Raw genomic sequence first — 115343 nt, 5'->3', positions numbered from 1 at the left:
AGCCCCTTGCGGTCAGGAATAAAAACGTCCAGTAAAATCAAATCCGGCAGCTGTCCGCAACTTTGCAGGAACGCCATCGCTTCATCGCCTGTTTTGGCGACGCCATCGACTTGGTAGCCAGCGACCTGCTCCACAAGCTGGCGATTGATTTCGGCAACGCGGAAATCGTCTTCAATAATCAGTACATGAAGCATCTGTCTCATAACGCATTCTCCTTTTTCGGTAATGAAACGACAAAGCAGGCTCCGCCGAGTTCACTTTCCTCTGCATGCAATTCACCGCCGGCACCGGCAATAAGCTGTCTCGTGGTATTTAGCCCATAGCCGCGGTCTGGGCCGGTTTTCGATGAAAAGCCCTTGTCGAATAATTGTTGCTCTTGCCCATCCGGAATTCCCGGTCCCGAATCATCGATTTCCAGTAAGATATCATCTCCGACGTCCGTGAAATAGAGGCTGATTTGCTTTCTGTCCCGCGAACATTCCTTCACTGCGTCAAGTGCATTGTCGATCAGATTGCCGATGGCGGTCAGCAATGCACGGCTTTGCTGTTCCGACAAAGGTGTCTGCAGCCGGCTATCCGGGTCAATCGTGAGTTGGACCTGCTGTTCGCTTGCTTGATTGAGCTTGCCGATCAGAATGCCACTGATCAATGGATCGTTAACTTTGTCGATGACTTGCTGGATCCATTCCTGCTGAATGTCATTTTCCATCCGAATAAAATCAAGGACTTCCTGCTTTTTATTCAAATGGACCAGCCCTGAAATGGTGTAGAGCTTATTGGAAAACTCATGGGTTTGTGCGCGCAGTGCGTTGGCGTATTGCTTGATATGTGACAGCTCTTTTGTCAGCCGGTCGATTTCGGTTTTATTGCGGAAAGTGGAAACGGCGCCGACCAGCGTATCTTCATAATAAATCGGACCTGAGTTGACGTAGACCGCATAGCTTCCATAGACCTCTTCCTGATCAAAATGGCTCATCCGGGTTTTCAGAATATCCGGCAAATCGGAAGTGGGGAGGACTTGCCGAATGGGCTGGCCAATGAGTTTGTCCCCATCCCGTTCGTTGCCGAACAACAATTGCTGCGCCATCTGATTGAGCAAGGTAATCCTTCCGGTATCGTCCACGGCGATGATGCCTTCGTGTGTCGACTGCAGGATGGTCTCTTTCTGAAACAGCAGACGCGAGATTTCCTCAGGTTCCAGGCCATGCAGTTTCCGTTTAATGTAGGTGGCGATGGCAATCGCAACAATAATGCCAACTAGCCCAATGATCAATAGCATCAGCCATAACTCATGGTTGTAGTCGCCGATCAGCGTCTGGATGTCTTTAGCGAGAAACCCAACGGACACGACACCGATAATGTCATCTCCTGAGTAAATCGGCACTTTCGCGCGCAGTGAATTGCCAAGCGTTCCAGTAGCCTCAGAAACGTAGGATTCACCATTGTTCAGTGCTCGTTCATTGTCTTCGCCGACCATCTTTTTGCCGATCTGTTCAGGATTGGGGTGCGAGTAGCGGATTTCGTCCCTGTTTCCGACCACGATAAATTCAGCCGCGGTTGACTGCTGAACTGGGGAAACAAGCGGCTGAATAATCGCCGCGGGATCTTGCGTTTTAAAAGCCGCCGCAATATCGGGATTGAGCGCCACGCTTTCGGCTACGCTCAGGGCCTGTTCGCCCATCTGAGCTTCCAGCGTATCGGTGATGAAGTGATTGAGGAAAATGCCAATGACCAAAACGATCGACAAAATCAGCAGAGCGATCAATCCGATCATCTTCATTTTTAAATTTATGGTATCTTTCGGCTGAAAAGGCCGCTTTTGAATATCAGCTTTGTGAAATCGGATCATGGTGAAAAGCTCCTTCATACAGATGTGCTTTTTGTAATAATACCATATGTGGAAAGCGAGGGATTCATGCTTCTTCCAGGCGGAAATCTGGTTCAGTGGAATAAATGCTCGTTCATCAATGAAAAAAGCATCCTCCGCGAAAAATGCAGAGGATGCTGGCTTTATTCAGCGGATAATTCGCTTTCAGTGACCCATTTATGGTTTGTGACGTCTTCATCGGTGTCAGTTGTTTTAAAGTCGACCATGTAGACGGTGGTTGTTTCTGCCGAATCGATCGTGGCCGTGGCGCCGTCCATGCCTTCCATATGATCGGCGGCAATCACCGCTTCATCACCTGGAGAAAGGGGGGCGTCTCCGGGATTCTTCAGTTCTTCATGAATCACCCATTTATGGTTTTCGACCGGTTCGCCGCCTGACGTCGGTGTGAAACTCAACGCGTAGACGGTCGTGTCGTATGCACCGGAGATGGTCGCTTGAGCGCCGTCCATTCCAGGCATATGATCCGCACTTATGATAGCTTGGCTGCCAACAGGAAATGTCGGATTCTCAGCTTCGACCAGTCCTTCCGGCACTTCACCGGAACTGGAATGATCCATTCCGCCGTGCCCCATCTCTTCGTCCATTTCTTCATTCATCTCGATTTGGTTGTCGGGATCTGCCGGGTTCACTGCGTTTTCCGCCGGTTCATTGCAGGCCGCCAATGTGACAGCTGTCAAAGCGGACATCGTCATCAGGAGAAAGTTGTTTTTCTTCATGTGAATCCCTCTTTCATGTGTTTGGTCTTTACACTGTACCCAAAAAATATGCAAATGCTGTGCAGAATCTGCACAAAAAATCAAAACTTTTCTTGTACAATGAATCCAGATGGGAAGACGAAAGGAATGAGCGGAATGAACAGAAAATGGTTTGCAGCTCCTTTGCTGGCAGGCCTGTTGCTTGCAGGATGTGGAGAAGCCGAAGAACCGGAAGAGTCAAACCCGGAGACGACAACCACCGGCGAGACGGAGACGAATGAAACAGCCGAAACCACGGAGGATTTTGAAGTAGCTTTTGATGGCCGCATGGATCATGTCCACGGTATGGGTTATATTGAAAATGAAGAGGGCCTTTATTTTGCCTCGCATCACGGGTTGAAGATTTACCGGGACGGAAAATGGCTGGAAACCAGTGACCATCTCCATGATTACATGGGCTTTAATGCAGTGGATGACGGCTTTTATACATCAGGCCACCCGGGTCCCGGATCGATGATGCAAAATCCGATCGGTATCCAGCGCAGCAAGGACGGCGGCCGGTCGCTCAATCACATGGGTTTTGAAGGAGAAACTGATTTTCATGGCATGGCGGCCGGCTACCGCAGCCACCACTTGTTTGTTATGAATCCGCAGGAAAATTCACAGATGGGACCAGGGTATTTCCGCAGTGAAGACGAAGGAGAGAACTGGCAACAGGTAAGCGGAACAGGGCTTGAAGGCGAGGTTTCTTCTTTTGCGATGCATCCGAGCGATTCGCAATTGATTGCCGCTGCGACCACTGAAGGGATCTTCCTGTCGAAAGACGGTGGGGAAAGCTTCACCCGGCTGACGGAAGATGGAATCTACGGAACCGCAGTTTTCTTCAATGAGGAAGCGTTGTATTACGCAACATATGGCACACAAGCGGAGCTCATCCAGTATACTTGGGAAAAGGATGAAGAACAGGCGTTTGAACTGCCGGATATGCCGGAAGATGGCATCCTCTATGTTGCTCAAAACCCGTCGGATACTGATGAAATAGCCATCTACACAGCTGCGGGGCATGCTTTTATTTCTGAAGATGGCGGAGGTGCCTGGAAGCAGATCTTGAATGCTGGACAAGTTGAAGAATAACAGAAATTTCCTTGATTGGCGGAGGTCCACATGTTCAATAAATTATCCTTGAAAATCGGCTTGTTGTTTTTTGGTTTTATTTTAATCATCGAAGCGCTTTTATTTTCAACGCTTTATTTCACGTTGGTCAATGAACGCGTTGACGAAGTGATGGAGAATTTATTGGCGCGCGGTGAGACACACAGCGATGTGCTGGAGGATAGTTTTGAAGAGATGACGTTAACCCATGTCGGCATTATGGAATCGGCCTCTGATTTTATTGTCGTCATTACCGATGCTTCGGGTGAAATTCTAGTCAATTCCGATGCGTTGGAACCGGAAATGGTGGAAGTGCTCGAGCATACCGATTTCGAAGAGGTGCCTGTCGACGGAGCCATCATCGAGGAAGACTGGCAGGACAAGCGCTATATCGCGACGGACAGTCCCATTACGATAGACGGCCGCCATGAAGGGCATGTCTTTATGTTTGCGCCAACCACCAACATCGAGCGCATCATCGGCCATCTGAAAAACCAATTTCTGTGGATCGGCATGATTACAGTGGTCTTGACCATCATCACCATCCTGCTGCTGTCGCGGTTCATCACGCTGCCGCTGATCCGTATGAAGGAAGCGACGGAGCAATTGAGCCAGGGCAACAACCGGGTGGATCTGACAAATGAACGAAATGATGAGCTCGGGGAATTGGCGAACGCCATCACCAAATTGTCGACGGACCTCGATCACCTGAAAAATGCCCGCAATGAATTCCTGTCGAGCATTTCACATGAATTGCGGACACCACTGACTTATATCAAGGGCTATGCAGATATTCTGGACCGTCCGGACACGACAGAGCGGGAACGCGAAGAATACATGGGCATCATCCGTGAAGAAGCCGCTCATTTAACAGTGCTGGTCGGAAATCTATTCGACTTGGCAAAGCTGGACCGCAATCAATTCGCCATTGAGCAGAACGACGTTTCGATTGCAGCATTGTTGAAGTCGGTGGCACTGTTGGTTAAACCAGCTTTTGACGAACAGCAAATTTCATTGTCCGTCAATTGCGGGGAAGATATCCAGGCCTTTATTGATTCTGAACGCATTCAACAGGTGTTGTTGAACATACTCGACAACGCCCGCAAACATTCAAGTGCGGGTGGCCATGTAGATGTGGAATGCTGTGAAGAAGGGGATGGCATCGCCATTCGAGTCAGTGACCAAGGCCAGGGAATTCCCCAGGAAGAGCTGCCCTTTGTCTTTGACCGGTTGTACCGCGTAGAAAAATCACGGTCACGTGAACGTGGAGGATCGGGGCTGGGTTTGGCAATCGCCAAAGAAATCGTCGAGTCGCATGGCGGCAGAATCCGCATTGATAGCCAATTGAACAAAGGGACCGCTGTTACGATCCGGCTGAAAAGGGGTGGAAATCATTCATAAAGTATTATTGGTCGATGACGAAAAACGGATGCTCGATCTGGTGGCGCTGTATTTGCGGCCATATGATTACCGTTGCGTCAAAGCAGACAGCGGCAAACAGGCACTCGAGCTGTTGAATAAAGAAGCCTTCGATTTGGTGCTGCTGGATATCATGATGCCGGATATGGACGGTTGGGAAGTGTGCCGCGAAATCCGCAAATTCTCCAATGTGCCGATCATCATGCTGACTGCCCGTGAGCAGCAAGAAGACATCGTTAAAGGGCTTCGGCTTGGAGCGGACGATTACATGACGAAGCCTTTTGGAGAAGAGGAATTGCTGGCGCGGATGGAAGCTCTGCTGCGCCGCAGCGCCCCGCCAAAGCGCATTGAATTGGACGGCTTGGTCTGGGAAGAAGAGGGTTTCGAGTTGAGCTTTAACCACCAGCCGATCCGCCTGACACCTAAAGAGTTTTCCATGCTCGGCCTGTTGATGAAAAACCCGAATAAAGTATTCGAGCGGGACCGCTTGCTCGAATTGGTGTGGGGCTTCGACTCGGAAACGGAAGGCCGCACAGTGGATTCACATGTCCGCAACGTTCGAGAGAAAATTCGTCAGGCCGGCTTTCCAATCGACGACCATTTCCAGACAGTATGGGGCATCGGTTATAAATGGATCAATTAGAAAACCGCTGTTGAGAAACTCTCGACAGCGGTTTTCATTGTGCCTTTGGGCTGGTTCGTGCTTCAACTGCCTTACACCAATCGTTCACCCGATACCGACCGTGCTGCATGAATCCCGCTGGCGGCCGCGCCTATGGTTCCGCCGCCAGGGAAAATATGATCGCCGCAGACATACAGGTTGGGCAAACCGGAATGATGCGAAATGGAATTGAACAATGCCGCATCTAAAGTTTGCGGGAAGCCCCCGACGAAGCCATTCGGACGTCCTGCAAAACGTTCCCACGCTTTAGGCGCGCCGCTTTCCATATGGACGATGGCTTCCCGGAATTCAGGGATGGCATCTTGGATGGCCTGGAGCATGCGCTCTGTTAAAACCGCACGCGTCTCTTCGTATTTTTCTTTGCCAATCCACTGGTCTGTCCGCGAATGCGTAGAAATCGTCACGGTCTGAAAACCTTCAGGCGCACGCAATTCATCGCCGGGAACCGAGGAGGACATGAAAAAATGGCCGCCTTCTGCCAGCCCGTCACCTGTTGAAATCTGGCGGAAAGCCGGCAGCGGTTCTTTCAGCTTGGCCGAATCGACCGCCAGATACAGCGTCAGGGTCGCCCACGTCTCGCCGGCAATGCCGTCGCGCAACGAAACTTTCAGTTTAGAAACCAGCTCCGGCGCCAAAATCTTCGGCAATTGCTGGATCGGCACATTCAAGATGACATCCGTTGCTTCATAGACATTGCCGCGATGATCGGTTGCCATCCACAAGTTGCCTTTCCGTTCCAACTTCTCCAGCGTCCGCCGCTTTTTCAGGACACCGCCATTGTCTTTCAGGCTGTCGCCCATCAATTCGGAAAAACGGTATAAGCCGCCGGGCACATAATAGGCCCCTTCATGGTAAATATCAAGCGCCACTGCCGCCAATAAATACGCCACATCTTCGCTGCCGGTCTGCATGCTGTCGATCAGCAGGCCGTCGAGCATATGGCGAAACTCCTGCAAGTCACCAAGTCCATGCTTTTTCAGCCGATGGCCTAGAGTTTGATTAAAGAAAGGCAGAAGCTTGACGTGTTTTGGGCGTATGGATTTTGCCAGAAATGCCCATTCGGCCGCCGTTGAAGGAGGCAGGACAGGGAGCGGGTCCATCAAGGTACGCACAATGGCCGCAGTCTGGTAGATTTCCTTATAGAATGTATGAATCTGATCGCTGTATTCAGGGAAATGTGCCGCAATGCCGTCGACATGGCGTACGCGGTCTTTATGGAACACAAACGTTGCTTCTGGATGGACCATTTCCATGACTTGCTCAAGCGGTTCGATGGCCATCGGTTTGCCGAGAAACCGGAAGACCCGCTCGTGGATGCCTCCCGGTTCAATGCCCATGCCAAGCGTGGCACCGGCAGGAAATAAATACTTATGGCGCTTGAATTTCCCTGCACAGCCCCCGAGTTCCGAAGAAGCTTCGAGCAGCGTCACCGGCCATCCCGCTTTTGCGAGCAACGAACCCGCCGTTAATCCACCGATGCCGGCGCCTATCACCAATACTGTTCGAGCCATCCGAATCCACTCCTTTGGTTCCATTATGTCGAAAAACCCCTATTCCTGCCATCATAAAAGCCCGGCTGCCGGGAATCTCCCAGCAGCCGGGCTTTCAGTAAAAGATTAAGCTACGCTGCGGCAAGCTTCTGCACATTTCTTGCAGGCCTCCGCACATTTTTGGCAGTGGTCATGATCGTGTTTCGCACATTCATCGCCGCATGCTTCACAAATGGCTGCGCAAGCTTGTGCCAACTCAGCAACGAATGGAGAGTTGCGGGTAATGGCGTGTTCCAGATACGCACAAATATCTGCACATTCCCGGTCCAAGCGAATGCATTGCGCCATCATCTTCACATCGTCTTCCTGTAAGCACGCGTCAAAACAGTGGTTGCACGCTGCTGCGCAATCGTGCAAGGTTTTAATCAGTTCTGCATGTTGTTCATGTGCCATCAATAAAACCTCCAGTTTCAGATTTTGTTGCTTCTCTTTTTGATTTCCCTTTCACTTGCTAATTAAACGGAAATCGAGAAACTCCACAAAAACTGCACAATCAGTTTTTTGGCGGCCCTTTTAAATCACGCAGTTGTTCATTGTATTCTTCCTTGGTGATTTCGCCGTTGATATAGCTCTGATGCAGCGCATCAACCGCTCGGTTCGGTCCGCTTGGCTCTGTACTGGCTGATTTTTTGCGTGCTTTAAGCAACGTCAGCCAAAGCAATGTTCCGATTCCGGCTAACAGAACGATAAATCCAACAGCGATGGTTACGCCAAGTGCCGGGTTGCCCGGCGTGAAAAACTCTCCCATGGTCTCCAACTTCCTTTCTGTAACAGACGTTATGGTTTGGTGGATTGTTTCTCCAACTCTTTCATGCGTTTCCGATATTCTTCTTCGCTGATTTCGCCATTGGCATACTGTTCCGCCAGCAGCTTGGATTGCTTATTCTGTGGCGGCAGAATGTCGCGTGGCATGCTTTTGCGGCTCGTGTAGATGACCAAGCCGATAAACGCCATCACCAGAAACATCAAGAATAAAAACATCCACAAGTATAACGGAATTCCGGGGTCGACGGTTTCCATACTCTTCACGCTCCTCCCTGAAATAAAGTCACGCTTTGTTCTCTATTCATTTTACACGTTTCACCATGTGAATAAGAGCACAAATCTACAAATTAGGTTTTTCCTGCGCAAAAAATTACGGATGGAAAATTCTGATAGGTATGCTACGATGGTCTACATATAAAAAGGAGGAACCGCCATGTTCATACATAAAATTGACGAAGACCTGTCCCTCAAACTTCAGGAAATGCGGGATGCCGAACGGATTTTCGAACTAACTGATGCCTCGCGGGACTATTTGAAAGAGTGGCTGCCATGGCTAGATTTCACCACTAAATTGCAGGATACCCAAGACTTCATCAAGTCCGGCAGCAGCAACTTTGTTGAAGGAAAAAGCCTGGGCGCAGTGATTCTCTATCAATGGGAAATCGTCGGAATCGCAGGTTTCAACAACATCAACCATGCCAACAAGACAGCCTACATCGGCTACTGGCTGGGCCATGAATACCAAGGAAATGGCATCATGACCCGCGTCGCCAAAGCCTTGACCGATTATGCGCTGAAAGATCTCCAGTTGAATAAAGTCGAGATCCGTGCAGCAGTCGACAACCACAAAAGCCGCAGCATTCCTGAACGCCTCGGCTATACCGAAGAAGGCACCATCCGACAAGCCGAATGGCTGTACGACCACTATGTTGACCATGTGGTGTATGGGATGTTGGCCTCTGAATGGGAATAGGAAAAGCGGAGGCGGCCGTTTAGCTCTGCCGGGTGTAAGACGATCTGGCGAAGCGGCGTGTTTTCAGTCGCACAGCCAGATTGGCTTACATCCCGAGGAGCTGGCTGCCGGAGTCTGGACAAGGAAAAGCGGAGGCGGCCGTTTAACTCCGACAAGCGCTGGAGGCCTTGCCGGTAATGGCGTTTCTTCAGCCATTTCTGGAAAGGCTGAAGCGACTCGAGGAGCTGGCTGCCGGAGTCTGGACAAAGAAAAGCAGAGGCGCCCGTTCTATGCTGATGATTCTTATACACTTTCATTACCCTATTACCCAAAAGCAAAGCAGTAAACCCGCTGCTTTGCTTTTTTAAAAATGAGCGTAGAATACAAAGTATCAACAGGTTTTTATTCTGACTGGAGGGAATGCATGTGGACACCAGCATCTCCATCAATAAACTCAGCAAAACCTTTGGGAAAACGGCAGTGCTCAAAGAAGTCGACCTGCAAGTTGCAGGCGGCGAGATTTTCGGATTGATCGGTCCATCGGGTTCGGGGAAAACCACTTTGGTGAAGATGATTGTCGGCATCGATTCACCGAGCGGTGGTATGGTAGAGGTGCTCGGCAAACAAGTGCCCAATTTGTCGTTGCTTCAAGACATCGGCTACATGGCGCAATCCGACGCTTTGTATCCGGAACTGACGGGCAGGGAAAACCTGCGCTTTTTCGCTTCACTTTACAAAATGAATCAGGTATTGCTGAAAGAACGCCTCGCCTATGCAGCGGATTTGGTCCAGTTGACTGATGAACTTGGCAAGAAAGTAGCTGCTTATTCGGGAGGCATGAAGCGCCGATTGTCGCTGGCTATCGCTTTGGTCCACGATCCGCAAATTTTGATTCTGGACGAGCCGACTGTCGGCATCGATCCGGAACTTCGATTGTCGATTTGGAACGAATTGATGCTTTTGAAACGCCAGCAGGGAAAAACCATCATTGTAACAACGCATGTTATGGATGAAGCGGAAAAATGCGATCGCATCGCCATGGTTCGTGAAGGCGGAATCCTGGCAACTGGCACGCCGGACGAATTAAAGGCTGCATATGGAGCAGTTGATTTGGAAGGCGTCTTTCTGCAGGCAGGAAGGGGTGCGCAATGAGAATTTTGGCACTGATTAAACGGATCATGCTGCAGCTGCTGCGCGACAAGCGGACAATGGCATTGCTGTTTTTTGCGCCGCTCATCGTCCTGACCCTGATGTATTTCTTTTTCAACGGCGATAATGAAAACCCGCGGCTTGGCGTTGTCGGCGGCACTGAGCTGCTCACCGTTGCTTTGGAAAATGCGTCGATTGATGTGGTTCCCTATAGTGAAGCCGATAATCAAACCGTCATCGAAGATGAATTGGACGGCTTGCTGGAAATAAACGATGGCGGTTTTCAGGTGACATTGGAAAACAATGACCCAGGCACATCACGGGCTTTATTGATGCAGGTGACACAAGCTGCCGCTATGCAAGGGGGAGCGGGAGTCCCTGCAAGCATTGAAGCGGAATACATTTATGGAGATGCGGAGACGGAATTCTTTGATGTTCTCGGACCGATACTTGTGGGCTTTTTCGTTTTCTTTTTCGTCTTCTTGATTTCGGGAATCGGTTTGTTGAAAGAACGGGTGTCCGGAACCTTGGAGCGATTGCTGGCGACGCCAATCCGGCGCTGGGAAATCGTTTTCGCCTATTTGATCGGTTTCGGGATTTTCGCCATCATCCAAACCATCATTGTGGTGTTTTATTCCATTCGGGTTTTGGAGATGGTCATGGTCGGCCAAGTGTGGCACGTCATCGTGATAAATCTTATGCTGGCGTTGGTGGCCTTGTCGCTCGGCATTTTGCTGTCGACTTTTGCATCCTCCGAATTCCAAATGGTCCAGTTCATCCCGATTGTCGTCGTTCCACAAATCTTCTTCGCCGGCATCATCCCGCTCGAAGGCATGGCAGATTGGCTGCAGAACATCAGCCGCATCATGCCGCTGTACTATGCGGCCGATGCCTTGAAAGCCATCATGTACAGAGGGGAAGGGTTGGCGGATGTTTCCAGCAATTTGCTGGCACTCGCTACTTTTGCAGCGGTTTTCATCTTCCTGAACATCATCGCTTTAAAGCGGTACCGCAAATTATGAAATCAAAGCAAGCTGTTCGCTGCGGCGGGCGGCTTTTGCGATTCTTTAGGTTAAAGCAGCCGACTTTATGAGGAGAGGGATTTTAAGTGGTTGATTTGCAGGTCACGCAGGCGGACTGCATCATTTTTCGGGCTTGAACGGGGTTGGAATTCTTGAGGCTTGTAGGGAGCTGGATAGTTGAGGTAGCAGGGGCGGATAGTGAGGTAGAAACGTGGAGTGTTCATGTAGAGGTGTGGAATTCATGTAGAGAGTGAAATAGTTCAGGTGGCCGGCTGAATTAGTGAGGTAGGAGCTCCAGATAGTGAGGTAGAAACGTGGAGTGTTCATGTAGGGATGTGGAATTCATGTAGAGAGTGAAATAGTTCAGGTGGCCGGCTGAATTAGTGAGGTAGAAGCTCCAGATAGTGAGGTAGAAACGTGGAGTGTTCATGTAGGGATATGGAATTCGTGTAGAGAGTGAAATAGCTCATGTAGCGGGATGAATTACTAAGGTAGAAACTCCAGCTAGTCGTGTAGCAACGCGAAATGTTCATGTAGAGGTGTGGAATTCATGTAGAGAGTGGAATAGCTCATGTAGCGGGATGAATTAACGAGGTAGAAACCCCAGCTAGTCATGTAGCAACGTGCTATGTTCAGGTAGAAAGACAAAACCCCTTTAAGAACCTGAATAGCTCATATAGCCGGCTGAATTAGTCATGTAGAAACTTCAAATCACCTTCTAACAACCCATCCGCTCGAGCCGGGATTCAAAAATCCTCGTTAACAGCTACCTCTATCGGGTGACATTTGATAAAATTGATGTGCAGGGAAGTTTTAACCATCCACAGCATCTAAAGGAGAGAGCAATAGCATGAAATACTTTTTAACTGGAACAGTCATCGCTTTGATCGGCGTGTTGGTGGCCTATTTGATGAACGATTGGTCACTGGTCTACATCATCAGCGGCATCGTTGCAGGCGTTGCATTAATTTGGGGCGTCTTGGCATTGGGCACCGGCAAAAATAAGTCCACAAGAACAACAAGTTCAGAAAAACGCCGCGAAAAGCAGCAGCGCGTAACGAAAATGAAAAATTGGGTATTGTTAGCTGTACCGAATATCATCGCAGTCATTGTTAACTTATTTGTGATTTCATAAAGCGGATGGGGTGAGGGGGTGTTAGGGTATTACAGCAGGTTGTCGTCAGAAGTTTATGACCTCGATAAGCCGATCGGCAGTTCGTTCGGGGACATAGAATATTATTTGGAGCGGCTCGCTTCCTGCAACGGACGCATTCTGGAGCCGGCGACAGGAACGGGACGCATGCTCGTGCCCATGCTGGAAAAAGGCTTCCAGGTGGACGGCTTTGATTTATCCGAGGAAATGCTGGATACGTGCCGTGCCAATTGCAAAGCGCGGGGGCTGGAGCCGAAATTGTTCAATGCTAAAATGGAGTCGTTCTCGATGGATGCAAAGTATGCAGCTATTGTCATTCCGACAGGGACCTTCCTGTTGCTTCATGAACGCGAGGCATCGGTGCAGGCGTTGCGCAATTTCCATCACCATTTGGAAGCAGGCGGCCGCTTGATTGTCGATTTGCATGTGCCTTCAAACATCGAACTGGAGAAAACGTCGACGCGGACGTGGCAAGCTGCGAACGGCGATACGCTGACAGTGGAAAGCAAGAAAATCGAAGTGGACTGGATCCGGCAATACTTCATTTCGCAAGGGCGATACGAACGTTGGCGTGAAGGACGGCTTGTCGAAACAGAACTTGAACGTTATCCGATGCGTTGGTATGGCGTTGAGGAATTCAAGGCGGTTCTGGAGAAAGTCGGTTTCAACAACATCAGCATCTCATCAGGCTATCAATTTGGCCAGTATCCAAAAAATGCAGATTCCATCATCACTTTTGAAGCAATAAAATAGAAAAACGAGGCGGATTGCGCCTCGTTTTTTTATGTGTTTAAGGTTATTTTTCAATGTGCAGCAATTTGGCTGCCTTCGCTTTTCTTATCGTTCAGACTCCAGCGCCCAGATTCTAGAGTCATAAGCCCCCTTGGCTATGCGGCTGAAGAAATGCCGCTTCGCCAATGCGTCTTATGCCCGTCGAATCTACATGGGCGCTTCCGCTTTTCGTTATTTCCGATTCAATTCCACTGCATCCCAAATCAGCAGCTTCAGCTCATCCGCCTGGATGTCATCGGCCCGGTTCAGCCGGACATGACGCATTTTTTTGCCGTCGCCTTCCAGTAGATTGGATTCGTCGCGAAGTTCGGCGCCCCGGTAGAAACCGAAGTTGACGTGGTTTTTGGCGGTCTGCATATAGCACACCAGCCCTTCTTTGGCGTAGCTCGGCTTAGCCCATTTAAAGCCTTCGTCCATTTCGGGATAGGCTTCGAACACCAATGTGCGCAGCTGCGCCACGATTTCCTGTGTCGGGCTTTCCAACGCTTCGATAAATTCATCTACTTGCGGATCTTTGATTGGATGCATAGACGGACTCCCCTTAATTCGTTTTGGATGATACCAGTAAAAACCGTACATCTTGTTCCGTTAAGTTGAACCAATAATGTTTTTGGCGTGCATCGAACAGGATCGACTGCTGCTGGGCGAGCTCGGTGCGTTCGCCTTCGACTTCCACAGTCAACACCCCATCCACCACAAATAAAAACTCGTAGCCGCTGTGCGCAAAAGGATTGCCTTCCGAATCACCCGGCTTCAAGGTCACCAGCATTGGTACAAAGCTGGCTTCTTTTACTCCTTGTGACAAATCTTTGTAATAAAACCGTTCGAGGCGCTCGGCCCAATCGATTTCCTCGGTTTCATTCGTAAAAAACAGGCTGGGGTCCACGTTCAGGGCATCCGCTATTTTGCGCAGCGATTCCAGCGTCACGCTTGATTTGCCGCGTTCAACCTGCGACAGGAAACTGATGGAGACATCCGTTTGTTCCGCTAGCTCTTTTAATGTCATCTTGCGCTCCTTGCGAAGGCTTTTCAGTGTAATCCCAATTGTTCCGTCCGACATGCAGAAACCCCTCTTTGCTAAATGTTCTGTTTTCATCATACCGTAGATGGTGGAGAAATAAAATTATGACAAGATATTGACAGAATATTGCTAACTGACTAAACTGTTGAAAAGGGAGAATTAAAGTGTCACTTCAATTTATTCGCAAGGGGGAAATAGAATGGATAAAAAACAAACACGCAAAGTATTGACAGCAAGTCTGGTAGGAAGTTCGATTGAATGGTTTGATTATTTCCTGTACGGTACGATGGCAGCTTTGGTATTCAATCAATTGTTTTTCGTCAATGAAGATCCGACGGTCGGGCTGATGCTCGCTTATGCATCTTTTGCCTTATCATTCTTTATCCGTCCATTCGGCGGCATCATCTTCAGCCATATCGGCGACCGCATCGGCCGCAAAAAGACGCTGGTCATCACCTTAAGTTTAATGGGATTTGCCACGTTCGCTATGGGGTTATTGCCGACATACCAGGCAATTGGGGTTGCAGCACCCATTCTGTTGATTTCGCTTCGCTTGATTCAAGGACTTGGCATCGGCGGCGAGTGGGGAGGGGCGCTGTTGCTTGCAACGGAATACGCACCGCCTGAAAGACGCGGATTTTTCGGCAGTATTCCGCAAATGGGCGTCACCATCGGGATGGTTATGGGAACCTTGGCGTTGTACATCATGACTTTATTGCCGGAAGCGGCATTCATGAGCTGGGGCTGGCGCGTACCGTTCATCTTGAGTGCGTTCCTGGTAGTCTTCGGATTATGGATCCGTAAAGGCATTGATGAAACGCCGGAATTTAAAGCCGTTCAGGCATCCGGTGAAATTCCAAAAGTGCCGATTGTGGAAACCTTGAAATACCACTGGCGCGAAGTATTGATTGCCATCGGGGCAAAAGTTGTTGAAACGGCACCATTCTACATTTTCGGAACTTTTGTGGTATCGTATGCAACAACGAATCTTGAATTTTCAAGAACGGCGACGCTGGCGGCGGTTATGATTGCGACAGTCATCACAACGATTTTAATTCCAATCATGGGTGCATTATCCGACCGTGTCGGCCGCAAAAAGATGTACATTACAGGATCGGTGGCGATGGCGCTATTCGCTTTCCCGTATTTCTGGCTATTGCAGCAAGGGTCTGTAGCTTTATTGATTATCGCGACGATCATCGGGCTTGGCATCATTTGGGCACCGATTACAGCAGTGCTAGGCACGATGTTTTCAGAAATCTTCGACGCCAAAGTGCGTTATACTGGAGTTACATTAGGCTATCAGATCGGTGCAGCACTGGCAGGCGGTACAGCGCCGCTCGTCGCAACATTCCTATTGGCGACATTCGATAATTCCTATGTGCCGGTAGCGCTTTACATCATCCTGACGGCGGTCATTTCACTCCTGTCCATTTGGGCAGTGAAGGATTTGAGCGGCAGACAGGCTCAACCGGAACCAACTTTAGTAACAAAAGAAAGCCGCGTCTAAGCGGCTTATTTTTTTAGGGGGCTATTTACTGTGCTTATCATCAACGAACAGCAGATTCAGCAGCAATACCACATGGAAGACGCCATCCGTGACGTTACGGACATGCTTCGGGCCAAGCAAGAGGGGCAGATCAACAGCCCGCATCGTACAGTTCTTGATTTTCCCGAAAGGCAGGCATCGGCGTTGTACATGCCGAGTGCCGATATGGCGAATAAAATCTCTGGCGTCAAAATCGTCACCATCTTCCCGGAAAATCCGGCACAGGGCAAGCCGACTACGCAAGGCGTCATCTTATTATCCGACGGCGACAATGGCGAGCATGTCGCGATGATGACCGCTTCTTATTTAACCCGCTTGCGGACAGGGGCGCTCAGCGGCATCGCCACCGATTTGTTGGCACGCAAAGAAAGCCGTGTGCTGACCGTCATCGGCACAGGCGCGATGGCATTTGAGCAGGTGCTTGGCGTACTGGCGGTGCGGCCAATCGAAAAGATCATCCTGGTCAACCGGACGCCGGCAAAAGCGGAGCGCTTCGGGGAAAGCCTTGTGGCATTCGGTGTGGAAATTCCATATGTCGTTGAGACCATCGTCTCGTCGGCAGTTCAACAGGCAGACATCATCTGCTGCGCGACACGTTCGAACGAGCCTGTGTTTAACGGGGAAGACTTGAAGCCAGGAACGCATATCAACGGCGTCGGCTCTTACTTGCCTAGCATGCGTGAAATGGACGAAACCACTATCCTGCGCGCCAATAAAATCGTGGCGGATGACATTGCCGGCGTCAAAGACGAAGCGGGCGAACTGATCCACAGCGCGGCAAGCGGCGCCTGGTCATTCGACCAGCTGCATGCAGAACTTGCGCAATTGGTTGCTGGCGACATTGCCGGACGTGAAGCAGAATCCGAAATCACTTTCTTCAAATGCGTCGGCGCCGCTTATTTCGACTTAGCCGTCGCCAAAGGCGTTTACAGCAAAGCAGAAGCAAGCGGAGCGGGCATGAAAGTGGAATTGTAGTTTTTTGAAGAGGGGATCCCGTAAGCGGCAATTGGCGCTTACGGGATCCTTTCATTATGTGGAGGTTTTGGGTTTTACATGAGATTTTTGTGGTGCTACCTGAACTATTTGCGATTCTACATGAAGAGTGAAGATCTTTACCTGAACAAATCTCGTTTCTACCTAAAGCCTTCGCGGCTACACGAACTATTTGCGTTTCTACCTGACATATTCTCATCTTTACAGGAACTCCAACAATCCAAAACCTAGAATGCCGAAAAACGCAGTTCGGCTGCGCGAACTGCGTTTTGCTAAAAGCGGTAGGAGCTTACTCCAAACTAGATGGTTGAACGCAGCAACAAGCTTTTAGGGGATATCTCAAGAAAACGGATAAATATGCAAAACTCTCATAAAAACTTATACACTTCATGGGATATTTTGTATAATGATGGAAAGAGGTGGGAGAAGTGAAGCTGATTAGAGGAGACGTTCTGGGGTATAGAGGGATAACAGTCCCTTATAATTTTATTCGAAATTCTGGAAAGGCAAAAACCTTGGCGATTTTTTTCCGGGAGCAGGATACAAGACCACGTCGCCGTTGTTTCATTTTACAGAGGAAGTCTATCTAAACAGAGTTTATGATGTGCTGTGTGTGGACTATCGTTATGTAGACAAAGAGTACGATGATTTTACCAATGAAGAATTAGACCAGGCAGTCAAAGTGGATGTGGCTGCTGTTTTGGATAAGTTCTTTTTAGATGCTCAATACGATGAGTATTACATAGTAGGCAAGTCGCTGGGAACCATTGCGATGAGTTTGGAAATTAAGAAGCGGCGGTTTGAAAAAGCGAAGCTGATTTGGCTGACACCGTTGATCGACCAGCAGGGAGTGTTGAATGCGATGATTGACAGTCCTCATCCCGCCTTATGTTTTATTGGTGATCAGGATCGTTATTATTCTGAAGAAAATTACCGCAAGCTTGAGGCCAATCCAAACCTGACATCCAAATTGTATCCCGGGTTGAATCATAGTTTGGAGTACGGGGACAGGCCGGTGGATTCCATTGGCATGTTGCAGGACATTATTGCAGACATCGATAAATTTTAATCGAAAAAGCAACGCGCCGATGCGCATCGCTTTTATTCTTCAATATGGCCGATTGGTTTTGCGGGATTGCCGCCGACGATGGTATTGGCGGGTACATCTTTGGTGACCACGGCACCCGAAGCGATGACGGCGTTGTCGCCGATAGTGATGCCGGGATTGATGACAGCACGGCCGCCGATCCAAACATTGTGGCCGATGGTGACGGGTTTGCCGAATTCTTTGCCGGAATTGCGGGCAACCGGATCGAGCGGATGAGTCGCTGTGTAAATGTGGACACCCGGCGCAATCATGCAATTGTCACCGATCCTGATTTCGCAGACATCCAGAAACACACAATCGAAATTGGCGTAGAAGTTATTGCCGACGTGGATGTTAAAACCATAATCGCAGCGGAGATTCGGTTCAACATGGATCAATTCGCCGGTTGAACCAAAGAGTTTTTTCAGCAGAATGGTCCGGTCCTGGCCATCCATTTCGGTTGTTACATTGAACAAGCGGCTAAGGCGGCGGGCATTCATGCGTTTTTGGCGCAGCTCGGAATCCTGCGGATCATACATTTCACTAGCCAGCATCTTTTCTTTTTCCGTTTTCATTCGTCAACCTCCCAGCAATAATCATGATAATCTGATTGTATCATAGCTAATTCAGGAAACATTTAGTAAACTTATGGAATATTCTTTATAATAGAGAGAGATAGGAGTGGGAGTTATGAAAGCAATTAACAACAAAGTCATCGGCTACAAAGGAATCGAGGTTCCTTACACAGTGGTGCTGACAGAGGATTATACAAAGAAGTTGGCGATCTTTTTGCCGGGTGCGGGGTACACCGCAAAAAGTCCAATGTTTCATTTTGCAGAAGAGATTTTCTTGAATCAAAACTATGACGTCTTGCGGGTCAACTATCAATATACAGACAAAGCATACGATGAGTTCACCATGAAAGAATTAAATGAAGCGATTGTCCAGGATGTGCGTTTGGTAATCAGTGAAGTGCTCAAAGGAAGAAACTATCAGGAATTCTACTTGATCGGCAAATCCCTCGGCACCATTGCGATGGCTGCCGAAATGAAGCGTCCGGAATTTAACGAAGCCAAAGCCGTTTGGGTAACGCCGTTAATGAATCAAGAAGACGTACTGAACACCATGGTAAACAGCAGGAATCCTGCCCAATGCTATATCGGCGATAAGGATCGCTACTACTCGCCGGGAGCTTTCGAATTGCTGAAAACGAATCCGAGCCTGGAGTCGACATTGCTGCCTGACATCAATCACCGATTGGATTGCGAAACCGATCCACTCAAATCCATCGATGCGTTAAAGCAAATCATCGCTGGAATTAAGAACTTTTAACCATCCACCATCCGCATAACTGTGGGTGGTATTTTTTTTTAGCTTTGTCGTAGTATTTATTCTGCTATAGTCCAGCCACAAACAAATAAGAGGACGTGTGTTCTCTTTTTCTGTATAATAAGCCTAGTAAAACTTTGTCTGAAGTTGAAAATGATGAAGGGGTGATAAATTGAACAAAAATATGTTGCAATTATTTGAAGAATGCAGAGATGTCCACGTCCTGTATTCGTATGAGGAAACCGAAAAATATATCGAACAAGTCGTGGCTTATGCCAAGCACGGCGTTGAAGCGGGAGATTATGTCATTCTGATTGAAAATCCCCGTTTGACTCCCAAAATACAAACTGAACTCAAGCTTCAACTTTCTGAACAGCAAATGGAATTCATCCATTTTGTAAAAAGTTATGACTTTTATTATTCCAGCGGAAGTTATCATCCGCCAGCGATTCAGGCGTATTTTGAAAAAACGATCGAACCTTATCTGGCCAAACAAGCCACGTTCAGATCTTGGGCGCATGTAGAATGGGCGACGATGGAAGACCCGATCCACTTGGTGAAGGATTTTGAAAAGATCATCGATGTTGCGGTAAAAGAATACGAATTTCCACTGATTTGCGCCTACGCAAACAAATCAATGCCGAAAGATATTAAAAATATGCTGCTCGAAGTGCATCCATATGTTCTGGTAGAAGACGATGTAGTCGTCTCAGATTTATATGCCGCAGCAGAAGCTTAATCACATAGCCTGTGAAACGTGGCAAAATCTATCGTTAACCTCACACTACCGGGAAAGCCCGGTAGTGTTTTTTTGATTTATGCTAGACTCGCCATCGGAAAAATTTCAGCGGAAACAGTCAATGTTATCTATCTGAGCTATTGCTATCTACGGCTTTCTACAAGGATAATTTGTCTCGCTACATGCCCAAGTGGGGCTGCTACATGAACAATCGCCACTCCTACCGCGAAAGACGCCTCTTAAGAAAGCATCCTAATAAAAAGCGTTAGTCATCTTCAACCGAAACGCTTATAAAAATCAATGAATTGCCAACATTTAGTTGGCAATTCTGCAAATTCATGTATGATGTTAGAATAATATTCACTTTAAGGGGAAGAGGGGATTTTGATGGCAGAATGGTGGAAAAAGTCGACGGTGTATCAAATTTATCCGAGGAGTTTCATGGATTCGGATGGAGACGGCATCGGCGACATTAGAGGCATTATTCAAAAACTTGATTACTTGCATGAGCTTGGGGTGGACATTCTTTGGTTGTCGCCGGTCTATGATTCGCCGAACGATGACAATGGCTATGACATCCGTGATTATTATCAAATCATGAAAGAATTCGGCACCATGGCGGATTTTGATGAATTGCTGGAAGGGGTTCATGCTCGCGGCATGAAACTCGTTATGGACCTTGTCGTCAATCACACATCCGATGAACACGAATGGTTCAAAAACCATCCCGACTTTTACATATGGCGCGACGAGCCGACGAATTGGCGTTCATTCTTCAGTGGCTCGACATGGGAATTCGAGAAAGAACGCGGCCAGTATTACCTGCATTTGTTTTCCAAAAAGCAGCCGGATTTAAATTGGGACAATCCGGAATTGCGTGAAGCGGTCTACGAAATGATGCGTTGGTGGCTCGATAAAGGGGTAGATGGCTTCCGCATGGACGTCATCAACATGATTTCAAAAGTGCCGGTCATGCATGATGCACCGGGCGGCGACGGCAGCCATCAATTCATGAATGGTCCGAATGTCCACACCTACTTGAGAGAAATGAACCAGCAGGTGCTGTCGCAATACGATATTGTTACGGTCGGTGAAATGCCGGGCACAACGCCGAAAGAAGCGCGCGAGTACACGGCTGCAGAAAACCGCGAACTCAATATGATTTTTACATTTGAACATATGGGGCTCGATCAGGCATCTGGCGAGAAATGGGATTTGAAGCCGCTGGAATTGACGGACTTGAAAGAGAATTTGGAAAAATGGCAGCATGGCCTCCATGATGAAGGCTGGAACAGTTTATACTGGAACAACCACGACCAGCCACGCATCGTTTCCCGTTTCGGCAACGACACGGACTACCGTGTGGAATCGGCGAAGATGCTCGCTACATGCCTTCATTTTATGCAAGGAACGCCTTATATTTACCAAGGCGAAGAACTTGGGATGACCAATGTGCGCTTTGATTCGATTGCCGATTACAAAGACATCGAAACAGTGAATATGTACGCGGAAAAAAGCGAAGTCGGTATTCCGCACGCTGTCATTATGGAGAAAATTCATGTTAAAAGCCGCGACAACGCCCGGACGCCGATGCAATGGTCGGCTGAGCCGAACGGCGGATTTACAACCGGGACGCCTTGGCTGAAAGTGAACCCGAATTACACGGAAATCAATGCTCTGCAGCATAAAGATCCAGAGTCGATTTATCAGTATTACAAAAAACTGATCGGTTTCCGCAAAGACATGGACATCATCACGCACGGCAATTTTGAACTGCAGTACCGCGAAGACGATGAACTGTTTGCCTACACGCGTTCATGGAATGATGAATTGCTGACGGTTTACTGCAATTTTTCGGACCAGCCAAAAGCGGCAGCTCGCCCTGAAGGCCATGTGCTGATCGGCAATTACTCAGCTGATGCCGGTGAAGGGGATATTTTGTTGAGACCGTACGAAGCGGTTGTTTATTACAAATAAAAGCGTAAATGGAGGAAAAGCTATGGCAAACGTATTAGGCGTCGACATTGGTGGAACAAAAGTCCGCATGGGTGTCATTGATGACAAGGGACAGATTTTATACGACGAACAGATTCCAACCGAGATTCCGTTGTACCCGTATCTGGAAGCGAATATCCTGCGCATGCTGGAGGCGAGGCCAGAAATCGATGCAATCGGCATCGGCACACATGGCTTTGTCGATCCGAAGCAAGGCAAAGTCATCTATGCTGCGGAAACATTACCGGGCTGGACCGGCACACCAGTTAAGGAATGGCTGGAGAAGGCAACAGGAAAGCGCGTCGAAGTGGAAAACGATGCAAATGTTGTCGCACTTGCGGAAGCGAAGTTTGGTGCGGCGCAAGGACTGGACCGCGTGGTCGTCTTAACGCTCGGCACAGGCCTTGGCGGTGGCGTGTTATGGGACGGAAAGCTTTTGAGCGGCGGCCCTCATGGAGGAGCAGCTGAACTTGGCCATATGATCCTTTATCCAAATGGCGTGAAATGTGCATGCGGAAGACTGGGCTGCAGCGAAATGTACGTTTCCGGCACGGCATTGCGCCGCCGGATCCGCGAAGCGGGGCTGGACATCACGCCGCCTGAACTGTTTGAGAATGCGGAGAAAGATCCGGCAGCAAAAAAAGTAGTGGAAGAGTTTACAGGCGACTTGGCCCTTGTCATCAGCAGCCTGCAGGCAGCATTTGATATGGAAATGGTCATTATCGGCGGCGGTGTTTCCGAAGCAGCGGACTTATGGATGGAGCCTTTCCAACGGCAGCTCAAACCGATGTTATTGAATCCGTTGCAAGTGGAAGTGGCGCGTTTTGAAAACGATGCAGGCATTTTAGGTGCTGCATTGCTGGTGTTGGAAAATGAATGATCCGCAGAAAAGCAGTGACGGCCTAAGAGCTGTTGCTGCTTTTTTCTGCTCGTGCTAAAACGCAAATTAACCAAAAAAAAAAGAAATTATTTTTTAATTACATATTGTGCAAACGTTTTCATGGTGGTATGATACAAATAATTAATTATTGGAAACACGGTTCAGAGGGTTTCCATTTTTTATTTACGACTTTGTGCAAACGATTGCATAAAAACCAAAAGGGGGAGTTTGGGATGAAGGATTTTAAGTTCAGCAAGGGGTTAGTGGCATCATTGATGTTGTCGGCAGCAGTATTGGCGGGGTGCAGCAGCGACGGGGAAGAAGCTTCAGGTTCAGGAAGCGAAGATCAGGTAACGGTTGATATTTTCCAGTTCAAAGTGGAATTTAAAGACCAGTTTGAAGACGTAGTGGCGCTTTACGAAAAAGAGAACCCGGACGTCAATATTGAAATCACTACTGTCGGGGGCGGAGAAGATTATGGCGCGGCACTTCGTTCACGCTTTGCATCCGGAAACGAACCGGCAATCTTCAACATCGGTGGACCTCAGGACGTTGCGGACTGGAAAGACAATTTGTCTGACTTGGCTGAAACAAAAGCAGCGGGAGCCGCACTTGAAGGCACACTGGACGGCGTAACGGTTGAATCTGAAGTGCTTGGACTTCCTTATAACCAAGAAGGATACGGCTTTATCTACAACACACGCCTGTTTGAAGAAGCCGGAATCGATCCGGCGTCCATCACAGATTTCGCATCACTTGAAGAAGCTGTGAAAGCATTGGATTCGAAAAAAGACGAATTAGGACTTGAATCGGTTTTTGCTTTTCCAGGAAAAGAAGCATGGGTAACAGGACTTCACTTATCGAATACATTCCTGGCACCTGAATTCGACAACAATGTATTGGCGGCATTTGACGCAGAAACTGTCGACTTTAAATACGCAGACGGTTACAAGAAAATCGTCGATCTGCAAAACGAATATTCGAAACAGCCGACTGTGAGCCTTGATTATTCTCAACAAGTCGAAGAACTGTTCTCTCTTGAGCGTGTAGCGATCATCCAACAAGGAAACTGGGCTTACGGCTCAATCGCTGGAATTGACCCTGAACTTGCAGACAGCGGTGTCGGCCTGATGCCGATTCCTGTAGAAGGTCTGGATAACGCAGGCTTACCGGTTGGCGTACCGATGTACTGGGGCGTAAACAAACAAGCGGACGAAGATGTCATCAGAGAATCAAAAGAATTCTTGGATTGGCTTTATACTTCAGACGCTGGAAAAACAGCAGTAGTGGAAGACTTTAAATTCATTCCTGCCTATGAAGGGTACGATACTTCAAAAATCTCCGATCCAATGTCGAAAGCGATTTATGATGCATCCGAGTCAGGCAACACAATCGGTTGGGTGTTCATGGGCTATCCGACTGGATGGGGTGAAGATGAACTTGGCGCAAGTATCCAAAAATACTTGAGCGACGAAGCAAGCTGGGACGAAGTCATCGAATCAGCTAAAGAAGCTTGGAAAACAAGCAGAGCTGAATAATAACATAACAATCCGGTTTTCATCATGAGCGTGATAAACAAAGTAGCCTCTGTGCTACTTTGTTTTGTTACCGGAGCTTTCATGGAATGAGTTAAGGAAGGAAAGGTGCCTACATGCGTACAAAAGATTTATCCTATTGGTTGTTCCTCGCCCCCGTTTTACTGGCGCTAACGCTGGTTGTCATCGTTCCGATGCTGCTTGGAGTTTATTATTCATTCACTTCCTGGAACGGTATTGTAACTGGTGAATTCGTCGGTTTACAAAATTACATTGATTTGTTCAAAGATGAGCGGTTCTTGGATTCTCTGTGGTTCACAACAAAATTCTCGATTGTTTCAGTTATCCTGATCAACATCATCGGACTGTCGCTGGCATTGCTAGTGACGGGACGCGTCCGTTCAAGCAAATTATTGCGTACAACATTCTTTATGCCGAACTTAATCGGCGGATTGATCTTAGGATTCATTTGGCAGTTCATTTTCATCAAAGTATTCGCCAGTGTCGGTGAAATCATCGGCATGGAAAGCCTGCAAGGTTGGCTGTCTACGACAGACACCGGATTCTGGGGCTTGGTTATTTTGATGAGCTGGCAGATGGCCGGGTACATCATGGTCATCTACATCGCTTATTTGGAGGGGATGCCGAAAGAATTGCTGGAGGCTTCTGAAATTGATGGAGCTTCCACATTCCAGCGTTTCCGTTACATCGTCTTCCCACTTGTTGCGCCTGCGTTCACAGTCAGCATGTTCCTGACGCTGTCCAACTCGTTCAAATTGTATGACCAGAACTTGTCGCTGACAGGCGGCGGACCTTACAACTCAACTGAAATGGTGGCAATGGAAATTTTCAAGACTGCGTTCACGCAAAATGCCTTCGCTTATGCGCAGGCCAAAGCGGTCATATTCTTTGTCATCGTTGCAATCATCGCTCTTGTTCAAGTTTATGTGAACAAACGCAAGGAGGTTGAAATGTAATGCGGAAAAAGTGGGACATCAAACTGGAAGTCCTCGGGGGATTATTGGCGCTTTTATGGCTGGCCCCTTTTTATCTCATGTTCGTCAACTCGTTCAAATCAAAAAAAGAAATATTCATGGATACCATCAGCCTGCCGGCAGAATGGAACTTCGATAATTACATCACCGCTTTCGAAGAGCTTGATTTTATGCGTACGCTTTTCAATTCACTGCTGATCACTATCGTCAGCGTGGTTTTGATCATCGTCTTCTCTGCGATGGCTGCGTATGCGCTGTCCCGTGCGAAAAGCAAACTCAGCACGGTGCTGTTTTTTGTATTCGTTGCAGCGATGTTGATTCCATTCCAGTCGGTCATGATTCCGCTCGTGACGGTATTTGGCCAATTTGAAATGCTGAACCGCGGCGGCTTGATTTTCATGTATCTCGGATTCGGTGCAAGCCTATCGATTTTCCTTTACCACGGCGCCTTGAACAATGTTTCGCGCTCGCTGGATGAAGCAGCAACAATCGACGGAGCCAACCGCTGGCAGGTATTCTGGTACATTATCTTCCCGATTCTGAAGCCGATTACGGTGACTGTGGCGATCCTGAACATTATCTGGATTTGGAATGATTACTTATTGCCGTCATTGGTCATCAACACCCCGGGAAGCGAGACAATCCCATTGAAGATGTTCTTCTTCTTTGGGGAATATACGAAACAATGGCATCTGGCGCTTGCCGGCTTGACGCTTGCCATCATTCCAGTTATCATTTTCTACTTTATTGCACAACGTGAAATCATAAAAGGCGTATCGGATGGAGCAGTAAAATAAGGGGGCAGCATCATGGCAGTCACGATTAAAGACGTTGCGAAACAAGCTGGCGTGTCGCCGGCCACTGTGTCCCGTGTCATCGCCGATAATCCACGAATCAGCAGCAAGACCAAACAAAAAGTCCGTGAAGTCATGGAAGAACTGGGCTACTTCCCGAATTTCCAGGCCCGTAATCTGGTAGCGAAAAAGAGCCAGACGCTTGGCATCGTTATGGAAAATTCGGCGACACTGGCATTTCAAAATCCTTTCTTTCCGGAAGTGCTGCGCGGCATTTCAACACGTGCGCATGGCAGCCAGTATGGCTTGTATTTATCGACAGGCGCTACACAGGAAGAAATCCACAGGGAAGTCGTGGAAATGGCACAAGGGAAACGAGTCGACGGCATCATCCTGTTGTATTCGAAAATCGGCGATCCGGTTATGGAATACTTGGGACAATGCGGGTTGCCGTACTCTGTAGTTGGACGTCCGTATAAAGATCCGGAAACCATCTCGTATGTCGACAACGATAACATCAACAACGCCAAAGAAACGGTGGAATATTTGATTAGCCTCGGACATCAGCATATCGCTTTTGTTGGAGGGGCTACGGATTTCGTCGTTTCGCTGGATCGGATGGAAGGTTACCGGCAGGCACTGGACCAACACGGCATCCCCTTTGTTGAAGCCTACGCAGTGAACCAGGAACTCATGCAAGGCAAGGAACGCGAAGCAATCCGCCAGTTGATGGCGCTCGACGTGCCGCCGACAGCCATCGTCACACATGACGACATGGTCGCATACGAAGTGATCGGCTACCTTGAGGATCTGCAAATCAGAGTACCCGAAGACATTTCCATCATCGGTTTTAACAATCACGCCATTTCAAAACATTTAAAGCCGCCGCTCAGCACCGTCGACATTTCCATTTATGAACTCGGACTGCATGCAGCGGAATTGGTATTAGAGAAAATAACGGACGAATCGGTGCCTCCAAAGCAAGTCGTGGTTTCATCCCGGCTGATTGAAAGAGGATCTTGCCGCCGTCTTTGAGAGGGATCGGATATGAATAAAAAATGGTGGAAAGAAGCAGTCGTTTATCAGGTTTATCCGCGCAGCTTCATGGATTCTGACGGCAATGGCCTGGGCGACATCAACGGCATCACAAGCAAATTGGATTACTTGAAGGAATTGGGCATCGATGTGATTTGGGTATGTCCGATGTACAAATCGCCGAATGACGACAATGGCTACGACATCAGCGATTACCAGGCCATTTTGGAAGATTTCGGAACCATGGAGGATTTCGACCGCCTGCTGGAAGAAGTGCACACGCGTGGCATGAAATTGATTATCGACTTGGTGATCAACCACACGAGTGATGAACATCCTTGGTTTGTAGAATCGCGTTCCTCCCGCCACAATCCGAAGCGTGATTGGTATGTCTGGCGCGATGAGCCGCTCAACTGGGAAAGCATCTTTGGTGGACCGGCTTGGGAATACGACGAAAAGACCGGCCAATATTACTTGCATGTCTTTTCAAAAAAACAGCCCGATTTGAACTGGGAAAACCCCGAAGTCCGCAATGAACTCTTTAAAATGGTCAATTGGTGGGTAGCGAAAGGCATCGACGGATTCCGCGTAGATGCCATCAGCCACATCAAAAAAGAGTACACGAACGTTCCGGATCTGGACGGCCATCTCTTTGTACCTTCATGGGAAAAGATGATGAATGTCGACGGCATCCAACCGCTGCTTCAGGAATTATACGATGAAACCTTCAGCAAACACGACATCATGACAGTCGGTGAAGCGAACGGCGTTTCAGCGGATGAAATCCACGATTGGGTCAGCCCTGAGAATGGCAAATTCAATATGATTTTCCAGTTTGAAGATATCGGATTGTGGAACACAGAAGTGCGCAATGGCGTTAACGTGCCGGAACTAAAAGCGGTCCTCAGCAAGTGGCAGGAGAAAGTGAACGGCAATGGCTGGAATGCTTTATTCATCGAAAACCATGACCGTCCTCGCATCGTATCGACTTGGGGAAATGACCAATCGTACTGGCGTGAAAGTGCCACGGCACTGGGATGCATGTACTTCTTCATGCAAGGGACACCGTTCATCTACCAGGGCCAGGAAATAGGCATGACGAATGCCCCGTTTGAAGAACTCGATCATTTCGATGACGTCCATACGCATAATCTGTATTTCCATAAGAAGGAAAGCGGAATGGAGCATGATGCCATCATGACCGTTCTGCGCGCAACCAGCCGCGACCATTCCCGGACACCGATGCAATGGAACAGCAGCAACCACGCTGGCTTCTCAGATGTTTTGCCGTGGATGGGCGTTAATCCGAATTACGAATGGCTGAACGTCGAAGCGCAGGAAAACGATCCGCATTCGGTACTGTCCTTTTACAAACAGATGATTTGGCTGCGCAAAAACATGGACGTATTCGTCTACGGCGACTACCAGCTGGTGGACATGAACCACGACTCCGTATTTGCCTATACACGTGAAAACGAAGACGACAAGGTATTGGTCGTAACAAACCTTGCTCAGCATGCGGTCTTATGCGCAGTGGATCCAGAAGATTCCACACTGCTTCTGGCCAATCACCAAAACATCGACCCCGCGCAATTGCTTCCATATGAAGCACGCGTCTACAAAATCCCAAAAGATACAAACCTGAATGGATAAGACCAGGGGGCTGGAAAACGCCCCCGACGATAAAGACCGGAGGAAACCGTGGAGGTTTTCTCTGGTTTTTTGTTTTTTATAGGAGGGATGGGGTTTCTACCGGGGTCGCCACTCTTTACAGGAGGATACCGGTTTTCTACCTGCACAACTTGTGTTGCTACATGACAAGTGGAGCTTTCTACATGAACAATCTTCATTTCTACCGGGGTCGCCATTCTCTACAGGAGGATATTGGATTTCTACCCGCATAACTCGCTACGCTACATGACTAGTTGAGCTTTCTACATGAACAATCTTCATTTCTACCGGGGTCGCCACTTTCTACAGGAGGATACCGGTTTTCTACCCGCACAACTCGCATCGCTACATGACAAGTTGAGCTTTCTACATGAACAATCGGCGTTTCTACCAGGGTCGCCACTCTCTACAGGAGGATACCGGTTTTCTACCCGCATAACTTGCGTCGCTACATGACAAGTTGAGCTTTCTACATGAACAATCAGCGTTTCTACCGTGATTGCCACTTTTTACAGGAGGATACCGGTTTTCTACCCGCACAACTTGTGTTGCTACATGACAAGTTGAGCTTTCTACATGAACAATCAGCGTTTCTACCGTGATTGCCACTTTTTACAGGAGGATACCGGTTTTCTACCTGCACAACTTGTGTTGCTACATGACAAGTGGAGCTTTCTACATGAACAACCCCCATTTCTACCGCAATCCCACTCTCCACACAAAGGCTCAACGCTTCACTTCCTATGGATTCACCCACCCCAATCAAGGGTATAATTCTAACAAAGCAATCAGTATAAAGGAGTCGATCAACGTGGCGTTTGATTATGATTTGGATTACAAAAACTTGGATTTGCGGAAACATCCTGAGCTGTATCGTGTGGGAAAAGGTGAGCAGGGGGTGTTGCTGGTGGAGCCGTATAAGAGTGAAATTTTACCGCATTGGCGTTTCAAGACGCCGGAAATTGCGCAGGAATCGTGCGATAAGATTTCGGAAATGTTCGAGGACTACCGCAAGCAGGATGATTTTGTGGGAATGGACATGGCGCGCAAGTTCATTCAGATGGGCTATACGCGGGCGCGCCGCTACACCAATTACAAAGGCGGCCGCAAATACAATGAAGACGGCAGCATCAAGGAGCGGGAAATCGATCCAGTGAAGGCGGAATCGGCGGCGATTTTCAAAAAACGATGGGACGAAATCCGTGAAGATGAAGATTACTTGAAGCGCAAAAAGAAACACCAAAAAGAATTTGGCTGAGGCGCATCTTTTATTCCACTAAAGCGTCAAGTAGCTTGAGAACAACTTACAGAAAATGGGTGATTGGATGAAGAAGATCGTATTGGCTGGAGGCACCGGATTTGTCGGACAGTATTTGGAACAGAAATTCACAGACCAGGGGTATCAGGTTGTCATTATTTCACGGCAGCCCGGCCATTTGAATTGGAGTAACCATACCGGAATCGTCAATGCGTTGGAAGGCGCTGAGATGGTGGTCAATTTGGCGGGGAAATCGGTGAACTGCCGGTATACCGAAGCGAATAAGCGCGAGATTTTCGACTCGCGGATGGAGACGACGGAAGCGCTGGGAACCGCGATTCTGGCTTGCGACAATCCGCCTCCGCTTTGGATTAATTCCAGTACGTCGACGATCTACCGCCATGCGGAAGACCGGCCGATGACCGAAGCGAATGGGGAATTCGGCAGCGGCTTTTCGGTGGAGGTCGGCAAAGCGTGGGAGCAGGCGTTTTTCACGTTCAAGCTGCCGAATACACGGCAAGCGGCATTGCGTCTGTCGATTGTTCTCGGCAAAGACGGCGGTGTCATGCCGCCATACGAAAACTTGGTGCGCTTCGGACTTGGGGGCAAGCAAGGCAACGGACGTCAGATGTTCAGCTGGATTCATCTTGAAGATGTTTATCGCATCATCCTGTTTATACGTGACAATGAAAACATCAGCGGCGTCATCAATACCACGTCGCCGGAACCTGTCACCAATCGCGAACTGATGAAGCAATTGCGGCTAACGATGGACCGGAAGTTTGCTTTGCCGGCAACCAAGTGGATGCTGGGAATAGGCGCAGTGGTTATTGGGACAGAACCGGAATTGATCTTGAAAAGCCGCTGGATTTTGCCGGAGCGGCTGCAGCAGGCTGGATTTCGTTTTACCTACCCGATGCTCGATAAAGCGTTGGAAAACATTTTGAACAATTAAATGAGATAGATCGATAGCACTAGAAAACTCTGCGAAAGGCGGATTTTTCTAGTGTTTTCTATTTTATTTTAAAAAAATGCCTTTATTTCGAGATAGTTGGGTTTAGGACGATTGCCTAAAGGCAATGGCATAGGAGGGGGGTGACAAATTGACCATAGACGAGAAATTAATGATGGGCATACTGAACCGGGAACGACAGGCGCTGTCCGATTTGTATGACCGCTACCACCGGATCTTATGGCACATTGCACGCCAAGCCGATTCAGACTCGTCCGTCTGTGAGCAGCTTGTCGCTCAGGTGTTTCACACGGTTTGGAACGAGCCGAGAAACTTTATGCAGAACCGCAAACTGCTGGCGCAGCTCATTGACTGTTGCCATTCGCATAGCGCCAAATCCACCATAAAAATATGTTCTTGAAGCAGTCGCATCTCCGCTTGTTGGAGATGTTTTTTATTGCCATAAAAACCGGTACTCCAAAGTTGACGGACCGGACTAATCGGAGTAGCTTATAGGATATGCAATGATGGTTCCATTTGGAACGGTTCGAAAATGAAGGATGGTGCTATAGGTGAGTGAGAATAAAGAAATGGATGCGTATATGCAATTGATGCTGTCATTTGCCCATGTGCAGAAAAATATGGTGCGTTTCATTCAAAAGTCGGCAGTGGAAAAAGGGCTGTCGATTCCGCAATATTCGATTTTGATGACGATCATCAGCTGCAAGGAAATGACGCAGAAAAATATTGGGGAAAAAACGTTCCTGCCGAAAAGTACGTTGAGCCAGGCAGTGGACGCACTGGTCAAAGAAGGCTATCTTGACCGCCGGCAAGTCGAGGACAACCGCCGCGAAACCTTGCTGGCACTCAGCCCGAAAGGCCAGGCGTTGGTGGAGGAACTTCATCTTCAGGAAGATGGCCTGCATCAAGTGTTCAAAGCGGCCAGTGAACAGTTTACGGACGAGCAGGTAGAAGAGCTGCTGCAGGCGCACCGGAAAATTTCGTCGTATTTAAAAGAAGTGGAATTAGAGGTGGCAACAAAATGATTAAAATCCTGAAAAACCTCAATCCGTACAAATGGGTTGTGCTGGCAGTCGTGTTGCTGGTGTTCGGCCAATCGATGGCAGAACTATTTTTGCCGACCTTGATGGCGGACATCATCGACAACGGCGTCGTCAAAGGGGACATTCCGTATATATGGCGAATCGGCGGCTGGATGCTGCTGGTTTCGGCAATCGGTGCTGTCGCCGCGGTTTTTGCCAGTTTTTATTCGTCTCAAGCGGCGATGGGGCTCGGGCGCGATTTGCGGCAGAAAGTCTTCAAACACGTCGGCCAATTTTCGCTGCAGGAATTCGATGAAGTGGGAACGGCTTCACTGATTACGCGCACCACAAACGATATCACCCAGGTGCAGCAAGTGGTCATCATGATGCTGCGCATGGTCATCAGCGCGCCAATCATGCTGGTCGGCGGCGTCATCATGGCGGTCTCGAAAGACGCCCAATTGTCGCTGGTCATCATCGGCGCGATGCCGGTATTGGCCGTTGCGATCTTGTTGATCCTGAAATATGGAATGCCTTTATTCCAGGAAGTCCAAAAACGTTTGGACGGCTTGAACCTGGTTGTACGTGAAAACCTGACGGGCATCCGGGTCATCCGCGCATTTAACCGCGAGCCGCAAGAAAAGGAACGCTTGCAAAAAGCCAACCGTGAATTGGCCGATGTTTCCATTAAAGTCAATAAAGTCATGGCTTTCCTGATGCCGGTGATGATGCTGGTCATGAACATGACTGTCGTCGCCGTCATCTGGTTCGGGGGTATCCGCATCAACAACGGTGCCATGCAGATCGGGGATCTGATGGCTTTTATCCAATACGTCATGATGATCATGTTTGCATTGGTCATGGCTTCGTTCATGTTCGTCATGGTTCCGCGTGCAGCGGTATCGGCGAAGCGCATCAACGAAGTACTGGAAATGAAACCGGCGTTCGCGGACGACGGCATAGCCAAAGCGGACCGTGCACGCGGCACGCTGGAGTTCGAAGACGTCACTTTCTATTACCCGGGAGCGGAAGAACCGGCGCTGTCGAACATCAGCTTCACCGCCAAACCGGGAGAAATCACCGCCTTGATCGGCGGGACGGGCTCCGGCAAGTCGACGCTGGTCAATCTGGTGCCGCGCTTTTATGACGTCAAGAGCGGAACCATCAGAGTTAACGGTGTCGATATTCGTGAAGCTTCGCAACAGGAAATCCGTTCGAAAATCGGCTTTGTGCCACAGAAATCGGTTCTTTTCACCGGGACCATTGCGGACAACATCCGCTTCGGCAAACAAGACGCCACGCAAGCGGAAATGGAACACGCGGCAAGCATTGCGCAAGCGACGGAGTTTATCGATCAAATCAAAGGCGGCTACGCAGCTGAAATCGAGCAGGGCGGTTCCAATCTGTCAGGCGGACAGAAGCAGCGCCTGTCGATTGCCCGCGCATTGATCCGCAAGCCGGATATTTATATTTTCGATGACAGTTTCTCGGCGCTGGATTTTAAGACAGACGCCAAGCTGCGCAAAGCATTGAAAGACGAAACGCGAAACGCTACGGTCCTATTGGTGGCACAACGCGTCAGCACCGTCGTCGATGCGGACCGCATCATCGTTTTGGAAAAAGGAAAAATGGTGGGCATGGGCACGCACGAAGAACTGTTGAAATCCAATGAAGTTTACCGTGAAATCGCCTTATCCCAATTGTCAGAGGAGGAGATCGCATGACCAAGATGGGACCTCCTCATGGCGGAGCGAATATGCCGCCGCAAAAAGCCAAGGATTTCAAAGGCACATTCCGACGTCTTGTCTCTTATTTAAAACCGCGCCGCAAGAAATTGGCAGCGGTCTTCCTGGTCGCCATACTCAGTACGGTGTTCACCATCGTCGGACCGAAAATCATGGGAATGGCGATCACCGAATTGTTCGAAGGCGCATACGGCCAGTTGCAGGGCGTGCCGGGCGGCGGCATCGACTTTGGCGTCATCGGCCAAATTCTCGCTGTCCTTGCCGGACTCTATTTGTTCAGCAGTTTGTTCAGCTATATCCAGCAGTACATGATGTCAACAGTGGCACAGGACACGGTCTATGATCTGCGCCAGGACGTCAATAAAAAACTGGAGAAACTGCCGCTGAAGTATTTTGATGGACGTCCAAACGGCGAAACTTTGAGCCGCATGACCAACGACATCGACACCATCGGCAGCACGCTGCAGCAAAGCTTGACGCAATTCATTACTTCCATCGTCACCATTGTCGGGATCTTGGTGATGATGTTGACGATCAGTCCTTTATTGACATTGATCGCGGTTGTTTCGTTGCCGCTGTCTTTATTCGTCATCGGACCGATTTTGAAGAAATCCCAGAAATACTTCAGCAGCCAGCAAAAAAATCTGGGGCGCTTGAACGGCCACGTGGAGGAAATGTACACAGGCCACCAAGTCGTCAAAGCATTCGGCCATGAAGCAAAATCCAACGAACAATTCGATGAAGTCAATGAAGAATTGTACCAAGCGGGCCGCAAAGCCCAGTTTATTTCCGGGATCATCATGCCGGTGATGACGCTGATCGGCAATTTGAGTTATGTCGTCATCAGCATTGTCGGCGGGATCCTGGTGACGCAGCGCGCCATCTCCATCGGGGACATCCAGGCGTTCATCACCTATTCCAAACAGTTTACGCAGCCGATCACCCAAACCGCGAACATCGCCAACATCATTCAATCGACGATTGCCGCGGCTGAACGGGTCTTCGAATTGCTGGATGAGCAAGAGGAAGTGGAAGAAGTGACGACTTCCGTTCTGCCGCGTGCGAAAGGCGCTGTCGCTTTTGAAGATGTCGACTTCGGCTACGACCAAGACTTGCTGATCCACAAAATGAATATCGACGTACGCCCTGGGCAGACAGTTGCGATAGTCGGGCCGACCGGTGCCGGAAAAACGACCTTGATCAATCTATTGATGCGCTTCTATGAATTGAATGGCGGACGCATCCTGATCGACGGTCTTGATTCGCGGCAAATGTCGCGTCACGAGCTGCGCCAGAACTTCGGTATGGTGCTGCAAGATACGTGGCTCTTCAACGGTACGATCCGCGACAACATCGCCTACGGGAAAACCGGTGCCAGCGAAGAAGAGATTTTGGCAGCGGCAGAAGCGGCACATGCCGATCACTTTATCCGGACCTTGCCGGATGGCTACGATACCATCCTGAACCAGGAAGTCTCGAATATTTCACAAGGGCAAAAACAATTATTGACCATCGCCCGTGCGATTCTCGCCGATCCGCCGATCATGATTCTTGATGAAGCGACTTCGAGCGTCGATACACGGACCGAAATCTTCATCCAACAAGCGATGAACCTATTGATGAAAGGGCGCACCAGCTTTGTCATCGCCCATCGCCTGTCGACCATCAAGGACGCCGATTTGATTCTTGTAATGGACAAAGGAACGGTCATCGAGCAAGGCACGCACCAACAGCTTCTCGACAAAGACGGTTTCTATGCCGATCTGTACCACAGCCAATTTTCAACGGAAGTGGCTGTTTAAACCCAAAAAGGTCGACCGCGCAATTTGCGCACGGTCGACCTTTTTCTATTGATGGATTTCTTCAGGCGCTTTTGGCAAGCCGCGCCCCAGCCAGAAAATGGCGCCGATCAACAGCACCGCGCTGATGCCAAGTACTACGGCATTCGGAGCCGCTTTCGCATAGATATCGGCCAGACTGAAAATGGCGAGCGATTCCGGCCAAGTCGGTGCCAGAAACAATGCAGCCGCTGCCAATGAATTGTTGATGATATGCAATAAAATCGGCACCAATAAATTATTGGTCCGCACATACAGAAGTGACGCCACGACACCAAAAAGGAAGGCGCCGATAATATCCAAATGCAAAATGCCGAACAACAAGCTGGAAATCAAAATCCCGCCCCACATCGAGGTCTTGGCGATCATGCGCTTCAGCAGCACGCCGCGGAACATGAATTCTTCCACAATCGGTGCCAAAATGGCAATCGTGAAGATCGTGAAAACGATATACCCGGGCGTATTCGGCACCGGGAATTCTTCCAGCATGAAATTCACCAACCACGGAGCGATGGGTGCGAGCATGAACAACTGGAACCAGAACATAGAGATGGAGAAAGCAATCGACACCGCCACCAACGCGAATAAAGCCGGCAGCCAGTTTCGGATGCCGTTTAAAGACAGCACATTCCAGACGGAAGACTGGTGCTTCCGGAAATAATAGCCGAAGTAAATGCCGGGGACCACGGCATACAGCACCAATTGGCTGACGACATCAAGCGTGATATCGCTGACATCCAGCGCAATCAGGATAACCAGAGTGGCGATCATCCCCAATACCGAAAACAGGATCAGGTAACGCGCCTTCATTTGTTCAAACATGGAGCACCCCTTTCGGATAAGCAGTTCGGAATTAGTTATCTAGAGTATACGCCATTTAGCGCTTAATGGCTGAACCGGAAATCTCCTCCTTATCGGCTAACTTTAGACACGGCCAGGCAAACAAGGTATGCTTAACCCAGTTGACCTGACCGTTTTAACGGCGGGGGAAACGGAAGGATGATCTAAATGGCATTTCTAGACAAGCTGAATCAATTAAAAGACAAGTCGATTGAAAAAGGCAAAGCGCATTGGGAAGAAAACAAAGACGACTACAAAGAAAAAGCATCGAATTATAAAGATAAAGCCATGGTCATGAAAGACGACGTTGCGAATAAAATCAAAGAGAAGACAAAGAAGTAATTTGAAGGTTAGCCAAGCGTGTATGCGCTTGGTTATTTTTTTGTGGCGTGGGAAAATGGGTTGTTTACCTGGAGATATGCGGTTTCTACAGGTGCTATTTGAGTTTGTACCTGAGATATCGTCGCTCCTACATGAACAACTCACATTCTAATCGGGATAGCGGGAGTCTAGATGAGGATATGCGGTTTCTACAGGTGCTATTTGAGTTTGTACATGAGATATCGTCGCTCTTACATGAACAACTCGCAATTCTACCGGGATAGCGGGAGTCTAGATGAGGATATGGAGTTTCTACAGGTGCTAATCGAGTTTGTACCTGACATATCCTCGCTCCTACATGAACAACTCACATTCTTACCGTGAGAGCAGAAGTCTACCAGAGGATATGCGGTTTCTACCAGCACTATTTGATTTTGTACATGAGATATCGTCGCTCTTACATGAACAACTCACAATTCTACCGAAATAGCAGGAGTCTACCAGAGGATATACGATTTCTACCAGCACTATCCGATTTTCTACCTCACCTATCCTCGCTCTTACATGAACAACTCTCAATCCAACCACGAAAGCAGCATCCTACCTAACTAATCTCCCTTTCTACAAGCACTATTCCCATCTCTACCTGCACACTCCACGTCTCTACCTAAACTATCAAGCCTTCTACTTTAACGCCCCCTCCAAATCCAACCACTCCTATACAATAAAATTAATGCAGAAAATTCAGTCTTTATATTCTGGCCCGTTCAAGCGATAATAGGAGAAAGCTAAAGAGCGGAGGTCATGTGATGAGGAAGAACATCTTAACAGCCATCTTCTTTCTATTGATTCTCAACCTAACAGCGTGTCAGGAGGAGGACGCGCAGCCGGCACCTGAACCGCAGCCTGAAGAGGCGGTCGAGACGGTCGAGTCGCCGGAACCTCGGGTTGCCGAGTTTATTGAACTGTGGAAAGCCGGCGACTTTACCGGCATGCACATTAATTATTTGAACCAGGGCACGCAATCGGTTTACGGAGAGGAAAACTTTGTCATCTGGCAACAGGAGCTTCACGAACAGTTGGGCATCGACAATTTAGAAATCTCCTATACTGCACCAGTGGAAGATGCTGAATGGACCCCAGAACAGCCAGCGGATTTCCCGATCCGGGTAACATTCGATACGATCATCGGTCCGGTGGAATTTGAAAAGACGCTTACTTTATTGTATGAAGCGCATGGTGAAGTGGAGGACTGGTTTGTGGAATGGGATCCGTCTTTTATTCTGCCAAATCTCGAAGCGGGAGACCAGGTGACGACTGAAATCACCGAGGGTCCGCGCGGGGAGATTGTGGACCGCAACAGGCAAGCAATCGCTTCGAGCAGCACCGGCTATGAAGTCAGTGTGATTCCGGAAAACTTCGATGAGTCCAAAAAGCCGCAGCTCGCGGAACTGCTGGGGATGAATGAGCAGGCGCTGGATGACAAGCTCAACCAGCCGTGGGTCCAGCCGCATTTCCTGGTGCCGATTGCGCAGATCAAAGCGGACCAAAAGAAGCTGGATGAATTGTTTACAATTCGCGGCACGACACGGGACGAAGTGGCGATGCGTACGTATCCGTATGGCGCCGCACTGGCGCATATTACGGGTTATATCGGCCCTATTACTGCCGAGCAGCTGAACGCGTGGAGCGGCCAGGGCTATTCGGCTGAAACGCTGGTCGGGCGGCAGGGGCTTGAAGAAATTTTGCAGGAGCGGCTCCGCGGAGAAGCGGGCGGCCGCATCATTTTGAAGAAGCAACGGGAAAATGCCGTCATCACGTCGGTGGACAATGAACCCGTGCCTGGCGAAACGGTGGCGTTGACCATCGATGCCGAATTGCAAAAAGCACTCTACCATGCAATGAGGGGCAAGGCGGGAACCGGTGCGGCAATCGATCCAGATACCGGTGAAACGCTGGCGTTGGTTAGTTCACCGGGCTTTGATCCCAATGAATTTATTCCAAGCATCACCAATAGCCGCTTTCAGGAACTTGCGAACGATCCGCTGCAGCCGTTCTTCAACCGGTTTGCGGCAGTGTATACACCGGGGCCGGTCATACAGCCGGTCACCGCAGCGATTGGACTGGAAAGCGGTACGCTCGATCCGGCGGAAGGGCTCGATATCACCGGTAAGTCGTGGCAGCGCTACCGTTCGTGGGGCGATTACCGAGTGACGCGTCCGCATGACGACGTGCCGAATCCGATTGATTTGAATAAAGCGCTGGCCCATTCGGACAATATCTATTTTGCCCAACAGGCACTCAATATTCCAAATGATGAATTCCGGAGTGGCTTAGAAGACTTCGGATTTGGGGAAGAAATCGCCTTCCCGATCGAGCTCGCACCGTCGCGGATTTCCCGGGACGGCACATTCGGTTCGGAGGGCCAACTCGCTGGAACGGCTTCCGGACAGGGCCAGATGCAAGTCAACATCCTGCATCTCGCCACTCTCTACAGCCCCATTTTGGCAAACGGCACTCTTTACAAGCCGACGTTATTCCTTGATGACGCAGACCAACAAGTATGGAATGAAGGCTTGCTTGACGCTGCAAATGCCGAAACGCTGCAGGCAGGATTGGTCAATGTGGGCAGCGAGCTGGGGCTGGAGCTCGCAGGCAAAAGTGGCACCACACGCGAAAACGGAGAGCAGAACGCCTGGTTTGCCGGCTACAGCCTGGAAAGTCCGGATCTCATTTTCACGATGATGATCGAAGGGGAAGAATCCATAGGTGGGTTGGTGGAACAAGTAATCAAAGGACGGGAATAAGTATGGAGCCAGGCAGATGTCGCCTGGCTTTTTATTTTATTTCTCGGCAAAAAAAGCGCCCCAAAGGACGCTTGCTGCCAACAACTGCTATTCAAATTGCTGATTTTCCGGTGGGCCCAACCGATCGGTCAACACTTCCAAAATGTCATCGAAATATTTTCCTTCGTACCACATTTCCTTATACGACGCGGATCGGATAATCGCTTTTTTGTCCACTTTCGTCACGTCAATCTGTGCGGTATGGCTGGACCCCGTCTCCTCGATTTCCTTTTTCTTCTCGCGGATAAACGTCTCCATGTCATCTGCTTCGTAATGCTGGAACGTCTCCACTACCTCATCAAACAGCGGCATGGTATCCTCCGGGCTCTCGAACAGCCAGGAATACCCTTTATTTTCATCAGCCAAGCGCAAAGTCAGTTGATATTCCAAAAACGCCATCTCCTTTTCAATGCTATTTGCCAAATCTCAAAATCGATTTTACGAATAAACCCCGTGGCTAAAGACCGTTATCCAGCAAGAAATTGCTGTATTAGAGCTATACCCGATTGGCCGGTAGTCAGTCCTGAAATTGAAAAATAAACGGGAGAGAAGCCAGAATGACGGAAAGACAGGTTTGTTGCGGAATAACCTGTTTTATTTGCAGAATCCGTGAAGTTGTTTGCAGAATCACCAAAACCATAATTGGAAAAAGAAGAAAGACCACTTCAGGCACTCCGTGCCCGAACCGTTCTTTCGCTAAAACCGCCTCTCTAAGCAAAAAATGTCGATATCATGTCAAACCGTCTAAGTAGTTAAACATTTCTATCAAAAAGCAGCACGTGCAACTGTATGCTTTTTGATGGCATGTGCTATATTTTCTATTACAGAGAGAAACTGCTTTTCCGCAGTTGATCAAAACGGATTTCAGCTGCGTAAGTTTTGCGGTTGAACGGAATCAAAAAGAGAGGCGTCTGCATTGGGAAGGGATTAATGAAAATCGGAGAAGTTGCAAAAATGAGTGGGGTATCAACAAGAACCATCGATTACTACACGGTATCCGGATTGCTTCATAGTGAACGTTCTGAAGCCAACTACCGGCTTTATCCGGCTTCCACTTTGCAGACGATTGAACGGATCCAGTTGCTGAAGAAACAGCGTTTGTCGATTTTAGAAATCAAAGAAATCCTCAACGCGCCGGAAATGTCGGAAACAAATGAGCTGGTGGACGAAGTGACCGAGGAATTCGAGTACCTGCAACAAAAAATCACGCGCTTGGAAGAGCAATTGAAAGACGCGCCAAGTTCCGTGAAGCTGCACATCAGCAAAGCGCTTGAGCATCAAGTGGCAGCAATTGCTGCCTTAATCGCTTTGCTGTAACCAACTTTGGAGGTGAATCCCTTTTACAGGGAGAACACGTGGATATAGTTACCTTATTGAATTTAGTGTTATTAGTGATTTTGATTGGCTTGACGGCCTTTTTCGTCGGCTCGGAATTTGCGGTCGTTAAAATCCGCATGTCGCGGCTCGACCAATTGATTGCGGAAGGCAATAAAAAAGCAGTGATGGCAAAAAAAGTGGCCAGTGACTTGGATTATTACCTGTCTGCCTGCCAGCTTGGTATTACCGTAACGGCACTCGGGCTCGGGGCGCTCGGGAAACCGACTGTCGAACGTTTGATGTACCCGATCTTTGAATTTTTTGCAGTTTCCGATGCTTTAGCATCTGCTGCTTCTTATGCAATTGCGTTCCTGCTTGTGACTTACCTTCACGTAGTGGTCGGTGAAATGGCGCCTAAAACCTTGGCGATCCAATTCGCTGAAAAGATGTCCTTGCTGTTGGCGCCTTCGCTTTATTGGTTCGGTCAAATCATGAAGCCCTTCATCTGGGCATTGAACGGAGCTGCCCGCGTCCTGTTGAGGCTTTTCGGCGTTCAGCCGGCAGGGCATGAACAGGCTTATTCGGAAGAAGAGCTGAAAATCGTCATGGCCCAAAGCTATGAAGGCGGAGCGATCAATGAAACCGAGCTTTCTTATATGGAAAACGTTTTTTCATTCGATGAGCGCGTGGCTAAAGATATCATGGTGCCGCGTACCGAATTGGTGACACTCGATAAAGACATGCCATTGAAAGAAATCATCGAGATTTTGGATGAGAACAATTACACACGCTACCCCGTCACGGAAGATGGCGACAAAGACCGCGTTCTCGGTTTTGTCAGTGCCAAGAAAATGCTTCCGCATATCGTCGCAGGGCGCGATTGGCAGCTGGAAGAATTCATTTTGGAATTGCCGACCGTCTTTGAAGCGACAGGCCTGCAAGATGCGTTATTGCATATGCAGAATGCCCGCGTTCACATCGCATTGGTGGCGGACGAATACGGCGGTACCGCTGGTATGATTACCATGGAAGACATTTTGGAAGAAATCGTCGGCGAAATCCGCGACGAGTTCGATGCGGATGAAGTTCCGGACATCAGTAAAATCAATGAAAACCAATATTTGATTAATGGCCGTGTCCTGCTGAAAGATCTTGAGGACCGTTTCGGACTGTCTTTTGATGACAGCGAAGAGATCGATACCATCGGCGGCTGGATTCATTTCAAGAGCCTGGGAGAAGTTCAGCCAGGCGAAACAGTCACAGAAGACCAGACTCTATGGACTGTAACGGAAATGGACAACCAACAGATCAAGCAAGTCATGTTCCATAAACAACCGACAACTTAATCGAATAAACTGGACCGTGAAATAGCCAGTAGAACCTACAAAATATATGGAGGTGAATCCCTCAATTGAGGGATACAACTTGGATGGACAAATAGTAATTAACTTGATACTTGTGGCGTTGCTGATCATTGCAACCGCATTTTTCGTGGGTGCCGAATTCGCCATATTGAAAGTGCGGATGTCACGGATCGACCAATTGATATCAGAAGGCAATAAAAAAGCTGTACGGGCAAAAGAAGTAGCCAATAACCTGGACTACTACCTGTCCGCCTGTCAGCTCGGAATCACCGTAACCGCTTTGGCCCTCGGTGCATTAGGGGAGCCGACAGTGGAACGCATGCTGCACCCGCTATTTGTAGCCTTCGAGGTTCCGGCAGCGTTATCGACAGTTCTTTCCTATGCGATTGCATTGAGTATCGTAACGTTCCTGCACGTGGTTATCGGAGAATTGGCGCCTAAAACCTTGGCCATCCAATTCGCTGAAAAGATGACCTTGCTCTTGGCACCGTCGCTTTACTGGTTCGGAAAAATCATGAACCCGTTCATTTGGCTGATGAATGGTTCGGCGCGCCTGTTGCTGCGTTTATTTAAAGTAGAGCCAGCCGGCCACGAAGAAGCCCATTCCGAAGAAGAACTAAAACTGATTATGGCTGAAAGCTACCAGAGCGGTGAGATCAATCAAACCGAATTGACGTACCTGAAAAACATCTTCGCTTTCGATGACCGCATTGTCCGGAACATCATGATTCCCCGGGAGAAAATGGTCACGATCGACGGCAATTTGACCCGTGATGGTCTGTTCAATGTCATCGATGGCCACGAGTACACACGTTACCCGGTCACCGATGCCAGCAATAAAGACCAATTGATCGGCTTCATCAACACCAAAGAAATATTGACGAGCATGGCGGCGGGACGGATTCAAGAACCCGAATCGTTTATCCATGAAATGACCAGCTTTACAGAAACCACGCCGATCCAGAAAGTCCTGACAAAAATGCAGCAAAGCCGGACGCATATGGCGGTCGTCACCACAAAAGACGGCGTCATTTCCGGCCTTGTCACGATGGAAGACATCCTGGAAGAAATCGTCGGAGAAATCAGCGACGACTCGTACGAAGTGAAACCCACTTAATTGGATCAGAAGAGAGGCCTTCGGGTTTCTCTTCTTTTTTTATGCGACTTGGAAAATTATTGATATAATGGTTGGAAAAGAAGCTTGGTAAGGAGAGGTTAAATGGAGAATGAAAACGCAAGGAAATCAAAGCAAGCTGTCCTGTTCTTCGGCGCCTTGACCTTTTTCGTCGCTGCCACATTCATCAGCCTCTATGAAGGAAGCCAGCTTGATGATATTTCCTGGGAGTGGCCGTACTCTGCAGTGTTCACCAATTGGTTGGGTGGAGGAGTGGGCTCGGCAGATGATATCCTGGCCATCGACTACCTCGTCTACGCCGCAAAATTCGAGCCGTTGTTTCCGCTCGTCATGTTCGTTTCCGGCATGATTTTGTTTCTGCAACTGTCTTTCTGGATATTCAGAAGAAAGAAGGCGACTTTAAGCGTGTTTCTCTTACTATGTGCAATCGCGCTGCTGGTACTCAGCGGGGCGTTGATGGCCTCGCCGACCGCCGGATTGGAATTGTTTTCGAGGGTTTTCCTTGGAACCGGCATCTTTATGATAATTTTCACCATCTGGTGGTTAATTAAAGCAGGGAAGCTGCCGTCTTAAAGCGGTTGCTTGCGAAATCGTGGAGTTTGTTTGCAGAATCGGCGGCGTAGTTTGCAGAATGCATGAGGTTGTTTGCGGAATATGCGACATTGCTTGCGGAATCCCATATGTTGTTTGCAGAATCGCTCATTTGCGGAATAAAAGACGAAAACGCTTCAGGCACTCACCATGCCTGAAGCGTTTTTTAGGTTTTTACAACAATTCTTCTCTGCCATAGGCCTTTCCCGCGCAGCTCCAATCTGTTTAAAAAGCAAATAGCGTCGTGTCGCACTTGAATTGCAGCCAATCGGGTCTGTAGTTTTTGGTAAGCAGCAAATACTGAGATCTAACTGTGAAGCGCCTGCTGTGCGCGGTGCTTCTGCTCTTTCGCTACATAAAAATCATATTGCGCCGAATTTGCCGCATTGTTGAAAACGGGCGGAGTGGCATTGGCATTCACTTTCAATACTGCATCGTAAGCGACACCGTGAGCGGTGAGCTTGCCAGCTGCTTTATAGTACATATCATCGCCAAAAACCGTATAAGCCAAATGCTTCTTTTCAAAAAACAGCCACCGGATCAATCCCACATCTTCCAACCCCTCTCGAGAACTACGGTCTCCGCTTCAATTCTTCAGCAATCGCTTTCAACTGCTCGTTGCGCTCTTTCGCCAATCTCAGGCCGGTGACCACGGCATAAATCACAAAGCCGAATACCACTAAATAAAAAAGAATGGTCACTATCGGAATCAGGAAGAAAAATTCATTCATCATACACGCACCTCCTCGTACCTGTTATACGGCAGGAGCGAAGAAACGTTTCAAAAAGATTCCAGATACTCCTTCAAGCAGAAGATTAGCGCCTGAAAGGAGGTTTTTTGTCGCTGATCAATAAAAAGTGGTACTATGTCTGTAGATTGGCACAAGAGAAATAGAAGCAGGTGCCGAATGAAGAAGATGTTCAAGTCCAGAATTTTTTCTTATGGGTTACATTTTAAGGGGGTATATTCATGGGAGAAATGTGCAAAGTGTTGATTGTCGATGACGAGATGCTGATCAGGCAGGGAATCATCAATTATATTGATTGGGAACAGGAAGGGTTTCAGATTGTTGGGGAAGCGTCGAATGGCCAAGAAGCGATGGAAATGATCGGGGAATTTTCACCACATATTGTCGTGACGGATATCGTTATGCCAATTATGGACGGCATCGATCTGGTCCGAGAAGCCAAGAAAGCCTATCCTCATCTTGAAATCATTGTGTTGAGCAGTTTTGAAAACTTCGATTACGTGCGTTCGACTTTCCAGAACGGAGTCGCTGATTATATCCTGAAGCCGAAGTTGAACGGCGCTGAATTATTGCGGATTTTGAAGCAAATCGTCAACAGGATACCAGGTTTGCAGGAAGCCGACTCGCTGGAAAAGCCGAAGCGTTCCACCGAAGAAATACTTGAAAATATGTTGCTCGGCTACGACTCATCAGCGGATGGAACGGTCTTTTCCAACAGCCGCTTTGTTTTGGTGCGCATACACGGGAATAACCTGGATCCCGCTCAGCTGAAATCCGTCTTCAACCGGATCCCGTTTGAAGACATTGCCATTTATTCGTTTGCTGCCAGTGATACGGAATCGATGCTGTTGCTGAATTTCAATCCAAATCAACTGGAAGTTATCAAAGGCACGATTGAAAGCCACGCGGCCAAAACGCCGCTTGCCACATGGATGATGTTCGAACCGTTCGAAAAAATCGATGACATTAAACAGGTCCACGATGAAGGCTTCGCGAAGATGAAGAAGTATTTATTTTATCTGCCGGAACAGAATGTATTCGTCTACGACCACCTGCCGGAAGAAAATGAAAAACAAACCAATTTTGATTTGAATCATTTTATCGAGATGTTCAAAGATGGTTTGTTCAATCCGGCTTTTGCTTATCTTGAAAATCATGTGGCGGATTTGGCGGGACGATACAACAACGACAGCTTTGAATTCAAATCGTTTTTAGGGAATATCGTCTTTAACATCATCGTATTGCTGGATGCCATGAAATACGACAACAAGGAAATCGAGCAGAAGAAATACGGTTATTTCTCGGCGATCAACGAAGCGGAACATATTCACGAAGCGTTGGCGCAATTCAACGCATTCCTGGAAGAAGTGCGGACCAACATCCTGTCGCTTAATAAAGCAGCAGACCAGGCCAACAACATCGATAAAATCCTGGCGTATATTGAACAGCATTACACAGAACCGCTCCGTCTGTCTGAAATCGCCAGCCATTTTCATTTCAATGCGTCTTACCTGTCTTCTTATTTCAGCGCCCACCATAAAGAAGGGTTCAGCGAATACCTCAACCGGGTGCGGATCAAGAAGTCCATGGACCTCTTGGAAAACAGCCTGGTCACCATTTCGAACATCAGCGGAATGGTCGGCTATTCGGATCACAGCTATTTTTGCAAAGTGTTCAAACGCATAACCGGGACGTCGCCAGGCAGTTACCGAAAGGAGTTCCGTGCCCGACATGAAAATGAAGAAAATGGCCTTTCTCATCTTACGAAATAACAGCCTGTTCATCAAAATGTTCCTGATCATGATGCTCAGTATCGTGGCCGTATCTTTATTGATCACCTTCAGCTCGATCCGGATGTCTTCCAACTTGTTTATGGAAACCTTCAGCATTTCAAACACGAAAGCCCTGGAACAGATCGAAATCAGATTCGAAGATTATAGTTTTGCCATCGTCAATGCCACGAATGAAGTCCAGAACAACGGCACCATCAAAAAAGTATTGACGCAGGAAAATACAAACGCTATCGAAACATCGAAATCCTATCACGACATCAGCCGGCAGATGGAACGCATTTATCCGACGGTCGAGTCCTACGACACCAATATGATTGTGCTCGGCAACAACGAACGCCTGTACAATATGAATTATTCCAATTGGCCGGTGTCTTGGGACGTACTGCGAAACCATCCCATAACGAAGTACACCATCAATCGGCCCAATACGCTGCTTTATCAATTTATGCCTTCTACGTCGTTTAATGACAAACCGATGATTGTGGCCACAAAAGCACTCATGGAACGGTCGACCGGCGAAATTTACGGCGTGCTGTATTTTCCGATTCTCGAAGAGCAATGGAAAGGGCTGTATGAAGGGTATACCAGTACGGAAAACGAAGTGCTGCTGGTCAACCGGGCAGGGCAGATCGTTTCCAGCAATAAAGAAGAAATGATCGGTGACAAAGCTGATGAGCTTCTGGCATTGGCGGAAAAAGTGGAAGATGAAGGATTGGAATTCAAAGATGTCACCATCTCTGGCACAGATTATATGCTGATGTCGCAATACCTTCCGACCTATGACATGTATTTGGTGAATCTGGTGGATAAAGACGCAGTATTGGCCAATTTGATCAACACCAAAGAAATTCTATTGATCAGTCTGGGCATCGTCTTGTTGGCTGTGATTGTGGTGTTTCTCATTTCCCGGCGGATAACCAACTCCATCAGCCGCTTAGTCAAACAGATTTCCACAAGTGGCAAACACGATTTCACGAAGCCGATTGACGAAACGGGCGGCTACGAAGCCAAGAAAATTGCCAATGCTTTTAATTCCATGCTCAATGAATTGCAGGAATATGTCGGCCTTGTTGTCCAGGCGCAGCAAAAACAGCGTTCTGCGGAACTGATGGCGCTGCAGCATCAAATCAATCCGCATTTTCTTTACAATACTTTGGCTTCCATCAAATTTATGATCCAGCAGGGCAAAAAGGAAAAAGCGACGGATATGATCCATGCGTTGATTTCGTTATTGCAAAATGCCCTGAGCAACGTCGACCAAACCATCACCGTCGAACAGGAAATAAAAGACTTAAAAAATTATGTGCTGATCAATCAGGCGAGATACGGCGAAGGCATCAAAGTGAATTTCTTCATTTCGCCCGATTGCTTGGATTACCAGTTGCCGAAGCTGATTCTTCAACCGTTTATCGAAAACGCTTTTTTCCACGCGTTCAACATCCAAAAAGAAGGCTTTGTCCAAATCCTGGTTTCTGAAAAAGGAGGCAACCTGTTATGCGAAATCGTCGATAACGGCGATGGCATGGAAATCAAAGGCGACCATACCAAAGAAGACATTAAAGAGAAACGCCACTTGTTCAGCGGCATCGGCATCCGCAATGTCCATGAGCGCATCCAGATGCTGTATGGAGAAGAATTTGGCGTAGAAATCACCAGTGAAATAGGAAACGGCACAAAAGTGAAAGTCGAATTGCCGCTTCAGATTTCCGCAAAACCTAAAGAAATTACCAGCATCTAAGAATAGTTCAACTAAATTATCGGAAAGTTTGAAATATCTAAAAATTATCAAACAAACACCTAAAGATTGTGCTAACAATCTTTTTTTTTGTGTCGTTATACTGTAGACAAGGTGCAAAGTTAAGCGCTTACAAAAAAGGGGGATTTTCAATGAAGAAATTTTATCTTATGCTTGTGCTGCTTGTCGGTATGGCAGTTTTAGCGGCTTGTTCTTCCGGGGATGAAGAAGCAAGCGGCGGCAGTTCAGAAGGTTCATCAAGCGTAGACGCCATTACCGCTTGGGCTTGGGATCCAGCATTCAATATTGCCGCTCTTGAAAAAGCAAAAGAAGCTTACAGCGGAGACGGAGATTTTGAAGTGAACATCATTGAAAATGCGCAAGACGATATCATTCAAAAATTAAACACAGGACTTAGCTCGGGTACAACAAAAGGAATGCCGAACATTGTGTTGATCGAAGATTACCGTGCACAAAGTTTCCTTCAGGCCTATCCGGATGCTTTCCATCCATTGACGGATGTCATCAACTCAGACGACTTTGCGGATTACAAAATTGCCACAACCAGCTTTGACGGCGAACAATACGGATTGCCATTTGACTCAGGGGTTGCTGGATTGTACGTACGCACAGATTATTTGGAAGAAGCGGGCTACACACCCGAAGACCTGACAAATATTACTTGGGATGAATACATCGAAATCGGTAAAAAAGTAAAAGAAGCAACAGGCAAAAATATGCTGACATTGGACCCGAACGATTTGGGTCAAATCCGTATGATGATTCAGACAAATGGTTCATGGTATGTGGATGAAGACGGTTCAACGCCAAACCTTGCAGGCAACGAATCACTTGAAAAAGCATTTGAAACATACAAAAAGATGATGGATGCGGATATCGGAAAAATCGTTTCTGACTGGAGCCAGTTTGTCGGTGCCTTCAACAGCGGCGATGTAGCAAGCGTTCCAACAGGAAACTGGATCACGCCAAGTATTAAACAAGCAGCAGATCAATCAGGCAAATGGGCTGTCGTACCAATGCCGCGATTGGACATGGAAGGCGCAGTCAACGCTTCTAACTTGGGCGGCAGTTCTTGGTATATCTTGAACGTCGATGGCAAAGAACAAGCAGCTGATTTCATGCTGAACACATTTGGATCGAATGTTGATCTTTATCAAACACTGGTAAAAGACATCGGCGCTCTTGGAACTTACTCCGCGGCAGCTGAAGGCGATGCTTATGCAGTTGAAGACGAATTCTTCGGCGGGCAGCAACTTCTTACTGACCTGTCTTCATGGACAGACGAAATTCCAGGCGTCAACTACGGTCTACACACATATGCAATTGAAGATATCCTGGTAACAGGAATGCAGGATTATTTGAATGGCACAGAGCTTAAGACAGTACTTGAGAATGTCCAAGGACAAGCTGAAGCACAACTCAAATAATTGATTGGAATTAACTAAAGCCTTGAGTTGCCGCCGATGAACTGGTAGAAGTGCTTTATCGCTCACCAGCCAGGCACAGCTCAAGCTTTTTTTATAGGAGGAATGAGAAAAATGAGCCAGCAATCTACAAAAAAAGGTGAACTGGATCTCCCGGTCAGCTTGCGCTATAAAGAGACAAGACGCGAAAAAAACGGTGTATTCTTCAGGAAAAAAGTCGGTTGGCTGTTTGTCATTATCTCCGTCATCGCTATCACAATCTTCAACTTCTACCCGATGGTCCAAGCATTCCTGCTGTCATTCCAATCAGGGATGGGTGGGAACTTGGAATATGTCGGCTTTGACAACTGGCAGCGATTGTTCGGTGATCCGACGTTTATCGCAGCGCTAACCAATACATCAATCTACTTGCTCATTCAAGTACCCTTGATGATTGTCTTGGCGTTATTCTTCTCGGTCTTGTTAAATGATCCGAAATTGAAATTCAGAGGCTTTTTCAGAATCGCGATTTTCTTGCCCTGTGTCACGTCACTGGTTGCCTACTCAGTTATCTTCAAGTATTTGTTCGGCATCGATGGCATCATCAATCAATTCCTGCTGAACTTCGGTTTTATTTCACAAACGATCAATTTCCTGGCCGATCCGTTTTGGGCGAAGGTGGTCATCATCCTTGCCATCACATGGAGATGGACGGGCTATAACATGATTTTCTATTTGGCGGCATTGCAAAACGTCGACAAGTCAATTTACGAAGCGGCAAGAATTGATGGAGCGAACGCTTTCCAGCAGTTTTTCCAGATTACGGTTCCGATGCTGAAGCCGATCATTTTGTTCACATCGATCACGTCCACCATCGGTACCTTGCAGATCTTTGATGAAATCGTCAACATCACCGACGGCGGACCCGGGAATGCGACGATTTCGATTTCGCAATACATCTACAACCTGTCGTTCGAATACACGCCTGACTTTGGTTATGCGTCAACCGTATCTTACGTCATCGTGATTTTAGTGGTAATCCTTTCGATTATTCAATTCAGAGTGGCGGGTGAGAAAAAATGAAAAACTTGAAAAGCATCTTCATCTACACGTTTCTAAGTCTCGCAGCCATCGTTTCCATTTTTCCGTTCCTGTGGATGCTTGTCAGCATCACCAATAAATCGGTGGATGTGACGCAAGGACGGTTGATTCCGGGAACTCATTTGATTGAAAACATGAAGACTTTATTTGCGACAGTGGATATTGTCCCGGCATTGATGAACTCGGCGATCATCGCAATCATTACGACCATTTTGACGCTGTTGTTGGCATCGCTTGCCGGCTATGGTTTTGAAATCCACCGCAGCAAAGGAAAAGACATCGTCTTCAACATTTTGTTGCTGTCGATGATGATTCCGTTTGCGGCGATCATGGTTCCGCTTTACCGTATGTTCGGCAGCATCAGCGACACAGCACCATTCCTTGGCATCGACTCGCTCGGCGCAGTCATTTTGCCGACGGCGACGACCGCGTTCTTCATCTTTTTCTTCCGGCAGAACACGAAGATGTTCCCGAAAGATTTGGTGGAGGCGGGAAGAATTGACGGGTTGAGTGAAATCGGCGTCTTCTTCCGGATCTACATGCCGACAATGAAAACGACGTACGCAGCAGCGGCCATCATCTCGTTCATGAACAGCTGGAACAACTACCTGTGGCCATTGGTCATCCTGCAATCACCGGAAAAAAGAACAATTCCGTTGTTGATTTCAAACCTGGGCTCCAGCTACGCACCGGATTACGGCGTCATCATGTCAGCCATCGTCATCGCCACTTTGCCGACTGCACTTGTCTTCTTCCTCATGCAGAAGCATTTTGTTGCAGGAATGATGGGGTCGGTTAAGGGTTAAATAGTAGTCAGTTATATCCAATTAGTAGCTGACTACTGCTGTTATACACCGCTTCGGCCGCTTTGGGTAGGCTCCTGCGCAAGCTCGTCGCAAAGGAGTCACCAGGGGTGCCTGGCAACCTCCTTGGCTCCCGCAAGAAGCCAGGAAAACCGCCTGTCTTCTTGCTTCGCCTGGCCCTTGGATGCGCCGGCACTAAGAGATTTACTCTGCTAGCTATGACATTGTATTTTTCATCAACTTACTTATTGATATGGAGCAAAACGGCGGAGACGCCTGCGGGATAGCGAGACAGCCGAGACCCCGCAAGGAGCAAAGCGACTGAGGAGGCTTGGCGCTCGCCCGCGGCAAGCACAGCTGTTTTGCGGAATATCGGCAATCGGAGCTTACTAATTCAACTTATTTTAGGAGGTAAATTGTGCCGATTTTATATAATGACTCCACTCAAGAGTTTCATCTACAAACAGAAAAAGTGAGCTATATTTTCAGCGTTTTGGACAATGGCCAGTTGGGACAGCTTTATTATGGCAAGAAGCTGCGCCAGCGGGAGTCGTTCCAGCGCTTGTTTCATGTGGAGGCGGCTCCGAATACGGCTTGTGTCAATGAAGGGGATTTGGTTTTTTCATTGGATTTGATCAAACAGGAATATCCGGCCTACGGGGCGACGGACTTCCGGGAGCCGGCTTATCAGGTGCTGCAGGAAGGCGGCAGCCGGATTACGGATTTGGTTTATCAGGACCACCAGATCTTTAAAGGCAAAAAGAAACTGGAAGGCTTGCCCGCTACGTATGCGGAAAGTGATCAGGAAGCGACCACTTTGGAGATTTATCTGTATGACAAAGAAATCGATTTGGAGCTCCGGCTTTCTTATACGGTGTTTGAAAAGTCCAATGCGATTGCGCGTTCTGCACAGTTCATCAATCGCGGGCAAAGGGATTTAAATTTGACTAGAGCATTGAGTGCCAGCATCGATTTGCCGGATTCAAATTTTGAGATGGTGCAGTTGTCGGGTTCGTGGGCACGGGAACGGCACATCAAAAACCGCAAATTGGTGCCGGGCATCCAAAGCATTGCCAGTACACGCGGGACGAGCAGTGCCCAGCAAAATCCGTTTCTTGCCTTGAAACGGCCGGAGACGACGGAACATCAAGGCGAAGTGTACGGCATGAGCCTGGTCTACAGCGGCAATTTTCTGGCGCAGGTGGAAGTGGATCATTACGATGTGACGCGCTTGATGATGGGCATCAATCCGTTTGATTTTAATTGGCTGCTGGAAAGCGGCGAAAGTTTCCAGACACCGGAAGTGGTGCTCGTGTATTCAGATGAAGGCTTGAATGGCATGAGCCAGACTTTCCATCAGCTGTACCGTACTCGCTTGGCGCGCGGGAAATGGCGCGACCGGGAACGTCCGGTGCTGATCAACAACTGGGAAGCGACGTATTGGGATTTCAATGATGAAAAAATATTGGAGCTCGCCAAGTCGTCCAAAGAATTGGGCGTGGAATTGTTCGTCCTGGATGACGGCTGGTTCGGCAAACGCGATGACGACACCACGTCTTTAGGGGATTGGTCGGCAGACAAGCGCAAGTTGCCGAAGGGCCTTACGCAATTGGCGAAAGACATTACCGGCTTGGGCATGGAATTCGGCCTTTGGTTTGAACCGGAGATGGTCTCGAAAGCCAGTGAGTTGTATAAAACCCATCCGGACTGGGTGATCCATGTGCCCAACCGGAAAATGTCGCATGGCCGAAATCAGTTTGTGCTTGATTTTTCCAGACAGGAAGTCGTGGATTTCATCCATAAGATGATGGCGAAAGTCTTGAGGGAGACGCCGATTTCGTATGTGAAATGGGACATGAACCGCTACATGACAGAAGTCGGCTCTTTGGAATTGCCGGCCAACCGCCAGCGTGAAGTGGCGCACCGCTACATCCTGGGCGTCTATTCCTTGTATGAACGGCTGACGACAGAGTTTCCGCATGTCTTGTTCGAATCCTGTGCGGGTGGCGGGAGCCGGTTCGATCCGGGCTTGCTGTATTACGCGCCGCAAGGCTGGACCAGTGACGACACCGATGCGGTTGAACGCCTGAAGATTCAATACGGCACGTCGCTGGTGTATCCGCTCAGTTCAATGGGCGCCCATGTATCCGCGGTTCCCAACCATCAAGTAGGCAGGATGACGAGCTTAGAGACCCGGGCAAACGTCGCTTATTTCGGCGCATTCGGCTACGAACTCGATGTGACGGCGATGACCAATGAAGAAAAAGAAGAAGTAAAAGAACAAATCGCTTTCTACAAAGAAAACCGGTCGCTCATCCAGCAAGGCCAGTTTTACCGGATCGAAAGCCCGTTTGCGGAAGATGGCAATCAAACCAGTTGGATGGTCGTATCAGAAGACCAAAGCGAAGCAATCCTCGGTTATTACCAAGTCTTATCTCGGCCGAATCCAGGGTTCACCCGCATTTTCTTTAAAGGACTGAACCCGGAATTTGAATACACCATCGAAGGAATAGACGACACCTTTTTCGGAGACGAATTGATGGGTGCTGGTCTGCAGCTGAACCGGTACCGAACGGACCACCATCCGGCCGACTTTTCGTCGGTTGTTTATAAAGTAAAGCGGGTGTGAGTAAAGAGTTTTACAGATAGAATAACTTTTAAAATCGCGCCGGTCGCTTAGCTCGTGGACGCGTCGGTGCTAAGTGAGTGCTGTAAAAAAGAGACTATATTTGTTTTGCGGAATATCAACACTAAAAATATCTCCACCTACATAGGAGGCGTCGACGTGCTGACTGTTAAAAACGATTCGTTTTATTTTGAGGGCGAGCCTTTCCAGATCTTGTCGGGCGGCATGCATTATTTCCGGACGATGCCCGAACAATGGGAAGACCGCTTGCTGAAGCTGAAGGCTTTGGGGCTGAATACGGTGGAAACCTACATTCCGTGGAATTTCCACGAACCGAAAAAAGGACAGTTCAACTTTTCGGGAATGGCGGATATCGAACGCTTTATCGAGCTGGCGCACACGCTCGGGCTGTATGTCATCCTGCGTCCGGCGCCGTATATCTGCGCGGAGTGGGAAATGGGCGGCTTGCCGTCCTGGCTGCTGAAGCACAAAAGCATGGTCATGCGAAGCAGCCATCCGTCTTTCTTGAAGCATGTGGAAGATTACTTCAACGAATTGCTGCCGAAGTTCAAAAAGCATCTCTACCAAAATGGCGGGCCGGTCATTGCCATGCAGATCGAAAATGAATACGGTGCGTACGGAAATGATCTGGCTTACCTTCATTTCTTTAAAGAACAGTATGAAAAGCATGAACTGGATACGTTCTTGTTCACATCAGACGGTCCGGACTTTATTCAACAAGGCTCGCTGCCGGATGTCACCACTACCTTGAATTTCGGTTCGCGGGTAGCGGAATCATTCGACGCACTCGAAACGTTCAAAGCCGGTTCGCCGAAGATGGTGGCGGAGTTTTGGATCGGCTGGTTTGATTATTGGACCGGTGAACACACAGTGCGGAGCGGGGACGATGTGGCTGCGGTCTTTAAGGAAATCATGGAGAAGAACATCTCCGTCAATTTCTATATGTTCCACGGGGGCACGAACTTCGGTTTCATGAACGGCGCCAACCATTACGACATCTATTACCCGACGATCACCAGCTACGATTACGACAGCTTGCTGACGGAAGGCGGAGCGATCACCGAGAAGTACAAAGCGGTCAAGAAAGTCCTGAGTGAGTACCGGGAAGTGCCGGCGGATTTCGAGGAGACGGCAACGGCGGAAGCTTATGGAGAAGTGGCGCTTTCAGAGTCTGTCAGTTTGTTCGATGTCCTGCAAAACATCGGCGAAAAAGTCGAGCACATCGTGCCGCTGGCGATGGAAGACATCGATCAGGCCTACGGCTATACGCTGTACCGGACGACGGTCAACCGCCAAGGCGAATTGAAAGTCAACTCGGGCAACATCCGCGACCGGGGGTTCATTTACATCAACGGCCGTTATATCACCACAACCTACATCAACGATCTAAATAAAGAACTGACCCTGGAGTTCCCGGACCCGGTGAACACGCTGGAGATTCTCGTGGAGAACATGGGGCGCGCCAATTACGGGGAGCATTTGACAGATCCGAAAGGGCTCGTCAAAAACCTGTGGCTCGGCGAACAATATTTCTTCCACTGGGAAATGTACAAAGTGGAGCTGGACCGTTTGCCGGAAGCCTATGAGCTGAGCGGCGAAGACCGCTTCCCGAAATTTTTCCGTGGTTCGTTTGATGCGGCAGAAGGGCTGGACGCTTATGTCGACACCGAGGGCTTCACCAAAGGCAATGTCTTCATCAACGGCTTCAATCTCGGCCGCTACTGGAATACTGCCGGTCCGCAGCAACGCCTTTATTTGCCGGGCCCATTGCTGAAAAAAGAAAACAATGAAATTGTCGTGCTGGAACTGGAAAACACGGCGACTGATAAAATCCACTTGCTGGACCAGCCAAAACTCGGCTAAACACTATTGAAGCAGAAGGGATGGAATAAAATGATCAACGATAAATTACCGAAGATTTGGCATGGCGGGGACTATAACCCGGAACAATGGGATTCAAAAGAAATCTGGGACGAGGATGTCCGGATGTTCAAATTGGCTGGAATTGATGTGGCGACGTTAAACGTCTTTTCATGGGCATTGAATCAGCCGAATGAAGATACCTATAATTTTGACTGGCTGGACGACAAAATCAACCGCTTGTATGAAAACGGCATCTACACGTGCCTAGCCACAAGTACAGCCGCGCATCCGGCGTGGATGGCGAAGAAATACCCAGACGTATTGCGTGTGGATTTCTACGGCCGTAAACGCAAGTTTGGCAGCCGCCACAACTCCTGCCCGAACAGCCCGACGTACCGCAAGTATTCCGAGAAAATCGCTGAAACATTGGCGGAGCGCTATAAAGACCACCCGGCTGTCTTGATTTGGCATGTGTCCAATGAATATGGCGGCTACTGCTATTGCGACAATTGCCAGGACGCGTTCCGTGGCTGGCTGAGCGACAAATACGGCACGATCGAAAAGTTGAACAAAGCATGGAACACCGGATTCTGGGGGCATACGTTCTACGAATGGGACGAAATCGTCGCACCGAATATGCTGAGCGAAGAACGCGAAGACAACGTCTCCGACTTCCAGGGGATTTCACTGGATTACCGTAGGTTCCAATCGGACAGCTTGCTTGATTGCTACAAGCTGGAGTACAACGCGATCCGCAAGCACATTTCGAACACGCCGATCACCACCAACTTGATGGGCACCTACCCGATGCTGGATTATTTCAAGTGGGCGAAAGAAATGGACGTCGTATCCTGGGACAACTACCCGGCGATTGATACGCCGGTCAGCTACACGGCCATGACACACGATTTGATGCGCGGATTGAAGAACGGCCAGCCGTTCATGCTGATGGAGCAGACGCCGAGCCAGCAAAACTGGCAGCCGTATAATTCCTTGAAGCGCCCGGGCGTTATGCGTTTATGGAGCTACCAGGCAATCGGCCGCGGCGCAGACACCATCCTGTATTTCCAGCTGCGCCGTTCAGTCGGGGCTTGCGAGAAATACCACGGAGCGGTCATCGAACACGTCGGCCACGAAAACACGCGTGTGTTCAATGAAGTCGCCCAATTAGGAAAAGAATTGAACGGCTTATCCGATACCTTGCTCGATGCACGCGTCAACGCCAAAGTGGCCATCGTCTTTGACTGGGAAAACCGCTGGGCGACGGAACTGTCGAGCGGCCCTTCTGTATCGCTTGATTATGTCAATGAAGTCCATAAATACTATGACGCATTGTACAAATTGAATGTCCAAGTCGACATGATCGGCGTCGAAGAAGACTTGAGCCAATACGATGTCGTCATTGCACCGGTTCTGTATATGGTGAAAGAAGGCTACGCAGCGAAAGTCGAGGCCTTTGTCGAAAACGGCGGAACTTTCCTGACGACGTTCTTCAGCGGCATCGTCAACGAAACCGACATCGTGACACTTGGCGGGTATCCAGGCGAATTGCGCAACGTGCTCGGCATTTGGGCGGAAGAAATCGATGCGCTGCACCCGGACGAAACCAATCAAATCGTCATGAAAGAAGTACGCGGCAAGATGAGCGGCAAGTATTCATGCAACCTGTTATTTGATTTGATCCACACAGAAGGCGCAGAAGCGGTTGCGGAATACGGCTCTGACTTCTATAAAGGCATGCCGGTCCTAACCGTCAATAAATTCGGCAAAGGAAAAGCGTGGTATGTGGCATCAAGCCCAGATACGGAATTCCTCGTCGACTTCCTCAAGACAGTGTGCGATGAAGCAGGTGTTGAGCCACTGCTTGCCGTACCGGAGGGCGTTGAAACCACTGAACGCGTAAAAGACGGCCAGACGTATTTGTTCGTGTTGAACCACAACAACGAAGAAGCAACGATCGAATTGAAAGATGACCAGTACAGAGAAGTGCTTACGGATGAACAAGTGAGTGGCAATCTGGTGCTGAAAGAAAAAGGCGTATTGATTTTGGCGAAGGTATAATAACGCACGTTCCGCTGTGAAAAACGCTTAAGTTTATATACTGTCGAACTAACCTGCTCAGGAATTTCCTGCTGAGCGGGTTATTTTGATGGATTTATGCAAAAAGCAGAAGAGGGCGTCCTTTTACACCAAAAAATCCTCGAAACTCATCACCAGCTGCATATCTATAAGCCATATTCGCTGATTCGGCGAGAGATTTAAGCGTTGTTTGCGGAAAACGATGGTTTGTTTGCGGAATAAAAAATTTGTTTGCAGAAAACCAGGTTTATTTGCAGAATAAAAGCCATTGTTTGCAGAATACCGCACTTTGTTTGCACAATGATTCCTCCAGTCGAAAATAGGCTTGTGAGAGGGGTCCTGCTTACCCGTAGCCAAGCAGTGAAACAAGTATGTGGAGAACGGAAGTTTTCAGGAAGGAAAACGGGCTTTCATTATCGAATATACTGCTAACTTATCTATTCGGACTAAAAAAGGAGAGGTGGGACCGATGAAAAGAGTGGGAAAATTCTTTTGTGTGAGCGCAGCGCTATTGCTGTTGGCGGGCTGCGGTGAAGAGGATGCGCCGATCATGGACGCTTCAAAAGCCAGAGGCGAGCCGGAGGAAACGGCATTGGAAGAAGGCGGAAAAGAAGGAGCAGGAGAGGAGGATTCTACGGTGGCGACTGACTCAGGTGAAGATGCCTTATCCGAGTATTCCAGCAAACAGATCGAATACGCCAGAGTGTGGCTGCAGCTCGGACCGAATCAGGAAATAGACGGGCTTTACGTCCAACAAATCCCTGAAGGTACTCTACTCAATCCTGACGATGACACGAGCGCCGCTTATCCGGAAGCGGTCATTCAACTGGCAGGCTCGCGCTTGGTGGATGGGTCTGTGACGTATAGCGGAAACGGGGACGGCACAATCACTCTGTACAATGTGCCATTGCGTTGGGATGGCGAGTATCCTGCAGGGGAAGATTTCTACAACGACATCATCGAGAACACTGAGCTGGTGGAGATTGAGACCGGAGAAGATGAAGAAGTGATCCGGTTGATTGAGCTGTTGGAAGAATAACAGCTGTCGATCATCACTGTTCGTTGTTCAGAGACAAACATGTCGGGGAGGTTGAATATGGACCGGCTTTCATCAGAAGAACAGCCATTGCAGATGAAGCGTTGGCCGAAAAAGACCATAGCGGCAGGCTATCGCCATACTGTCGCGCTCCATTCGGATGGTACGGTGACTGCGGTGGGCGATAATAAATACGGCCAATGCCAAGTGAACGGCTGGCGTGACATCACAGCGGTGGCAGCGGGAACGGGCCATATCGGAAATTCCCATACGGTCGGACTCCAAAAGAATGGAAAAGTCGTCGCAGTCGGCTGGAATAAATACCAGCAATGTGACGTAAATGATTGGCTGGATATTAAAGCGATCGCCGCAGGATGGCGCCGAACACTCGGACTGAAAAAGGACGGAACGGTAGTGGCAGTGGGACAGAATAACGAAGGGCAATGCGATGTAAGTGATTGGCGCGAAATCGTCTCGGTTTCTGCGGGTGACTGGCATACCCTCGGACTTCAAAGTGATGGGACAGTGGCGGTTGCAGGAAACAATCGTTACGGACAAGGCAATGTGAAGGACTGGCGTGACATCGTTGAAACGGGAGCGGGCTATCTTCACAGCGTTGGACTCCGCTCGGATGGAACTGTCGTGGCTACTGGGTTGAATAAAGATGGACAACGCGATGTAGACGGCTGGCGAGACGTTGTGGAAATAGCAGTTGGCAGCAATCACACGATCGGGTTGAAGGCTGATGGAACAGTGGTGTCTGCCGGGCGAAATACTGAAGGGCAATGCGAGACGAGTAGCTGGCACAATATTGTAGCGATCTCGGCAGGCAGTGCTCATACGATTGGTCTTAAAGCAGATGGAAGTATGGTAGCGGTGGGGCGTAATGATGAAGGGCAGTGTGAGGTGAGTGGGATTTAATAAACATAGTTGATTAAACCTTCAATAAAATAAGTTTTCATATAATGAAATGTAGAATTACAACAAAACCCCTTTCAAGCAGCAGGACTGCCTGGAGGGGGTTGAATTAATTGCCATTCAATCATCTGTATCTTCTAATTCAACCTCTAATTTGCTAAGTTCCAGAAACATGTTCTGAAAGCCCGAGTCTTGCCAGACCAGATTATAAGTTTCCTCAGGTATATGAACAAATTGACTTTGCTTTAAATCATACAATCGATCTTCACTCTGGTTAAATAAAAAAGGGTAAAGCATGAAGTCTTTAACATTCGCTGTGACAAGAATGCTGTCTTCATAATAAGCACTATAAAGAATACGAGAGTCTGAAACACCACCGTATGCGATAGAGAAATCGCCAAGAGCATTCCGGAAATTGGCCCGCAGATATGCAGACATTATTCTGACATGATGTTCCAATTTTATCGAAACAGAAGGGGATATTTCCTGGCAATTAGCTAAAAGACGTTGGATTTTATTATTTTCTCTGTCAGACAAGATATAAGATTGTACCTCTAATTCCCTTTTAACTTCTGCAGGAACGAGAATAACCGCCTCGCCTTTTTCTATTTCTTCTTTTGCAGTTTTCCAAAAATGAACAGCTGCTCTCCGTAGATTAGTGTCGCCATTATTATAGGCGTGGTAACGAAAAAAATTCGTATCTACTGTATACTGCTTGAATTCAGCCATAGCTAGCTTATTCTTCTTCCTGTAACTGATTCAGCATTTCATCAGCAAAACCAAGTGACTGATTTTTAATCCGAGCACGTTTTTCAATAAACCGTTCCCAGTTAGGCTGATCCATTAATTGTTTGGTCTCAATCCGCCATTTCCCGCTGCCTTCGAAAGTTTGTTTCGCCAACAGTTTCCCTTCGCTGCAATGTCTACGGACCATTTGCTGGCTGACACCTATAATGTCTGCCGCATCGCGTACAGTTACATATGGGGGGAGGTTGTATTCCTGACTTAGTGCCTCAAACGCCTCTTGTTTTTCATCTTCTCCAAGTTCATTAGTTCTTCTTTTTAATTCCCGTTCTACTTCTTCGGCTATTCTCATGAGTTGCACATACTCTTTTACCCGCTTATTTTTAATCGCTTCATCAGAAGGGCGGGGTTTTATGTTATCGAGTAGATTAACCATAGTAATATCTCCTTATTACCTTTTTTTCAATTATACAACTATTTACAAAGAAACTAAAGAAATAAACGAAACTTTCGAAACTTGTATTCAGTTATCTATCTTACGGGAAACTCGCTGCTGATTAAGATATTGTGTAGTGATATGTAGGCTGTTTTAATCGAATAAAGGCAAAAAGATTGGACGATTCACGCTGTCCAATCTTTTGGGGGCATAAAATCAAATTCTTTATATTACTGAAGCAACTGAACCTTCTCAACCGGCGAAAATCCTTGGGTCTTCCGGAATTTCATATTGTGCTGGAAATTTGCCATTGAATCTGAACAATCAATGGCTTCAAAATTCAGGCTGTTCAATGTGGCTTTATCAAAACGAACAGAAAGAATCGGAAGGATATCTGTTCTGCCGGTTGAGGTGTCCAAAACTTCATCCATCGCATGGACAACAATCAGATCAAAAGGCAGGATGGCGAACATATCTCGGGCAATACGGATTGCACAACTGCAGACATAATCCTGTGTAATGTCATAGTATTTGGTTTTCGGCATTTCTTTGACGGTTAACTTGCCGGTTTTTGTCAGAGATTTTTGTTCTGTAGGAACGATATCTTTTGAATGAACATTGAATTCAACCTCAAGTGTTTTAGGATCCTCGATAATAAATTCAAAACCGCTTCCGAATTCCAGCAGGTCGTCCAGTGGTGAAAGCTCTTCGATAACTTGTAGATAAGCATCTATGTCCTGCTGCAGAATACGGTTGGCCAAGCGGGTGGTTCGAATGAGTTCTTTCGATTCTTCAGCATCTTTTTCTCTTGCCAAAGATACTTCCTGACGTAACTTCTCTTCTTCTTTATTCGCTGTCTTCAGCATCTTTTGCATCATAGAAGGCTTGAATGCATTTAGTTTTTCCTGTGCTTCAAGCTCGTGGAATCCAGTTTCTTTCAAGTGATGGGGGTGCTTGGATCGACTGATGTCAAACCAATCAAAATGATCGTCACATTCCTTGTGGATAGAATGTATCAGATCGATTTTGTTTTCAAAAACCTGTACTTCGTACCGGGCTCTTTCCAGCTCTTCCTGCTTAGCAATTTCTTTTTGTTGCCGGGCAAGTGCTTGTCTGTTTTGTTGAGCGGCACTTTTATAAGTACGGTTTGAATTGGATCGGCTTGAACTGGTTCTGGTCGAAGATAACCCAGTGCCTGGAATGCTGACAGTTGTTCGTCGTTGTCCACGTGAATTCACCGAATAGCGAAGCCCTTTTACTCCAACGCTTGCACCGATTCCTCTGCTCGAAACATTAACTCGCATACCTGGAGCCACTTTAAAACTTTTTCGAAACTTCATAGCCATCCAATCCACTCCTTTTCCCAAATTGTAAAGGTATTAACCAAATATAGGAAGTAGTAAATTTGAATTTTTTTATTTTTTAAACAGAACAATTTTTCATTTGAAACAGCAGTGTATCAAGTATTAGAGCGGCAATCTCCAACATGTCTTTATTTCAAGATAATAAAAAATCTCAGAAAACTTAGTTTAGTCATTGCACGAAGTAATGGAATATTGGTACAATAACTGATAACGCTTACACCATGAGAGGAGGAGAGGGCAGGAACGTATTCTGCTCTCGCTAGCCAAATGAAGAATACCAAGCTTTTATACATTGTTGGGATTACCTTAGTTGCTACATTAGGTGGCCTGTTATTCGGCTACGACACGGCTGTCATCTCTGGCGCAGAAGGTGCGCTGCAGACGTATTTCACGGATAGCCTGGGACTCAGTTCCTTTATCCACGGATTGACGGTTTCCAGTGCATTGATCGGCTGTATCATCGGGGGATTTTTATCCGGTACGTTCTCTTCGAAATTCGGCCGGAAACTCACATTGATCATCGCTGCATTTTTATTCCTGGCTTCGGCACTCGGCTCTGCTTATCCGGAGTTCCTGTTCTTCACACCAGGTGAGCCTTCCATCGCTTTACTGGCGACATTCAACTTCTACCGGATCATCGGCGGAATCGGAGTCGGGCTGGCTTCTGCCGTTGCACCGATGTATATTGGGGAAATTGCACCTCCGAACTTGAGAGGACGTCTTGTCGCCTTGAACCAATTCGCCATCATTTTCGGTATGCTGGTCGTTTACTTCGTCAACTGGGGAATCGCAAGAGGCGAGAGCCTGGCGTGGATCAACGAATTGGGCTGGAGATACATGTTCGCTTCTGAAACGATTCCGGCTTTATTGTTCCTTCTATTGCTGTTTTTTGTTCCGGAAACACCGCGCTACCTCGTTTCTCAACAGAAAGACGACAAAGCCATGGACATTTTGTTGAAAACCTACGATATGACCATGGCAAAAGCGACTCTGTATGAAATCAAAAATTCCTTTGACCACAAAAAGGAAAAGCTCTTTGCCTACGGCAGAGGAATCATTGCCATCGGGATTTTGCTGTCGGTATTCCAGCAATTTGTCGGCATCAACGTAGCGCTCTATTACGCGCCGCGAATCTTTGAAAGCATGGGCGCAGGACGCGATGCTTCACTCATGCAGACCATCATCATGGGCTTGGTCAACGTCATCTTCACAGTCATCGCCATTGTCACTGTAGACAAAGTCGGCCGCAAGCCGCTGCTGATCATCGGTTCCATCGGGATGACCATCGGGATGTTCGGTGTAGCCGGACTGGCGTACTTCGAACAGATCGGCACCGCCACACTGGTCTTCATCATCATCTATACGGCATCATTCATGATGTCCTGGGGACCGGTCGTGTGGGTCTTGCTGTCTGAAATCTTCCCGAACAAAATCCGCGGACAGGCATTGGCGATTGCCGTGGCTTTCCAATGGGCAGCCAACTATTTCGTCTCTTCCACTTATCCGCCGATGATGGAAATCAGCGGTGCAATGACTTACGGAATCTATGGCCTCATGAGCCTCCTTTCCGCGCTGTTTGTCTGGAAGTTCATTCCGGAAACCAAAGGCAAGTCGCTGGAAGAACTCGAAATCATCTTGAAAAAATCACAAGCCGAAAAAGCAGTAACCAATCAATAAAACGGCACCGAGCCGCTCTGACCAGGGAAAGACTGGTTGGAGCGGCTCGGTTTTTTAAGTTATAGGGGTATAAAAAATTTAGGTTGGAGCATCTGGTGGAAATAAAAGAGAGTAAAAGAAAAAAACAATACTAACTTTTTTATGCAGTTCATCTCTAAATAGGTTGATGAGAATCTAGCAGGTATAGTTACTTATTATTCTAAGAAGAAGTTGGATTAAAAAGATTTAGTGATTTTGAATCTATCTTATTTTACTAGTTTTCTGTAAATATAAAGAAGAATAGTTGATTGTATATAGAAAAAAATAGGATTCTATAGTATATTTACCTATAGAAGGTTGAAAAATGATAAAAGAATAATTTTTCAACATTTTTCAATTATGAAGTTTAACTTGTTTGGTATTCCTTCTAATTAATAGCAGGCGGCCGCTGACAGTATAGTTGATTACATTATTATTTGCGACTCAAAATGAAGGAGGATTTGATTATGATAAAAAAATGGTTTATTCCAATTATCATCAGTTCTGTAGTTCTAGCAGGATGTGGATCCGATACCGCAGAGGTTAACGAGGAGTCCGAAAACACAACAACAGCTAGTGAAGAGACATCAGCCAATACGGAAGAATCTGAGAGCACAGAAGAGACTGAAGAGGTCGAAGAAGCTGTGGAAGTCGATGAAGACGTACAGGAAGATGACAGCATGAAAGCTACTAATACGTATACCAATAAAGAGTTGGGCATCACTGGAGAAATTGGTCCAATGAAATACGAAATTCCTGGAATTCAGCTGAAAATTATCGAGCCGAAAGACCAAGCGACAGCTGATCTTTTTGAAGTTGCTGTAGGAGATGAAGTACACGCCTTTACTATTCAATTTGCTGGAGAAAATACATCTGAGGAAGACATGAGTTTTTATCTTGACCAAGCCGTAGCAATTACCAATACTAAAGAACAGTTAGATCCTGATATGCTCTTGTCTGAATATATTGACGGAGAATATTTAGGACAGGTTCGTCATGAAGGACATAATGTATACATCTTAAAGAATTCAACAGTAGATGAACTTAAAAGTATTGAATTAAGGATTATGGCTCCGTACGATACTAACTTCGAAACTGTAGGGGAAGACGTTTCACATACAATTGAAGTAAATAAATAAGCAAAATGAAGCGCTGACCTCAAACAATAAAGTTTTTGTTTGAGGTCTTTTTAGGTATATAGGTATATAGGGGTTGAAAATAAATATATGACATGAGTTGCAATAATATTGCGAAAAATTAGTGCTGGTATAGTCAAAAAATGTTAAACTGAAAATAAGTTTCATACAGGATTTTACATATATAGAAGAGAGGAGCACCCTCATGATCATCTACAACGAAAGCTCTTCAAAATTCATCAACCACGTGCTTGAACAGCGCATCGAATCTGTGCTCCTTGAAAAAGTGCAGGAAAAGATGAACCACTCCGTGTCCCCGAGCGAAATCCGTTCATGGACCAACTCCTTGCCGCAAATGGCCAAGATTCTGCGGGACGCGGAATTGAAAGAAGGGACCCATGTCCTGCTGGAATACAAGTTGCCTTCCACCGAAAAGCGCATTGATTTCCTGATTACCGGGGAAGACAAGACCGGCCGGCAAAACGCGGTTATCGTTGAACTGAAGCAATGGAATAAATCACAGCTGGCGGAAGGGGACGGCATCGTCAAAACCTTCCTCGGTGGGAGGGAGCGCGAAACCGTTCATCCGTCTTATCAGTCGCTGTCCTATAAACGCTATCTCGAGAATTTCAATGAAGCCTTATACGAAGATACATCCATCAGCTTAAGCTCCTGTGCATATCTGCATAATTACATACCGGACAAACTGGCAGAGCCTTTGCTCAATGAACGCTATACGAGCTACGTCGAGCAGTCGCCGATCTATTTCCAATTTGATGATTTGCTGCTGCGAAAGCGAATCAACGATGCGGTCTCAGAAGGAAAAGGGACGGAAATCGCCCGGAAAATCGAAGAAGGAAGAATTCGTCCATCCAAGAAACTGGTCGAAGCCGTCAATTCCTTATTCGAAGGAAACGAGGAATTCATTCTCCTTGATGAACAAAAGGTCGCTTACGAGAAAGTGCTGTCCATCTACAACGGCATGGATCTGGAAACGGACCAGAAGCACACCATCCTCATCAAAGGGGGACCGGGAACAGGCAAATCGGTCATCGGCTTGAACTTGATGAACTTCCTGTTAGGCGAAGAAGCGACGATTGAGTATATTACACCGAACCAATCGTTCCGCGAAATACTCCGGAAGAAACTGATCGGCCGGAGCGGCTTTGTGGAAATACGGAGCCTTTTTAAAGGTTCTGCGTCGTATGTGGAAACGCCTTCAAATTACTACGATGTCCTGGTCTGTGACGAAGCGCATCGCCTGAAGAACCAAGGACATATGAAGCGCAAAATCGAAGGCGAAAACCAGGCGACTCAAATCATCCGCTCCAGCAGAGTCAGCGTCTTCTTCATCGATGATGAGCAGGTGATTTCGAATAAAGACATCGGCCGCTTCAATCTATTGAAAGAAGAAGCCGAAAAGCAGAACTCAACGGTCCATGTCGTCGAACTCGATTCACAGTTCCGCTGCGCTGGTTCAGGCAATTACCTGGAGTGGCTCGACGATGTCCTTTACGACCGCAAGCAGGACATCCAGCTGGATGGAGACTTCGACTTCCAAGTCGTCGATTCTCCGCACGAGCTTTACGAGAAAGTAGTGAAAGAAAAAGGCGGCCGGCTGCTCGCAGGCTATGCATGGGAATGGAACACCAAAAGAGTGGATGGAGAGCTGCCGAAAGATGTCGTCGTCGAGGTTCATGACTTCGCTATGCCGTGGAACGATCCCGCACGTATCGACTGGGCCATCCACCCGGAAGGCTCCGAACAAATCGGCTGCATCCACACCGTTCAAGGACTTGAAATGGAATACGTCGGTGTAATCATCGGCAATGATCTAACCTATAATCCAGAAACTCAGTCTATTGAAGTGAAGCGGGAGAACTTCAAGGATAAAGGCGCCAGACCGGCGAAGCCTAAGGGTAAGTATGAGGTTGATCCGCTTGATAAGTTGGTGAGGAATACGTATAAGACCTTGATGACGAGAGGGATGAAGGGGTGTTATGTTTATTGTATGGATGAAGCTCTAAGAAAATGGTTATCAAATAACTGAATTTAGCCACTTGAAAGGAAGTTTTTAATGCTATTCAATAGTCCTACTTATGTTAATTGGTTTAAAAAAACCAATATTCTTTCTCCAGCAGAAGGGGAAGAGAAAAATTTAGAAGAAAATCAACAAAAAAAATTGCAAGAATCTATGAGTGAACTTTTAAGACGTATTGATATAACTAGAAGAGCTCGCTTCGCTTGTTCAACAAGATTGCGAATTTATTTTAATAAAATACAAAACTTGATAGTATTTTATAATATTTTAGTGGTTATCATCTCTATAATTACACTCTATCAATTTTATAATAATAGTGCTGAATGGTCGACATACTTAACCCTATCAATATCTATTGCCCTATCATTCTTTGCTACACATATGGGGGGAAAAAACTATAAGGAAAAAGCAATTATGATGGAAAGTAACGGGCATCATCTTTCTAAATTATATGGAAAAATTGAAATGATGAAAGTGAAATCGAAAATTGACACTGACAAAGTAGCAGATCTATATAAGGAATATGAACGTACTTTAGTTATTGTAGAGAATCATGAACAAATAGATTATCTACAAGCGAAAAAAGTTAAACGTACTGCAACATTGGACGAAGAGAAAAAGTTAGACAAGTATTATAAAAAAGAAAGAAGAATGTTTTACTTGGCCTATATCATTCCTTTAATTTTAGGCTTAACAATTTTAGTTACTCCATTTTTTCTTTAAAACCACGTCCCTGGGAAAGAAAAAATTCTAAACGATTTTGACAATACACTACAATTTATACTTTACACATAGCCATGCTTGCTACATCAACATTTTGGTTGTAATTTTTTCTTTTTATTCACTAACATAAATTTTTTGGGAATTGTACCGCTCCTAGGGAAGCGAATTATGATTATTTCTTAGGAGATGATCGCTACAAGCTACAGAACAAGAGTCAGACTGCGCAAATCGTCACGCACAACTACCATAACAAGGAATTCTACGACAAAGAGATATTCAATGATATATGGAAAGAACTATTGAAAAGGAAAATGGTTAATAACCCTGCACATGTAATCGAAAATAGGGACATCTTCAAACTTTCTCCTTTTAAAGAACTGACAATGACACAACTCGAGCTTAAAACAAAAATTCTAGAAGTATGCGAAGAGCACAGCCATGATGATGAAACGTTTGTGTTCATGGTTAAGGGCGAAGCAGGTGTAGGGAAGAGTGTGGTCCTAAGTTCCGTGTTCAATAGCATTCAGGAACGGGCAGTTGATATAAGTTCTAACCTCCATAATACAAAGAATTTTTTGCTGGTTAATCATTCAGAAATGCTGAAAACGTATAAAAACATTGCGGCTAATGTGAAATCTCTTAAAAAGAATAACTTTGATAAGCCTACAAGTTTCATTAACAAGCAAAAGAAAGCTGCAGAAAAAGCGAATATTGTATTGGTCGACGAAGCGCATTTATTGCTGAGCAGAGCCGATGCTTTCAATGGATTCAATGAAGACAATCAATTGTAAAAACCGCTTCCCTGTGTTGAAGCCAATTCAAGACATACTACAATACTGCATAAGAAAATCGACAAAATCAGCAGTAGAAAGAATCCCGTTGCATTTATATGGCGAAGGGTAATTATTCATAATTGAGCAGCGCACAGGGACCAAATGGAGACTGCTGGTAAAATGTTAAATGATGTAACTTGACTTGTGGGGTAATCGGGACTAATCATCTCAACTCCACTCGTTTGAAAAAAAGCGGGACCGCATTTTAGAAAACGACACAAAACTAAACAATTTTGTCAGTACACTATAATTTATACTGCATGCATCGCCGCTCTGAGAAAATCAACTTTCCTCAAGCGGTTTTCTTCTTCTTATGAGTGGTTCTCTGATGTCCTAAGGATTACTCAAACATGTCCGCCTTGGTTCTATTTCATGACACGACTAGTTCTCGAGCTTTTCTTTCTTCAATAAATGATTCTAACTGTAGGTGTTAGCAAAGAATAGCTCTAAATTATTGTAGTCCAGGGCTATTATAGTAATAAATGTTTTGCGAAATAGATAAGTCGATGTGTTATAATATTTTGACTATAAAATGTTAATTTTATACATAAAAGATGGGGGACATTATGAAAAGAATTTTAATATTTCTGTGTTTGATAGGTATGATTACCAGCATTTCAGCTTGTTCTGATGAACAGGATCCAAATGTACTAAAAGTGAATAAATCTTCCGATGAAATGGGCGGTGAAAATTATCAAACAGTCGTTTCGGAATTAGAAGAAAGTGGATTTACTAATATTGAAACAAAGAAACTGGATGATTTGATTACTGGTTGGCTAACAAAAGATGGAGAAATTGAACAAGTAGAGATTAATGGAGCTACCGAGTTTAGCGCAAATGATAGTTTCCAAAAAGATTCTGAAATAGTCATTACATATCACACATTTCTAGAAGAAGAGAAAAGTGACACCGAAGCCACTGATGAAAAGAATTCTGATGTAGTCGAAAAATCAACCGAAGAAAAGAGTCCTGAGACAGTTGACCAATCAACAAATGATGCATCTGTGGAAAGCAAACAAGAAATACTAACAGAAAAAAACAGCAAAGATCTGGCAGCTCTTTTGGCAGTCCAAGATACTAATGATCTAATTGTTGTTGAATTTGCAAAAAAATATGCTGGTAGAACCATTGAATTCAATGGATATATCGCACATATGATGCTACATGGAGATAATACAACAAGATACGATATTTTAATCGCAGTTGGTGATTCTAGTCAAACAACCTATAGTGGTCCTGATTTTAAGTTTGAAGATGTGAATGTTTTTGATTTAAATCTTATTGGTTCTGAGGTGCCGGAAACTATTGGTATGGGCCAAAATCTACGTATTACTGCTGTAGTTGAGGAATATGAAGAAAACTCCGGACTATTTTTTCTTAACCCAGTTTCTTCTGAAATAAGATAGAAGTAATATATAGCGATAGGTAAGTATTCATAATTGAGCTGTAAAATTCGAGTCCCTGTGTAAAAAACAATTCTAAATGAGTCTGACTATACACTACAATTTATAATGTATACATTGCCATACCCGTTGCTTCGGCATTTAGAGCGTGGTTTTTTCTTTTTATTCATTCGTATAAATTGTGTGAGAATTGTATGCGACACAGGGAACATTTGGGGACTGCTGGAAATTCAATTTAGCTGTTTCGTCCTGAACATCTCATGAATGAAGCCCGACAAATCATCAGTCAGTTGAAGGAAGGCGAACCTTTGGCAACAGTCAGCCTGCAATTGCACAGTGTTTTCCGTCCGTCGGTCCAGCCCTATAAGATTTCCTGGCTGGTGTACCATCCGCAGGAAGAAGTGGCGGCACTGGAGATTCCGGTCCTGACTATTGGTGGTACATCTGATTCGCATGTGTCGGTAGCCGATGCGGAAAGTTTGCATGCGGCGCATCCGGAATCAGAACTTCTGATTATTGACGATATGAACCATGTGCTGAAAACGGCATCGGATGAAGACGGGAAAGAGACGGCATACAGTAATCCTGATTTACCTTTGGCGTATGGGTTGATGTAGGGGATTGTTGGGTTTTTGGAATAGAATAAGCCAATGATTATTGAAGAGCTGCGAAGAGATTCGCGGCTTTTTAATTTACACGTCAAAATTTTATAATATCGTAATGATTCTAGGTAAGTCAGATTAATTATTTAAATTAAATTTAATAATAATTAATTAAAAATATTACAGTATTTTCTATTATTTATAGAATAAATATTTTTTTTTGTAGTAATATGATTGTAAAAGGTCATTAAAGAATTCAGTAGAAAGAAGGGAAGATCAGAATGGCTATTGAAAAGAAATTCACGAACCTTAAATCCTTATCTCCAGTTATAGCGATTATTGAAGAGGCTGGAAAAGGACTAGCCGATAAAAAACGACATATTAAAACTTCTGATATACCGGAAGTTTTAGGAGCCGTAGTAGGCATAGGTGCTGGAGGATTAGTGGGATTGGGTTTATTAAATATACTTGGATACGCTGGATTAGGTGCAGCAGGGATAACCTCAGGCTTGGCAACGGCGGGTGGTATCATTGGCGGAGGTATGGTTGCCGGAATTGGCGTACTAGCTGCTCCAGCAGTGATTCTAGGAGTTGGTGGATATGCAACTTTATCGCATTTTAAAAAGAAAGCTTTAAAACAAGAAAAAGAAACGTTGCTACAAGAAGCGATAATCAAACATGACGCTGTTTTAAATGAATTAAATAGCAATATTAAGGCTTCAACAGAGAGAATGGAGTATCTCAATTCGCTCAATATATTACTTCAAGCAGCAATTAAAGATTTATCAGAGGATTTAAAAGCAGAGTGACGAAATCGGAGTGATTAAATGAGCAAGCATGAATCAGAATTTCTTAGAGATGAGTTAAAAGTATTAATTCATCAAAAAAGAAAAAGTGAAAAGCTCCAAGCTGATTTATTAAAGCTTGAGGACTCATCTTTGAATGCGATTCAAAGTACTGAAGAAATCTTGGGAAATTTAAATATTGCTTTGCCCAATTTAAAAAGCCTCTCTTCAAATGAAAATAATCAAACAATCTCTAAATTGAAAACTAGAAGTTGGAGCGATTTAAATGAAGAAGTTCAATACATGGATGATTCTGATGTTAATATTTCTGAGCTTTTGAATAAACAGGAAATTATTAAGGTAAAAGATTCTTTAAAATATATTCGAGCAGATTTCAACTCTTTAAATAAATTGGATAAGTATGATTATATGATGATTGGATTAGCGGGAACCTTAGCTTCTTTGGTTGATATAATATTTGTTCATATGCCTAAAAATCCAGGATTTCTGGGTGCAGAAGGATCTGGGGGAGGTTCATTATCTAATTTCATTAGAGAAAAATTGAACACTTCCTTGACGCCAGCTGAACTAAGTCAGTTAGAGCGGGACAACTGGGTGCCTTACGATGCTTCTCACTCAAAAGGGTTAAATCGAGTAGTAGAAGGATTAGGTCCAAGAACACATCGTTTTCAAACACTAGGGCATGATCCAATTCTTGCTTTTATTTTTGGAGTTAAAGATATCTTAAAAGGTGAAATGACTGCAATAGATAAACATGGGAAAATTATTATCCAAACTGTTAACACAGTAGATAAAGACATTATTGGAATGAATTTATTCGAAGCTATAGGTAGAGCTTTTGGTCATCTAAAGTCGGATATAGCAACTAAGGGTGGTTTGCCAGTGCCTTTAATGATGCTCGTTCAATTTTTACAATTCGGCAAAATTGGGGATAAAGATTACACTTTTGGTCAAGTGACTAGAATGATGTATCGATCAGGGTATGACTTTGGACATTTTATAAGTATGTCTATACCAGTTATGATAATAGAAGTTTTGGTAAGAGTTTATTTCTTCATCAAAAGCATTCTTGATGGGAAATCAATTAGAGAATCTCTTCCTTTTATGCTTTCAAAGAAAAACAGCAACCCCAAATTGAATACGATGCTATTTACTGCGCATGCTATTGCCGCTTCAGTAAACGCTGGGAAAATAGCTGTGACTCAAAATCCATTATCAATTAACTACACTCAATGGTTAGTGTTTGCGAGGTATTCTTATAAAGAGATAAAGTGGGTTGCATTTGAAAAGCAGGCCAAGCAGTATGATTATGTCCAAAAAGAAATAGATACAAATTGGATGAAAGTTCATGAAACTTTAGAACAAACAATGTTGCTTGTGGAAGATAGAACTTTGAAACTTTGATAATTTAAGTAGTTAAAATCATTTCCTTGAAAAAGAAATAACTTTAATCATTTATGACAAACCTACAAAAATGATGAAAATAGTTGAGGTTCTTGATATCAATACGAAAGGTTTTGTCGTTAATGTCTCTAACGTTTATCTAAGATTTAAACAGTGTACGAATTATCGTGCTCTCTGGAATGCAGAAATTAAACCTACAAGATGTGAGGAGCCATTCAGATGAAAAAACTGTTAGTTGGGGTTATGATTTCAATGTTACTTATTGTAATCGTTGGTTTAGTTATTTTTATTCAATTCAAACCATTGGGAAGTACTGCTAGTCAAAGTTCTCATACCTCATTAATCCAGGGAAAAGTCGTAGAGTTATCAGAGCTAACGACATTGAAGTATGAGTACAGTAAAGCAATGGTAAATCGGGATGACAAGAAAATTCTGCTGACTGATATTCGCTTTGCAGAGACGATAAAGCTCGTAGAGTACACGGGATATCTGAAAGCTGGGTCGGATCTTTCGAAAGTGGAAGTGGCCTATGATGAAGTGGGCAAACAAGTAACAGTCAAAGTTCCCAAAGCGAAAGTTCTCGATAATGTTGTCGAGCTCGAAAACATGAAGATAGAAGATGTGAAAGGAAATATTTTTTCAGATCCTCCTACCCAGAAAATTATTGAAGACATCAATAATGAAAAAAAGAAATTTGAAGAAGAGAAAATCGAGCAAGGATTTTTAATGGAAGCTGATAAAAGAACAGAGGAAGTCTTAAAGTCTTTTTTGAGCTTCAATGAAGAAAGTGAGATTATTATCGAATTTTACTGAGAAGAAGTGTTGGCGATCTTTTATTTTCTGATGGATTAAATCGCTGAGCTTTGTCAATCCCAATTCAGTTTATTAATTAAAAGTGTAAAAAGAAATGCCGTATCCAACAACCTCAATGGTAGTTGGATACGGCTTTCGTACTTTTATCATAGAAGTTAGTTATTTTATCCACAAATTATTCTGCCTAATACTTGCTGTAAATGATAAACTGAAAAGAAAGAAAAATCATTGAAAAAATTTGGAAATCTCGACATTTAGTTAAATTCTAAAGAGAAAATAAGGTTTGTAATCACGACTTTAAATAATAGCATTTTGAAGGAAAAAGAAACTATAACAAAAGAAGTGAGAGTTTTTTAGAGATAAATTGTAATGAAGATACTATATTAATAGAGATTTAAGGGGGAATTCTAATGTCTCTTATGGACACAGAAAAGCAAGTAAAATCGCAATCAAATTATGTGCAACACTTTTCAACAAGAATTCCATGGAAGGACAACGATTACACTGGACGAATTGATAATAATCCTAAATACAATGTAGCAGCGCAAGTCATTTCTAATATTGCATCATCTCGAAACCTGGAGTTTGAAGAAAAAAATAAAGGCAAGTGTTACGAGGAAGTGGGACCACTAAGTATGCAGAACTGGATTACAGAAAATGCTGCATTTATGAGTAGCAACAGACTTTCTCTCAAAATGAATCATCCATATAAAAGTGGAAATGATAAGTTCCACCATTTCCAGGAAACATCCTTTGAGACAGATCCCTATTCATTCTTACTGCGTCCCTTTTCGTGGACTTTGAAGGAAAACGCTAAAGAGAAACAAAAGTATTACAATTTTCATTTTGACTTAGACAAGACAGAGCGGATGCTGAACTGGTCAAGTGCGTGGGTATCACATGGAGAATCTCAAAAGGGAATTTTTGATTACTTCTTTTCGGGTATTAGTCCGCACCACTCATTGATATTTCCGTATTATAAACAAGTACCATTCATCGAGGATAGTCGGCGTATAATTGCTGGAGTTGGAAATATAATAGGAAATACTAAAATTCGCGAGTATGAGTCTGATGGAAGCAGTGAGGAAAAAAACTATATTTGGGAAACGAACGCAGCCCATTCCATAAGAGTTGATGGCAAGGACGGCTTTTTAATGCCCTATCTTGAAATTTCTGAGTATGTGAGAAAGCATCCTGATTTTGACGTATCGAGCGTTATACTATTCGAACCGGCAGGTTTCAGAACAGAATTTTCTTATGCTGCTGAATGGGTTAGCTACGATGCCTCAATAGACGTACTAAACCAAGCTAAGATTGCATTGAGAAATATAGCCGAACTCAAGCTAAGGGAAGCCAACCAAAAATGGATCAATATTCATTTGGAATACATTGATAATCAACTTAAAAGTGTTTGGAATCAACGGGGTGTTTTCCCGGGACTAGGTTCGGCTCTATCAGCATTTGGTGTTAGGTACGGTTTTGATATAGCTCGCCATGTCAATATTTCTGAACGTGGATTAATTTCTGAATTAGAGTTGTATTTTTCAGGAGAGAAAGAAACTGGAAATGCCAAACTGGATGAAAGTTTGGCAGACAAGGAGGATGAGTTTTCTGGTTTACTAAGAAACAAAAATAAGGCTCGATTCTTCGAGCTCTTGTCCAGGTTGAATCTTTCTATTGAGCAAGCTATTTATGCGTGGGATAAACTAAAAATTTGTGCAGCAGAAATTGTTGAAAACCCATATCTTCTTTTTGAATTGACACGAAAAGAGAGTAATGAACACCAAATTACTATTTCTCAGATTGACAATGCAATGTATGTAAATCCGTTGGTGTTACATAAGCAACCACTTGAGAAACCTACTAAAATGAGAACAGAGAGCGATAAGCGCAGATTCCGAGCTATGGTAATATTTGTATTAGATCAAGCAGCAATTAAAGGGCATACTTTACTCAGTTATGACCAGATCGTTGAAAAAATAAATAAATTGCCATTAGATCAAAGAACAGATTTTCAAACCGAAAAAATTGAAGGCATTTTAGAGTTCTTGCAGGAAGGTGAGTTGTTCGTTGATGTAGAAAGTGCTTACATCAAATTAAAAGAATACCAAGATTATAAGCAAGTAATCTCCGATGTAGTGAATAGCCGACTAGAAAAAAGTTTATCAAACGAACAAAATTGGAGAAACATTATTGATGATCAATTTGGCGAACTTGAGAAGAACAATGAAGAAAACGACGAATTGGCTCGTAATGAAAAAGCAGTAGCACTAAGGATTCTTGAATCATCTAAAATATCTGTCCTCTTGGGTAGAGCCGGGACGGGTAAAACAACTGCACTAGGGATTTTGGCTACATCCAAAGAAATTAAAGCTGGCGGGGTATTGGCACTGACTCCTACTGGGAAGGCGAGAGTCCAACTAGAAAATTCATTTAAGAAGAATAATATTAATGCTGAGTTTAAAACTGTTGCACAGTTCTTAATACGTTCAAATGGTTTTAATGGGAAAACGATGTCTTATAAGATGCCGAGTAAAACGAGTTCAAGTATTGCTAAAACGGTTATCATCGATGAAAGCTCAATGCTGACTGAAGATATGTTTGCAGGCATACTAAAACTTGTTGATTCTCACGCCGAGAGAATCATTTTTATAGGCGACCCGAACCAATTACCTCCAATTGGAGCAGGGCGCCCCTTTGTGGATTTGATGAATTACTTACAGACAAATTTCCCTGATAAGGTGGCAACATTGAAAACTGAGATGAGGCAAGGATCCGGTGGAGATGATTTATCATTTGCTCAAATATTCTCTAATTCAGATTCAATCGATAAAGAGGTAATTTACCGCATTCAAAATAATCAAACTGATAGTCGTTTTAAATATATTCAATTTGCTGATTTAGTTGAATTGGAAAAAGTGTTCTTTGAGGAATTGTCCGAAGTTGCGGATATGGAAAACGTAGATGATATCGATGGCTTTAATCGGAGCATAGGTGGTATTAAAAACGATAAATATATAAATTATAATACCGGAAACCACATTGAAAATTGGCAGATTCTATCTCCTACTAAATTCATTGGCGCAGGAAGTTATTACTTGAATAATCAAATTCATCAAAAATACCGTCAAGAAATTGTGGAGAAATGGAAAGCGTCTTGGTGGTCAAAGTACAGTCCTCAATCTGTTCAAAATATTGTTTATGGAGATAAAGTTATATCTAATGCAAATGGTGAGAAGGATTATTGGGATGGTTCATCCGGGAAGGCCTATATTGCAAATGGTGAAATTGGTATTATGACAGGTTACCCATTCCAATATGGCAAAAAGGATAAGAATACTAGTTGGTATAAACTTCGTTTCAGTTCATTTGAAGGAAAAGTATTTTCCTATACTAAAGCTGATTTCGGTGGTGACAATAACGATTCAAAGTTAGAACTTGCTTACGCTCTTACAGTTCACAAATCGCAAGGTTCTGGTTTTGGCAAAACAATAGTGGTTATAAATGGAAAAAGTTCATTTATTACAAAAGAGCTGTTATATACGGCTTTCTCTCGTCAAAGAGAAAAGCTAATCATATTGAGTGATTTGCCAGTCCAAGAAGTAGTACAATATGCAAATGACTGGTATTCGGATATTAAACAACGATATACAGATTTATTTGGTGTTCCAAACATCATTGAGATAGAATCAGGCAAGAAAAAAAGATACTTTGAAGAAAAGTTGATCCATAAAACGGTACGTGGTGAAATGGTAAGATCAAAATCCGAAGTGATTGTAGCTAATATTCTCGATAAGCTGGGAATTGAATATTCATATGAAGAACCATTAGAGGCTAATGGCAAAAATTATATTCCGGATTTCACTTTAAGAAATCAAGGCAAAACTGCTTATTTAGAGCATCTTGGAATGCTAGGAAATGAGTCATATCAGAAGCATTGGAACGGAAAAAGAGCGAGTTATGAAAGTGTTGGAATTTCAGAAACTCTCGGAAATTTAATAATTACAAGGGATGGATTAGATGGCAGTTTGGATGCCTCATTAATAGAAAGTGAAATTCAAAGTTGGATAAATAACAATTGATTTATTCTTCCGCTTACACATGAGAAAATGGATAACTTCATATGTTATCTTTACATTTGTTATTTAGATAGCTAACTCGAGTTGTTTTCATCGCGTTTAGTCGTGTTTATGTGTTAGACACCATTCACTACAATTTGACTCTATTCTCGTTTCTGCCCGACATCCTTGCCGTAATGGCGACGACGATACGTCAAATATGGAAAATTGCGCCCCTGTGTCAAATCCAATTCAGTTTATTAACTACAATTGCATGAAGAATAAGCCGTATCCAGAAACCTAAATGGTTAACGGATACGGCTTTCGTATTTTTATCTCAAAAGGTAAATATTCATAACTTTGTCTTACACAGAAACAATCTGGGGACTGCTGGAAATAATGATATTTGGAAGTTCAGTGCAAAATTTTGGCTTTATTCCTGTGGTTGGTTACGGCAAGGCTGATCCGTTCGCTGCACTGCAGGAGAAAGAGCTTGATTGGATCAATGCTTCAAGAACCCTGGGAAGTAGCCCGATCAAAATCATATTTTCACAGATGATGCCGAACCTGGTGGGTATCATCATCGTAAACGGAACATTATTACTCGCTGCAAATATTGGCATAGAGTCAGGGCTGTCTTTCCTCAGCTTCGGTTTCCCTGAAGACTACCCGTCTCTTGTGGAACATTGCTTTCTTATGCGCCCAGACTCAGACACTGAAACACAGATGGTGGGTATGGCTGCCGGCAGTATTGAGAATCTATGTTTACGTAACATCGGCGAAGCATTACGCCGTGCAGGGGATGCGAGACAAAGACAGGCTTCATACATCACAAAAGGCGGCAACTCCGATTGTTGTCTTTTAATAAGATAGTATTACAAGAATTTAGTAAATGTCATAAAAAAGTAATATAATTGTAACTTTTCGGAAAATTATGATAACATCATTTTCAAAGGAGTTTCATATTTTTAGTTATGATATGAAAGCCTTAACCAAGTTTTGATACTGGGGTTTAAGAGGCTTCACTTTAATATATATTCAATTAAATATTTTAGAAAAAGGGAGGAAAAACGATGACGAAAGTTTCGTGGTCAAGATTAATGTTCTTTATAATGCTGATCTTTGTATTGGCTTTGGCAGCATGTGGCAATAATGAAACTTCAGACCAAGAATCAACGGATGATTCTGAGGCTACAACAGATGAGAGTGCTGACGAGAGCCCTGAAACAGCAGAAGGTACTGACGAAGGCACTGAGGAAAGTGCCGATGGAGAATCTGCAGAAACTGAACCAAAAGTTACTGAGTTTGAACCAGCATTTCCAGAACAAACAAGAGCACCTGCAGTAGTGACTGAAACAGAACTTAATGAGGAAGTTATTGCTGAGGGTCTTGGCGTGTCTTGGGGTATGGCAGAGTTTGAACCAAACCGCTTACTTGTTACGCAAAGAGATACAGCAGAACTTCTTATTGTAAACATTAATGAGTTCGCTGTTTCAGAACCAATCGAAGGTACACCAGAAGTAAATAGCGAAGGTCAGGGTGGTTTACTTGATGTAGCCGTTGCACCTGATTTTGACGATTCAAGATTAGTATTTTTAACGTTTTCTCAAGATGTCGAAGGTGGTACTGTAACTGCTGTCGGTAAAGGTATTTTATCAGAAGACGAAGCCTCACTTGAAGATTTTGAAGTAATCTTCCAAGCAGAACCGGCATATGAGGGTGACTTACACTATGGTGGACGTATTATCTTTGATGAGGATGGCAACCTATTCTTAACAACTGGTGAGCGTTCAGATGATCCAATTCGCGAACGTGCACAAGACTTGGATGCTTACTTAGGTAAAGTAATTCACATTACACAAGATGGAGAAGCAGTAGATACGAATCCATTTATCGACGATGAAGAAGCACTGGATGGTATTTACAGCTACGGTCACCGGAATATTCAAGGTATAGACTTCCACCCTGAAACAGGAGACTTATGGATTGTTGAATTCGGTCCACAATCTGGGGATGAACTGAATATTGTTGAACCAGGCAATAATTATGGATGGCCAATTGTTTCTTATGGTATCGAGTACACAGGTGAATTGATCAATGATGGAATTTCAGAACACGAGGCGCAAGGCTTTATTGAACCAAGATATTATTGGGATCCAACAAGTGCGCCAAGTGGTAGCTCATTTTATGATAACGACGCAATTCCGGAATGGGAGAACAACTTGTTCATCGGTGGTTTAGTGTCGAGCTATATTGCACGTGTTGTTATTGAAGGTGACACCATCGTTGGAGAAGAACGTCTATTAACTGATAAAGGCGAACGTTTCCGTGATATTCTTGTAACTGAGGATGGCGCGCTTATTGCATCCACTGATGGCGGTGTGATTTATAAGATTACTGCAGCAGGTGAATAAACACGCGCCTCTGTGTCAAAAAGGATTCCGTTGATTAACTGCAATTGGATGAAAAATAAGCCGTATCCAGAAACCTCAATGGTTAACGGATACGGCTTTCTTATTTGAATCCTACTCCTGCTATTTTTCTCGACTATGGAGCAGGCACATTACAAATGGCTTGCGCTAGAGACGATTTTAACGCTCTTTCGCCTTTTTATTTAAATATTCTAATATTTTTAATGTTTTTACTGGTAATCGAACATAGGTTCTGTTATATTAAATGCATACCACTATGGAATGAGGTGTATTTCGATGGTGCTTGCAATCAAAGAAGTGAACGGATTTGAAAAAGGAAAGAAATATACTAAGGAACTTGAGTTTGTTTCTTGCTTTAAAAGCGACGAATATCGAGTGATCGCTTTAATAGATAGAGATGGCAATGTTGTTTATTGGACAACTACAGAAGATTCGCTTGAATATCGAAACTTCCGCAAAAAAGCTACTTACACATTCAAAGTTAGCTATATTTCTACAATAATCGGTCCTTCCAGACCAAAGGTTATTATTGCAGAACTGAATGATGTAACAGCTGAAAACGGCATGTATGGTGAAACAGCGCAATATAAATTAAATGCTTAATATATATTTTTAAAGAACCTTGACACTCTCAAGGTTCTTTTTTCTGTAGTGTCGAGTCTTAGACATATAGGATTTTTGAAAAAATTCGATGAAGCTGACCCGTCAAACTTTATAAATATGGCCTTTATTATTTCTGCCTCACTCCGCTCCAAAAGCCACAATCCCATAAGTCTCCAAATACAGTTTCAACACACGCAGCCATTGCTTTTCAGTTGCAAGCCCGACATGCCCATCCGGTCGAATCAGGTACAGCGCATCTTGCTTGAATCCTGCGTCTTTCATCTTCGCTTCCCATGCAAACTCATGGAGCTGGAGCGACTGCGAACGGGCAAAGTCGATGAGCTCAGGCTGCGCTTTGCCGTATATGTGAATTTGCCAATCGACGGAGCGCAGCGGCGAAAAATTATCGCCTTTGTCAGTTTCAATCCACGGCAAGCGCATACCGCCGTAAACTTTGCCGGCTTTGCCTTTGCTCAAGAGGCTGTTGCGGTAATTGATGTGGATTTGAGACAAGATCTTAAACGCATTTTTTGAAGGGAAGGAAAATTTGAATACGGACGGCAAGACGTAAGGTACCGCATACTCCCGCAGCAACGTGCCGGGCAGTTTTTGGTTGACGATCGTTTGGAACGCTTTGTCGGTCGTCGCGATCAACCGGCGCGCAAAAGCGATGCGCTCTTGTTCGTAAGTGCTCAATATGCTTGGCGCAGCTTTGCCTTGAACCACCGCTGCGAGTTTCCAACCCAAATTGATGGCGTCCCCAATGCCGGTGTTCATGCCTTGTCCGCCGGTCGGGCTGTGCAGGTGGCCGGCGTCGCCCAGGATAAAGACGCGCCCTTTAGCAAATCGCTCGCTGACTCGGTTATGGACGCGGTAGGTCGAAAACCAATTGACCTTAGCCGCGCTCACGCGGATTTTGTTTTCAATGTAATTGGTGATTTCACTGTATTGGACATCGGTGCGCTCGTTGAATTCCTCGGGCACAATGCCAAGGATTCGTTTGGTGTTGGCGTTGCGGACGTTCATATACAGCATAAAGCCGTCATTGTCCATGTACATGTCCATCTTTTCCATATCGTCTACCGGCTGCTCAGTTTCGATATCCGCGACAAAGAATAATTGCTTGTACGTGCCGCCGGAAAAGTCGAGTCCCAGTCCTTTCCGGACCATGCTGCCGGCTCCGTCGCATCCGCATAAATAGGCGAACTCCGCTCTTTCTTCTGGCTGTCCTTGCTGCTGCATCACGGCGTTCACGCCAACTCCTGTGTCTTCAAACGAAAGCAAGGAGGTGTTCCATTCGACTTCGACGCCGATTTTATTTAATTCGTCCACGAGAATTTCTTCGTGTTCGTCTTGCGGCAAGCTCAAGATAAACGGAAACGGGCTCAGCCCTTTGCCCAACTTATGGAATTTTACCGTGGCTCTCACTCGTTTACCATCGCTGACATCCAGCGACAAAATCGGATGCCCCCGCTTGATGTTGCGTTCGGCCAGACCCAGTTGGTCGTACTGCTCCAATATGCGCGCATGCACGGCGAGTGCACGTGACGCTGTGCCGGTTCCTGCGTTTTTATCGATGATCCGAAACGGCACGCCTTGACGCGCCAGGCTATAGGCAAGGGCCAGGCCAGTGGGACCAGCTCCGACGATTAAGATTTGTGGGTTCATCCTGGAGACCTCCTAATGAGTATCGCGCCTGCTGATCGATCTAGTTTCAAGTGTCGTGTAAAGCTGAAAAATCGAGTATAGGAAAAGTTCTTATAAGAAAAAATGTGTGATACCGAATCGAAAAGATCTTGTACAGCTACTATATCCTTAATCGGCGCATTTCAAGCAAAAAAGTGTCCCCGTGCAAGAAACAATTTTAAGCGATTTTGACAGTACACTACAATTTAAACACGGAGCAATCAGCGGGACGTGATAGAATAACAGGTAGTGGAACAGAAAAATAAACGGTATGCCTTGTCTAGCAGAAAATGCAGCAGTTATGGTTGATAGATGAGTTGAAAGGAATGGGATAGCAAAATGAACAAGATGGTAGAACAAAAAATGAACGAGATGACAGAAGTATTTAACAGCCTGCCGAATTGCCGGATTGAAACCGATGAGGCCGGCCGGATTTTGATTGTGAGCGACAATCCGGTTCCCTGGAGTGACACTGAATCGACGCATAAAATTGGGTCCATTACGCCTCATAAAGCGGCGCTCGGACTCTATATTGATTTCCCGCATAATTATATAGAGATTGATCGGTTAGATGACATCATCGATCCCGAATTCACATTGACTTATTATGAGCCAGGCACCAAGACATCAACAGTGAAAAGCTGGTGGAGGTTCCGATCGGACGAGAAATTCGACAGCATCCACCTGGTTCTGAGAAAAACAGAACTGGAATTGTATGATTTTAAGAGAGACGACTGGGTTGGATTGATGGGAGAGATTACGGCTGTTCATAAATGATGGATAGCTTAGCTGAATGGCGGAACTCCAATAGCGCTATTATGCCGAACAAATTTCAGGTTACTAACTATATTTACACACTTGCTGAATCAACCTGGCAGGTGTGTTTTTTTATTGTCCCGCACTCAGTAAATGGCCTGAAGGAGTGAGGAAAGTAGATTGTATCCTTTATATCTAATTGCTTAGTTAACTATACAGTACAAAGAAATGATGTATAAGGAAAGGAGTATATTTGCACCTCATTGCTTCAAAATTTTTGACATTAATTGGCATCTTTCGTTTTATTAAAAAGAATGAAGAAGCGTCTGCGTATATAGTAGCAACACCTGTGGTATAGAATAGGAAGAAACTAATACACTGAAGGCATCGGGGGATGAAAAATGAATGAGTTTATTGAGTTCAGAAATCGTGTTTATGACAATGAAAGTAATGATAGTTATCCTCTCCAATTTTTAGATGAGTACATAAATAACAGTAAGGCGATAAACTCCGATGAAGCAAGAGTGGTCGAGCAAATTCGAACGATAAAGCAACTGGAGCTGAACAAGCAACTAGGTGAAAAAGAAATAGATGAATTGATCTCGTTTTTGGGAGAGCATTCCTCTACAGACCGATTTACAGTAGATGCGGTTTTAAACTTGTTCAATGATGAGATCAAGCAAATAGTAGAGAAGAAAATAAAAGACGTACTATTGAACCAACAGTACGATGGTCAAAAGCTCTATCACGTTTTGGATATTTGTATTGAATGTGGTATCGACATTTTAGGTGATAACGATCTCTTATTTATGCTTCAGCAATACGAACTGGATTTAGAGATCACTTCTATCTTACTGGACTATATGGATCGTTTTAAAAGACCGGGATTTAAAGATGCTATATACAAATTATTGACCCTGGATTACCCTGATGGGATAAAGATCCAAGGAATCAATTTATTGATGAATTTGTATCCAATGGAGACTGTTGATCAATCCTTTGTGGAGAAGCATATAAGAAATGAGAAAAACAAAGTGTTTTTTGATAGTTATATGGACTTTCTCAAGACAGATTTTGCCTTTGAAAAGCAAGGCACTTCAATTTTGCAGGCCATGTTCTATGGGGATTTTGAAGATAGCGGGAAAGGGAATAGTGGAGGGTTAGCCGTATTATTAAAAGGTTTGGGTGAAGAGATCTCGAAAGACAGCCGCATCTCCCATGTATTTACGATTACGATCACTCAAGAATTAAACAAGCCCTTTATAAGCTTTCATGGAGATAAACACGTATTTATCAGATTGCCAATCTATTTAGATCAGTCTGTAAGGGACAAGTTCATCAAAAGAGAGTTATTTATAAAAAGACAGATAGCCAATTATTTAAATCGGTCAGAAATAAAGCCCGATGTCTTTCATATCAGATTTTTAGATAACGCGTCTAAAGCTGTGGCTCATCTAAGCAAGGATTTAAATAGTAAACTTGTCTTTACACTAACGCCAGACCCGCACCGAAACATGTTTGATGGATTGGGGCAATTAAAAGAACTTGGTTTCAACGAGCTTATTGAAAAACTGAACAAGATAAAAATAGGCGACGAATTAATCCGCACAAGCGATGGAATCGTTGGCATAGGGAATGGAGATGTGAAAACAGAACTTGCGGTCTATTTCCCTCAATTTAAAGATGACATTGTAAATGGAAAAATTGAAATGATCGGTGAAGGCATACAAACAGGCCAATCAATTGATGGAGAGGCCATCGCTGCCTATTCAAATCGCCTTATCGAATGGAATGAAACAAATAAAGGCTTTTTTGAAAAACCTGTCATCTTAAACGTCGGGAGATTAGCTGTTTTAAAAGGGCAGATGGAACTTTTAAAAGCCTGGTCAAACTCCAAGCTTTCGGAAACCCATAATCTTCTCATAATTGGTGGAGACTTGGAGAGACCGAGTAAAGAAGAAGAAATGGTGATGGAATTTTTCAAGAATTTCTTACAAAAGCATCCTCAATTCAAAGACAGGTTCATACATAAAGGTGCCATGTCGAACTTGGATATAAGACTGCTTGAAAGGGAGATTATTGAGAGAGACTTTGACTATCCTCACATCTATCTGTGCTCCAGTGTAAAAGAAGAGTTTGGCATCGCTATTTTGGAAGCGATGTCGATAGGGTTCCTAACCCTGGGCCCGATAAAAGGTGGAGTTAAAAGTTATATGGAAAATGGGGAAAATGGATTTTTGATCGACACAAGCAATGGGGAAACGATTGCCGAAGAAACGGAAAAACATCTGTATGATTCTAAAATCGACAAAGACGCAGTGAAAAAAATTCAAGCTGCAGGACAAAAAACAGTGGATGAAAACTTTTCTATTCAAAAGATCTCACATGAGTTTGTGTCATTTTATTTGTCTTTAGAAGGAGAAAAAGAAAATGAAATATAAGAAAATCTTTGTTATCAGTCCGCCTTTTTATTCGCATTTTAACCCCTTGCTCGTATTAGCCAAAAGTTTTCAAGAACAGGGTGCAGAAGTGACGTTTGGCTGCAGTATCGAATTTAAGGAAAAAATCTTAAAAGAGAATTTGGCTTTTTATGAAATCGATATAAATTCAAATAAAAATATCGGGAAAGGTGAACACGCAATACAACCGGATACCGAGAGAATCAGATTGGAAGAATTTTTTGAGTCGACAAAAAAAGGTGCAGTAGAAACACTGATTACCCAATCCCGCCACCGAAAGGCTGATATGCTTTATAATCCGCAACAGCTTATCGATAAGATAAAGTTCATAGATGAGGCCATGGATGTTGATCTGTATGTGGTCGATATATTGTCATACTCGGTTACGCTTAGCTTGTATTTTCTAGGGCTGCCTTTTGTGACATTTTGTCCGCCTCATCCCAATACCATTCCAAAAGAAGGAAGGTATTTTAATGTACCCAAAAGCTGGCCTGAGGCGATAACGGTCGAGGAAGAAGATTTGAAGATGTTAAAGCAGGTTTCCACCCAAACACAAAGGGAATTTACTGAAGTTTTCAATAGTATTATCGTTGAAAATAAGTCGATTAAAAAAATTAGCAATGCGTTCAGTTTAGTCTCTGAAATAGCGGTGATCTACAACTATTTTGATTTCAACGACATTGAAAAAAATGAAGAAAATCCGAAGGAACTATTTATCGGGAATTCATTTGAAGCGGTTTCGTTAGATGAAGAATGGATGGAAAAAATAGATACGAAAGAACAGAAAATCATGATCAGTTTAGGGACTTTTTTATCGAACAGAAAAGACGTACTTGAAAAACTCATCCTGTCGGCCAGAGAAAGTAATCCTGATGCGCTATTGATCGTTTCTGCAGGCAGCAATGCGGATGAACTTAAGAAATACAGCTCGCCCAATACAATAATCGAAGGTTTTATCCCTCAAATAGCTCTTATGCAGTATGTAGACACAGTTGTCTTTCATGGTGGATGCAACACCTTAACAGAGGCTATGTACCATGGGAAAAAGATGGTCATCTTACCATTTTCCAGCGATCAATTTAATATTGCATATGATGTTGAGAAGAATAATTTAGGGAGAGTACTGGATCCGAATAATTTCAGCACAGAAGAATTAGCAAAGGCATTTAATGATCTAGAAGAGGCTTCTAAGGACAATTTACTGCATTGGAGAAACATCTCAAGAGAAAGAGGCGCGGATTATGCAGTGAAAAAAATATTGGAGATCGAGGCTGTCGACAACGTCTAATATAAAGTTCAGTTGTCTACTACTTGCATCGAATAATATCTAAATAAAAGTGAAAAGTGGTGTTTTATGAAAGAAATAGTTGGAGCAGACACGAAGAGTAAGAATACAAATAAATACGATGTGGATGGTGTACCTCCACTAACAGAAGCCATACCTTTAGGGTTGCAGCATATTTTTGCAATGTTTTTAGGGAATGTCGCTGTCCCTATCATCATCGCAGGTGTGGTTGGCATAACAGGAACTGATTTAACGATACTGGTTCAAAGTGCAATGATCATGGCAGGAGTTGCAACGATTATCCAATGTTACCCAATATGGATGATCGGAGCACGACTCCCAGTAGTTATGGGCACTAGTTTTGGGTTTCTGTCTACAAATATCGTAATCGCAAGCTCCTATGGCATATCAGGATTATTGGGTGCAAGTCTTATAGGGGGGTTATTTGGCGGCACTTTAGGATTTTTCATAAAGAAACTAAGAAGATTCTTTCCAAAGATTGTAACAGGTACAGTAGTGCTTACGATTGGTTTGTCGCTTTTGCCTACAGGTATTGTATCGATGGCAGGAGGAAGTGGATCTGAAAATTTTGGATCGGCTAAAAACTGGATGGTGGCTTTACTGGTATTGGCCATTGTGCTCATTCTAAATAGATATGCAAAGGGAATGGCGAAAACATCCTCCATTTTAATAGGAATTTTCATTGGCTATATGGTGGCTTTGCCGCTGGGGATGGTGGAATTTTCAGCAATAAGAGAAGCTACCTGGTTTTCAGTTCCACAACCCTTTTATTTTCCCATGGAATTTTACTGGGGAGCTATACTCCCTATGTTAATTATGTTTATCGTGACATCTGTTGAGACAGTTGGAGATGTTACAGCGATGACTACTGGGGGAGCAGGCAGAGAACCCACGGAAAATGAGCTTTCCGGCTCAGTCATAGCAAATGGTTTTACCTCTTCCCTGGGAGCGATTTTTAATTCTTTGCCAAATACATCTTTTAGCCAAAATGTAGGAATGATCGCATTTACAAAAGTAATGAGCAGATATGTCGTAGCTGTTGGCGCTGCATTTTTAATATTGGCTGGTCTTATTCCTAAGATTGGAGCGCTTGTATCTACCATGCCACCAGCAGTTATTGGCGGTGCCACAGTCATTATCTTTTCTCAGATTACGTTAACAGGAATAGACATATTGACGTCAGAGCCTTTAAATGAAAGAGCAAAGATCATCATTGGATTATCTTTAGTATTTGGACTCGGATTAAGTCAAGTACCCGATGCGATGAACGCGTTCCCAGAAGTTATCAAGTTGTTGTTTGGCGGATCTGGAATAACAATCGCCTGTTTTGTTGCTATTGTATTGAACCTAGTCATTCCAGAGGATTCAATGAAGGAAGCCGCATAGACGAAATCAGGTCCCTGTGTGTTAAACCCAATTCAGTTTATTGGTAACAATAACATGGAGAAAAAGCCATATCCAGTGAGTTTAAAAATAGTAGAAAAAATGAACTTCCTATCTATATAGATGTGTATATTATGTACGTAACGTACGTTATGTGCTAATATATAAGAAAAGGAGGAATGGTGATGTTATCGACTCTTAATGCTACCGATGTCCGCAAGAATTGGGGGCAATTCAATGATGATGTCATTCGAGTAGGTCCCCGTTTTGTAAAGCGCAGCCGCGACGAATGGGCAGCTCTGAGTTCCGAACAACTTAAAGCAGCTTTTGACTCTTTTCGATTTAAAGCAGAATTTACCAGAGAAGAAGACAATAGTACAACTATGACATTAGAAGGATTTGATTTGGTTGAGAACGCGGAAACCAAAGATGAGGTAATTGATCTAATGGCTGATTCATTGGCGGATTATGCAGAAGATTATATGGCTCAATTTACATTGTATAGCAATTCTCCCAATCGTAAGAAACACTTCCCTTACTTGATGAATGTGATGGCTCAGTCTGATACTGAGGCAGTAAAGGCTTTGATAGATGCCTAGTTTCAGAGATATTGAACGTTTTTGTCGCCGAGATGGATGGGAAGAATACAAGAAAAAAGGTCATCACATCTATTTTATGAAGGTAATGGAAGACGGCACTATTAAAAGAACCAAGGTATCAAGAGGTACTGGTGAAGTTAAAGGGCATCTATGGAAAGAAATTTTGAAGAAACAACTTCAGGTTACAGAAGAAGAATTCAATAACATTAAATAAACCACTAAAAAGCAAATTATATTCGATAAATTTCCACACCCGCTGCGTCAGCATTTCGGGTGTGGATTTTTCATTTTATTCATCCTTACCCGAAAAAAATGTCCTATTCAACCTCGAACCCCTACAGGTTATAATCGATTCAGGGGGAATTCTCATGAACTTAAAAAATTTGAAAACCTACGTGCCGGCAAAGCTCTATAAGCGCGGCCTTGATTATTTTGAGCAGAACTTTGTGGAGCAGTTGACAGAAGATGCGCCCAATCGCTGGCATGCGCGGGTAGCGGGAACCTGGGATTACGAAGTGTCGATCAATTTGACGAAAGATGGCACGATTGTGGGTTCTTACTGTACCTGTCCGTTCGAATCCGATTCGCTGTGCAAACATGAAGTGGCGGTGTGTCTGGCGATCCGAGAACATAAAAAAGAAAACGGTTCGTCTGCAGTGGATGTGCTGACGCAATTAAAGGCGCTGAAAAAAGCGGAGCTGTTGGAAATCCTCGAGGAGCTGGTGGAGAAACAGCCATCCGTCCACCTCTATTTGACAGAGAAACTCTCCGATTCGAGTGATATGAATGAGGAAAAGGCGCGTCGGATCATCCGGAAGTCGGTGAACCGAGCCAGCCGCAGCGGGTTTATCGAGTGGGGACGGACGGATCAGGCACTTGAAGGGGTGTGGGAAGTCCTCGAATATATAGATGGATTGAATTTGCAGCACGATGCCGAAAGGATTATCCGCCTCAGTTTGATTGTCATTGAGGAGTGTACGGGTATCCTGCAAATGGCGGACGATTCATCCGGGGGTATCAGCTCAGCGATTGACGAAAGCTTGGAGAAAATTGACGAAACGCTGGCGAAGTGGCCGGGAGAACTGGATGAAGCGACTGTCGATCGTATACTCGTCCTGCTCTATCCACATATCCTCTTCGCGCTGGAGCAGGACATCACAGAAGCGGCGAGTTATCTGGTGGAAGCGGTTCTGCAATGGAATGAAAGAGGCGATTTCACCGAAAAGCTATATAATTATATTGCTGATTTGATTGCCAGTGACGAGATGCAAAACAAGACATACGATTACACAGAAGAGCGGTTTCGCATGTACCAGCTGGTGATGTTGCAACAGCAAGGCAAGCAGGAAGTGGTCGAAGCATTTTACGTGAAGTTCCATCGCTATCCCGCAATCCGCAAATCACAGACCCTGCAGGCGCTGGTTGCGGGTGAATTTGAAAAAGTAATCCGGTTGTGTGAAGAGTCGGAAGGGCTGGATGCGAACCTCGCAGGACTTTTGCACGATTGGAAAAAGCTGCGTTTTGCAGCCTACGAAGGAATGGGCAGCACTGCGGAAATGATCGACCTCAGCTTTGAGTTTGCGCTGGAAGGGGAGGAAGAATATTACGTTAAGCTGAGAAGTTTGGTGGATGCGGAGCAATGGCCGGAGAAGCTGGAGGCGCTTCTTGCCGAGACGAAAAACAGCCCGCGGAGTCTGCCTTTGTATCTCAAAATTCTTATTGATGAAAATAGGTTGGAGGAGCTGTTGGATTATTGCCGGAAGGATGTCTCTGCAATCGGGCACCTGTATCCGCACCTGCTAGCTGATTATCCGCATGAAGTGAATGAAATCTATACGACTTATATTTACCGCCTGATTGAGCGGGCTTCCAACCGCAAGGCATACTGGACTGCCTGCCAAAGGATCAAAGCTTTCCAGCAGGCGCTGGGGGCTGGAGCTGCGGCGGGGCTGATTGAAGAGCTGAAGTTCATGTACCCGAAACGGAAAGCGTTATTGGATGAATTGGGGAAGATTGAGTAGCAATAATTGTTTGGCTCCCTGGGAAGTGAAATCGAATTATAAATAATAGAACCTAAAACCCAATATACTCTAATTTAGACACACAAAAAACCAAGTGCGTTAACACTCGGTTGGTGCAGTGGACGCCATATAAGAGCGGCTGCCCAAATTGAAGATGTTTTTAAGCAAAAGAGTAACCACCTACAATCCTGGCAGGGAGAAGGTGGTTGCTTTTTTGAGTTGATGGCAATTGCGAATATCGCCATCTTTCAACAAATATCGAAAACGATAATATTACGACTTAATGATTTCATTATGCGATTTCGTTATTATCTAAGAACCGTTGGATATAAGGTAATTATTATATTCTATGGGAAGCGAATTCTAATCTTATATAAGTTGAACTAAAGAAATAGCATTTTATATACCACTTCGACTCTGAGAAAAAACGCTAAAGATATGGAGTAAAACAGCGAAGACTCCTGCGGCTTAGCGAGACAACCGATACACCGCAGGGAGCGCAGCGGACGAGGAGGATTGGGCGCGAGCCCGCTGGAAAGCGTAGCTGTTTTACGGAATCTCGGCTCCTACAAATCATTAGTTCAACTTATATAGATATTAGAAAATTCTGTATTTACTTATATTGGAACTCACGTATAATGAAAATAAGGAAGTAAAAAGATAGCTCCTGCGCGAAACAGTTTCCTGCTTCCGACCAGAAATAAAATTCCTGAGAAAAGGCGGTATGTGTAATGATTGAAAATCAATTTTATTCACAAGAAAACCAAGGGCCTTACGAGATTTATGACTTAGGGGATTTTGAATTGGAAGAAGGGGGACGGATACCGGACTGCAAACTGGCTTATGCGACGCATGGAGAATTGAATGAACAAAAAAACAATGTTATTTTGATTCCCACCTGGTTTTCCGGCACCAGCAAAGACTACGAGACTTACATAGGTGAAGGAAGGGCACTGGATCCAACCAAGTACTTCATCATTGTGATCAACCAGATTGGAAACGGCCTCTCCAGTTCGCCGCATAATAGTCCTCATCCCATCGGTATGAGTGATTTTCCGAATGTCCGCATCGGGGATGATGTCATAGCGCAGCACCGGTTTATTACAGAAAAGTTCGGGATTGAAGAGCTGGCACTGGTGGTGGGCGGTTCGATGGGAGCCCAGCAAACCTATGAATGGGCGGTCAGATTTCCGGATATGGTGAAGCGAGCGGCGCCGATTGCCGGAACGGCGAAAAACACCATCCATGATTTCCTGTTTACACAGACGTTGATGGATGCGATCACATCCGATCCAGGATGGAATGGCGGAAACTACACCTCTAATACAGAAGTAGCGGACGGATTGAAGCGCCATGCCGATATATGGGCCGTGATGGGCTTCACTCCGGAATTTTTCAAAGAGGAAAAATGGGTCTTGTTCGGTGTGGAGACTGCGGAAGAACTGGTGCAAGGTTTCCTTGAGCCATTTTTCCAGATGATGGACCCCAATGCCTTATTGACGATGGCTTGGAAATGGCAGCGGGGTGACGTCAGCCGTTTGACTGAAGGGAATCTGGAAAAAGCACTAGGCCGCATTAAAGCCAAGGTGTATGTCATGCCGATTGATACCGATATGTTTTTCCCGCCGAGTGATTGTGAACCCGAACAACAGCTGATTCCGAACAGTGAGCTGAGAGTAATCAACAGCATTGCCGGCCATTTCGGTCTGTTCGGCGGCGAAGGGGAAGGGTATCACAGCCAGATTGATGGGCATTTGAAAGAATTGCTGGAGGTTTCTGTAGAAGAAGGTGTGCTTGAATAAGCTTCTTAGAGGGAATTCAAGCGCTGGAAGAGGAAAGTGAGACAAAGAAAGCAGTACGCGGCCGCGTACTGCTTTTTTCATTTGATTCACGTTTAAAATAACTCCTGCGCCAATAAACGGTAGACATCCAACCGTTTTTCCTGGGAATGCGGAATGCTGCAGATCATGGCTTCTTCAAAACCGTATTCAAGCTGCTCCCGCTGCAATTGATCGGCTACGTCTTTGGCGGAACCGACTAGATGGAGTTTGCGGCTTGCCTGGATCTGCATGCGGTCCATTTCCGAGAGCGCCGAGTTTTGTGCTTCTTCAGGTGTCATGAGGGGCATGATGCGTCCTTTCATCAGCATGAGGCGCGCAATGTCCTGCGGCAATGCTTCGTATTCTGCTTCTTCGGCTGTTTCAGCTGTTGTCACCAAATACGATACCGAGATTTCGGGTTTTTCCATGAAAGCGGAAGCCGTGAAATTTGCCCGGTAGGAATCTAAAATGTCTTTCGTCATGCCGCCGTTGAAGAATTGGGCAAACGAATAGCCGACACCCATTCGGCCAGCTTCCAGTGCACTGTTGCCGCTTGAACCGAGCAGCCAGGCTTCAGGTAATTGGATATGGGTTGGGGAAGCGATGGTTTTATTGTACATATTGTCTTCCGGCGTTTCGTCGTTGATCAGTTTCAGGGCCGTGTCGAATTTTCCGTACATATCGTCCGTCATGGTTCGGCGTCCTTGGGACAAGGCGTAGATGGAACTGTGGTCGCCGCCCGGAGCACGTCCCGCGCCGAAATCGATGCGGCCTGGCGCCAGTGCACTCAATGTTTTAAAGACCTCCGCAAGTTTCAAAGGCGAATAATGCATCATCATCACGCCGCCGGTGCCGATTCGGATCTTTTCCGTTTTGGCGCTTAGGTAAGCGGCAGTGACTTCGGGAGCGGAGCTGGAAAATGCGCCGGAGCCGTGATGCTCCGCCATCCACATCCGGCTGTAGCCTAATTTGTCGGCGAGAACCGCGAGTTCCACTGCTTTTTGCATAGCCGCTTCAGCCGTGTTTCCTGTCGTGACAGGCGCTTGGTCCAATACACTTAGTTTCATCTATCTAACTTCCTTTCGTTAACTGCAGGTTTGCATATAGAGGAGTATAGCAGTCCGGCATCTTGAAATCATGCGATCTGCCTTCCCGCTTTTTAGGCCGGAAATAAATAGAAAAACAGCTGTGCCGGAAACATTTCTGTTTCAAGCACAGCTGTTCTTAAGAATTCTGCAGCTCTATTACTTCTCCGCTTCCCGAGCGGCCTTCACACTATTCGGATCAAAGAAATTATCGACTAAATCATAAATGGTGATGAGTTCGTAAAGAATTTTGAATTCGGGCGGGAACAGGATGGGGTGCATGGCATCGCTTGTTGAGACGCCTTTGCTGTCTTCCCAAAAGAAGTCAGTGATGATTTTTAATTGCTGCTGATGCGTTTCTTGGTCGTATTCATTGGCATTCTGCAAGTCTTCCGCCAGCTCCGCAACGGCACGCATAATGATATTTCGCTCGGCTGGTGACCACTTGATGCTGTACAGCGGGATGCGAAGCAAAGCGTTCAAATGGAATTCCAGGTTGTGCAAAAACAGCAATTGCCTTTCTGCCATCTGGAGTTCTGTTTCCCGATTGCGTACCCATGGATAGATGCTGAAATCATCCCGGTGGTACTGAATCAATGTCTCGGTCTTTCTGATTTCCGTCGTCAGCCGTTTTACCAGCTCCTGATCTTTTTGGAGGTTCGCATCACCTTCAAAGAGGACTGTATGAAATGTGTGTTCCAAGAGTCTTCCTGCACGCCGGCTGATGCTCTCGATGTTTTTCAGAATGTCTGTCCGGTAGTTGGGCGGAAAAATGAGCATGTTTACCGCAGTGGATACAAGCAACCCGACAGTCGTTGTCCCCAAGCGAATGAAGAACGAGATCAGGACATGATCGTGAATGACTTCGACCATCGCGACCGCTGTTAATGTGGCAACCAGTAAGCCGGCATGCAGCTTCAGTTTGTAGCAAACTAATATGGTGAAAACAGCAGCAAGTGTATAGGTAATCGGGGAATTCCCGAAGAGTGTAATGAAAAGAACGGCGAATGCGGAACCAATTGCAGAAGCCGGGAACCGTACGAGCCCCTTTTTGATCGAATCGCTGACGGTCGGCTCAATCGTCACAATGGCCGTGATGACCGCAAAGACAGGCGGCCAGCCGAACCATAGACAAATAGTAGCCGTTAAAAATATGGCTATACCTGTTTTCAGAATTCGGCTGCCCTGGAAGGATCGTGCCATATATTTACCATCATCCTTTTTATGTAATTTTTTTAGCTGTAGTTTAGTATATCATCTACTTTTAAATAGACGCTACGACAATTTAAATTCAATGCGAAGACACATCCGCTGCAAGACGATTGCGGATGTGTCTTTTTAGTTAGGTGATTAACATATACTCAACCAATAAAATCGTGGAAATCCGGTGCCTGCCGTTTTCGAGTGGCTTGTTCATAAGCGTAGGCCAGTTCGATTAGACGCGGTTCGCTGAAAGCTTGTGCGCTGAACGTGACGCCGACCGGATGCCCGCTGCTGGTGTAGCCGACAGGAACGGTGATGGACGGATAGCCCGCTCTTGCCGGTTTGGCGGCGCCGCGGTTGTTTTGGAATAGCAGTGCATCCAGCTGGTGTTCTTTCATGACGAGGTCCAGTCCTTCGGTCGTGGAAGAACGCAAATCGATTTCTCGGTGTTCCATATACGTCGGATCAGTTGGATCGCCGCTTAAGGATTGTGCTTTTTCCAATTCCGCCTGGCCGAATTTCATGCGGCGCTCCGGATCTTGTTTATTGAACGCGATGACATCGGCCAGTGATTTGACCAGCACTTCGTCCGGCACGGTACGCAAATAGTCGTTGACGCCTCGCTTGAATTCATACCACAAAACGTTGGATTCGAATGTCTGTTGGGGAATCTTCACTTCTACGACAGTGGCACCAAGCAGCTTCATTTGTTCGATGGCTTCATCCATAATGGCGATTTCTTCCGGTTCTTCATTGTTCATATAGGAACGGTCAACGCCGATGCGGGCGCCTTTCAGACCGTCCGTTTTCAAATGCGGCGTGTAATCGGTCAATGCACGTCCAGCACTTCCAAGTGTTGCCGGATCCTGTTCGTCGACGCCGGTCATGGCGCCTAATAGAATCGCAGCATCCGCCACGGTACGTGCCATCGGTCCTGCGGTATCCTGGCTTTCAGCAATCGGGATGATGCGCGAGCGGCTGATGAGTCCGACCGTCGGTTTGATGCCGACGATGGAATTGGCGCTCGCCGGACTCAAAATCGATCCGGAAGTTTCAGTGCCGACACCGACAACCGCAAAATTCGAGGCGATGGCAGCGCCTGTCCCTGAACTCGATCCACCGACGTCTTCAGCTTTGAAAGTGCCGACTCCATAAGGGTTCAGCACTTGGCCGCCAAGTGAACTGTAGCCGCTCACGCCGTCTTTCGACATGAAATAAGCCCATTCGCTCATGTTCACTTTGCCGAGAATAATAGCGCCGGCATTGCGCAATTGTGCGGCAACAAAGGAATCCTCTTTGGCAAAGTTGTGCTCAAGTGCAATGGCGCCGGCCGTTGTTGGCATCCGGTCCGCCGTTTCAATATTGTCTTTCAGCAACACGGGAATGCCGTATAGCGGCCCTTGTCCATCCTGGCCGCGCAACTCATCAAGCTCAGCAGCGATTTTCAAGGCATCTGGATTAACAGTTAAGACGGAATTGATCTTCGGGCCGTTCCGGTCGAATGTTTCGATGCGGTCAAGGTAAGCCTGCACCAATTCGACTGAAGTCAGCTTGTTTTCCTGGAAAGCCTGTTGAATTTCTTCTATTGTCGCTTCGATTGGTTTAAAAGAGGTTGTCTTCATCTCTGGGCTCCTAACTGGTTATGGGAATAGAGTTAAGTGTACACCAATTCTTAATTTTAAATAAAGTCCTGGCTTAACCGGAATTCTATTCAGAGCCATTTCTTTTTTCTTAGAGATTTCAGTGTGTCCAACAAGGGGCGAATCGTTTGAGTTTGCGATGAGGGAAGAGTAATCTGAAAATAGAAACGAGAGGAGTGAAGGTGAATGAATAAAGCGATACCAGAAGTGACGTTGAACGATGGAACAACCTTGCCGGTTACGGGACTCGGTACATACGGACTGTGGGGCAACGTCGGGGCGAACGCAGTCAGCAGCGGTATCGATGCGGGTTACCGGTTGATCGACACCGCCTATAATTACGAGAACGAAGGCGCAGTCGGGGAAGGCATCAAACGAAGCGGCATTTCCCGCGAAGAACTGTGGGTGACGTCCAAGCTGCCGGGCCGTTACCATCATTACGACAAAGCGATGGTGGCGATTCAGGAATCTTTGTACCGTTCCAATCTGGATTATTTCGATCTCTATGTGATCCACTGGCCGCTTCCGAACCAAGATCTCTATGTAGAAGCGTGGCAAGCCTTAATTGATGCGCAGAAATGGGGTCTTGTCCGGTCAATCGGTGTCAGCAACTTCCTGCCGGAGCACCTGGAGCGCATTATTCAAGAGACCGGAGTGACGCCGAGTTTGAATCAGGTTGAATTGCATCCGTTCTTTAACCAGGAAGAACAGCGGCGCGTGCACGCAGAACACGGGATTCAAACGCAATCGTGGAGCCCCATTGCCAGAGCGGCAGACATTCTGTCGAATGACACGGTGCGCAAGATTGCCGAAATCCACAATATAACAGTCCCGCAGGTTGTGCTGCGCTGGCAATACCAGATCGGTTCTGTTTCGATTCCGCGCTCCACTTCTCCTCAGCGCCAGCGGGAAAACCTGGCCATTTTTGATTTTGCATTAAGCGAAGCCGAAATGGCTGACATTGCCAAATTGACCCGTCCGGATGGCCGGCTGTTTGGTATGGACCCGGCTACGCATGAAGAATTTTAAAATTAGACATTGGCCCGAACCTATCTTGGGTAATGAAAATCTTAGGCGAACAGACAATCCGTCCTGTAGCACTACACTGCACAAAACAGTTAAGTATATAAGCTGAACTAAAGAAGCTAACCTTTCACAGAGATATGGAGCAAAACAGTGCAGACGCTTGGGGGACCAAGCGAAGTATCGAGATCCACTCGGGCCTGAGCCCGAGTTAGCTCGGCGCGAGCCCTGGCAGCTGGCACCGCGACGTCCTGTTGCGCCAGCTGCATGCCCCGCATCCGGCGGGCCTGGAAGCGGAACTGTTTTGCTGAATATCGGCAGTGGGGGATAATTAGTTCGATATACAGCAATTGATTTTTTTACTGAAAATTCTAAATATGGTATTGACAGCGCTTTCTTTTACGTATAACTTATAGGTAACAAGTTAAAGATTGTGTTGGAGACCGAGAGATTCGCACATCAATGAGAACTTCTGACAAGGAGAGCTTTCATTGAGTGCGAATTTTTTTATGGCCTTTCAAACGGTTTTTGCTTTAAAACAGGAAAAAGGAGTGATAATTGATGTCGGAGTTTTTAGCAGAAGTGATCGGTACCATGATCCTGATTATTTTTGGTGCGGGTGTAGTCGCTGGCGTGGTATTGAAAGATTCCAAAGCTGAGAATGGTGGCTGGATCGTCATTACGATTGCTTGGGGATTGGCAGTAACGATGGGTGTTTATGCAGTCGGCGGTATTTCGGGAGCCCATTTAAATCCAGCGGTGACGCTTGGGTTTGCAGCAGTAGGGGATTTCCCATGGGCGAAAGTGCCGGTTTACATAGCAGCACAGCTTTTGGGGGCGATCATCGGGGCAACAATCGTCTTTTTGAATTACTTGCCGCATTGGAAACGGACAGAAGACCAAGGAGCAAAATTGGGCGTATTCGCCACGAGTCCTGCTGTGCGCAGTCCGTTCTCGAATTTGGTCAGTGAAATCATCGGGACTGCCGTTCTCGTGATGGGCTTATTGTTCATCGGTGCCAATGAATTCACGGAAGGCTTGAATCCGCTGATTGTCGGCGCATTGATTATTGCGATCGGGATGTCGCTCGGCGGCACGACGGGTTACGCCATCAACCCGGCACGTGACCTCGGACCGCGTATTGCGCATGCATTGCTGCCGATTCCAAACAAAGGCAGTTCAGACTGGAGCTATGCCTGGGTACCTGTAGTCGGGCCGATTTTCGGCGGTATCTATGGAGCCGTTTTCTACAAAGCCATGTTTACAGGAGACTTTAACCTGCTTTTCTGGGGACTCAGTGCAATTATGGCCTTGATATTAGTCGGAGCGGCTAACGCAGAACTGAAGAAAGGCCATACAGTGGCCAATGAAATTGAAGACACTTTAGTGGAAGATACCGAAGTGACGAAAGTCCGTTCATAAAACATCTGAGGAGGAATAGAGAATGAGCAAAGATTACATTTTGTCGATCGACCAAGGAACAACGAGTTCACGTGCGGTATTGTTTAACCATAAAGGGGAAATTGTCGAAACGGCACAACAGGAATTTGAACAGTTCTTCCCGAAACCAGGCTGGGTAGAGCACGATGCCAACGAAATCTGGACGTCTGTTTTAGCTTGTATGGCGGGTGTATTGCGGAAAGCGGATGTGGACCCGGACCAGATTGCAGGAATCGGAATTACGAACCAACGCGAGACGGCTGTCGTTTGGGACCGTAATACCGGAAAGCCGATCTATAAAGCGATTGTCTGGCAGTCGCGCCAGACAGGTGACATCTGTAAAGAGCTGAAGGAACAAGGACATGAACAATTGTTCCGCAAGAAAACCGGTCTTCTGATTGATGCCTATTTCTCCGGGACGAAAGTCAAATGGATTCTGGACAATGTGGAAGGGGCGCGGGAAAAAGCGGACAACGGCGATTTGATGTTCGGGACCGTCGATTCCTGGCTTGTCTACAAGTTATCAGGCGGAAAAACCCATGTGACCGATTACAGCAACGCTTCGCGTACCTTGATGTACAATATCTACGATTTGGAATGGGATCAGGAACTTCTGGACATCCTGACCGTGCCGAAGAGTATGCTGCCGGAAGTCCGCCAGTCTTCAGAAGTTTACGCGCATACCATTGACTACCATTTCTTCGGACAGGAAGTGCCGATTGCCGGGATTGCCGGTGACCAGCAAGCTGCTTTGTTCGGACAAGCTTGCTTCGAGAAAGGCATGGCGAAAAACACGTATGGCACAGGATGCTTTATGCTGATGAATACTGGCGAAGAAGGCGTGGTTTCGGAGCACGGCCTATTGACTACTTTGGCTTGGGGTGTTGACGGCAAAGTGGAATATGCGTTGGAAGGCAGTATCTTCGTTGCCGGTTCCGCCATTCAATGGCTGCGTGACGGTTTGAAGATTCTGGACACTGCACCGGAAAGTGAAGCGTATGCCACGTCAGTCGAATCGACGGACGGCGTCTACATGGTGCCGGCGTTTGTCGGCCTCGGAACTCCTTACTGGGATACAGATGCCCGCGGCGCCATTTTCGGCTTGACGCGCGGTACGACGAAAGCACATTTTATCCGTGCGACACTTGAATCACTAGCCTACCAGACAAAAGATGTTGTGGATGTCATGATCAAAGATGCCGGCATTGAACTGAAAACCTTGCGTGTAGACGGCGGGGCGGTGTCGAATGATTTCCTGATGCAATTCCAAAGCGACATTCTGGATGTGCCGGTTGAGCGTCCGGTCATTCAGGAAACGACAGCACTGGGGGCAGCTTACCTGGCCGGACTCGCAGTCGGTTTCTGGAAAGACAAAGAAGAGATCGCCAAGCAATGGCAAATCGACAAGACCTTTACACGCGATATGCCAACTGAACAAAGCGAGCATCTATACGATGGCTGGACACAAGCAGTAGCGGCGACAAGAACATTCAAACAAGAAGCGAAGAAAGCGCCGATTGTCCTGTAACGGCTAGAGTATTCACGTCGTTTTGCGTTACCTATAAAGTGCTATGTTAAATGAAAAATGCCCATCCGATTTTCCGGATGGGCATTTCTTGTTGGAGCACACAGTGCCTAAGTTTTAAACGTATTACTTATATAAGCGATGCTACGAAAATAAGGTTTTCTAATATTCCCCGTATAACGCCGTCCACGTATTCGTGCCGACTATGCCGTCGACTTTCAAGCCTTTGTCGGCCTGGTATTGGCGGACGTTCTTATTGGTTTCGGGTCCAAAGATTCCATCAACCGTTGTTGTTAGTCCATATTCATTCAATGTCCATTGGAGAAGTTCTACTTCAATGCGCGCACTTCCCTGACGCAGGATAAACTGATGCTCCGGTGCAATATCCATTAAGTTCCGGAGTTCGGCGGGCAGTTCTCCTTCTGGGTCTGCAGGTTTATCATGTTCTCCGTACAGTGCGGCCCACGTATTCGTACCGACAACGCCATCAACTCTCAAGCCTTTATCGGCCTGGTATTGGCGGACGTTTTTTTCTGTTTGAGGCCCAAAGATGCCATCAACCGCGGTTTCGAGTCCGTAATGATCCAACGTCCATTGGAGAAGCTCCACTTCAATGCGTTCACTTCCGTTGCGCAAAATAAACTGATGCTCCGGGGTGATGTCCATTAAATTCTCAAGGTTGGCTGGCAGTTTGTCTTCGGTGACTGCAGCTGCATGGCTTGTAGCTTCCGCCGGTTGGAAAGTGAGGGGAGAGGCAACCAATAACCCAAATGCCAGCAACGTTGGAATCCATTTCTTCTTCACGGCTGATTCCTCCAGAATTTGTATTTGCCTCCTGTGTACCCAGTTTATTTTTAAAGAAAACCAGTATTCAGCCCGTTAAGGAAATAAATCTATTGATGCCCTTTGAAAATTCTTGCTTCGTCATTGTTCTCGTGCAAACTTACTCTCCGACCATTCCATCGTGATCATTGTCCCGCATGTATGGATATAACCAATGATCACTCATAATGGGCATGCTGAAACCGGCTGCTTTTGCTTCTTTGATTGTCACCTGCCCATTGCCGTTTGTATCAACGCTGGATACGTCTCCGCCTGTATCTGCAGGGGCTGACTCGGCAGGTTCACTGTTTGTGGCTGCACTGAATGAAGCATCAGGCTCACTGTCTGTTAAACCGAGAGAGGCGTTTATTTCATCCGGGTTCGCGTTGTCAAATGCATCGACGACTTGGTTCCCTTTGATCGTATAGCTGTATTGATAGCTTGAAGGGATCTGCGTTTCAGTATCGGGATAGGTGATGATGGCTTCAAAATTCGTTGCTCCGCCTGCGTCACGGATGCTGTCTTCCATATAAGCTTGATCCCCGTGCCGATTGAGCGTACTTTCTTGCGGGGTAATATTGTAGGCATTCGACACTCCTCCAAGAGAATCAGCAATGACATGCCCTTCATCCAAGATGTCGCTTTCGACGCCAGGAACCTTTGCCTCATCCGAATAATACCTGCCGGATGATAAGACCGGTTCGCTGCTGTCATCCTGTACAATGATTTCCGCAGCAACGACACGCTCCAGTTGCCCGTGTTCATTGGTAAAGGCCCAATATTCACGGTCTCCATATCCAATGTCAACGACAATGTTGGCTTCACGGTACCCAGACACATCACCGCCATCCACTTCGATCAGCTCGTATCCTGCGAACCGTTCATTTTTTTGCTGGGCTTCTTCTTCAGCTTTTTTCTTTTTCGCTGCCAGTTCCTGTGCTTCTTTCTCTTTCACAAGTTTCTCGGCCGCTGCTTTTTCTTCAGCTTCTTTCTTCGCTGCCAGTTCCTGCGCTTCTTTCTCTTTCGCCAGCTCCTCAGCTGCCGCTTTTTCTTCGGCTTCTTTTTCAGCTGCCAGGCGTGCTTCTTCCTTTTCTTCTGCAGCCTGGATCTCGGCTTCTTCCAGGGCAATGCGTTGTTCTTCAGCTTCTTTTTCTTTCTGTGCTTCCATTTGTTCACTTTCGACGCCAGCCGCCGTATCGACTTCGTCTGCTGTAAAGGCGACTCCAACGCCAGAACCAATTATTACTGCGAATGAAAGAGCAGCCGCAAGACCAGCCTGCTTAACAGTTAACCCTTTTTTGAACAAAGCACTGACGAGCAGCAAAACAATACTCGCAGCGAAAGCCAATAAGGCAACCAATATCAATAAAACAAATACCACATCCATTTAATATGTCCCCCCTGATTTTTCTCATTCTAGATCTATATTGCTATTTTCCAAAGGTGAATATAACACGATTTAGAAGGTAAATACTAGGGTGTGGTAATTTTTTGTATGGAAATATTTAGTTTCAAGGATTTATTCATGCATTCGCTTTAATAAAATCTGAAGCTCTGGGCGGGTTTCTGTATTTTTAAATTATGGCGACAGACAAATTACACTAACGTAACTAAATAGTTTTAGCTTAGGAGAAGTAGGTGACGTCGGTTTGTAATTACTGATAGAAGGGATTGTGTGGAGATTTTGGATTGATGGAGTCTATATATGGAATGAATTAGAGAAGAAGTCATGAATACTGAAACATTCAAACATGCACCCAGTTTTTTAATTAAACTGGGTGCATGTTTTGACTTAAAATGGACTGTTCTACTCGGCCTATTTAGCGATACAATAAATGGTAGAATCTTTATCTTTTTTACATGCGGGAGGCAGCTATGAAAATTCAAGCAGTGGTTGTAAATGGTCAAAAAATAATTCCATCCATAGAAGTCGGGCTTCAAAAGCAGAAGGTCATTGGCATTCAGACGAATGTCCAGCGCAAGAAAATCCTGCTGGCTGAATTGGCCGAGCAGCCGGATACGTACGTGTCGCTTGTTGAGCAGGGCGAGTACAAGCGCCTTACGGTGGAAGAGTTGCTGCGTTTTATGAAAAATATCAGTGGACATGACAAACCAGTTGGCACGATGCTACGCCTGTTTCAGCTAGAGGATCTGAGGAAGATGAAAATTAACCATTTACCTTCGTCGAAACAAATCTATTTGTCACTGCTTCGCATTTATTACGCACACCAGCAAACAATTGTATTAGAAGAACCGTATTTCCAGTTGGAAGAACAGGAGAGGCTTGTGTTTGCGCGATTGCTGCAGGAGCTTTCAGCAGAAAAACGAAGCATTATCCTCACGTCCAATCTGGAAGATGCGCTCATCAGCTGCGATGAAATTTTCCGTTTAGATAACGCCGGACTGCATCAGCTGGATTTTGCCGATTCAGACAGTGAGCCGCCAGTGCAGGAAGAGATTGAGGAAGCGGAATTTAAGGTTCAAAAGATCCCGACAAAAAAGAACGACAAAGTTATTTTGTTCAATCCTCCGGAAATTGATTACATTGAAAGCATCAACAGTATGGCCGTGGTACATGTCGGAGGCGAAACCTATAGTTGTGCACTGACTTTGGCCGAGTTGGAAGAGCGTCTTCAACATTACGGCTTTTTCCGTTGCCACCGGTCGTATATCGTCAATCTGCAAAAAGTGCGGGAATTGATCACTTGGACGAAAAATAGCTATAGCCTGCGCCTGACAACTGGCCAGGATTCGGTCGTGCCGCTGTCACGGACTAAATTAGTGGAGTTGAAAAAGCTTCTGAACATTTAAATTTCCCAGGAAATAATTGGTCAAACCGGCGCTTTCGGGGTACAGTTCAGCCGGAATAGGGTACATTTTAGCCTGATTTGGAGGTGTTCTTCTCTTTTTCTTTATATGCTTATGCTATCAACGAAAGGGAGTGGGACACATGAACACAATTTCCGTCCAAAACATTCAAAAATCATTCGCTGGCAAACCGGCATTAAAAGATGTCTCATTTGATATTCCGAAAGGAGAGATTTTTGGTTTCCTGGGGCCGAGTGGTTCCGGCAAAACGACCCTGCTGAAAATTTTGACTGCACAACTGGATCCGACAAGTGGAAGTGCAACCGTGCTGGATAAGCCAGCCAAACTGATGCAAAAAACCGATCAAAAAAGACGCTTCGGCATTTTGACCGATAACAGTGGATTATATGAACGGCTAACGATTGAGGAAAACCTGGAACTGTTTCGCGGCTTGTACGACTTGCCGAAATCATCCATTGATAAAGTACTCAATTTCGTCAATTTGACTGCCGACCGCAAGAAGCGGATCAGTGTCCTGTCAAAAGGGATGCGCCAACGCGTCACCTTGGCCTGTGCCATCATCCACGAACCGGAAATGCTGTTCCTGGATGAACCGACGTCTGCGCTGGATCCGGTGAATACAGCACATATCCATAAAGGGTTGCGCTATTTGAATGAAAACGGCACAACTATCTTTTTGACGACACATGACATGACCGAAGCGGAAACGCTGTGTGAACGGGTAGCGATTTTGCACAAAGGTGAAATCCGCGCAATCGGTGCGCCCGCTGAACTTAAAAAGACCCACCGCGACGGCACGCTGACAGTGGAATTGACATCTGGCCAGAGCGAGCGGCTGCCGATGAACGAAAATTCGGCAACCCAGGTTGCCAACTGGATGAGCCAAGGCCAAATTGATCGCATCTACACAAATGAGCTAAGTTTAGGCGATATTTTCATTAAACTGACAGGGAGTGAATTGGTATGAACGTGTCATTGAAACGGATCCAAGCCATAATAGTCAAAGATTATAAAGAGTTTTCCAGAAACTATGCAATTTCAGTCATGATCTTATTCCCCTTGCTTTTTGCCTTTATGTACCGTTCAGACGGTGCTGAACAAGCCACTATGTACGCGTTTGTCATAAACTTTTCGTTGGCTATGCTCACCAGTTTTGTCCAGGCTTGTTTGATTGCTGAGGAGAAAGAACGCAACACGCTGCGTTCGCTGATGATGACACCGGCTTCTATGCTGGACGTGCTGATTGGGAAAAGCGCACTTGTATTCATCATTTCTGCGGCAGTGCTGGCGCTGTCGACATACATTTTCGGTTACGATACTTCGAATATGATGGTGCTAGTGGCGGCGATCGGCATTTCCATTCTGCTTTATACGGCAGTCGGGACCATTTGTGGTTTGTATTCAAAAACTTTGATTGAAGCGTCCCTTTCGATTTTCCCGGTATTGATCATCTTTACCATGGGGCCATTCGCTTTGGTATTTGAAGAAGATTACCCGTTTGTGAAAGTCCTGCGCTATTTACCGAGCAGCCAATTGAGTGAATTGGTGGCTGCTTTGGAAATCGGGGCGGCGACCAATGAACTGGTTATGCCTTTGGTTATTATTTCCATCTGGGCAATTGTGTTGACAGTGATTTCGTTTGTCCTGTATAAAAAACGTTTGATGGATCGTTAAAGAAATGAAGAAAGCCACTATCTGAGGTTTTTTCTGTTATAGTCTCACACCCGCAACCTTCTTGTTGCGGGTGTGTTTTTTATATTCGCCTTCCTCATAATCAGAAAGACAGTTGTGTGAATCCATCCAAAATAGGGAAAGCTTTTAGTAGTAGGGTAATTCCTGGATTTGATTAATAAAGGAGAATATCAACATGACAGATAAAAGAGACGAGATCATTTTAAGAGGACTTCAGGAAAATAACTTGAAGAATATTGATTTAAATATCCCGAAAGAAAAAATAAATGTCTTTACCGGCTTGTCGGGTTCAGGGAAAAGTTCGGTTGTCTTTGATACTTTGGCGACAGAAAGCAGAAGGCAAATGACTTTGAACTACCCGTTGTATGTCAGACACCAGATGCCAAGGTACGAAAGGCCGCATGCCGATTTGATGCAGCATTTGAGCCCGGTCGTTGTCGTGGAACAAAAACCGGTGAGAGGCAATTCACGCTCAACTGTCGGCACGTATATGGACATCGATCCGTTGATCCGGCTGTTGTTTTCACGGATCGGCAGCCCATCGATCGGTTCAGCCACTGAGTTTTCCAGTGACAGTTCTTTTGGGAAATGCCCGGAATGCAGCGGGTACGGAGAAATTGTCGCGCCGGATATCACCAAACTCATCGATCACACGAAGTCGCTCAGGGATTCCGCAGTGAGATTCAAGCCGTTGGCGCCGCCCGGCTGGCAAGGCAGATGGATGGTGGACGGCGGATTGTTCGATCCTGATCTCCCCATCAAAGATTTCTCGCAAGAAAAATACAATCTTTTAGTCTACGGACCGCCGGAAGGCGAGCGGGCATTCAGCACTTATTATTACAAAGTAGGCAATAGGGACATCGAATGGGACGGCATACTTCCCCGGTTTGTTCGCCTGTACATTAACCGGGACCTCACGAAATTGAAAATAACGTCTCAGGAAGATGTCTTGGCAATGACCACGCACACAGCGTGTCCAACGTGCGAAGGTTCGGGACTGAATCCAAAAGTGCTGGAATGCAAAATCAACGGGTTGAATATCGCTCATTATGACCATTTGGAACTGACGGATTTGCTGGAGGAACTGGCGAAAATCCAAGATCCCGTCGGAAAATCAATTGCCCAGCAAGTATTGCCTAACGTCAGACAATTGGTGGACTTGGGCTTGGGTTATTTGAGTCTGAAACGAAAAATGGGCACACTTTCCGGTGGAGAGGCACAGCGCGTGAAAATTGCCCGCCATTTAGGAAGCAGTTTAAATAACATCACTTATATTTTCGATGAACCCAGTGCAGGGCTTCATCCGGAAGAAATCGAAATGCTGACGAAGATGCTGAAAAGTTTACGGGACAACTACAATACCGTAGTGGTCATCGAGCACAATTTAGCCGTCATCAAAACTGCAGATGAAATCATCGAAATGGGCGCCGGTGCGGGAGTGAGCGGCGGGGATGTGGTGTACCAAGGCGAACTGGAAGGCTTGAAAAAAGCTTCAGCCATCACTGATTTAGATCACACACTGACACTCAATCAAAATCCGAGAAAATCAGAAAACAGCTTCTCTATAAAGAATGCTTCAGCCAACAACTTAAAAGATGTAAGCGTGGAAATTCCAAAGAATGTCCTGGTCTCGGTCTGCGGGGTTTCAGGTTCCGGCAAGAGTTCGTTGCTGTTTGATGCCTTTACAGAGAACTATCCGGAAACCATCTCGGTTGGCCAAGGCAGCATCGGGACATCCAGCCGTTCGACACTCGCGACCTACATGGGCATTATGGATGACATTCGATCGATTCTGTCAAAAGAAACAGGACAGCCGGTGGGATTGTTCAGCTTTAATTCAGCGGGGGCTTGCCCTGTCTGCGAAGGCAAAGGCGTCACCACACCGGACGTGGCTTTTGCAGATCCCGTTACCGTTACATGTGAAGCATGCAGAGGGACGCGGTATTCGGAAGAAGCCCTGTCTTATCGTTACAAGGGAAAAAACATTGTGGAAATTCTGGAACTGACAATCGATGAAACCAATCAGTATTTAGATATGCCGAAAATCACCAAGAAAGTGGATACATTAAAAGATGTCGGGCTCGAATACCTGACGTTAGGGCAGACTACAAGTTCGTTGAGCGGCGGAGAAGTTCAGCGTCTTAAACTGGCCAGTCACCTTAAAAAAGAAGGACAAATCTATCTGTTGGATGAACCATCTTTAGGCTTGCACACTAAAGACAATGAAAAACTATTGGACGTTTTCCAAAGGCTCGTCAATAAGGGGAATTCCGTGATCCTCATCGAACACAATTTAAACTTGATTGCAGCAAGCGACTGGGTTATCGAAATGGGACCAGGCGGAGGGAAAAATGGCGGAGAAGTCCTGTTTGAAGGAACACCGGGAGACATGCTCAAGGCTGAAACTGTGACGGCGAAGTGGCTGAGAGAAGGTATGGGAGAGTAGTTTTTTCACTAGCTGAGAAAAATGCAGGAATTGTCAGTTTGTTTGAAGCGAAAAACATTCGGGAAAGCCTAGTATTAGGATGATTTATAAACTTGAGGAGGAAATTAAAAATGGCTAAAGTGTTAGCAGTTCTATCAAGTGGACATACGGATACAGAAAATAATTACGAAACCGGCTGGTGGGCCGAAGAATTATTTGCGCCGATGGAAGTATTTCAGAACGCAGGACATCAAGTCGACCTGGCTTCACCAAAAGGTGGGAAACCGACACTTGACCAAGCGAGCATCAGTGAAGATTATGATCCAGACGGCAAATACAAAAAAATGTATGAATCGGGATTAGCAGATGACACAAAAAAACTTTCGGAAATCAATCCGGAAGAATACGACGCAATATTTATCGTCGGAGGCCATGGAGCGATGTATGACCTGGCTAAAGATGAAACCTTGCATAAAATCATCAATGCCGTTTACGACAACGGAAACATTGTGTCAGCGGTTTGCCACGGACCCGCTCCATTGCTTTGGACAACACGTCCCGATGGCAAGAGCATTATTTTCGGCTTGGACGTAACCGGGTATCCGGAAGCGGTTGAACCGGAAGGCCTTCCGGCAATCCTGCCATTCAGCTTGGAAGGTGAAATGAGCAAAGTGGCTAACTATTCCGCTGAGCAAAAAGTGGTCTGGGGCAATGATCAATTGGTGACCGGCCGTGACCCGTTTTCTTCTGAAGCACTGGCTGAGGAATTGGTGAAAGCTTTCGATAAAAGAACTAAATAGGAAATCCGGGTGATGGAACTTCTCATCAACACCAGAAATGCCGAACTTTGCGCAGAAACAGCGCGAAGTTCGGCATTTTTTGTGGGGAGAGCATTCTTTTCCAATGGTAAAATCCGTGAAGTAAAACTCTTCTTTTGCTTCACGGATTTTCAGTTTTAAGCTTAAGTTGAAATCGATAGAAGGGAGCCAGTAGTAGAAACTCTTGAAGATTTCCTCATGCAATATAATCTTCTTTCCGGACATCTGTTGCTTCCTCTTTCTGATAGTAAGCGCCTTTGGTAAACAGCGCGAGTGCCACTGTCATGGCGGCAGCTAACAGCGCCGCTAAGAAAGCCGCAGTGCTTTGGAGGAAAAGACCGAAATACCCGAGTGAGGCAATGGTACCGAGAATCGTTGGAACCAGCAGGGAGACAACGCCGACGGGATTCCATTTGAAGAGGTTTTCTTGTCTCGCTTCGTAATAACCTGGACCGATCTTCAATAATTTCTTGACGACCAAAGCGTCCGTCACCAGGATGGATGCCCAAGTCATTAGCGCCACCCCTTGGAATGTCATGGCCGTTTGAAGATGGTCAATGATGCCGCCGAGCATGAGTGCCATTGCCGCAACAGCTGCTACGACTACCCAGAATCGTCTGCCGGGTGTAAATCGGAACATGTTTTCAAAAAAACTGGACAGGGAAAGCGAGCTGCTGTAAATATTTGTGATGTTGATGCGCACCTGCGTTAATGTTGTAAACAGCACACCGCCAAGTCCAAGCAGGATGACGATGTAGACACCCGGGTTTGATTCGCCCAGACGAACGCCGAACCAGATGCCGAGTCCTCCCATGACGCCGAAACAGAAAATCTGCGGAATAAAGCCAATCGCGATGGAGCCGACTTTTAAGTCTTTCGGCTTCAAAAAACGCGCATAATCGGAAGCAATCAACGACGTCAGCCCCATGATTCCGTGCTGCATCCCGATACATAATAAAAGAGCTGTGCCACCGATTTGGGCGCCTTCTGGCATATAGGTCCAGAAACTGTCGGCGTATACGGACGGTCGATTGTAGGCGACGACTATTGCCGCAATCAGGAAAAAAGCGAAAATGGGCAGCGACCATTTTTGGAGCTTATTCAATTGTTTGATGCCGAACCAGTTGAGGGGAATGACCAAGGATCCGAAAATGATGATCAGAATCCATTGGGGGAATTCCGGGAAATAGGCATGAATTGCAGAGACCAGGATCATTCCTTCAAAGGCGCAGTACATAATGAAGTTTGATGCGTAAATCAAAGAAGTGAGGGAAGCTCCGACATAACCGAATCCTCCGCGGGAAAGCAAATTGACATTCATGCCCGACTTGGCCGACAGGTAGACGATGATGGAGCCGACAATCCCCGCTGCAATAATCGCATAGCCCGCAGAGATGAGCGCATTCACCGCTCCGAACTGAAGCGCCATGACACTGCCCATCTGAAAATAGAAAATGGCCGTCGCGATGCCGAAGGTGATATTTGTGATGCTCAGCCAGCCCATTTTCCGTTCCTCCCGAGGAACTTTGTCCAAAGAGTAATCTACCGGTTTTTCTTCTTGTACATGGTTTGCATCCGTATCTGTTTTCATGTCATCTCCTTCTTCCTATATGAGTTTCAGCATTACTGTTTTATCCTTATTCTTTTGTACCCGTCCATCCCATAATTTAGGCATATTTTCACTTAATTCACTTTTGACATTCTAAGAATTTCAGAAAGCATAGGGAACACCAAAAAACTGTGGTAAGTAGAGAGACTTCCTCGAACAACTATTTGTTTGTCGCTATTCAGTTCATCAAACAGTTCCTTTGACGAACTCTCGAGTTCGTCGTATAGTTAGGGTATAGTAATTATCTTGATATAAAGATATTTTAATTCGAGATAAAAAGAAAGGGAGATCAACTTGAAATTACAAGACAAAGTAGCAGTTATTACAGGTGGCGTTTCCGGTATTGGGGCGAAGACAGCGGAGCTTTTCATCGAGGAAGGCGCGAAAGTGGTATTGGTCGATATGAATGCTGAAAAAGGTAAAGCCTTTGAAGCGGAACTGAAAGCAAAAAATGCAGACGTGCTGTTTGTTGAAGCGAATATTACAGATGAAGAGCAAGTCAAAAACATCTTTAAAGAAACGATCGCGAAATACGGCCGTGTGGATGTGTTGTTCAATAACGCAGGCATCGGCCGTGTACAACCGACGGAAGACCTGGAATACAGTGAATGGCGCAATACAGTCAATGTCGATTTGGACGGTGTTTTCCTTGTAGCTCGTGAAGGGATCCGTGAAATGCTGAAAACAGGTGGCGGTACCATCGTCAATACCGCTTCGATGTACGGTTGGGTCGGTTCGCCGGGATCTGCAGCATATAACGCAGCGAAAGGCGGCGTACTGAACTTGACGCGTTCGCTCGCACTTGAATATGCGACCAGAAACATCCGTGTGAACTCACTGGCACCGGGCTTCATCGATACACCAATCATTCCGGAAGAAAGCAAAGAGCAGTTGAGATCCATGACACCGATGCAGCGTCTTGGGAAATCGGAAGAAATGGCAAAAGCCGTTTTGTTTATGGCTTCGGATGATTCTTCATTCATGACAGGCAACACGCTGACGGTTGATGGCGGGTATACTGCACAATAATTTCTGTAATGCTTTCTGAAAGAACCTCCAGAAAAATAGAATTCTATAAGAAGAGGAGACGGCCACATATGGGGGCTGTCTCCTTTTTGGGTATGCCTGCCATGGGTCCAATTGCTAGAATGCAAGTCCCTATTCATAAATGATTGTTTTTTCGTTTCAGTTTGTTCCCAACGATAAAATGTTGAAAAGTATAGGAAGCCACTCGTTTTTTAGAAATCAGTTTATAATGGTTAACACCATATAGAAGAGGGAGTTGATATTTATCTCTGGTTTGTTACGCTAGAGTTCACACGCTTCGGAAGGGAGTTCTTCAAATGGAGCCGTTGATGGACATCATTCTCATTGTTTTGCCTATTGCGTTTGTAGGGGCGATTGCCCTATTTATCATTACCCGGCTTAAAGCCAAACAAAAGCGAGGCACGCTCGGTAGGAAAGAAACAACAGAAGCTCAAACGTTGTTGGACAGTTTGATTCCGCTTGGCATGATCTTCGGAAGCGGAGTCGGTGTAGTTGTCGGTATCGTTTTCAGCATTTCATTGGGCAACGCCATTGTATTAGGAACAGGAATCGGCATGCTGGTCGGCTACTTTGCTTACGAATTTTACAGTAAAGAAGAGAGCCATTCATAATGGGTGCTCTTGGTGAGCTGATGAAACTTTTAAATTCTACCTACGTATTAGAATCAACAAGTCTAATAAAAACAGGAGGTAATTTCATGGCTGCAATCATTCCAGCATTGTTGGTTATCTTTTTAGGCGTTTACGCTGTTTCAACCAAAAAGAAGAAACAAACGCATTAAATTACTTTCTTGTTACTAACCTAATTCAATTCAATTGCATGCAAAGAAAACCGTATCAGGGAGCCATAAAGGTTTCGGGATACGGTTTTTTAATAAGGCAAGAATATAGAAAAATCACTAGCAGAAAAAATCTCTCGTACAGTCCCCTATTAAATAGTTGAATCTTTTTAGCATGGCTTGCGTATAATTAAAGCGATAACGCAAAAGCAAATACGCGCCTTTAACCGGCTTCTCTTGATCCACTGGCTTTTTAACGTTTCTCACTTACTCTTTTCGAAAGGCATGATTGAATGGGCACCATAGCACTTGTCATCTTCCTCTTTATTCTTCCATTCATCTGGTTTTTCTGGACCAGCATGGGTTTAAAAAGCGGAAAAAGGAATAAAACACATTGGAAAATATCCTTGATCGCTCTTATTGCAGTGGTCCTTATCAGCGTCGGTTTAAATTATTATTTCTCCGATGCATACCAGCTTTCTTTTTTTCAGAATGGCTTTGAAAGCAAAGTTGCACTTGTTGTCTGTGCCGCATTTCTGCTGGTGATTGTCGTCGTCAATCTGATCGCCAACCGTCTGTTCAAAGGTGCACCTAAATCATTCCATAACCCTGAGGTCGTATGGCGTCTCGCTGCGGTATTCTGCGCGATTATCCTGTTTTTCACCATGTGGGTTTACCCATTAGGGGAGAAGACATCGTATATCAACAAAATCGAAAATGCTCTGGCACTGTCCGAACAGCAACAAGGCGACGAGGAAATTATAGTGTTGTTTATGAGCTCTGAAAGAAAATGCATGCGGACGAATACATCAAATTGCCATTCCCAACCGTACCAAAACACATTTTTCCTTAAAAACAACTTGGATATACAAAAAGAAGTCCAAGTGCGTATTCGAGCGCTGGATTCCGAACAAACAGAACTGAAGGTAATCGAGTCGGATATCATGACGCTGGAAGCAGGCGAATTAAAGTTGGTCGAGACGGAGGAATCATTTGATGAAGCGAGCATCTGGAGCCGCTCTTCCTTTGAAACGGATCGTCGAGTCCAATCCTACGAATCGTTGTACAGATACCGCGATCGAGATTAATTAATTCTTTTTATGCTTAATTGAGAAAGAGAAAAACCAGTACGCCTATGCAATACATACAACCACGTTTCTCCGAAATCTGATAAACTTAGTGATATTGAGATGTAATTACTATAGAACAGCACATAAAGAATATGCAGGGAATACTAAAAGTAAATAGGTAAGCAAAAAGAGCTTTTCAGGAAACTGGAAAGCTCTTTAAAAAACTTGATGTTTAACTATAGCTGGCTTCAAAAAGCTTAAAAGAAATGAGGGATAAGATATGGAAAACATCTTTTTACTAACAGCCGTCTTAGCGACTTTATTGGTGATGTTTGTTGTTGTTATTTATTTCCGCAGAAAAAACAGGACAATTCCAGATGCTGAACAAACATTGCCTCAGGAAAGTAGCGCGCCAAACGACAATGAGAAACCGGATGTGGAAGAAGATGCAAATGAACCGTTCCTGCCACAAGTTACAGAAGTTCAAAATAAAGAAACCGTAAAAACCAACTACAAAAAAATTGAAATTCCGTCAGTGTTGAAGATGGATATCCAACAAACCCTTGCAGCTGGATCGATGATTATCGAAGATTACAAAACGTATAAGGTGGAATTTAGCCCTGAAGTTGTAAAAGGTTTGAAGGATAAAAGCATGACGCTGATTGAAAAGGCAAATGGCAAAGGCTATCTTCCTGCGGTAAATAAAGAAGGTGTGAAAGGGATTTATAAGCAAGGGGTACTGGTGAGAAAAATCAATCCAGGATTAGTGGTACATGCGAGTTACGGCCTATTAACAGCTGTTGTCGGACAACAACAATTGGTTGAAATCCAAAGTTCCTTAAAAAGTATGGAAAGGAAATTAGCTGTCCTTGTTCAAAACAGAGAGAATGATTTTGCTGGAAAAATCGAATCGAAATTTGGCTATTTTAAAGAAGTAATAGAGCGTTACCGAAGAAACGGGATTACCCTTGGCG

The 115343-nt window shown here is 45.7% G+C and carries 100 protein-coding genes and 1 pseudogene (2 of these 101 running past the window's edge); 77 read left to right on the top strand and 24 right to left on the bottom strand.

The genetic code is table 11. The features are described 5' to 3' along the window. The 3 genes from QMA01_RS14995 to QMA01_RS14985 all read right to left on the bottom strand — a co-directional run. On the bottom strand, positions 1–203 hold the beginning of the coding sequence (locus QMA01_RS14995; protein WP_290215391.1) for a response regulator. It extends 505 nt beyond the left edge of the window; the window shows 203 of its 708 coding nt (coding positions 1–203); it begins with the start codon at positions 201–203; the stop codon falls past the left edge of the window. Then, positions 200–1849 (bottom strand): ATP-binding protein, encoded by a 1650-nt coding sequence (locus QMA01_RS14990; RefSeq protein ID WP_290215390.1) that lies wholly within the window; start codon positions 1847–1849, stop codon positions 200–202. The genes QMA01_RS14995 and QMA01_RS14990 overlap by 4 nt, the downstream gene beginning before the upstream one ends. A gap of 161 nt (positions 1850–2010) precedes the next feature. Beyond that, on the bottom strand, positions 2011–2604 hold the full coding sequence (locus QMA01_RS14985; RefSeq protein ID WP_290215389.1) for a YdhK family protein: 594 nt from the start codon (positions 2602–2604) through the stop codon (positions 2011–2013). Between the two features lie 135 nt (positions 2605–2739). Here QMA01_RS14985 and QMA01_RS14980 point away from each other — a divergent pair, with 135 nt between their 5' ends. From QMA01_RS14980 to QMA01_RS14970, 3 genes are read left to right on the top strand one after another with little or no spacing between them, the layout of a single operon-like run. After that, entirely contained in the window at positions 2740–3717 is a 978-nt protein-coding gene (locus QMA01_RS14980; protein WP_290215388.1) for a F510_1955 family glycosylhydrolase, read from the top strand. A 30-nt stretch (positions 3718–3747) separates the two neighbouring features. After that, positions 3748–5136: a sensor histidine kinase gene (locus tag QMA01_RS14975; protein ID WP_290215387.1), complete on the top strand. Its 1389-nt coding sequence runs from the start codon at positions 3748–3750 to the stop codon at positions 5134–5136. Further along, entirely contained in the window at positions 5129–5797 is a 669-nt protein-coding gene (locus QMA01_RS14970) for a response regulator transcription factor (protein WP_203341172.1), read from the top strand. Before QMA01_RS14975 ends, QMA01_RS14970 begins: the two co-directional genes overlap by 8 nt. Before the next feature lie 71 nt (positions 5798–5868). Here QMA01_RS14970 and QMA01_RS14965 read toward each other — a convergent pair whose 3' ends face one another. The 4 genes from QMA01_RS14965 to QMA01_RS14950 form a co-directional block, all read right to left on the bottom strand. Beyond that, positions 5869–7347 (bottom strand): phytoene desaturase family protein, encoded by a 1479-nt coding sequence (locus tag QMA01_RS14965; RefSeq protein WP_290215386.1) that lies wholly within the window; start codon positions 7345–7347, stop codon positions 5869–5871. A 105-nt stretch (positions 7348–7452) separates the two neighbouring features. Next, entirely contained in the window at positions 7453–7779 is a 327-nt protein-coding gene (locus tag QMA01_RS14960) for a four-helix bundle copper-binding protein (protein WP_191716379.1), read from the bottom strand. A gap of 100 nt (positions 7780–7879) precedes the next feature. Then, positions 7880–8134 (bottom strand): SHOCT domain-containing protein, encoded by a 255-nt coding sequence (locus tag QMA01_RS14955; protein WP_191716378.1) that lies wholly within the window; start codon positions 8132–8134, stop codon positions 7880–7882. 29 nt (positions 8135–8163) lie between these two features. Beyond that, a complete protein-coding gene (locus QMA01_RS14950; protein ID WP_290185376.1) occupies positions 8164–8406 on the bottom strand; it encodes an SHOCT domain-containing protein in 243 nt (80 codons plus the stop codon). A 178-nt stretch (positions 8407–8584) separates the two neighbouring features. Between QMA01_RS14950 and QMA01_RS14945 the strand changes: the two genes are divergently transcribed. From QMA01_RS14945 to QMA01_RS14925, 5 genes are all read left to right on the top strand, one after another. Beyond that, the gene (locus QMA01_RS14945) at positions 8585–9124 is read left to right on the top strand and encodes a GNAT family N-acetyltransferase (RefSeq protein WP_290215385.1); all 540 of its coding nucleotides are present in this window, start codon (positions 8585–8587) and stop codon (positions 9122–9124) included. Between the two features lie 405 nt (positions 9125–9529). Continuing rightward, positions 9530–10255 (top strand): ABC transporter ATP-binding protein, encoded by a 726-nt coding sequence (locus tag QMA01_RS14940; RefSeq protein ID WP_290215384.1) that lies wholly within the window; start codon positions 9530–9532, stop codon positions 10253–10255. Continuing rightward, positions 10252–11274 (top strand): ABC transporter permease, encoded by a 1023-nt coding sequence (locus tag QMA01_RS14935; RefSeq protein ID WP_290215383.1) that lies wholly within the window; start codon positions 10252–10254, stop codon positions 11272–11274. Before QMA01_RS14940 ends, QMA01_RS14935 begins: the two co-directional genes overlap by 4 nt. 850 nt (positions 11275–12124) lie before the next feature. Then, positions 12125–12409 carry a DUF5316 domain-containing protein gene (locus QMA01_RS14930; protein WP_290215382.1) on the top strand — a complete coding sequence of 95 codons (285 nt, stop codon included), beginning with the start codon at positions 12125–12127 and terminating at the stop codon, positions 12407–12409. Between the two features lie 18 nt (positions 12410–12427). Beyond that, on the top strand, positions 12428–13180 hold the full coding sequence (locus tag QMA01_RS14925) for a class I SAM-dependent methyltransferase (RefSeq protein WP_290215381.1): 753 nt from the start codon (positions 12428–12430) through the stop codon (positions 13178–13180). Between the two features lie 210 nt (positions 13181–13390). On the opposite strand, the gene QMA01_RS14920 is transcribed toward QMA01_RS14925, so the two are convergent. Both QMA01_RS14920 and QMA01_RS14915 read right to left on the bottom strand, forming a co-directional pair. Then, positions 13391–13747, bottom strand: a complete 357-nt coding sequence (locus QMA01_RS14920) for a DUF1801 domain-containing protein (RefSeq protein ID WP_203341113.1) — start codon at positions 13745–13747, stop codon at positions 13391–13393. Between the two features lie 13 nt (positions 13748–13760). Then, positions 13761–14279 (bottom strand): helix-turn-helix domain-containing protein, encoded by a 519-nt coding sequence (locus tag QMA01_RS14915; RefSeq protein WP_290215380.1) that lies wholly within the window; start codon positions 14277–14279, stop codon positions 13761–13763. A gap of 160 nt (positions 14280–14439) precedes the next feature. On the opposite strand from QMA01_RS14915, the gene QMA01_RS14910 reads away from it, so the two are divergent. The 3 genes from QMA01_RS14910 to QMA01_RS14900 all read left to right on the top strand — a co-directional run bounded on the left by QMA01_RS14910 (position 14440) and on the right by QMA01_RS14900 (position 17851). Beyond that, positions 14440–15750, top strand: a complete 1311-nt coding sequence (locus tag QMA01_RS14910; protein ID WP_290215379.1) for an MFS transporter — start codon at positions 14440–14442, stop codon at positions 15748–15750. 30 nt (positions 15751–15780) lie between these two features. Next, complete coding sequence (locus tag QMA01_RS14905) at positions 15781–16764, top strand: ornithine cyclodeaminase family protein (protein WP_203341110.1); 984 nt, start codon at positions 15781–15783, stop codon at positions 16762–16764. A gap of 631 nt (positions 16765–17395) precedes the next feature. After that, entirely contained in the window at positions 17396–17851 is a 456-nt protein-coding gene (locus tag QMA01_RS14900; protein ID WP_290215378.1) for an alpha/beta hydrolase, read from the top strand. Positions 17852–17883: 32 nt separating this feature from the next. Here QMA01_RS14900 and QMA01_RS14895 read toward each other — a convergent pair whose 3' ends face one another. After that, positions 17884–18444, bottom strand: coding sequence for a maltose acetyltransferase domain-containing protein (locus QMA01_RS14895; RefSeq protein WP_290185391.1), 561 nt, complete (start codon positions 18442–18444; stop codon positions 17884–17886). 115 nt (positions 18445–18559) lie between these two features. On the opposite strand from QMA01_RS14895, the gene QMA01_RS14890 reads away from it, so the two are divergent. The 15 genes from QMA01_RS14890 (at position 18560) to QMA01_RS14820 (ending at position 35642) form a co-directional block, all read left to right on the top strand. Further along, the gene (locus tag QMA01_RS14890) at positions 18560–19201 is read left to right on the top strand and encodes an alpha/beta family hydrolase (RefSeq protein ID WP_290215377.1); all 642 of its coding nucleotides are present in this window, start codon (positions 18560–18562) and stop codon (positions 19199–19201) included. Positions 19202–19370: 169 nt separating this feature from the next. Beyond that, entirely contained in the window at positions 19371–19937 is a 567-nt protein-coding gene (locus QMA01_RS14885) for an MEDS domain-containing protein (RefSeq protein WP_290215376.1), read from the top strand. A gap of 387 nt (positions 19938–20324) precedes the next feature. Continuing rightward, positions 20325–21914: a glycoside hydrolase family 13 protein gene (locus tag QMA01_RS14880; RefSeq protein ID WP_290215375.1), complete on the top strand. Its 1590-nt coding sequence runs from the start codon at positions 20325–20327 to the stop codon at positions 21912–21914. Positions 21915–21936: 22 nt separating this feature from the next. Next, positions 21937–22812 carry an ROK family protein gene (locus tag QMA01_RS14875; RefSeq protein ID WP_290185399.1) on the top strand — a complete coding sequence of 292 codons (876 nt, stop codon included), beginning with the start codon at positions 21937–21939 and terminating at the stop codon, positions 22810–22812. A 233-nt stretch (positions 22813–23045) separates the two neighbouring features. Continuing rightward, on the top strand, positions 23046–24350 hold the full coding sequence (locus QMA01_RS14870) for an ABC transporter substrate-binding protein (RefSeq protein ID WP_290185401.1): 1305 nt from the start codon (positions 23046–23048) through the stop codon (positions 24348–24350). Positions 24351–24463: 113 nt separating this feature from the next. Beyond that, positions 24464–25324, top strand: coding sequence for a carbohydrate ABC transporter permease (locus QMA01_RS14865; RefSeq protein WP_191716360.1), 861 nt, complete (start codon positions 24464–24466; stop codon positions 25322–25324). Then, positions 25324–26139, top strand: coding sequence for a carbohydrate ABC transporter permease (locus tag QMA01_RS14860; protein WP_191716359.1), 816 nt, complete (start codon positions 25324–25326; stop codon positions 26137–26139). The genes QMA01_RS14865 and QMA01_RS14860 overlap by 1 nt, the downstream gene beginning before the upstream one ends. Positions 26140–26151: 12 nt before the next feature. Continuing rightward, complete coding sequence (locus QMA01_RS14855; protein ID WP_290185404.1) at positions 26152–27171, top strand: LacI family DNA-binding transcriptional regulator; 1020 nt, start codon at positions 26152–26154, stop codon at positions 27169–27171. Between the two features lie 12 nt (positions 27172–27183). Next, positions 27184–28824, top strand: coding sequence for a glycoside hydrolase family 13 protein (locus QMA01_RS14850; RefSeq protein ID WP_290215374.1), 1641 nt, complete (start codon positions 27184–27186; stop codon positions 28822–28824). Positions 28825–29653: 829 nt separating this feature from the next. Then, complete coding sequence (locus tag QMA01_RS14845; protein WP_191716356.1) at positions 29654–30100, top strand: DUF4385 domain-containing protein; 447 nt, start codon at positions 29654–29656, stop codon at positions 30098–30100. A 67-nt stretch (positions 30101–30167) separates the two neighbouring features. Further along, entirely contained in the window at positions 30168–31055 is an 888-nt protein-coding gene (locus tag QMA01_RS14840; RefSeq protein WP_290215373.1) for a TIGR01777 family oxidoreductase, read from the top strand. 148 nt (positions 31056–31203) lie between these two features. After that, complete coding sequence (locus QMA01_RS14835) at positions 31204–31473, top strand: hypothetical protein (protein WP_290215372.1); 270 nt, start codon at positions 31204–31206, stop codon at positions 31471–31473. A 151-nt stretch (positions 31474–31624) separates the two neighbouring features. Then, positions 31625–32098 carry a MarR family winged helix-turn-helix transcriptional regulator gene (locus QMA01_RS14830; RefSeq protein ID WP_290215371.1) on the top strand — a complete coding sequence of 158 codons (474 nt, stop codon included), beginning with the start codon at positions 31625–31627 and terminating at the stop codon, positions 32096–32098. Further along, a complete protein-coding gene (locus QMA01_RS14825; RefSeq protein ID WP_290215370.1) occupies positions 32095–33819 on the top strand; it encodes an ABC transporter ATP-binding protein in 1725 nt (574 codons plus the stop codon). Before QMA01_RS14830 ends, QMA01_RS14825 begins: the two co-directional genes overlap by 4 nt. Beyond that, positions 33816–35642 carry an ABC transporter ATP-binding protein gene (locus QMA01_RS14820; RefSeq protein WP_290215369.1) on the top strand — a complete coding sequence of 609 codons (1827 nt, stop codon included), beginning with the start codon at positions 33816–33818 and terminating at the stop codon, positions 35640–35642. Before QMA01_RS14825 ends, QMA01_RS14820 begins: the two co-directional genes overlap by 4 nt. A gap of 45 nt (positions 35643–35687) precedes the next feature. Here QMA01_RS14820 and QMA01_RS14815 read toward each other — a convergent pair whose 3' ends face one another. After that, positions 35688–36500: a CPBP family intramembrane glutamic endopeptidase gene (locus tag QMA01_RS14815; RefSeq protein ID WP_290215368.1), complete on the bottom strand. Its 813-nt coding sequence runs from the start codon at positions 36498–36500 to the stop codon at positions 35688–35690. A gap of 186 nt (positions 36501–36686) precedes the next feature. Here QMA01_RS14815 and QMA01_RS14810 point away from each other — a divergent pair, with 186 nt between their 5' ends. Next, positions 36687–36860, top strand: coding sequence for a hypothetical protein (locus tag QMA01_RS14810; RefSeq protein WP_197053101.1), 174 nt, complete (start codon positions 36687–36689; stop codon positions 36858–36860). Positions 36861–37648: 788 nt separating this feature from the next. Next, a complete protein-coding gene (locus QMA01_RS14805; protein ID WP_290215367.1) occupies positions 37649–39646 on the top strand; it encodes a penicillin-binding transpeptidase domain-containing protein in 1998 nt (665 codons plus the stop codon). An 87-nt stretch (positions 39647–39733) separates the two neighbouring features. Here the strand turns inward: QMA01_RS14805 and QMA01_RS14800 are convergent, their stop codons facing one another. Continuing rightward, positions 39734–40075 (bottom strand): hypothetical protein, encoded by a 342-nt coding sequence (locus QMA01_RS14800; protein ID WP_191716347.1) that lies wholly within the window; start codon positions 40073–40075, stop codon positions 39734–39736. Between the two features lie 540 nt (positions 40076–40615). Here QMA01_RS14800 and QMA01_RS14795 point away from each other — a divergent pair. The 4 genes from QMA01_RS14795 to QMA01_RS14780 all read left to right on the top strand — a co-directional run bounded on the left by QMA01_RS14795 (position 40616) and on the right by QMA01_RS14780 (position 44074). Continuing rightward, positions 40616–41002, top strand: a complete 387-nt coding sequence (locus tag QMA01_RS14795) for a MerR family transcriptional regulator (RefSeq protein ID WP_290215366.1) — start codon at positions 40616–40618, stop codon at positions 41000–41002. Positions 41003–41040: 38 nt separating this feature from the next. Then, entirely contained in the window at positions 41041–42348 is a 1308-nt protein-coding gene (locus tag QMA01_RS14790; RefSeq protein WP_290215365.1) for a hemolysin family protein, read from the top strand. A gap of 79 nt (positions 42349–42427) precedes the next feature. Beyond that, positions 42428–43483 (top strand): hemolysin family protein, encoded by a 1056-nt coding sequence (locus QMA01_RS14785; protein ID WP_290215364.1) that lies wholly within the window; start codon positions 42428–42430, stop codon positions 43481–43483. Positions 43484–43585: 102 nt separating this feature from the next. Continuing rightward, complete coding sequence (locus QMA01_RS14780; RefSeq protein ID WP_290215363.1) at positions 43586–44074, top strand: DUF4306 domain-containing protein; 489 nt, start codon at positions 43586–43588, stop codon at positions 44072–44074. A 325-nt stretch (positions 44075–44399) separates the two neighbouring features. Here the strand turns inward: QMA01_RS14780 and QMA01_RS14775 are convergent, their stop codons facing one another. Beyond that, on the bottom strand, positions 44400–44642 hold the full coding sequence (locus tag QMA01_RS14775; RefSeq protein ID WP_225218615.1) for a hypothetical protein: 243 nt from the start codon (positions 44640–44642) through the stop codon (positions 44400–44402). A 22-nt stretch (positions 44643–44664) separates the two neighbouring features. After that, positions 44665–44826 carry a hypothetical protein gene (locus tag QMA01_RS14770; protein ID WP_191716342.1) on the bottom strand — a complete coding sequence of 54 codons (162 nt, stop codon included), beginning with the start codon at positions 44824–44826 and terminating at the stop codon, positions 44665–44667. 236 nt (positions 44827–45062) lie between these two features. Between QMA01_RS14770 and QMA01_RS14765 the strand changes: the two genes are divergently transcribed. From QMA01_RS14765 to QMA01_RS14720, 10 genes are all read left to right on the top strand, one after another. Next, the gene (locus tag QMA01_RS14765; RefSeq protein ID WP_290215362.1) at positions 45063–46613 is read left to right on the top strand and encodes a response regulator transcription factor; all 1551 of its coding nucleotides are present in this window, start codon (positions 45063–45065) and stop codon (positions 46611–46613) included. Next, positions 46573–48372, top strand: coding sequence for a sensor histidine kinase (locus QMA01_RS14760; RefSeq protein WP_290215361.1), 1800 nt, complete (start codon positions 46573–46575; stop codon positions 48370–48372). The genes QMA01_RS14765 and QMA01_RS14760 overlap by 41 nt, the downstream gene beginning before the upstream one ends. Before the next feature lie 149 nt (positions 48373–48521). Next, positions 48522–49817: an ABC transporter substrate-binding protein gene (locus QMA01_RS14755; protein WP_203341089.1), complete on the top strand. Its 1296-nt coding sequence runs from the start codon at positions 48522–48524 to the stop codon at positions 49815–49817. A gap of 111 nt (positions 49818–49928) precedes the next feature. After that, on the top strand, positions 49929–50876 hold the full coding sequence (locus QMA01_RS14750) for a carbohydrate ABC transporter permease (RefSeq protein WP_290215360.1): 948 nt from the start codon (positions 49929–49931) through the stop codon (positions 50874–50876). Beyond that, on the top strand, positions 50873–51700 hold the full coding sequence (locus QMA01_RS14745; protein ID WP_191716338.1) for a carbohydrate ABC transporter permease: 828 nt from the start codon (positions 50873–50875) through the stop codon (positions 51698–51700). Before QMA01_RS14750 ends, QMA01_RS14745 begins: the two co-directional genes overlap by 4 nt. Positions 51701–52115: 415 nt before the next feature. Beyond that, on the top strand, positions 52116–54326 hold the full coding sequence (locus tag QMA01_RS14740; RefSeq protein ID WP_290215359.1) for an alpha-galactosidase: 2211 nt from the start codon (positions 52116–52118) through the stop codon (positions 54324–54326). A gap of 156 nt (positions 54327–54482) precedes the next feature. Continuing rightward, complete coding sequence (locus QMA01_RS14735; protein WP_290215358.1) at positions 54483–56207, top strand: glycoside hydrolase family 35 protein; 1725 nt, start codon at positions 54483–54485, stop codon at positions 56205–56207. 30 nt (positions 56208–56237) lie between these two features. Continuing rightward, positions 56238–58268 (top strand): beta-galactosidase, encoded by a 2031-nt coding sequence (locus QMA01_RS14730; protein WP_290215357.1) that lies wholly within the window; start codon positions 56238–56240, stop codon positions 58266–58268. Between the two features lie 487 nt (positions 58269–58755). Next, entirely contained in the window at positions 58756–59325 is a 570-nt protein-coding gene (locus QMA01_RS14725; RefSeq protein WP_290215356.1) for a hypothetical protein, read from the top strand. A gap of 57 nt (positions 59326–59382) precedes the next feature. Then, positions 59383–60243, top strand: coding sequence for an RCC1 domain-containing protein (locus QMA01_RS14720; protein ID WP_290215355.1), 861 nt, complete (start codon positions 59383–59385; stop codon positions 60241–60243). A 117-nt stretch (positions 60244–60360) separates the two neighbouring features. On the opposite strand, the gene QMA01_RS14715 is transcribed toward QMA01_RS14720, so the two are convergent. From QMA01_RS14715 to QMA01_RS14705, 3 genes are all read right to left on the bottom strand, one after another. Beyond that, a complete protein-coding gene (locus tag QMA01_RS14715; protein ID WP_290185472.1) occupies positions 60361–60969 on the bottom strand; it encodes a PIN domain-containing protein in 609 nt (202 codons plus the stop codon). A gap of 7 nt (positions 60970–60976) precedes the next feature. Beyond that, the gene (locus QMA01_RS14710; RefSeq protein ID WP_290215354.1) at positions 60977–61420 is read right to left on the bottom strand and encodes a helix-turn-helix domain-containing protein; all 444 of its coding nucleotides are present in this window, start codon (positions 61418–61420) and stop codon (positions 60977–60979) included. A 230-nt stretch (positions 61421–61650) separates the two neighbouring features. Then, complete coding sequence (locus tag QMA01_RS14705; RefSeq protein ID WP_290215353.1) at positions 61651–62766, bottom strand: DUF4236 domain-containing protein; 1116 nt, start codon at positions 62764–62766, stop codon at positions 61651–61653. Positions 62767–63051: 285 nt separating this feature from the next. Here QMA01_RS14705 and xylE point away from each other — a divergent pair, with 285 nt between their 5' ends. The 14 genes and pseudogenes from xylE to QMA01_RS14635 all read left to right on the top strand — a co-directional run bounded on the left by xylE (position 63052) and on the right by QMA01_RS14635 (position 81333). Further along, positions 63052–64461 (top strand): D-xylose transporter XylE, encoded by a 1410-nt coding sequence (gene xylE, locus QMA01_RS14700; RefSeq protein ID WP_290215352.1) that lies wholly within the window; start codon positions 63052–63054, stop codon positions 64459–64461. 485 nt (positions 64462–64946) lie between these two features. Beyond that, the gene (locus QMA01_RS14695) at positions 64947–65618 is read left to right on the top strand and encodes a hypothetical protein (protein WP_290215351.1); all 672 of its coding nucleotides are present in this window, start codon (positions 64947–64949) and stop codon (positions 65616–65618) included. A gap of 202 nt (positions 65619–65820) precedes the next feature. Continuing rightward, positions 65821–67665: a DUF2075 domain-containing protein gene (locus QMA01_RS14690; RefSeq protein WP_290215350.1), complete on the top strand. Its 1845-nt coding sequence runs from the start codon at positions 65821–65823 to the stop codon at positions 67663–67665. Between the two features lie 27 nt (positions 67666–67692). Further along, on the top strand, positions 67693–68379 hold the full coding sequence (locus QMA01_RS14685; protein WP_290215349.1) for an SLATT domain-containing protein: 687 nt from the start codon (positions 67693–67695) through the stop codon (positions 68377–68379). 311 nt (positions 68380–68690) lie between these two features. Further along, the gene (locus tag QMA01_RS14680; RefSeq protein WP_290215348.1) at positions 68691–69170 is read left to right on the top strand and encodes a DNA/RNA helicase domain-containing protein; all 480 of its coding nucleotides are present in this window, start codon (positions 68691–68693) and stop codon (positions 69168–69170) included. A gap of 608 nt (positions 69171–69778) precedes the next feature. After that, positions 69779–70618, top strand: coding sequence for a DUF4839 domain-containing protein (locus tag QMA01_RS14675; protein WP_290215347.1), 840 nt, complete (start codon positions 69779–69781; stop codon positions 70616–70618). A 305-nt stretch (positions 70619–70923) separates the two neighbouring features. Further along, positions 70924–71232 (top strand): alpha/beta fold hydrolase, encoded by a 309-nt coding sequence (locus QMA01_RS14670; RefSeq protein ID WP_290215346.1) that lies wholly within the window; start codon positions 70924–70926, stop codon positions 71230–71232. A 266-nt stretch (positions 71233–71498) separates the two neighbouring features. After that, positions 71499–72026: a hypothetical protein gene (locus QMA01_RS14665; RefSeq protein ID WP_290215345.1), complete on the top strand. Its 528-nt coding sequence runs from the start codon at positions 71499–71501 to the stop codon at positions 72024–72026. An 18-nt stretch (positions 72027–72044) separates the two neighbouring features. Further along, positions 72045–73427: a hypothetical protein gene (locus QMA01_RS14660; protein WP_290215344.1), complete on the top strand. Its 1383-nt coding sequence runs from the start codon at positions 72045–72047 to the stop codon at positions 73425–73427. Positions 73428–73646: 219 nt separating this feature from the next. Further along, the gene (locus tag QMA01_RS14655) at positions 73647–74240 is read left to right on the top strand and encodes a DUF4230 domain-containing protein (protein ID WP_290215343.1); all 594 of its coding nucleotides are present in this window, start codon (positions 73647–73649) and stop codon (positions 74238–74240) included. A gap of 410 nt (positions 74241–74650) precedes the next feature. Next, the gene (locus tag QMA01_RS14650) at positions 74651–78322 is read left to right on the top strand and encodes an AAA family ATPase (protein ID WP_290215342.1); all 3672 of its coding nucleotides are present in this window, start codon (positions 74651–74653) and stop codon (positions 78320–78322) included. A 400-nt stretch (positions 78323–78722) separates the two neighbouring features. Beyond that, positions 78723–79171 (top strand): annotated as a pseudogene (locus QMA01_RS14645) (ABC transporter permease); the annotation flags it as partial. Between the two features lie 200 nt (positions 79172–79371). Further along, positions 79372–80712, top strand: coding sequence for a PQQ-dependent sugar dehydrogenase (locus tag QMA01_RS14640; protein WP_290215341.1), 1341 nt, complete (start codon positions 79372–79374; stop codon positions 80710–80712). Between the two features lie 294 nt (positions 80713–81006). Beyond that, positions 81007–81333: a hypothetical protein gene (locus QMA01_RS14635; RefSeq protein ID WP_290215339.1), complete on the top strand. Its 327-nt coding sequence runs from the start codon at positions 81007–81009 to the stop codon at positions 81331–81333. 138 nt (positions 81334–81471) lie between these two features. Here QMA01_RS14635 and QMA01_RS14630 read toward each other — a convergent pair whose 3' ends face one another. Next, positions 81472–83001 (bottom strand): FAD-dependent monooxygenase, encoded by a 1530-nt coding sequence (locus QMA01_RS14630; RefSeq protein WP_290215338.1) that lies wholly within the window; start codon positions 82999–83001, stop codon positions 81472–81474. A 357-nt stretch (positions 83002–83358) separates the two neighbouring features. On the opposite strand from QMA01_RS14630, the gene QMA01_RS14625 reads away from it, so the two are divergent. The 8 genes from QMA01_RS14625 to QMA01_RS14590 all read left to right on the top strand — a co-directional run bounded on the left by QMA01_RS14625 (position 83359) and on the right by QMA01_RS14590 (position 93345). Next, positions 83359–83796 (top strand): hypothetical protein, encoded by a 438-nt coding sequence (locus tag QMA01_RS14625; protein WP_290215337.1) that lies wholly within the window; start codon positions 83359–83361, stop codon positions 83794–83796. A gap of 380 nt (positions 83797–84176) precedes the next feature. Then, positions 84177–86216: a glycosyltransferase family 4 protein gene (locus tag QMA01_RS14620; protein WP_290215336.1), complete on the top strand. Its 2040-nt coding sequence runs from the start codon at positions 84177–84179 to the stop codon at positions 86214–86216. Continuing rightward, on the top strand, positions 86206–87522 hold the full coding sequence (locus tag QMA01_RS14615; RefSeq protein WP_191716310.1) for a glycosyltransferase: 1317 nt from the start codon (positions 86206–86208) through the stop codon (positions 87520–87522). The genes QMA01_RS14620 and QMA01_RS14615 overlap by 11 nt, the downstream gene beginning before the upstream one ends. Before the next feature lie 66 nt (positions 87523–87588). After that, the gene (locus QMA01_RS14610) at positions 87589–88926 is read left to right on the top strand and encodes a uracil-xanthine permease family protein (RefSeq protein ID WP_191716309.1); all 1338 of its coding nucleotides are present in this window, start codon (positions 87589–87591) and stop codon (positions 88924–88926) included. A 182-nt stretch (positions 88927–89108) separates the two neighbouring features. Further along, a complete protein-coding gene (locus QMA01_RS14605) occupies positions 89109–89522 on the top strand; it encodes a hypothetical protein (protein ID WP_191716308.1) in 414 nt (137 codons plus the stop codon). Next, entirely contained in the window at positions 89515–89736 is a 222-nt protein-coding gene (locus QMA01_RS14600) for a type II toxin-antitoxin system HicA family toxin (protein WP_290215335.1), read from the top strand. Before QMA01_RS14605 ends, QMA01_RS14600 begins: the two co-directional genes overlap by 8 nt. A 154-nt stretch (positions 89737–89890) precedes the next feature. After that, positions 89891–91543 (top strand): SWIM zinc finger family protein, encoded by a 1653-nt coding sequence (locus tag QMA01_RS14595; RefSeq protein ID WP_290215334.1) that lies wholly within the window; start codon positions 89891–89893, stop codon positions 91541–91543. A gap of 731 nt (positions 91544–92274) precedes the next feature. Next, positions 92275–93345 (top strand): alpha/beta fold hydrolase, encoded by a 1071-nt coding sequence (locus QMA01_RS14590; protein ID WP_290215333.1) that lies wholly within the window; start codon positions 92275–92277, stop codon positions 93343–93345. Positions 93346–93437: 92 nt separating this feature from the next. On the opposite strand, the gene QMA01_RS14585 is transcribed toward QMA01_RS14590, so the two are convergent. From QMA01_RS14585 to QMA01_RS14575, 3 genes are all read right to left on the bottom strand, one after another. Continuing rightward, entirely contained in the window at positions 93438–94430 is a 993-nt protein-coding gene (locus tag QMA01_RS14585; protein ID WP_290215332.1) for an MsnO8 family LLM class oxidoreductase, read from the bottom strand. Between the two features lie 177 nt (positions 94431–94607). After that, a complete protein-coding gene (locus QMA01_RS14580) occupies positions 94608–95651 on the bottom strand; it encodes an aromatic acid exporter family protein (RefSeq protein WP_290185512.1) in 1044 nt (347 codons plus the stop codon). A 158-nt stretch (positions 95652–95809) separates the two neighbouring features. Further along, the gene (locus tag QMA01_RS14575) at positions 95810–97273 is read right to left on the bottom strand and encodes an amidase family protein (protein WP_290215331.1); all 1464 of its coding nucleotides are present in this window, start codon (positions 97271–97273) and stop codon (positions 95810–95812) included. A gap of 204 nt (positions 97274–97477) precedes the next feature. Here QMA01_RS14575 and QMA01_RS14570 point away from each other — a divergent pair, with 204 nt between their 5' ends. From QMA01_RS14570 to glpK, 3 genes are all read left to right on the top strand, one after another. Continuing rightward, on the top strand, positions 97478–98320 hold the full coding sequence (locus tag QMA01_RS14570) for an aldo/keto reductase (RefSeq protein ID WP_290215330.1): 843 nt from the start codon (positions 97478–97480) through the stop codon (positions 98318–98320). A 555-nt stretch (positions 98321–98875) separates the two neighbouring features. Further along, positions 98876–99736: an MIP/aquaporin family protein gene (locus tag QMA01_RS14565; protein ID WP_290215329.1), complete on the top strand. Its 861-nt coding sequence runs from the start codon at positions 98876–98878 to the stop codon at positions 99734–99736. 22 nt (positions 99737–99758) lie between these two features. Then, positions 99759–101282 (top strand): glycerol kinase GlpK, encoded by a 1524-nt coding sequence (gene glpK, locus QMA01_RS14560; protein ID WP_290215328.1) that lies wholly within the window; start codon positions 99759–99761, stop codon positions 101280–101282. Positions 101283–101441: 159 nt separating this feature from the next. Here glpK and QMA01_RS14555 read toward each other — a convergent pair whose 3' ends face one another. Both QMA01_RS14555 and QMA01_RS14550 read right to left on the bottom strand, forming a co-directional pair. Then, a complete protein-coding gene (locus QMA01_RS14555; RefSeq protein WP_290215327.1) occupies positions 101442–102083 on the bottom strand; it encodes a peptidoglycan-binding domain-containing protein in 642 nt (213 codons plus the stop codon). Between the two features lie 139 nt (positions 102084–102222). After that, complete coding sequence (locus QMA01_RS14550; RefSeq protein WP_422766036.1) at positions 102223–103104, bottom strand: DNA/RNA non-specific endonuclease; 882 nt, start codon at positions 103102–103104, stop codon at positions 102223–102225. 872 nt (positions 103105–103976) lie between these two features. Between QMA01_RS14550 and QMA01_RS14545 the strand changes: the two genes are divergently transcribed. The 5 genes from QMA01_RS14545 (at position 103977) to QMA01_RS14525 (ending at position 109847) form a co-directional block, all read left to right on the top strand. Beyond that, on the top strand, positions 103977–104912 hold the full coding sequence (locus QMA01_RS14545) for a LytTR family transcriptional regulator DNA-binding domain-containing protein (protein WP_290215326.1): 936 nt from the start codon (positions 103977–103979) through the stop codon (positions 104910–104912). 139 nt (positions 104913–105051) lie between these two features. Continuing rightward, the gene (locus tag QMA01_RS14540) at positions 105052–105897 is read left to right on the top strand and encodes an ABC transporter ATP-binding protein (protein ID WP_290215325.1); all 846 of its coding nucleotides are present in this window, start codon (positions 105052–105054) and stop codon (positions 105895–105897) included. Next, positions 105894–106604, top strand: coding sequence for an ABC transporter permease (locus QMA01_RS14535; RefSeq protein ID WP_290215324.1), 711 nt, complete (start codon positions 105894–105896; stop codon positions 106602–106604). Before QMA01_RS14540 ends, QMA01_RS14535 begins: the two co-directional genes overlap by 4 nt. A gap of 193 nt (positions 106605–106797) precedes the next feature. After that, a complete protein-coding gene (locus QMA01_RS14530) occupies positions 106798–109068 on the top strand; it encodes an ATP-binding cassette domain-containing protein (protein WP_290215323.1) in 2271 nt (756 codons plus the stop codon). Positions 109069–109178: 110 nt separating this feature from the next. Further along, a complete protein-coding gene (locus QMA01_RS14525; RefSeq protein WP_290215322.1) occupies positions 109179–109847 on the top strand; it encodes a type 1 glutamine amidotransferase domain-containing protein in 669 nt (222 codons plus the stop codon). A 214-nt stretch (positions 109848–110061) separates the two neighbouring features. Here the strand turns inward: QMA01_RS14525 and QMA01_RS14520 are convergent, their stop codons facing one another. After that, the gene (locus QMA01_RS14520; RefSeq protein ID WP_290215321.1) at positions 110062–111456 is read right to left on the bottom strand and encodes a purine-cytosine permease family protein; all 1395 of its coding nucleotides are present in this window, start codon (positions 111454–111456) and stop codon (positions 110062–110064) included. 312 nt (positions 111457–111768) lie between these two features. On the opposite strand from QMA01_RS14520, the gene QMA01_RS14515 reads away from it, so the two are divergent. From QMA01_RS14515 to QMA01_RS14495, 5 genes are all read left to right on the top strand, one after another. After that, complete coding sequence (locus tag QMA01_RS14515) at positions 111769–112503, top strand: SDR family NAD(P)-dependent oxidoreductase (protein ID WP_290215320.1); 735 nt, start codon at positions 111769–111771, stop codon at positions 112501–112503. Between the two features lie 326 nt (positions 112504–112829). Next, positions 112830–113132, top strand: a complete 303-nt coding sequence (locus QMA01_RS14510; protein WP_422766035.1) for a hypothetical protein — start codon at positions 112830–112832, stop codon at positions 113130–113132. Beyond that, positions 113132–113302 (top strand): hypothetical protein, encoded by a 171-nt coding sequence (locus tag QMA01_RS14505; RefSeq protein WP_290215318.1) that lies wholly within the window; start codon positions 113132–113134, stop codon positions 113300–113302. The genes QMA01_RS14510 and QMA01_RS14505 overlap by 1 nt, the downstream gene beginning before the upstream one ends. A 290-nt stretch (positions 113303–113592) precedes the next feature. Then, positions 113593–114387, top strand: a complete 795-nt coding sequence (locus QMA01_RS14500; RefSeq protein WP_290215317.1) for a COX15/CtaA family protein — start codon at positions 113593–113595, stop codon at positions 114385–114387. A gap of 262 nt (positions 114388–114649) precedes the next feature. Then, positions 114650–115343, top strand: the 5' portion of a protein-coding gene (locus QMA01_RS14495; protein ID WP_290215316.1) for a DUF1572 domain-containing protein. 542 nt of this gene lie beyond the right edge of the window; only the first 694 of its 1236 coding nucleotides appear in the window; the start codon lies at positions 114650–114652; the stop codon falls past the right edge of the window.

It is taken from the genome of Planococcus notacanthi (genome assembly GCF_030407825.1).
Classification (GTDB): Bacteria; Bacillota; Bacilli; order Bacillales_A; family Planococcaceae; genus Planococcus; species Planococcus notacanthi.
Note: the sequence above shows the minus strand (reverse complement) of the source record. Positions and strands in the feature narration are given on the sequence as shown.

What these genes read in the sequence shown, in the direction of transcription:
- QMA01_RS14990 (WP_290215390.1), bottom strand. Translation starts at nt 1,849, where the DNA reads ATGATCCGATTTCACAAAGCTGATATTCAAAAGCGGCCTTTTCAGCCG.
- QMA01_RS14985 (WP_290215389.1), bottom strand. Translation starts at nt 2,604, where the DNA reads ATGAAGAAAAACAACTTTCTCCTGATGACGATGTCCGCTTTGACAGCT.
- QMA01_RS14980 (WP_290215388.1), top strand. Translation starts at nt 2,740, where the DNA reads ATGAACAGAAAATGGTTTGCAGCTCCTTTGCTGGCAGGCCTGTTGCTT.
- QMA01_RS14975 (WP_290215387.1), top strand. Translation starts at nt 3,748, where the DNA reads ATGTTCAATAAATTATCCTTGAAAATCGGCTTGTTGTTTTTTGGTTTT.
- QMA01_RS14965 (WP_290215386.1), bottom strand. Translation starts at nt 7,347, where the DNA reads ATGGCTCGAACAGTATTGGTGATAGGCGCCGGCATCGGTGGATTAACG.
- QMA01_RS14960 (WP_191716379.1), bottom strand. Translation starts at nt 7,779, where the DNA reads ATGGCACATGAACAACATGCAGAACTGATTAAAACCTTGCACGATTGC.
- QMA01_RS14955 (WP_191716378.1), bottom strand. Translation starts at nt 8,134, where the DNA reads ATGGGAGAGTTTTTCACGCCGGGCAACCCGGCACTTGGCGTAACCATC.
- QMA01_RS14950 (WP_290185376.1), bottom strand. Translation starts at nt 8,406, where the DNA reads ATGGAAACCGTCGACCCCGGAATTCCGTTATACTTGTGGATGTTTTTA.
- QMA01_RS14945 (WP_290215385.1), top strand. Translation starts at nt 8,585, where the DNA reads ATGTTCATACATAAAATTGACGAAGACCTGTCCCTCAAACTTCAGGAA.
- QMA01_RS14935 (WP_290215383.1), top strand. Translation starts at nt 10,252, where the DNA reads ATGAGAATTTTGGCACTGATTAAACGGATCATGCTGCAGCTGCTGCGC.
- QMA01_RS14930 (WP_290215382.1), top strand. Translation starts at nt 12,125, where the DNA reads ATGAAATACTTTTTAACTGGAACAGTCATCGCTTTGATCGGCGTGTTG.
- QMA01_RS14920 (WP_203341113.1), bottom strand. Translation starts at nt 13,747, where the DNA reads ATGCATCCAATCAAAGATCCGCAAGTAGATGAATTTATCGAAGCGTTG.
- QMA01_RS14915 (WP_290215380.1), bottom strand. Translation starts at nt 14,279, where the DNA reads ATGTCGGACGGAACAATTGGGATTACACTGAAAAGCCTTCGCAAGGAG.
- QMA01_RS14910 (WP_290215379.1), top strand. Translation starts at nt 14,440, where the DNA reads ATGGATAAAAAACAAACACGCAAAGTATTGACAGCAAGTCTGGTAGGA.
- QMA01_RS14895 (WP_290185391.1), bottom strand. Translation starts at nt 18,444, where the DNA reads ATGAAAACGGAAAAAGAAAAGATGCTGGCTAGTGAAATGTATGATCCG.
- QMA01_RS14890 (WP_290215377.1), top strand. Translation starts at nt 18,560, where the DNA reads ATGAAAGCAATTAACAACAAAGTCATCGGCTACAAAGGAATCGAGGTT.
- QMA01_RS14880 (WP_290215375.1), top strand. Translation starts at nt 20,325, where the DNA reads ATGGCAGAATGGTGGAAAAAGTCGACGGTGTATCAAATTTATCCGAGG.
- QMA01_RS14875 (WP_290185399.1), top strand. Translation starts at nt 21,937, where the DNA reads ATGGCAAACGTATTAGGCGTCGACATTGGTGGAACAAAAGTCCGCATG.
- QMA01_RS14870 (WP_290185401.1), top strand. Translation starts at nt 23,046, where the DNA reads ATGAAGGATTTTAAGTTCAGCAAGGGGTTAGTGGCATCATTGATGTTG.
- QMA01_RS14865 (WP_191716360.1), top strand. Translation starts at nt 24,464, where the DNA reads ATGCGTACAAAAGATTTATCCTATTGGTTGTTCCTCGCCCCCGTTTTA.
- QMA01_RS14860 (WP_191716359.1), top strand. Translation starts at nt 25,324, where the DNA reads ATGCGGAAAAAGTGGGACATCAAACTGGAAGTCCTCGGGGGATTATTG.
- QMA01_RS14855 (WP_290185404.1), top strand. Translation starts at nt 26,152, where the DNA reads ATGGCAGTCACGATTAAAGACGTTGCGAAACAAGCTGGCGTGTCGCCG.
- QMA01_RS14850 (WP_290215374.1), top strand. Translation starts at nt 27,184, where the DNA reads ATGAATAAAAAATGGTGGAAAGAAGCAGTCGTTTATCAGGTTTATCCG.
- QMA01_RS14840 (WP_290215373.1), top strand. Translation starts at nt 30,168, where the DNA reads ATGAAGAAGATCGTATTGGCTGGAGGCACCGGATTTGTCGGACAGTAT.
- QMA01_RS14825 (WP_290215370.1), top strand. Translation starts at nt 32,095, where the DNA reads ATGATTAAAATCCTGAAAAACCTCAATCCGTACAAATGGGTTGTGCTG.
- QMA01_RS14820 (WP_290215369.1), top strand. Translation starts at nt 33,816, where the DNA reads ATGACCAAGATGGGACCTCCTCATGGCGGAGCGAATATGCCGCCGCAA.
- QMA01_RS14815 (WP_290215368.1), bottom strand. Translation starts at nt 36,500, where the DNA reads ATGTTTGAACAAATGAAGGCGCGTTACCTGATCCTGTTTTCGGTATTG.
- QMA01_RS14810 (WP_197053101.1), top strand. Translation starts at nt 36,687, where the DNA reads ATGGCATTTCTAGACAAGCTGAATCAATTAAAAGACAAGTCGATTGAA.
- QMA01_RS14805 (WP_290215367.1), top strand. Translation starts at nt 37,649, where the DNA reads ATGAGGAAGAACATCTTAACAGCCATCTTCTTTCTATTGATTCTCAAC.
- QMA01_RS14795 (WP_290215366.1), top strand. Translation starts at nt 40,616, where the DNA reads ATGAAAATCGGAGAAGTTGCAAAAATGAGTGGGGTATCAACAAGAACC.
- QMA01_RS14780 (WP_290215363.1), top strand. Translation starts at nt 43,586, where the DNA reads ATGGAGAATGAAAACGCAAGGAAATCAAAGCAAGCTGTCCTGTTCTTC.
- QMA01_RS14770 (WP_191716342.1), bottom strand. Translation starts at nt 44,826, where the DNA reads ATGATGAATGAATTTTTCTTCCTGATTCCGATAGTGACCATTCTTTTT.
- QMA01_RS14765 (WP_290215362.1), top strand. Translation starts at nt 45,063, where the DNA reads ATGGGAGAAATGTGCAAAGTGTTGATTGTCGATGACGAGATGCTGATC.
- QMA01_RS14760 (WP_290215361.1), top strand. Translation starts at nt 46,573, where the DNA reads ATGAAAATGAAGAAAATGGCCTTTCTCATCTTACGAAATAACAGCCTG.
- QMA01_RS14755 (WP_203341089.1), top strand. Translation starts at nt 48,522, where the DNA reads ATGAAGAAATTTTATCTTATGCTTGTGCTGCTTGTCGGTATGGCAGTT.
- QMA01_RS14750 (WP_290215360.1), top strand. Translation starts at nt 49,929, where the DNA reads ATGAGCCAGCAATCTACAAAAAAAGGTGAACTGGATCTCCCGGTCAGC.
- QMA01_RS14745 (WP_191716338.1), top strand. Translation starts at nt 50,873, where the DNA reads ATGAAAAACTTGAAAAGCATCTTCATCTACACGTTTCTAAGTCTCGCA.
- QMA01_RS14730 (WP_290215357.1), top strand. Translation starts at nt 56,238, where the DNA reads ATGATCAACGATAAATTACCGAAGATTTGGCATGGCGGGGACTATAAC.
- QMA01_RS14725 (WP_290215356.1), top strand. Translation starts at nt 58,756, where the DNA reads ATGAAAAGAGTGGGAAAATTCTTTTGTGTGAGCGCAGCGCTATTGCTG.
- QMA01_RS14720 (WP_290215355.1), top strand. Translation starts at nt 59,383, where the DNA reads ATGGACCGGCTTTCATCAGAAGAACAGCCATTGCAGATGAAGCGTTGG.
- QMA01_RS14715 (WP_290185472.1), bottom strand. Translation starts at nt 60,969, where the DNA reads ATGGCTGAATTCAAGCAGTATACAGTAGATACGAATTTTTTTCGTTAC.
- QMA01_RS14710 (WP_290215354.1), bottom strand. Translation starts at nt 61,420, where the DNA reads ATGGTTAATCTACTCGATAACATAAAACCCCGCCCTTCTGATGAAGCG.
- QMA01_RS14705 (WP_290215353.1), bottom strand. Translation starts at nt 62,766, where the DNA reads ATGGCTATGAAGTTTCGAAAAAGTTTTAAAGTGGCTCCAGGTATGCGA.
- xylE (WP_290215352.1), top strand. Translation starts at nt 63,052, where the DNA reads ATGAAGAATACCAAGCTTTTATACATTGTTGGGATTACCTTAGTTGCT.
- QMA01_RS14695 (WP_290215351.1), top strand. Translation starts at nt 64,947, where the DNA reads ATGATAAAAAAATGGTTTATTCCAATTATCATCAGTTCTGTAGTTCTA.
- QMA01_RS14690 (WP_290215350.1), top strand. Translation starts at nt 65,821, where the DNA reads ATGATCATCTACAACGAAAGCTCTTCAAAATTCATCAACCACGTGCTT.
- QMA01_RS14685 (WP_290215349.1), top strand. Translation starts at nt 67,693, where the DNA reads ATGCTATTCAATAGTCCTACTTATGTTAATTGGTTTAAAAAAACCAAT.
- QMA01_RS14680 (WP_290215348.1), top strand. Translation starts at nt 68,691, where the DNA reads ATGGTTAATAACCCTGCACATGTAATCGAAAATAGGGACATCTTCAAA.
- QMA01_RS14675 (WP_290215347.1), top strand. Translation starts at nt 69,779, where the DNA reads ATGAAAAGAATTTTAATATTTCTGTGTTTGATAGGTATGATTACCAGC.
- QMA01_RS14665 (WP_290215345.1), top strand. Translation starts at nt 71,499, where the DNA reads ATGGCTATTGAAAAGAAATTCACGAACCTTAAATCCTTATCTCCAGTT.
- QMA01_RS14660 (WP_290215344.1), top strand. Translation starts at nt 72,045, where the DNA reads ATGAGCAAGCATGAATCAGAATTTCTTAGAGATGAGTTAAAAGTATTA.
- QMA01_RS14655 (WP_290215343.1), top strand. Translation starts at nt 73,647, where the DNA reads ATGAAAAAACTGTTAGTTGGGGTTATGATTTCAATGTTACTTATTGTA.
- QMA01_RS14650 (WP_290215342.1), top strand. Translation starts at nt 74,651, where the DNA reads ATGTCTCTTATGGACACAGAAAAGCAAGTAAAATCGCAATCAAATTAT.
- QMA01_RS14640 (WP_290215341.1), top strand. Translation starts at nt 79,372, where the DNA reads ATGACGAAAGTTTCGTGGTCAAGATTAATGTTCTTTATAATGCTGATC.
- QMA01_RS14635 (WP_290215339.1), top strand. Translation starts at nt 81,007, where the DNA reads ATGGTGCTTGCAATCAAAGAAGTGAACGGATTTGAAAAAGGAAAGAAA.
- QMA01_RS14630 (WP_290215338.1), bottom strand. Translation starts at nt 83,001, where the DNA reads ATGAACCCACAAATCTTAATCGTCGGAGCTGGTCCCACTGGCCTGGCC.
- QMA01_RS14625 (WP_290215337.1), top strand. Translation starts at nt 83,359, where the DNA reads ATGAACAAGATGGTAGAACAAAAAATGAACGAGATGACAGAAGTATTT.
- QMA01_RS14620 (WP_290215336.1), top strand. Translation starts at nt 84,177, where the DNA reads ATGAATGAGTTTATTGAGTTCAGAAATCGTGTTTATGACAATGAAAGT.
- QMA01_RS14615 (WP_191716310.1), top strand. Translation starts at nt 86,206, where the DNA reads ATGAAATATAAGAAAATCTTTGTTATCAGTCCGCCTTTTTATTCGCAT.
- QMA01_RS14610 (WP_191716309.1), top strand. Translation starts at nt 87,589, where the DNA reads ATGAAAGAAATAGTTGGAGCAGACACGAAGAGTAAGAATACAAATAAA.
- QMA01_RS14605 (WP_191716308.1), top strand. Translation starts at nt 89,109, where the DNA reads ATGTTATCGACTCTTAATGCTACCGATGTCCGCAAGAATTGGGGGCAA.
- QMA01_RS14600 (WP_290215335.1), top strand. Translation starts at nt 89,515, where the DNA reads ATGCCTAGTTTCAGAGATATTGAACGTTTTTGTCGCCGAGATGGATGG.
- QMA01_RS14595 (WP_290215334.1), top strand. Translation starts at nt 89,891, where the DNA reads ATGAACTTAAAAAATTTGAAAACCTACGTGCCGGCAAAGCTCTATAAG.
- QMA01_RS14590 (WP_290215333.1), top strand. Translation starts at nt 92,275, where the DNA reads ATGATTGAAAATCAATTTTATTCACAAGAAAACCAAGGGCCTTACGAG.
- QMA01_RS14585 (WP_290215332.1), bottom strand. Translation starts at nt 94,430, where the DNA reads ATGAAACTAAGTGTATTGGACCAAGCGCCTGTCACGACAGGAAACACG.
- QMA01_RS14580 (WP_290185512.1), bottom strand. Translation starts at nt 95,651, where the DNA reads ATGGCACGATCCTTCCAGGGCAGCCGAATTCTGAAAACAGGTATAGCC.
- QMA01_RS14575 (WP_290215331.1), bottom strand. Translation starts at nt 97,273, where the DNA reads ATGAAGACAACCTCTTTTAAACCAATCGAAGCGACAATAGAAGAAATT.
- QMA01_RS14570 (WP_290215330.1), top strand. Translation starts at nt 97,478, where the DNA reads ATGAATAAAGCGATACCAGAAGTGACGTTGAACGATGGAACAACCTTG.
- QMA01_RS14565 (WP_290215329.1), top strand. Translation starts at nt 98,876, where the DNA reads ATGTCGGAGTTTTTAGCAGAAGTGATCGGTACCATGATCCTGATTATT.
- glpK (WP_290215328.1), top strand. Translation starts at nt 99,759, where the DNA reads ATGAGCAAAGATTACATTTTGTCGATCGACCAAGGAACAACGAGTTCA.
- QMA01_RS14545 (WP_290215326.1), top strand. Translation starts at nt 103,977, where the DNA reads ATGAAAATTCAAGCAGTGGTTGTAAATGGTCAAAAAATAATTCCATCC.
- QMA01_RS14540 (WP_290215325.1), top strand. Translation starts at nt 105,052, where the DNA reads ATGAACACAATTTCCGTCCAAAACATTCAAAAATCATTCGCTGGCAAA.
- QMA01_RS14535 (WP_290215324.1), top strand. Translation starts at nt 105,894, where the DNA reads ATGAACGTGTCATTGAAACGGATCCAAGCCATAATAGTCAAAGATTAT.
- QMA01_RS14530 (WP_290215323.1), top strand. Translation starts at nt 106,798, where the DNA reads ATGACAGATAAAAGAGACGAGATCATTTTAAGAGGACTTCAGGAAAAT.
- QMA01_RS14525 (WP_290215322.1), top strand. Translation starts at nt 109,179, where the DNA reads ATGGCTAAAGTGTTAGCAGTTCTATCAAGTGGACATACGGATACAGAA.
- QMA01_RS14520 (WP_290215321.1), bottom strand. Translation starts at nt 111,456, where the DNA reads ATGAAAACAGATACGGATGCAAACCATGTACAAGAAGAAAAACCGGTA.
- QMA01_RS14510 (WP_422766035.1), top strand. Translation starts at nt 112,830, where the DNA reads ATGGACATCATTCTCATTGTTTTGCCTATTGCGTTTGTAGGGGCGATT.
- QMA01_RS14505 (WP_290215318.1), top strand. Translation starts at nt 113,132, where the DNA reads ATGGGTGCTCTTGGTGAGCTGATGAAACTTTTAAATTCTACCTACGTA.
- QMA01_RS14500 (WP_290215317.1), top strand. Translation starts at nt 113,593, where the DNA reads ATGGGCACCATAGCACTTGTCATCTTCCTCTTTATTCTTCCATTCATC.